Source organism: Arthrobacter sp. 10N410 (assembly GCF_056394945.1).
Genome location: NZ_JBFTIP010000001.1, coordinates 839,023 through 954,123, shown reverse-complemented (window position 1 = coordinate 954,123; position 115,101 = coordinate 839,023). Strand labels below are relative to the sequence as shown.

At 68.0% G+C, this 115,101-nt stretch carries 101 protein-coding genes, 1 other RNA gene and 1 riboswitch (2 of these 103 cut by a window edge); of the genes, 39 read left to right on the top strand and 63 right to left on the bottom strand.

The window, feature by feature from the left end:
- The 4 genes from AC1DB8_RS04490 to AC1DB8_RS04475 all read right to left on the bottom strand — a co-directional run.
- A protein-coding gene (locus tag AC1DB8_RS04490; protein WP_476892275.1) for a metal ABC transporter solute-binding protein, Zn/Mn family crosses the window boundary here: on the bottom strand, positions 1–478 show its 5' portion. 440 nt of this gene lie to the left of the window's left edge; the window shows 478 of its 918 coding nt (coding positions 1–478); its start codon is at positions 476–478; its stop codon lies beyond the left edge, outside the window.
- Between the two features lie 105 nt (positions 479–583).
- Positions 584–1,645 (bottom strand): hemolysin family protein, encoded by a 1,062-nt coding sequence (locus AC1DB8_RS04485; RefSeq protein WP_476892274.1) that lies wholly within the window; start codon positions 1,643–1,645, stop codon positions 584–586.
- Complete coding sequence (locus AC1DB8_RS04480; protein WP_441417318.1) at positions 1,642–3,003, bottom strand: hemolysin family protein; 1,362 nt, start codon at positions 3,001–3,003, stop codon at positions 1,642–1,644. The genes AC1DB8_RS04485 and AC1DB8_RS04480 overlap by 4 nt, the downstream gene beginning before the upstream one ends.
- Before the next feature lie 266 nt (positions 3,004–3,269).
- Positions 3,270–4,742: a GuaB1 family IMP dehydrogenase-related protein gene (locus AC1DB8_RS04475; RefSeq protein WP_441417317.1), complete on the bottom strand. Its 1,473-nt coding sequence runs from the start codon at positions 4,740–4,742 to the stop codon at positions 3,270–3,272.
- A 268-nt stretch (positions 4,743–5,010) separates the two neighbouring features.
- On the opposite strand from AC1DB8_RS04475, the gene AC1DB8_RS04470 reads away from it, so the two are divergent.
- From AC1DB8_RS04470 to AC1DB8_RS04450, 5 genes are all read left to right on the top strand, one after another.
- Positions 5,011–8,820, top strand: coding sequence for a multifunctional oxoglutarate decarboxylase/oxoglutarate dehydrogenase thiamine pyrophosphate-binding subunit/dihydrolipoyllysine-residue succinyltransferase subunit (locus tag AC1DB8_RS04470; RefSeq protein WP_476892273.1), 3,810 nt, complete (start codon positions 5,011–5,013; stop codon positions 8,818–8,820).
- 94 nt (positions 8,821–8,914) lie between these two features.
- The gene (locus AC1DB8_RS04465) at positions 8,915–9,514 is read left to right on the top strand and encodes a GDSL-type esterase/lipase family protein (RefSeq protein WP_441417315.1); all 600 of its coding nucleotides are present in this window, start codon (positions 8,915–8,917) and stop codon (positions 9,512–9,514) included.
- 157 nt (positions 9,515–9,671) lie between these two features.
- A complete protein-coding gene (locus AC1DB8_RS04460) occupies positions 9,672–10,499 on the top strand; it encodes a DUF4097 family beta strand repeat-containing protein (protein WP_441417314.1) in 828 nt (275 codons plus the stop codon).
- Positions 10,499–11,110 carry a PadR family transcriptional regulator gene (locus AC1DB8_RS04455; RefSeq protein ID WP_441417857.1) on the top strand — a complete coding sequence of 204 codons (612 nt, stop codon included), beginning with the start codon at positions 10,499–10,501 and terminating at the stop codon, positions 11,108–11,110. Before AC1DB8_RS04460 ends, AC1DB8_RS04455 begins: the two co-directional genes overlap by 1 nt.
- A gap of 95 nt (positions 11,111–11,205) precedes the next feature.
- Positions 11,206–11,280: a 50S ribosomal protein bL37 gene (locus tag AC1DB8_RS04450; RefSeq protein ID WP_104061284.1), complete on the top strand. Its 75-nt coding sequence runs from the start codon at positions 11,206–11,208 to the stop codon at positions 11,278–11,280.
- A 101-nt stretch (positions 11,281–11,381) separates the two neighbouring features.
- On the opposite strand, the gene rsrA is transcribed toward AC1DB8_RS04450, so the two are convergent.
- Positions 11,382–11,654 (bottom strand): mycothiol system anti-sigma-R factor, encoded by a 273-nt coding sequence (gene rsrA, locus AC1DB8_RS04445; RefSeq protein ID WP_441417313.1) that lies wholly within the window; start codon positions 11,652–11,654, stop codon positions 11,382–11,384.
- Positions 11,651–12,568, bottom strand: coding sequence for a sigma-70 family RNA polymerase sigma factor (locus AC1DB8_RS04440; RefSeq protein WP_441417312.1), 918 nt, complete (start codon positions 12,566–12,568; stop codon positions 11,651–11,653). Before AC1DB8_RS04440 ends, rsrA begins: the two co-directional genes overlap by 4 nt.
- Before the next feature lie 190 nt (positions 12,569–12,758).
- On the opposite strand from AC1DB8_RS04440, the gene AC1DB8_RS04435 reads away from it, so the two are divergent.
- From AC1DB8_RS04435 to AC1DB8_RS04390, 10 genes are all read left to right on the top strand, one after another.
- Positions 12,759–13,307 (top strand): DoxX family protein, encoded by a 549-nt coding sequence (locus tag AC1DB8_RS04435; RefSeq protein WP_441417311.1) that lies wholly within the window; start codon positions 12,759–12,761, stop codon positions 13,305–13,307.
- A 7-nt stretch (positions 13,308–13,314) separates the two neighbouring features.
- Positions 13,315–14,703, top strand: a complete 1,389-nt coding sequence (aroA, locus tag AC1DB8_RS04430) for a 3-phosphoshikimate 1-carboxyvinyltransferase (protein WP_441417310.1) — start codon at positions 13,315–13,317, stop codon at positions 14,701–14,703.
- On the top strand, positions 14,687–15,802 hold the full coding sequence (gene rsgA, locus AC1DB8_RS04425; protein ID WP_441417309.1) for a ribosome small subunit-dependent GTPase A: 1,116 nt from the start codon (positions 14,687–14,689) through the stop codon (positions 15,800–15,802). Before aroA ends, rsgA begins: the two co-directional genes overlap by 17 nt.
- Positions 15,803–15,870: 68 nt before the next feature.
- Positions 15,871–16,683: a histidinol-phosphatase gene (gene hisN / locus AC1DB8_RS04420; RefSeq protein ID WP_175321887.1), complete on the top strand. Its 813-nt coding sequence runs from the start codon at positions 15,871–15,873 to the stop codon at positions 16,681–16,683.
- 89 nt (positions 16,684–16,772) lie between these two features.
- Positions 16,773–16,886: riboswitch (SAM riboswitch) on the top strand.
- Between the two features lie 34 nt (positions 16,887–16,920).
- Positions 16,921–18,348, top strand: a complete 1,428-nt coding sequence (locus AC1DB8_RS04415) for an aminotransferase class V-fold PLP-dependent enzyme (RefSeq protein ID WP_441417308.1) — start codon at positions 16,921–16,923, stop codon at positions 18,346–18,348.
- A 72-nt stretch (positions 18,349–18,420) separates the two neighbouring features.
- Positions 18,421–19,212, top strand: a complete 792-nt coding sequence (locus tag AC1DB8_RS04410; protein WP_441417307.1) for a class I SAM-dependent methyltransferase — start codon at positions 18,421–18,423, stop codon at positions 19,210–19,212.
- 95 nt (positions 19,213–19,307) lie between these two features.
- On the top strand, positions 19,308–20,603 hold the full coding sequence (locus tag AC1DB8_RS04405) for an Nramp family divalent metal transporter (protein WP_441417306.1): 1,296 nt from the start codon (positions 19,308–19,310) through the stop codon (positions 20,601–20,603).
- A gap of 10 nt (positions 20,604–20,613) precedes the next feature.
- Positions 20,614–21,327 (top strand): metal-dependent transcriptional regulator, encoded by a 714-nt coding sequence (locus tag AC1DB8_RS04400; protein ID WP_476892272.1) that lies wholly within the window; start codon positions 20,614–20,616, stop codon positions 21,325–21,327.
- Positions 21,328–21,777, top strand: a complete 450-nt coding sequence (locus AC1DB8_RS04395) for a fluoride efflux transporter FluC (protein ID WP_441417305.1) — start codon at positions 21,328–21,330, stop codon at positions 21,775–21,777.
- Positions 21,774–22,145: a fluoride efflux transporter FluC gene (locus AC1DB8_RS04390; RefSeq protein WP_476892271.1), complete on the top strand. Its 372-nt coding sequence runs from the start codon at positions 21,774–21,776 to the stop codon at positions 22,143–22,145. Before AC1DB8_RS04395 ends, AC1DB8_RS04390 begins: the two co-directional genes overlap by 4 nt.
- Here AC1DB8_RS04390 and AC1DB8_RS04385 read toward each other — a convergent pair.
- Positions 22,142–23,560, bottom strand: coding sequence for an MFS transporter (locus AC1DB8_RS04385; RefSeq protein ID WP_476892270.1), 1,419 nt, complete (start codon positions 23,558–23,560; stop codon positions 22,142–22,144). The genes AC1DB8_RS04390 and AC1DB8_RS04385 overlap by 4 nt on opposite strands.
- A gap of 110 nt (positions 23,561–23,670) precedes the next feature.
- Here AC1DB8_RS04385 and AC1DB8_RS04380 point away from each other — a divergent pair, with 110 nt between their 5' ends.
- Together AC1DB8_RS04380 and AC1DB8_RS04375 are read left to right on the top strand one after the other, a co-directional pair.
- A complete protein-coding gene (locus tag AC1DB8_RS04380; protein WP_476892269.1) occupies positions 23,671–24,042 on the top strand; it encodes a hypothetical protein in 372 nt (123 codons plus the stop codon).
- A 51-nt stretch (positions 24,043–24,093) separates the two neighbouring features.
- Positions 24,094–24,228 carry a hypothetical protein gene (locus tag AC1DB8_RS04375; protein WP_261375082.1) on the top strand — a complete coding sequence of 45 codons (135 nt, stop codon included), beginning with the start codon at positions 24,094–24,096 and terminating at the stop codon, positions 24,226–24,228.
- A gap of 100 nt (positions 24,229–24,328) precedes the next feature.
- Here AC1DB8_RS04375 and ssrA read toward each other — a convergent pair.
- From ssrA to AC1DB8_RS04310, 13 genes are all read right to left on the bottom strand, one after another.
- Positions 24,329–24,697, bottom strand: a transfer-messenger RNA (tmRNA) gene (gene ssrA / locus AC1DB8_RS04370).
- Between the two features lie 128 nt (positions 24,698–24,825).
- Positions 24,826–25,296 carry an SsrA-binding protein SmpB gene (smpB, locus tag AC1DB8_RS04365; RefSeq protein ID WP_441417300.1) on the bottom strand — a complete coding sequence of 157 codons (471 nt, stop codon included), beginning with the start codon at positions 25,294–25,296 and terminating at the stop codon, positions 24,826–24,828.
- 39 nt (positions 25,297–25,335) lie between these two features.
- Positions 25,336–26,742, bottom strand: a complete 1,407-nt coding sequence (locus AC1DB8_RS04360) for a peptidoglycan DD-metalloendopeptidase family protein (protein ID WP_476892268.1) — start codon at positions 26,740–26,742, stop codon at positions 25,336–25,338.
- Between the two features lie 25 nt (positions 26,743–26,767).
- Positions 26,768–27,682, bottom strand: coding sequence for a permease-like cell division protein FtsX (ftsX, locus tag AC1DB8_RS04355; RefSeq protein ID WP_476892267.1), 915 nt, complete (start codon positions 27,680–27,682; stop codon positions 26,768–26,770).
- Positions 27,679–28,473, bottom strand: coding sequence for a cell division ATP-binding protein FtsE (ftsE, locus tag AC1DB8_RS04350; protein ID WP_476892266.1), 795 nt, complete (start codon positions 28,471–28,473; stop codon positions 27,679–27,681). Before ftsE ends, ftsX begins: the two co-directional genes overlap by 4 nt.
- Positions 28,474–28,670: 197 nt before the next feature.
- On the bottom strand, positions 28,671–29,786 hold the full coding sequence (gene prfB / locus AC1DB8_RS04345; RefSeq protein ID WP_476892265.1) for a peptide chain release factor 2: 1,116 nt from the start codon (positions 29,784–29,786) through the stop codon (positions 28,671–28,673).
- An 89-nt stretch (positions 29,787–29,875) separates the two neighbouring features.
- Entirely contained in the window at positions 29,876–30,286 is a 411-nt protein-coding gene (locus AC1DB8_RS04340; RefSeq protein ID WP_476892304.1) for a pilus assembly protein TadG-related protein, read from the bottom strand.
- Positions 30,287–30,342: 56 nt separating this feature from the next.
- On the bottom strand, positions 30,343–30,780 hold the full coding sequence (locus tag AC1DB8_RS04335; RefSeq protein ID WP_476892264.1) for a hypothetical protein: 438 nt from the start codon (positions 30,778–30,780) through the stop codon (positions 30,343–30,345).
- Complete coding sequence (locus AC1DB8_RS04330) at positions 30,761–31,153, bottom strand: TadE family protein (protein ID WP_441417855.1); 393 nt, start codon at positions 31,151–31,153, stop codon at positions 30,761–30,763. Before AC1DB8_RS04330 ends, AC1DB8_RS04335 begins: the two co-directional genes overlap by 20 nt.
- A 75-nt stretch (positions 31,154–31,228) precedes the next feature.
- A complete protein-coding gene (locus AC1DB8_RS04325) occupies positions 31,229–31,477 on the bottom strand; it encodes a hypothetical protein (RefSeq protein WP_441417854.1) in 249 nt (82 codons plus the stop codon).
- 169 nt (positions 31,478–31,646) lie between these two features.
- Complete coding sequence (locus tag AC1DB8_RS04320; RefSeq protein ID WP_476892303.1) at positions 31,647–32,579, bottom strand: type II secretion system F family protein; 933 nt, start codon at positions 32,577–32,579, stop codon at positions 31,647–31,649.
- Positions 32,580–32,584: 5 nt separating this feature from the next.
- Positions 32,585–33,439 (bottom strand): type II secretion system F family protein, encoded by an 855-nt coding sequence (locus AC1DB8_RS04315; protein WP_476892263.1) that lies wholly within the window; start codon positions 33,437–33,439, stop codon positions 32,585–32,587.
- A gap of 25 nt (positions 33,440–33,464) precedes the next feature.
- The gene (locus AC1DB8_RS04310; RefSeq protein ID WP_476892262.1) at positions 33,465–34,715 is read right to left on the bottom strand and encodes a CpaF family protein; all 1,251 of its coding nucleotides are present in this window, start codon (positions 34,713–34,715) and stop codon (positions 33,465–33,467) included.
- 268 nt (positions 34,716–34,983) lie between these two features.
- Here AC1DB8_RS04310 and AC1DB8_RS04305 point away from each other — a divergent pair, with 268 nt between their 5' ends.
- On the top strand, positions 34,984–37,359 hold the full coding sequence (locus AC1DB8_RS04305; RefSeq protein ID WP_476892261.1) for a GH25 family lysozyme: 2,376 nt from the start codon (positions 34,984–34,986) through the stop codon (positions 37,357–37,359).
- Between the two features lie 89 nt (positions 37,360–37,448).
- Here the strand turns inward: AC1DB8_RS04305 and AC1DB8_RS04300 are convergent, their stop codons facing one another.
- The 9 genes from AC1DB8_RS04300 to AC1DB8_RS04260 form a co-directional block, all read right to left on the bottom strand.
- Positions 37,449–38,690, bottom strand: coding sequence for a hypothetical protein (locus AC1DB8_RS04300; protein ID WP_441417291.1), 1,242 nt, complete (start codon positions 38,688–38,690; stop codon positions 37,449–37,451).
- A gap of 133 nt (positions 38,691–38,823) precedes the next feature.
- A complete protein-coding gene (locus tag AC1DB8_RS04295) occupies positions 38,824–40,005 on the bottom strand; it encodes an acyltransferase family protein (protein WP_476892260.1) in 1,182 nt (393 codons plus the stop codon).
- Positions 39,998–41,449: a polysaccharide biosynthesis protein gene (locus AC1DB8_RS04290; protein ID WP_476892259.1), complete on the bottom strand. Its 1,452-nt coding sequence runs from the start codon at positions 41,447–41,449 to the stop codon at positions 39,998–40,000. Before AC1DB8_RS04290 ends, AC1DB8_RS04295 begins: the two co-directional genes overlap by 8 nt.
- A complete protein-coding gene (locus AC1DB8_RS04285; protein WP_476892258.1) occupies positions 41,442–42,593 on the bottom strand; it encodes an aminotransferase class I/II-fold pyridoxal phosphate-dependent enzyme in 1,152 nt (383 codons plus the stop codon). Before AC1DB8_RS04285 ends, AC1DB8_RS04290 begins: the two co-directional genes overlap by 8 nt.
- A 22-nt stretch (positions 42,594–42,615) precedes the next feature.
- Complete coding sequence (locus AC1DB8_RS04280; RefSeq protein WP_441417287.1) at positions 42,616–43,623, bottom strand: SDR family NAD(P)-dependent oxidoreductase; 1,008 nt, start codon at positions 43,621–43,623, stop codon at positions 42,616–42,618.
- 5 nt (positions 43,624–43,628) lie between these two features.
- Positions 43,629–44,684 carry a sugar phosphate nucleotidyltransferase gene (locus AC1DB8_RS04275; protein WP_441417286.1) on the bottom strand — a complete coding sequence of 352 codons (1,056 nt, stop codon included), beginning with the start codon at positions 44,682–44,684 and terminating at the stop codon, positions 43,629–43,631.
- Positions 44,685–44,688: 4 nt separating this feature from the next.
- Positions 44,689–45,849, bottom strand: a complete 1,161-nt coding sequence (neuC, locus tag AC1DB8_RS04270; protein ID WP_476892257.1) for a UDP-N-acetylglucosamine 2-epimerase — start codon at positions 45,847–45,849, stop codon at positions 44,689–44,691.
- A 1-nt stretch (position 45,850) separates the two neighbouring features.
- Positions 45,851–46,903: an N-acetylneuraminate synthase family protein gene (locus tag AC1DB8_RS04265; protein ID WP_441417284.1), complete on the bottom strand. Its 1,053-nt coding sequence runs from the start codon at positions 46,901–46,903 to the stop codon at positions 45,851–45,853.
- On the bottom strand, positions 46,900–47,622 hold the full coding sequence (locus tag AC1DB8_RS04260) for an LbetaH domain-containing protein (RefSeq protein WP_476892256.1): 723 nt from the start codon (positions 47,620–47,622) through the stop codon (positions 46,900–46,902). Before AC1DB8_RS04260 ends, AC1DB8_RS04265 begins: the two co-directional genes overlap by 4 nt.
- A 36-nt stretch (positions 47,623–47,658) precedes the next feature.
- On the opposite strand from AC1DB8_RS04260, the gene AC1DB8_RS04255 reads away from it, so the two are divergent.
- The 3 genes from AC1DB8_RS04255 to AC1DB8_RS04245 are packed head-to-tail and all read left to right on the top strand — an operon-like array spanning position 47,659 to position 50,397.
- Complete coding sequence (locus AC1DB8_RS04255; RefSeq protein WP_476892255.1) at positions 47,659–48,750, top strand: Gfo/Idh/MocA family protein; 1,092 nt, start codon at positions 47,659–47,661, stop codon at positions 48,748–48,750.
- Between the two features lie 55 nt (positions 48,751–48,805).
- Complete coding sequence (locus tag AC1DB8_RS04250; protein WP_476892254.1) at positions 48,806–49,606, top strand: acylneuraminate cytidylyltransferase family protein; 801 nt, start codon at positions 48,806–48,808, stop codon at positions 49,604–49,606.
- Positions 49,603–50,397, top strand: coding sequence for an SDR family oxidoreductase (locus tag AC1DB8_RS04245; protein WP_476892253.1), 795 nt, complete (start codon positions 49,603–49,605; stop codon positions 50,395–50,397). The genes AC1DB8_RS04250 and AC1DB8_RS04245 overlap by 4 nt, the downstream gene beginning before the upstream one ends.
- 25 nt (positions 50,398–50,422) lie before the next feature.
- Here AC1DB8_RS04245 and AC1DB8_RS04240 read toward each other — a convergent pair whose 3' ends face one another.
- From AC1DB8_RS04240 to AC1DB8_RS04225, 4 genes are all read right to left on the bottom strand, one after another.
- Positions 50,423–51,454: a hypothetical protein gene (locus AC1DB8_RS04240; protein WP_476892252.1), complete on the bottom strand. Its 1,032-nt coding sequence runs from the start codon at positions 51,452–51,454 to the stop codon at positions 50,423–50,425.
- Positions 51,455–51,523: 69 nt separating this feature from the next.
- The gene (locus AC1DB8_RS04235) at positions 51,524–52,420 is read right to left on the bottom strand and encodes a glycosyltransferase family 2 protein (protein WP_441417278.1); all 897 of its coding nucleotides are present in this window, start codon (positions 52,418–52,420) and stop codon (positions 51,524–51,526) included.
- Positions 52,420–52,833, bottom strand: a complete 414-nt coding sequence (locus tag AC1DB8_RS04230) for a DUF2304 domain-containing protein (RefSeq protein WP_441417277.1) — start codon at positions 52,831–52,833, stop codon at positions 52,420–52,422. Before AC1DB8_RS04230 ends, AC1DB8_RS04235 begins: the two co-directional genes overlap by 1 nt.
- A 3-nt stretch (positions 52,834–52,836) precedes the next feature.
- Positions 52,837–53,610, bottom strand: a complete 774-nt coding sequence (locus AC1DB8_RS04225) for a glycosyltransferase family 2 protein (RefSeq protein ID WP_441417276.1) — start codon at positions 53,608–53,610, stop codon at positions 52,837–52,839.
- Positions 53,611–53,754: 144 nt separating this feature from the next.
- On the opposite strand from AC1DB8_RS04225, the gene AC1DB8_RS04220 reads away from it, so the two are divergent.
- A complete protein-coding gene (locus AC1DB8_RS04220) occupies positions 53,755–55,824 on the top strand; it encodes a DUF6541 family protein (RefSeq protein WP_441417275.1) in 2,070 nt (689 codons plus the stop codon).
- Positions 55,825–55,920: 96 nt separating this feature from the next.
- Here the strand turns inward: AC1DB8_RS04220 and AC1DB8_RS04215 are convergent, their stop codons facing one another.
- From AC1DB8_RS04215 to glf, 6 genes are all read right to left on the bottom strand, one after another.
- Positions 55,921–56,985 (bottom strand): ABC transporter substrate-binding protein, encoded by a 1,065-nt coding sequence (locus AC1DB8_RS04215; RefSeq protein ID WP_476892251.1) that lies wholly within the window; start codon positions 56,983–56,985, stop codon positions 55,921–55,923.
- 88 nt (positions 56,986–57,073) lie between these two features.
- A complete protein-coding gene (locus AC1DB8_RS04210) occupies positions 57,074–59,065 on the bottom strand; it encodes a DUF6541 family protein (RefSeq protein WP_476892250.1) in 1,992 nt (663 codons plus the stop codon).
- A gap of 40 nt (positions 59,066–59,105) precedes the next feature.
- The gene (locus AC1DB8_RS04205) at positions 59,106–59,858 is read right to left on the bottom strand and encodes an ABC transporter ATP-binding protein (RefSeq protein WP_441417852.1); all 753 of its coding nucleotides are present in this window, start codon (positions 59,856–59,858) and stop codon (positions 59,106–59,108) included.
- A gap of 5 nt (positions 59,859–59,863) precedes the next feature.
- Positions 59,864–60,754, bottom strand: coding sequence for an ABC transporter permease (locus AC1DB8_RS04200; RefSeq protein ID WP_441417272.1), 891 nt, complete (start codon positions 60,752–60,754; stop codon positions 59,864–59,866).
- A complete protein-coding gene (locus tag AC1DB8_RS04195; RefSeq protein WP_441417271.1) occupies positions 60,751–62,766 on the bottom strand; it encodes a glycosyltransferase in 2,016 nt (671 codons plus the stop codon). Before AC1DB8_RS04195 ends, AC1DB8_RS04200 begins: the two co-directional genes overlap by 4 nt.
- The gene (glf, locus tag AC1DB8_RS04190) at positions 62,763–63,950 is read right to left on the bottom strand and encodes a UDP-galactopyranose mutase (protein ID WP_441417270.1); all 1,188 of its coding nucleotides are present in this window, start codon (positions 63,948–63,950) and stop codon (positions 62,763–62,765) included. The genes AC1DB8_RS04195 and glf overlap by 4 nt, the downstream gene beginning before the upstream one ends.
- 276 nt (positions 63,951–64,226) lie before the next feature.
- Here glf and AC1DB8_RS04185 point away from each other — a divergent pair, with 276 nt between their 5' ends.
- A complete protein-coding gene (locus AC1DB8_RS04185; RefSeq protein WP_476892249.1) occupies positions 64,227–68,255 on the top strand; it encodes an FtsK/SpoIIIE domain-containing protein in 4,029 nt (1,342 codons plus the stop codon).
- A gap of 26 nt (positions 68,256–68,281) precedes the next feature.
- On the opposite strand, the gene AC1DB8_RS04180 is transcribed toward AC1DB8_RS04185, so the two are convergent.
- Positions 68,282–68,764 (bottom strand): hypothetical protein, encoded by a 483-nt coding sequence (locus AC1DB8_RS04180; RefSeq protein WP_476892248.1) that lies wholly within the window; start codon positions 68,762–68,764, stop codon positions 68,282–68,284.
- Between the two features lie 239 nt (positions 68,765–69,003).
- Here AC1DB8_RS04180 and AC1DB8_RS04175 point away from each other — a divergent pair, with 239 nt between their 5' ends.
- Positions 69,004–69,252: a WhiB family transcriptional regulator gene (locus tag AC1DB8_RS04175; RefSeq protein WP_003804966.1), complete on the top strand. Its 249-nt coding sequence runs from the start codon at positions 69,004–69,006 to the stop codon at positions 69,250–69,252.
- Positions 69,253–69,354: 102 nt separating this feature from the next.
- Here the strand turns inward: AC1DB8_RS04175 and AC1DB8_RS04170 are convergent, their stop codons facing one another.
- The 4 genes from AC1DB8_RS04170 to AC1DB8_RS04155 are packed head-to-tail and all read right to left on the bottom strand — an operon-like array spanning position 69,355 to position 77,779.
- Positions 69,355–70,824, bottom strand: coding sequence for a sensor histidine kinase (locus AC1DB8_RS04170; protein ID WP_441417267.1), 1,470 nt, complete (start codon positions 70,822–70,824; stop codon positions 69,355–69,357).
- 34 nt (positions 70,825–70,858) lie between these two features.
- Positions 70,859–75,721, bottom strand: coding sequence for an NAD-glutamate dehydrogenase (locus AC1DB8_RS04165; protein WP_476892247.1), 4,863 nt, complete (start codon positions 75,719–75,721; stop codon positions 70,859–70,861).
- Between the two features lie 58 nt (positions 75,722–75,779).
- The gene (locus AC1DB8_RS04160; RefSeq protein WP_476892246.1) at positions 75,780–77,138 is read right to left on the bottom strand and encodes a CpaE/TadZ family protein; all 1,359 of its coding nucleotides are present in this window, start codon (positions 77,136–77,138) and stop codon (positions 75,780–75,782) included.
- Positions 77,138–77,779, bottom strand: coding sequence for a CpaB family protein (locus AC1DB8_RS04155; protein ID WP_476892245.1), 642 nt, complete (start codon positions 77,777–77,779; stop codon positions 77,138–77,140). Before AC1DB8_RS04155 ends, AC1DB8_RS04160 begins: the two co-directional genes overlap by 1 nt.
- Before the next feature lie 153 nt (positions 77,780–77,932).
- On the opposite strand from AC1DB8_RS04155, the gene AC1DB8_RS04150 reads away from it, so the two are divergent.
- Complete coding sequence (locus AC1DB8_RS04150) at positions 77,933–78,148, top strand: helix-turn-helix domain-containing protein (RefSeq protein WP_175321842.1); 216 nt, start codon at positions 77,933–77,935, stop codon at positions 78,146–78,148.
- Positions 78,149–78,155: 7 nt separating this feature from the next.
- On the opposite strand, the gene AC1DB8_RS04145 is transcribed toward AC1DB8_RS04150, so the two are convergent.
- Positions 78,156–78,728: a hypothetical protein gene (locus tag AC1DB8_RS04145; RefSeq protein WP_441417263.1), complete on the bottom strand. Its 573-nt coding sequence runs from the start codon at positions 78,726–78,728 to the stop codon at positions 78,156–78,158.
- 768 nt (positions 78,729–79,496) lie between these two features.
- Here AC1DB8_RS04145 and AC1DB8_RS04140 point away from each other — a divergent pair.
- Positions 79,497–79,760: a LysM peptidoglycan-binding domain-containing protein gene (locus tag AC1DB8_RS04140; protein ID WP_476892244.1), complete on the top strand. Its 264-nt coding sequence runs from the start codon at positions 79,497–79,499 to the stop codon at positions 79,758–79,760.
- A gap of 44 nt (positions 79,761–79,804) precedes the next feature.
- Entirely contained in the window at positions 79,805–80,290 is a 486-nt protein-coding gene (locus tag AC1DB8_RS04135) for an Rv3235 family protein (RefSeq protein ID WP_476892243.1), read from the top strand.
- Positions 80,291–80,393: 103 nt separating this feature from the next.
- Here the strand turns inward: AC1DB8_RS04135 and secA are convergent, their stop codons facing one another.
- The 7 genes from secA to mtrA form a co-directional block, all read right to left on the bottom strand.
- Positions 80,394–83,132, bottom strand: a complete 2,739-nt coding sequence (gene secA, locus AC1DB8_RS04130) for a preprotein translocase subunit SecA (RefSeq protein WP_441417260.1) — start codon at positions 83,130–83,132, stop codon at positions 80,394–80,396.
- An 84-nt stretch (positions 83,133–83,216) separates the two neighbouring features.
- On the bottom strand, positions 83,217–84,458 hold the full coding sequence (locus AC1DB8_RS04125; protein WP_476892242.1) for a winged helix-turn-helix domain-containing protein: 1,242 nt from the start codon (positions 84,456–84,458) through the stop codon (positions 83,217–83,219).
- 29 nt (positions 84,459–84,487) lie between these two features.
- Positions 84,488–85,207: a ribosome hibernation-promoting factor, HPF/YfiA family gene (gene hpf, locus AC1DB8_RS04120; RefSeq protein ID WP_441417258.1), complete on the bottom strand. Its 720-nt coding sequence runs from the start codon at positions 85,205–85,207 to the stop codon at positions 84,488–84,490.
- Positions 85,208–85,350: 143 nt separating this feature from the next.
- Entirely contained in the window at positions 85,351–86,016 is a 666-nt protein-coding gene (locus AC1DB8_RS04115; protein WP_476892241.1) for a ComF family protein, read from the bottom strand.
- A gap of 447 nt (positions 86,017–86,463) precedes the next feature.
- On the bottom strand, positions 86,464–88,182 hold the full coding sequence (locus AC1DB8_RS04110; protein WP_476892240.1) for an LpqB family beta-propeller domain-containing protein: 1,719 nt from the start codon (positions 88,180–88,182) through the stop codon (positions 86,464–86,466).
- Positions 88,179–89,924, bottom strand: a complete 1,746-nt coding sequence (gene mtrB / locus AC1DB8_RS04105; RefSeq protein ID WP_476892302.1) for an MtrAB system histidine kinase MtrB — start codon at positions 89,922–89,924, stop codon at positions 88,179–88,181. Before mtrB ends, AC1DB8_RS04110 begins: the two co-directional genes overlap by 4 nt.
- Before the next feature lie 175 nt (positions 89,925–90,099).
- On the bottom strand, positions 90,100–90,774 hold the full coding sequence (gene mtrA / locus AC1DB8_RS04100) for an MtrAB system response regulator MtrA (protein ID WP_175321836.1): 675 nt from the start codon (positions 90,772–90,774) through the stop codon (positions 90,100–90,102).
- A 264-nt stretch (positions 90,775–91,038) separates the two neighbouring features.
- Between mtrA and AC1DB8_RS04095 the strand changes: the two genes are divergently transcribed.
- From AC1DB8_RS04095 to AC1DB8_RS04070, 6 genes are read left to right on the top strand one after another with little or no spacing between them, the layout of a single operon-like run.
- A complete protein-coding gene (locus AC1DB8_RS04095; RefSeq protein ID WP_441417256.1) occupies positions 91,039–92,331 on the top strand; it encodes a DUF7847 domain-containing protein in 1,293 nt (430 codons plus the stop codon).
- Entirely contained in the window at positions 92,328–93,041 is a 714-nt protein-coding gene (locus AC1DB8_RS04090) for a DUF4129 domain-containing protein (protein ID WP_476892239.1), read from the top strand. The genes AC1DB8_RS04095 and AC1DB8_RS04090 overlap by 4 nt, the downstream gene beginning before the upstream one ends.
- The gene (locus AC1DB8_RS04085; protein ID WP_441417254.1) at positions 93,038–94,195 is read left to right on the top strand and encodes a DUF4350 domain-containing protein; all 1,158 of its coding nucleotides are present in this window, start codon (positions 93,038–93,040) and stop codon (positions 94,193–94,195) included. The genes AC1DB8_RS04090 and AC1DB8_RS04085 overlap by 4 nt, the downstream gene beginning before the upstream one ends.
- Positions 94,192–95,292, top strand: coding sequence for an AAA family ATPase (locus AC1DB8_RS04080; RefSeq protein ID WP_441417253.1), 1,101 nt, complete (start codon positions 94,192–94,194; stop codon positions 95,290–95,292). Before AC1DB8_RS04085 ends, AC1DB8_RS04080 begins: the two co-directional genes overlap by 4 nt.
- A 3-nt stretch (positions 95,293–95,295) precedes the next feature.
- On the top strand, positions 95,296–96,588 hold the full coding sequence (locus AC1DB8_RS04075) for a DUF58 domain-containing protein (RefSeq protein WP_476892238.1): 1,293 nt from the start codon (positions 95,296–95,298) through the stop codon (positions 96,586–96,588).
- 16 nt (positions 96,589–96,604) lie between these two features.
- Positions 96,605–97,315, top strand: a complete 711-nt coding sequence (locus AC1DB8_RS04070) for a DUF4166 domain-containing protein (protein ID WP_441417251.1) — start codon at positions 96,605–96,607, stop codon at positions 97,313–97,315.
- Between the two features lie 3 nt (positions 97,316–97,318).
- Here AC1DB8_RS04070 and AC1DB8_RS04065 read toward each other — a convergent pair whose 3' ends face one another.
- The 7 genes from AC1DB8_RS04065 to mnmA all read right to left on the bottom strand — a co-directional run bounded on the left by AC1DB8_RS04065 (position 97,319) and on the right by mnmA (position 106,349).
- Complete coding sequence (locus AC1DB8_RS04065; protein ID WP_441417250.1) at positions 97,319–98,356, bottom strand: uroporphyrinogen decarboxylase/cobalamine-independent methonine synthase family protein; 1,038 nt, start codon at positions 98,354–98,356, stop codon at positions 97,319–97,321.
- A 2-nt stretch (positions 98,357–98,358) separates the two neighbouring features.
- Positions 98,359–98,781 (bottom strand): chorismate mutase, encoded by a 423-nt coding sequence (locus tag AC1DB8_RS04060; RefSeq protein WP_476892237.1) that lies wholly within the window; start codon positions 98,779–98,781, stop codon positions 98,359–98,361.
- 133 nt (positions 98,782–98,914) lie between these two features.
- A complete protein-coding gene (locus AC1DB8_RS04055) occupies positions 98,915–100,630 on the bottom strand; it encodes an ABC transporter ATP-binding protein (protein WP_441417248.1) in 1,716 nt (571 codons plus the stop codon).
- A complete protein-coding gene (locus AC1DB8_RS04050) occupies positions 100,627–101,658 on the bottom strand; it encodes an ABC transporter permease (protein ID WP_441417247.1) in 1,032 nt (343 codons plus the stop codon). Before AC1DB8_RS04050 ends, AC1DB8_RS04055 begins: the two co-directional genes overlap by 4 nt.
- 1 nt (position 101,659) lies before the next feature.
- Entirely contained in the window at positions 101,660–102,751 is a 1,092-nt protein-coding gene (locus AC1DB8_RS04045) for an ABC transporter permease (RefSeq protein WP_476892236.1), read from the bottom strand.
- A 132-nt stretch (positions 102,752–102,883) separates the two neighbouring features.
- Positions 102,884–104,518 (bottom strand): ABC transporter substrate-binding protein, encoded by a 1,635-nt coding sequence (locus AC1DB8_RS04040; RefSeq protein ID WP_476892235.1) that lies wholly within the window; start codon positions 104,516–104,518, stop codon positions 102,884–102,886.
- A 706-nt stretch (positions 104,519–105,224) separates the two neighbouring features.
- The gene (gene mnmA / locus AC1DB8_RS04035) at positions 105,225–106,349 is read right to left on the bottom strand and encodes a tRNA 2-thiouridine(34) synthase MnmA (protein ID WP_476892234.1); all 1,125 of its coding nucleotides are present in this window, start codon (positions 106,347–106,349) and stop codon (positions 105,225–105,227) included.
- A gap of 182 nt (positions 106,350–106,531) precedes the next feature.
- Here mnmA and AC1DB8_RS04030 point away from each other — a divergent pair, with 182 nt between their 5' ends.
- Positions 106,532–107,776, top strand: a complete 1,245-nt coding sequence (locus AC1DB8_RS04030) for an NAD(P)/FAD-dependent oxidoreductase (protein ID WP_476892233.1) — start codon at positions 106,532–106,534, stop codon at positions 107,774–107,776.
- On the opposite strand, the gene AC1DB8_RS04025 is transcribed toward AC1DB8_RS04030, so the two are convergent.
- On the bottom strand, positions 107,773–108,999 hold the full coding sequence (locus tag AC1DB8_RS04025) for a cysteine desulfurase family protein (RefSeq protein WP_476892232.1): 1,227 nt from the start codon (positions 108,997–108,999) through the stop codon (positions 107,773–107,775). The two genes, AC1DB8_RS04030 and AC1DB8_RS04025, sit on opposite strands and share 4 nt — an antisense overlap.
- 149 nt (positions 109,000–109,148) lie before the next feature.
- Here AC1DB8_RS04025 and AC1DB8_RS04020 point away from each other — a divergent pair, with 149 nt between their 5' ends.
- On the top strand, positions 109,149–110,024 hold the full coding sequence (locus AC1DB8_RS04020; RefSeq protein WP_476892231.1) for a DMT family transporter: 876 nt from the start codon (positions 109,149–109,151) through the stop codon (positions 110,022–110,024).
- Here the strand turns inward: AC1DB8_RS04020 and AC1DB8_RS04015 are convergent.
- Positions 110,011–110,709 carry a helix-turn-helix transcriptional regulator gene (locus AC1DB8_RS04015; protein ID WP_476892230.1) on the bottom strand — a complete coding sequence of 233 codons (699 nt, stop codon included), beginning with the start codon at positions 110,707–110,709 and terminating at the stop codon, positions 110,011–110,013. The two genes, AC1DB8_RS04020 and AC1DB8_RS04015, sit on opposite strands and share 14 nt — an antisense overlap.
- 90 nt (positions 110,710–110,799) lie before the next feature.
- Between AC1DB8_RS04015 and AC1DB8_RS04010 the strand changes: the two genes are divergently transcribed.
- The gene (locus AC1DB8_RS04010; RefSeq protein WP_476892229.1) at positions 110,800–111,213 is read left to right on the top strand and encodes a hypothetical protein; all 414 of its coding nucleotides are present in this window, start codon (positions 110,800–110,802) and stop codon (positions 111,211–111,213) included.
- A 40-nt stretch (positions 111,214–111,253) separates the two neighbouring features.
- Here the strand turns inward: AC1DB8_RS04010 and AC1DB8_RS04005 are convergent, their stop codons facing one another.
- Together AC1DB8_RS04005 and AC1DB8_RS04000 are read right to left on the bottom strand one after the other, a co-directional pair.
- Complete coding sequence (locus AC1DB8_RS04005; protein WP_476892301.1) at positions 111,254–111,925, bottom strand: hypothetical protein; 672 nt, start codon at positions 111,923–111,925, stop codon at positions 111,254–111,256.
- Positions 111,926–111,939: 14 nt separating this feature from the next.
- Positions 111,940–112,842 carry a diacylglycerol/lipid kinase family protein gene (locus AC1DB8_RS04000; RefSeq protein ID WP_476892228.1) on the bottom strand — a complete coding sequence of 301 codons (903 nt, stop codon included), beginning with the start codon at positions 112,840–112,842 and terminating at the stop codon, positions 111,940–111,942.
- A 126-nt stretch (positions 112,843–112,968) separates the two neighbouring features.
- Here AC1DB8_RS04000 and AC1DB8_RS03995 point away from each other — a divergent pair, with 126 nt between their 5' ends.
- The 3 genes from AC1DB8_RS03995 to sigK all read left to right on the top strand — a co-directional run.
- Positions 112,969–113,940 carry a J domain-containing protein gene (locus AC1DB8_RS03995; RefSeq protein ID WP_476892227.1) on the top strand — a complete coding sequence of 324 codons (972 nt, stop codon included), beginning with the start codon at positions 112,969–112,971 and terminating at the stop codon, positions 113,938–113,940.
- A 28-nt stretch (positions 113,941–113,968) separates the two neighbouring features.
- A complete protein-coding gene (locus AC1DB8_RS03990) occupies positions 113,969–114,436 on the top strand; it encodes a tRNA (cytidine(34)-2'-O)-methyltransferase (RefSeq protein WP_476892226.1) in 468 nt (155 codons plus the stop codon).
- A 255-nt stretch (positions 114,437–114,691) separates the two neighbouring features.
- Positions 114,692–115,101, top strand: partial view of an ECF RNA polymerase sigma factor SigK gene (gene sigK / locus AC1DB8_RS03985; protein WP_441417235.1) — the 5' portion only. It continues 196 nt past the right edge of the window; only the first 410 of its 606 coding nucleotides appear in the window; the start codon lies at positions 114,692–114,694; its stop codon lies beyond the right edge, outside the window.

Sequence of the window (115,101 nt, the reverse complement as noted above, 5' to 3'; positions counted from 1 at the left end):
AAGGCTCGAGGGCGCCCAGCTTCTCCGCCAGCGCGTCGGCCAGCCGGCTCATCGCGGCGGGGCTGTACCAGACGTGTACGTTGAACGCGGCCGAGCTCCCGGAGTCCAGCCCCGAGACCTTGACGGCGTTGAGCAGGTCCTTCCCGTCCAGCCCGGTGTCCCCGGCCAGCTTGTCCAGGAAATCGTCGTAGCCGCCGCCGTTCTCCACCACCAGTTCGGCCTTGGAGACGGCCAGTTTGTCCTGCGTGGTGGCCTCGTAGGAGTGCGGATCCTGGCTGGTCCGGCTGATGATCGAGGTGACTCGCACCTTGTCGCCGCCAACGCTGCGGACGATGTCGCCGTACACGCTGGTGGAGGCCACCACCTCAACGACGCCATCGCCCGCACCGGGCCGGTCGCCGGCCGAGGTCGGACCGCAAGCCGTCAGCAGGACGGTGCTGAGGCCGGCAAGGAGAAGAGCGGCGGCAGAACGGCGCACGGAAATACCTCGGATCTGTTATTGAGAAGCATTAGCAATACAACGAGTCTAACCCTAAATGGGAATCATTCCTATTTAGGGTCAGACCCGTGTTGCCTGCCTCCACTAGTCCTGTCCGAGCCTGCGGTAGCCGGTTGCCTGCGTGGCGTCCCGGATCTCCCCCACCAGCTGCTCAATCACGTCCTCCAGGAACAGCACGCCCTGGGTGTGCCCATCAGGACCAATCACACGGGCAAGGTGTGAACCGGTGCGCTGCATGACGGACATCGCCTTCTCAATCTCGTCTTCCATAGCCAGGTTGGCCAGGGAGCGGATGCGGCTTTCCGCGATCGGGTGCTGGTAGCCGGCCTCCGGGATCGACAGCACGTCCTTGATGTGGAGGTAGCCGGAGAGCATGCCCTCGTCGTCGAGCATCGGGAAGCGGGAAAAACCGGTGCGGCTGACCGCCTTCTCGAACTCCTCCGGCGTCGTGGCGGCTTTGAGCATCACGAGTTTGTCCAACGGAACCATGACCTGGGACGCAGTATGTTCAGAGAACTCCAGCGCACCCGTGATCAGTCCCGCGTCGTCGTCCACCAGGCCGTGCCGGGTGGACTCCTGCACGATCGACTGGACTTCCTCAAGCGTGAAGGAGGAGGTCACCTCGTCCTTCGGCTCGATCCGCATCAGCTTCAGGATGTGGTTCGCGGACCAGTTGAGGGCCACGATCGCCGGCTTGACCGCCCGGGCAATGAAGATCAGCGGCGGGGCCAGCAGCAGGGCCGCCTTGTCCGCCACCGAGACGGAGATGTTCTTCGGCACCATCTCGCCGAAAGTCACGTGCAGGAAGGTGACCGCCAGCAGCGCGATGGCGAAGGCCACGACGTCGGCCATCTCCACCGGGACACCGAGCGCCTCCAGCGGGACGGCCATGAGGTGGTGGATGGCCGGCTCGGCCACCTGCAGGATCAGCAGCGAGCAGACCGTGATCCCGAGCTGCGCGCAGGCCAGCATGAGCGAGACGTTTTCCATGGCCCGCAGCGTGGTCTGGGCCCGCTTGGACCCGGACTCGGCGAGGGGCTCGATTTGGCTGCGGCGGGCGGACATGACGGCGAATTCCGCCGCGACGAAGAACGCGTTGCCCAGCAGCAGTATCGCGAGCCAGAGTATTCCCAGCCAGTCGCTCATGCGGCACCGGCCTTTCCGGCAGCGTCAATGCGCCCGTTGTTGCCACTGTGCGGCTCGTGCTCCGGCGGCGCGGGCTTGAAGCAGATGCGGTCGATCCGGCGTCCGTCCATACGGGTGACGCTGAGCTTTCCGCCGCCGACGTCGACGGTGTCGCCCACGGCCGCGATGCGTCCGAGCTGGCTCATGACGTAGCCGCCAACCGTCTCGTAGGCCGCCTCATCCGGCACGGTGAGGCCCGGGATCTGTTCGGAGAGTTCGTCCGGGCGCAACAGGCCCGGGAAGTACCAGTCCCCCGAAGCGCTCTGCAGCAGCCCGGGGCGGACCTTGTCATGTTCGTCGGCCACTTCCCCGACGATTTCTTCCACGAGGTCTTCCAGGGTGGCGATCCCGGCAGTTCCGCCGTACTCGTCCAGCACCACGGCGAGCTGCAAATTGCCTTCGCGCAGTTCGGCGAGCAGTCCGTCCAGGTGGATGGTTTCCGGCACGCGGAGCACCTCGGTCATGATCGCTCCGGCTTCAAGGTTGGCGCGCCGGTCCACCGGAACGGCGATGGCCTTCTTGACGTGCACCACCCCGCGGATGTCGTCCGAGGACTCGCCGATCACGGGAAAGCGGGAGTAGCCGGTGCGTTTGGCTGCCTCCACAATGTCCGAGACCGGCTGATGTCCGTCAATGGTCTCCACCCGGATCCGGGGCGTCATCACGTCCGCGGCCGTCCGCCCGGAAAACTTCAGGGTGCGGGAGATGAAGTTGGCGGTCCGTTCGTCCAGGGTTCCCATCGCGGCCGAGCGGCGCACCAGCGAGGCGAGCTCGGCCGGGGTGCGGGCGCCAGAGATTTCCTCTTTGGCCTCGAGGCCGAAGACATTCAGGACCTTGTTGGAGAAGCCGTTGAGCACGACGATGGCGGGCTTGAAGATTGCGGTGAAGACCAGCTGCGGCCGCGCGAGGGCCTTGCCGACCGGGAAGGAGAGTGCGATCGCCATGTTCTTCGGGACCAGTTCGCCGATCAGCATCGACAGCAGGGTCGCCAGAGCCATTGCGAGGACCAGCGAGACTGACGTGGCGGCCGCTTCGGGCAGCCCGAGCGCGGCCAGCGGGCCCTCCAGCAACTTGCCCACCGAGGGTTCCATCACGTAGCCGGTGAGCAGGGTGGTCAGGGTGATGCCGAGCTGGCAGCTGGAGAGCTGCGTGGACAGGGATTTCAGGCACTTCAGCAGCGGCGCGGCGGCGGCGTCGCCGTTGTCCACGGCGCGCTGCACGGTGGCCTGGTCGAGGGCAACCAGGGAGAATTCAACGGCGACGAAAAAGCCGGTGCCGAGGATGAGGAGCAGTCCGGCTCCGAGCAGTAGCCACTCCATTTAGCGGCCCGCTTCGGAGCGGAGAAGAGCTGGCCGGGGGAAACGTCCCGGCGGAGGATGGTCAGCCGCGGCCGACCCTGTTTCCTGTAGGGCACTCTGTCCGTGGAACGATGCGTTCCGTGCAGCGGAAGAGTGATGGGCGCGTGAACGGGGTTTGCCGGCTCTGCGGGTGGACTGGGCGGGAACGGATTCCGTTCCGCGCTGACAGCCCCCAGGCCGGCACCTAGATTTACTGTCCATAAGAATTTCAGTCTACAGGTTTCGGTTCACCAGCTCTGCGGCACCGGGCGGCCTTCCTCGTAGCCCGCCGCGGACTGGATGCCGGCTACGGCCCGCTCCCGGAACGCCGCGAGATCGGCGGCACCGGCGTAGCTCATCGAACTGCGCAGCCCCGCGGTGATCATGTCGAGCAGGTCCTCCACCCCGGGGCGGGCGGAGTCGAGGTACATCCGGGAGGTAGAGATGCCTTCCTCGAACAGGGCTTTCCGGTCCTTTTCGAAGGCGCCCTCGCGCTGGTTGCGGTTCTGCACCGCCCGCGCCGAGGCCATCCCGAAGCTCTCCTTGAACTGGCGGCCGTTGGCGTCCAGTTGCAGGTCCCCCGGGCTCTCGTGCGTCCCGGCGAACCAGGAGCCGATCATGACCTGGCTTGCGCCGGCCGCGAGGGCCAGCGCCACGTCGCGGGGGTAACGGACTCCGCCGTCGGCCCAGACCCTGCCGCCGGCGTCGCGTGCCGCGGCCGAGCACTCCAGCACGGCGGAGAACTGCGGACGGCCGACCGCCGTCATCATCCGGGTGGTGCACATGGCGCCCGGTCCCACACCGACCTTGACGATGTCCGCGCCGGCCTGGATCAGCTCGCGGGTGGCCTCGGCGGTGACCACATTGCCGGCCACGACCGGCACTCCGGGGTCCAGGCTGCGGACCGCGGCCAGGGCGTCGAACATCTTCTGCTGGTGGCCGTGGGCGGTGTCCAGCACCAGCACGTTAACTCCGGCCGCGAGCAGTTCTGACGCCCGGCCGGCGACGTCGCCGTTAATGCCGACGGCGGCGGCCACCTTGAGCGCACCCCCGTCGTCGAGGGAGGGCCGGTACAGGGTGGAGCGCAGGGCGCCCTTGCGGGTCAGGACGCCGGCCAGCACACCGTCCTGCTGGACGGGCGCGAAGTCGGTACCGGCGGCGTCCATGGCGTCGAAGGCGCGGCGCAGGGAGAGCGCCATGGCGCCGGAATCAGCTGCGCCGTCGGCGTCGAACTCCGCGGCGTCGAGCACGAGCGGCTGGTGGCGCATCACGGAGGCAAGGGAAGCGAAACGGTCCTGGCCCTCGAAGTCCGCGGCCCGGACGACGCCGGCGACGGCGCCGGCGTCGTCCACAACCACCACCGCGCCGTGCGGACGCTTGCCCATCAGGTGCAGGGCATCGATCACGGTGTTCGAGGCGCGCAGGCTGACCGGCGTCTCAAAGACCGCGTGCCGGGCCTTGACCCAGGCCGTGACGCTCCGAAGCACGTCCAGCGGCACGTCCTGCGGAAGGACCGCCAGGCCACCGCGGCGTGCCATCGTCTCGGCCATCCGTTTCCCGGTCACGGCGGTCATGTTCGCGACGACCAGCGGGATGGTGGAACCGGTCCCGTCGTCCGCCGACAGATCCACGTCCAGCCGCGAGGTGACGTCGGAGCGGGATGGCACCAGGAAGATGTCCGAATAGGTCAGGTCGGTGGTCGGCTCACTCAAAAAACGCACGGCTGCTCCTTCATAGAGGGTCTCGGTTGTGATTCTAGAGGCACTCGGGCGGCGGGGCAGTTCCGGCCCGGGGGCGGTCCGCCGGGCCGGATCGGACGGCGTTGCGGCTCGTGGATGATTTGAGTCACCCTTATTGGCGGTTTGGCCGGAATCGTCACTAGACTGGCAAAGGTCTGGGTTCACTGGACGCGGAGAACTGGTTCGATTGACGTGCTGCGGCACCGTGGAAACCAGCGGGAATCAAACTCATGGAAGAGGCGTATTTCAAGTGCCAGAGCAGCCTAGCCACCGTCTACCCGAGGAATTTGGCGGAAACGAGTGGCTCGTTGACGAACTGTACGAGCGGTACCAGCAGGACAAGAACACGGTAGACGCCAAGTGGTGGCCGCTTTTCGAGTCCTTCGATGCCAGCGACGGTTCTTCGACCAACGGCGCCTCGGCAACGGCCGCCGCGCACCCTTCCACCCGTGAGCTTCCGGTCGTAGCACCGTCCGCTGCGTCTGCTCCCGCAGCCTCGGCACCGGCAGCCCCTGCTGCCCCGGCCGCCGCCCCGGCCCCTGCCGCTGCGCCCGCTCCCGCCGCAGCCCAGAAGGCGCCGGCCACCGTCGCCCGCGACGGTTCGAAGACCGCCGAGCCCGGCGCCGGCACCCCCATCCCGGCCCAGCTGCCCAAGAACGTCAAGGCCCCCACCGCGCCGGAAGAAGACGTCGTCTCCGTGCTGCGCGGCCCGGCGAAAGCCATCGCGGCCAACATGGTCACCAGCCTGGAGGTCCCCACCGCGACGAGCGTCCGGGCCATCCCCGCCAAGCTGCTGATCGACAACCGCGTGGTCATCAACTCCAACCTCGCCCGCGCCCGAGGCGGCAAGGTCTCCTTCACGCACCTGATCGGCTACGCCGTCATCCGGGCACTGGCCCAGTTCCCCTCCATGAACGTCTACTACGACGTCGTCGACGGCAAGCCCGTGGCCGTGCAGCCCGCGCACGTGAACTTCGGCATCGCCATCGACATGCCCAAGCCGGACGGCACCCGCCTGCTCATGGTGCCGAACATCAAGAAGGCTGAGACCCTCAACTTCTCTGAGTTCTGGCACACCTACGAGGACCTGATCAAGCGCGCCCGCAACGGCAAGCTGACCGCGGACGACCACTCGGGCACCACGGTCTCGCTGACCAACCCCGGCGGCATCGGCACCGTGCACTCGGTCCCCCGCCTCTCCAAGGGCCAGGCCGCCATCATCGGCGTCGGCGCCCTCGACTACCCGGCCGAGTTCCAGGGCGCCAGCGAGAAGATCATCGCGCACAACGCCATCAGCAAGGTCCTCACCCTGACCTCCACCTATGACCACCGCGTCATCCAGGGTGCCGGCAGCGGCGAGTTCCTCAAGCTCGTGCATCAGCTCCTGCTCGGCGCGCAGAACTTCTACGACGAGATTTTCGAATCCCTGCGCATCCCGTACGAGCCCGTGCGCTGGAGCCCGGACCTGCAGGTGGACCCGGCGGACGAGATCAACAAGGTCGCCCGGATCCAGCAGCTCATCCACTCCTACCGCGTCCGCGGCCACCTCATGGCGGACACCGATCCGCTCGAGTACGTGCAGCGCAAGCACCCGGACCTCGACGTCCTGACTTACGGCCTGACGCTGTGGGACCTGGACCGTGAATGGCCCACCGGCGGCTTCGGCGGCAAGCCGATGCTGAAGTTCCGCGACATCCTCGGTGTGCTCCGCGACGCGTACTGCCGCACCACGGGCATCGAGTACATGCACATCCAGGATCCCGAAGAGCGCAAGTGGTTCCAGGACCAGCTGGAGCACCCCTACTCCAAGCCGAGCCGTGACGAACAGCTCCGGATCGTCTCCAAGCTCAACGCGGCGGAGGCTTTCGAGACCTTCCTTCAGACGAAGTTCGTCGGCCAGAAGCGCTTCTCGCTCGAGGGCGGCGAGTCGCTGATCCCGCTGCTGGACGCCATCATCTCTGACGCCGCCGACGACGAACTCGACGAAGTAGCCATCGGCATGGCCCACCGCGGCCGCCTCAACGTGCTCACCAACATCGCCGGCAAGACCTACGCCCAGGTCTTCCGCGAATTCGAGGGCACCCAGGATCCGCGCTCCGTGCAGGGCTCGGGCGATGTGAAGTACCACCTCGGCACCGAGGGCACCTTCACCTCGGACAACGGCAAGGAGACCAAGGTCTACCTCGCCGCCAACCCCTCGCACCTCGAGGCCGTGGACTCCGTCCTCGAAGGCATCGTCCGCGCCAAGCAGGACCGCCTGGACGCGGGCGAGGCCTTCCCCGTGCTGCCGATCATGGTCCACGGTGACGCCGCCTTCGCCGGCCAGGGCGTTGTGGCGGAAACGCTCAACCTCTCCCAGCTGCGCGGCTACCGCACCGGCGGCACCATCCACGTAGTGGTCAACAACCAGGTCGGCTTCACCACGGCGCCGTCCTCGTCGCGTTCCTCCACCTACTCCACGGACGTCGCCAAGATGATCCAGGCGCCGGTGTTCCACGTGAACGGCGACGACCCGGAGGCAGTAGTCCGCATCGGCCAGCTCGCCTACGAGTTCCGCCAGCGGTTCCACAAGGACGTTGTCATCGACATGGTCTGCTACCGCCGCCGCGGCCACAACGAGGGCGACGACCCCTCGATGACGCAGCCGCTGATGTACAACCTGATCGAGGCCAAGCGTTCGGTCCGCAAGCTCTACACCGAGTCGCTGATCGGCCGCGGCGACATCACCGAGGAAGAAGCAGAGCAGCTGCTCCGCGACTACCAGGAACGCCTCGAGCGCGTCTTCGCCGAGACCCACGCCGCGCAGACGTCCCCGATCCCGATCATCACCGCAGATTCCGCCGCGGTGTCCGATCTGGAACGGCCCTCCGCCCAGCAATCCGACTCGGGCATCAGCGCCCCGGAATCCACCGCGATCTCCACCGAGATGCTGGCCCGGATCGGCAAGGCGCACGTCCAATTCCCCGAGGGCTTCACGGTGCACGCCAAGCTCAAGCAGCTGCTCGAGAAGCGTGAGCAGATGTCCCGCGAAGGCGGCATCGACTGGGGCTTCGGCGAACTCGCGGCCTTCGGCTCGCTCAGCATGGAGGGCGTCCCGGTCCGGCTCGCCGGCCAGGACTCGCGCCGCGGCACCTTCGTGCAGCGCCACGCCGTCTTCCACGACCGCGCCAACGGCGACGAGTGGATGCCGCTGGCCCACCTCTCCGACGACCAGGCCAAGCTCTGGATCTACGACTCGCTCCTGTCCGAATACGCGGCCATGGGCTTCGAATACGGCTACTCCGTCGAGCGCCCGGACGCGCTGGTGCTCTGGGAAGCGCAGTTCGGTGACTTCGTCAACGGCGCGCAGACCATCATCGATGAGTTCATCTCCTCGGCCGAGCAGAAGTGGGGCCAGCGCTCGTCGCTGGTGCTCATGCTGCCGCACGGCTACGAGGGCCAGGGCCCGGACCACTCCTCGGCACGGATCGAACGCTTCCTGCAGCTCTGCGCTGAGGAGAACATGATCGTGGCCAACCCCACGACGCCGGCCTCGCACTTCCACCTGCTCCGCCGCCAGGCGTACAGCAGGCCGCGCAAGCCGCTGATCATTTTCACCCCGAAGCAGCTCCTGCGCCTCAAGGCTGCCGCGTCCTCGGTGGAAGACTTCACCACGGGCACCTTCCGCCCGGTCATCCCCGAGCACGAGCAGCTGCAGGCCGACGCCGTCGAACGCGTCCTGCTGGTCTCCGGCCGCCTGTACTACGACCTGCTGTCCACCCGGCAGAAGACCGGCGACACGACGACTGCGATCATCCGGGTCGAACAGCTCTACCCGCTGCCCGCAGCGGAAATCGCCGCCGAGCTGGCCAAGTACCCGAACGCCGACGTTGTCTGGGCCCAGGACGAGCCCGCCAACCAGGGACCGTGGCCGTTCATCGGCCTGAACCTGCCGGATGCGCTGGACCGGCGCGTGCGCCTCGTCTCCCGGCCGGCCTCGGCTTCGACCGCGGCAGGTTCGATGAAGCGCCACGCAGCCGAGCAGGATGCCCTGCTCAAGCAGGCATTCGCACGTAAGTAAGACCAGGCTGCCCGGCCGGAGGTGGAACACCACGACTCCGGCCGGGCAGCTTCGTTTAAGGCTTTGAACCGGCATTGGGAATGAAGAGGTAGTCGTGGAAGATCGGAAGCTGCGGATCGCAGCCGTTGGAGATGAGTTGCTGGCCGGCCTGGGTGACCCCCGGGCACTGGGCTGGCTGGGACGGGTGCTCGCCCGCACTCCCCACGACGGGCTCAGCCTGGAAAGCTACTCGCTGCCGTGCCCGCAGGAAGGCACCGAAGGGTTGGCTGAGCGCTGGCTCGAGGAAGCCGGCCGCCGGTTCGGCCCGCAGCACGAGAACCGCCTGGTGATCGGCTTGTCCGGGCGGGACATCGAGTTCGGCCTCTCCACGGCCCGCAGCCGGCTCAACCTCGCCAATATCCTTGACTCCGCTTCGCAGAACAAGATCGAGGTCTTCGTCGTCGGGCCGCCGCCGACCCTGGACCCCGCCCAGAACCGCCGACTGGGCGAGCTCAACACCGCCTTCGCCGATGTCACCACGCGCCGCAAGCACCTGTACGTGGACACCTTCTCGCCGCTGCTGAACCACGAGCAGTGGCGCCAGGACCTCGCGGCCAACGGCGGAACGCCGGGCCAGGCCGGTTACGGACTGATGGCCTGGCTCGTGCTGCACCGCGGCTGGTTCCAGTGGCTGGGGATCGACGCGCCGGAGTAGGCCGCCGCCCGTCCGGTCCCGCCCGGCGGACCACGGAAGATTCTGTCGCGATATATCTTGACCGCTCAGGGGGCGCGATATATCGTGTTTCCATAGTCGCGATATATCGCAAGCACCGAGGCTCGCCTGATCGCACCCGCCCGCATCCGGAGGAAGCATGGAACAGAATTCGTGGACCGTTACGGGTCCCCAGACGATCGACGTCGACGGCGTCCGCTCGCTCAAGCTCGGCATTGTCCGCGGCCGCTTCGACGTTGTCACCCACGACGAGGACGTGGCCCGGATCGAGGTCTCCGAGGTCGACGGCGATCCGCTGGCGATCAGCCTCACCGAGGGCCGCCTGGAGGTGCGCCACCAGCTCCACGGCCCGCAGGGCTGGTTCAAGAACCTGATGGGCACGGTCAACAACAACTCAAGCAACAGCGTGGTCATCAGCATTGCCCTGCCGGCCGGCGTGGACGTCGAGGCCGGCACTGTCAGCGGCGACGGCATGGTCTCCGGCCTCACCGGGCACACCCGGCTGAACACCGTCTCCGGCTCGGTGCTGGCCGACGGCACCGCGGGCGAACTGGCCGTCAGCACCGTCAGCGGCGAGGTGATCGCCCGCAACCACCACGGCGTCCTGACCGCCAAGAGCGTCTCCGGCGAAGTCACCGCCTCTGGCGAATTCAGCAACATCCGCGCCAACACCGTCAGCGGGGACCTGAGCTTCGACCTGCACGGCTTCACCCAGGACTTCGGCGCCAACTCGGTCTCCGGCGATGTCACCATCCGGCTGCCGCACGACGTCGGCGTGGACATCATCGCGAAGTCGGCCAGCGGCGCGGTGGTGATCGACGACCAGCGGTACGCCCAGCCCGGCGGATCCGTGCAGACCATCGCCGGTCCCGATGCCAAGCTCATGCTGGTCCGGACCAACTCGGTATCGGGGAAGACCTCGATCTTCCACCGCCAGCCCAGCACGGACACCGAAGCGGGGCTGTGATGCCGCCCGTCTTCGCCCACGGCGCGCTGCGGCTGTACCTGCTGGCCCTGCTGGAGTCCGGCCCCAAGCACGGCTACGAGCTGATCAAGGCACTCAGCGACCGCTTCGGCGGCACGTACTCCCCCAGCGCCGGGACCATCTATCCGCGGCTCGCCAAGCTGGAGGAGGAGGGGCTCGTCGCCACGCACACCGAGGGCCGGCGCACCAACTACAGCATCACCCCGGCCGGCTTGGTGGAACTCAACAGGCGGCGGGAGGAGCTGGCCGACGTGGAGGACGACATTTCCGCCTCCGTCCGGCGACTGGCCGACAAGCTGCGGCAGGACATCCGGGTGAACATGCAGGGGCTGCGCGCGGACCTTGCCGCCACGGCCGAGGCGGCCCGCTCCACGGCCCGCAGTGCCGCCTCCCCAGCCGGGGCGCGCTACTCCAAGGAAAGCGACCGCAGGCTGCGGGAGGCCGAAATGCTGGTGCAGTCCTTCCGGGACGATATGCGGGTCGAGCTGCGCCGCCACGCCGGAGCCCGGCCGGTCACCCCAGTCACCCTTGAAACCGTCAAGACGGTCCTGGACCAGGCCCGGATCTCCATCCGGAACTCACTGGAGGGCTGAGCCGCACGACGGCGGCCGCCCGGTTCGCGGCGGGTCCGCCAATGTGGGAGACTTGAGGGCAGCTCTTTTGAGTACCAAGATTAAGGAGGCCAGCTATGAGCAAACGTGCACGTAAACGTCGTGACCGTAAGCGTGGCGGCGCGAACCACGGTAAGCGCCCCAACGCCTAAGCCAAGGCTTGGATATCAAGCTTTAAGCGAAAGACCCCGGAAACCTCACGGTTCCCGGGGTCTTTCGCTGTTTCTTGGTCCTTCGCGGGGCCCGGCGGCGCTCAGGCCTCCGCGTCGGCCTCAACCGCGCGGATCGAGTGGATCCGGTCGAGGATGGAATTCTTGAGATTCTCGGGCGCGGCCTCCGTGCAGGAGCGCTTTACCATCACGCGGATGACGCACTCGAGGTCATACTGCTCGTGGCACTCGGGGCACTCGTCGAGGTGGTCCTTGATCTCGGCGATGTCGTCGTGTGTCAGGGCCCCGTCGAGGTACTCGTAGATGCGCTGCATCCGGGTGTCATCGCAGTCGCCCAGTCCCTGGCAGTCGCTCATTTCCTGTTCTCCTGATTGTTGCTTTCGGCCGCTGCGGCGGGATCGCCCGCGGCTTTGAATCCCCGCTCGGCCGCGTAGTCGGCCAGCATGTCCCGCAGCATTCTCCGGCCGCGGTGCAGCCGGGACATGACGGTCCCGATCGGGGTGTTCATGATGTCTGAAATTTCCTTGTACGCGAAGCCCTCGACGTCGGCGAAGTAGACGGCGAGCCGGAACTCCTCCGGGATCGACTGCAGGGCCCGTTTTACGTCCGAGTCCGGCAGATGGTCCAGCGCTTCAGCCTCCGCCGAGCGCAGGCCGGTCGAGGTGTGCGACTCGGCGCGGGCCAACTGCCAGTCCTCGATGGTGTCCGAGTTCGACTGCAGCGGTTCACGCTGGCGCTTGCGGTACAGGTTGATGTACGTGTTGGTGAGGATCCGGTACAGCCATGCCTTGAGGTTCGTTCCGGGCTTGTACTGGTGGAAGGCGGAAAACGCCTTCGTGTACGCCTCCTGGACGAGGTCCTCGGCGTCGGCGGGATTCCGCGCCATCCGCATGGCCGCGGAGTAAAGCTGGTCGACGTACTGCATCGCGTCGCGCTCGAAGCGGATGCGGCGCTCGTCGGTGGTCTCGGCAGTCGTGTCCAGCGGCTGGCCGGTGCCGTCCGCCGCTACGGTTTCCACGGCTGTTCGTTCCGCGATGGCCTCGTCCGCGGCTGTCGCCTGCGCCGTACTACTGGCGGCGGCTGCCTTGGTGGGCTTGGCGTCGTCGTTTCCGGCAACCTCGTGCATGGCCGCAACGGCCGGATCCATGGTGCTCATTGCGTTCAAGTCTACTGTCACCTTCCGGCGGGTGCTCAAAGCCCCCGTCAGGGCCGCGGCCCACGGGTCCGCGGCGGCTTCATCCAGCAGCCCGGATTCTTTAACCAGAACCAAACCTCCGCCTTCCTGCACTGGCCGGATGACCGGCCGTGCCCATAGTTATTGCGCTGGTTTTCCCGCCCCCATTTCGGCTGGAATCTGTCATGCACAACCCCGCACAACGGGCAAATATTCCGCAAAAGTGCAAGACTAGAACCGGTTCTCCCGCACAGCGTCCGCGGTTCGTCCATCCAGGAGGAAATTCATGTCCTTTGTCCGCTTTCTCGCCCGCCCCATGCTCGCCTCCAGTTTCGTGCTCGCAGGCATGGACAAGCTAAAGAATGCGGATGACACTGCGACACAGCTGTCTCCCCTGCTGCGCCGCGCGGCTGAGTCCCTCCCCTTCCAGGCCGACGAGAAAGTCCTGGCCCGCGTGATCGGCGGCACCCAGGTGGGTGCCGGCGTGTGCCTGGCCCTCGGCAAGGCCTCCCGCCTGGCCGCCACCGTGCTCGCTGTGATCTCGGCGCTCAATGGCTACGTTGAATGGCGCAGCGCGGACATCTCGTCCAAGGAAGGCCGCGACGCCCGGCGCAAGCAGCTGCTGAAGAACGTCTCACTGACCGGCGGGGTGCTGCTGGCTTCCGTGGACACCGCGGGCAAGCCGAGCCTGGCCTGGCGTGCAGAGCACCTCGCCGCCGACGCCCGGAAGACCACCGCACACCTCGCCGCGGACGCCCGGAAGACCACCGGCAAGAAGCTGAAGAAGGCTGACAAGGCGGTCCGCAAGGCCGTCGACCACGCTGTCGGGGCCTAAGACGGCAATGACTGGCACCACCCCCACCGCTGCAGCCCCTTCCCTTCCGGCCGGCGGCGGTCCGCATTGGCGTGCGCCCTTCGCCGAGCGTCCCGTCGACGCCACCGTCACCGTTCCCGGCTCCAAGTCCCTGACTAACCGGTACCTGATCTTGGCCGCCCTCGCGGACGGGCCGTCCAAGCTCCGTGCTCCGCTGCACTCCCGGGACTCGGCCCTGATGATCGAGGCCCTCCGGCAGCTGGGGGCCACCATCACCGAAGTGCCCGGCGACGGCGCCTACGGCCCGGACCTGGACATCACCCCCATCGCCCCGGATGCCGCTGCCGCGGACACCTCAATCGACTGCGGCCTGGCCGGCACGGTGATGCGCTTCGTGCCTCCGGTCGCCGCGCTGCACCGCGGCCGCTCAGCATTCGACGGCGATCCCCACGCCCGAAACCGGCCGATGGGCACCATCATCGAGGCACTGACCGGTCTCGGCGTCGCCGTTAGCGCCCCCGACGGCGGACCGGCGTCGTCGTTGCCGTTTTCCGTCCAGGGAACGGGAGAAGTCCGCGGCGGCCACCTCGTCATCGACGCCAGCGCCTCGTCGCAGTTCGTTTCCGCCCTGCTGCTCGCGGGAGCCCGCTTTACCGAGGGACTCCACCTCGAACACGTGGGAAAGCCCGTACCGAGCCTGGACCACATCAACATGACGGTCGCCGTGCTGCGCGGCGTGGGCGTGGCGGTCGATGACTCGGTGCCGAACCACTGGGTTATTTCCCCCGGCCCGATCCGCGCCTTCGACCAGCGGATCGAACAGGACCTCTCCAATGCCGGGCCGTTTCTCGCCGCGGCCCTCGCCACCCGCGGAACCGTGCGGATCCCCAACTGGCCGGCCGGGACCACCCAGGTCGGCGATCTCTGGCGCGGCATCCTGGCCACCATGGGCGCCACCGTGACGCTGGAGCACGGCACCCTGACCGTGAGCGGCGGCCCGGAGATCAAGGGCGGCGACTTTGACGAAACCAGCGAACTCGCCCCGACCGTGGCAGCCCTCTGTGCCCTGGCCACCGGCCCCTCCCGGCTGAGCGGCATCGCCCACCTCCGGGGCCACGAAACCGACCGGCTTGCCGCCCTCGTCGCGGAAATCAACCGCCTTGGCGGGGACGCCGAAGAGACCCCCGACGGACTCATCATTAGGCCGGCGAAGCTGCACGGCGGCGTCGTGCACAGCTACGCGGACCACCGCATGGCCACCGCGGGCGCAATCCTCGGTCTCGCCGTCCCGGACGTGGAGGTCGAGGACATCGCCACCACGGCCAAGACCATGCCCGGCTTCCCGCAGCTGTGGGGGGCCATGCTCAGCCAGGCAAGCACCGCAGACAAGGACGCCGCCGGTGGCACGCAGCACTGACTCCTGGGACGAATCCGACGTCCGGATCCGCCCCAACAAAAAGGGCTCCCGCCCCCGCACCAAGGACCGGCCCAGCTACGACGACGCCGTCACCGGCCGGATCGTCACCGTGGACCGCGGACGCTACACCGCCGTCGTCGGCGAGGGCACCGCCGACGAACGCAAGATCATCGCGGCGCGGGCCAGGGAGCTGCGCCGCAACCCCGTAGTTGCCGGGGACTTCGTCTCGCTCGTCGGGGACGTCAGCGGCGAACCCGACACCCTGGCCCGGCTGGTCAAGATCCAGGACCGCAGGACGCTGTTGCGCCGCAGCGCGGACGACACGGACCCGATCGAACGCGCCGTCGTCGCCAACGCCGACCAGCTCGTCGTTGTCGTGGCCGCAGCCAACCCGGAACCCCGCACCGGCTTCATCGACCGCGCTCTGGTGGCCGCCTACGACGCCGGCATCGAACCGCTGCTGCTCGTCACCAAGGCCGACGTCAAGGACCCCGCCGAGCTGCTGGCCAACTACCAGCACCTGGATTTCCCGGTGATCATCTCCAAAACCGCGGATTCGGCCGCCTCCGGCATCGACGCCCGCTCCGATGACGGCCTGTCCGCCCGGCTGGACAAGGCCGCCGTGTCGCAGCTGCGGGACTACCTCGACGGGAAGGTCACCGTCATGCTGGGCCACTCCGGCGTCGGCAAATCCACCATGGTGAACGCACTCACCGGCGCCGAACGGGCCACCGGCGGCGTCAACGCGGTCACCGGCCGCGGCCGCCACACCTCCTCCTCCGCGCTGGCGCTGAAGGTCAGCGATGCGCCTGCGGGCAGCTGGATCATCGACACCCCGGGCATCCGCTCCTTCGGCCTGGCCCATGTGGACCCGGACAGGATCCTGCGTTCCTTCCCGGACCTGGCGCCCGGCACCGATGACTGCGAGCGGGGCTGCAAGCACGACGCCACCGCCGTCAATTGCGGCGTGGACGCCTGGGTGCAGGGCGGCCACGCGGGCCCGTCCGGCCCGGCCCGGCTCGCGTCGCTGCGCCGGCTGCTGGGCACCGATCCGCGGCTGGAAGCGCAGGACACCAAGGAACTCGGCAGCGTCTCATAGCCGCGTCTACTTGGCGGCAGCGACGTGGCCTCCCGGTCCGCGGCGCGTTTTGACGGTAGTTTGGAAGCATGAGCCAACCAGCTTCGAGCTACAACGATGACCTGCGCCTTGCCCATGTACTGGCAGATTCCGTAGATTCCCAGACCATGAGCCGCTTCAAGGCGCTCGACCTTCGGATCGAGACGAAGCCGGACCTGACCCCCGTCACCGACGCGGACAAGTCCGCCGAGGAAGCCATCCGCGGGCAGCTGTCCCGCTCCCGCCCGCGCGACGCCGTCCTGGGCGAGGAGTTCGGCAGCTCCGGCCACGGTTCGCGCCGCTGGATCATCGACCCGATCGACGGCACCAAGAATTTCGTCCGCGGCGTCCCGGTCTGGGCCACCCTGATCGCCCTCGTCGACGAAGGCGAACCCGTGGTGGGCGTCGTCAGCGCCCCCGCACTGGGCAAGCGCTGGTGGGCCGCAAAGGGCGCCGGCGCCTACATGGGCCGCTCACTGGCCGCCGCGACCCGGCTGCGGGTCTCCAACGTCTCCCGGCTCGCCGATGCGTCACTGTCCTATTCGAGCCTCGGCGGCTGGAAGCAGCGCGGCAACCTCGACGAGTTCCTCGGACTCACCGAGGAGGTCTGGCGTACCCGCGCCTACGGCGATTTCTGGTCCTACTGCCTCGTGGCCGAAGGCGCCGTCGACATCGCCTGCGAGCCCGAACTCAACCTCTACGACATGGCGGCGCTGGTCCCGATCGTGACGGAGGCCGGCGGCCGCTTCACCTCGCTCGAGGGAGAGGACGGCCCCTTCGGCGGCAACGCGCTGGCGACCAACTCGATCCTGCACTCCGAAGTCCTCAAGCGCCTCAACCCGGGCCTCGACGACCTGCTCTAGCCGGCCACGCCCGAGGCAGCCCGTAACACTACGCTTCATATTCCGCCCTCCCTTTTCCGTGCGACCGGCCATGTCCTAGGCTCGAAGCAGGTCACGAGTGCCAGCGCAAAACCCCGGTTTGCTGGCCGGCAACCCTCCATTCGCGGCGGGGTGCCCCGGGTGACGACCTGGCCGGTCCGGAGCGGACCCGGCAAGCGCGGATCCCCTGTGTGCGGGGTCCTTTTCGAGCGAGGTCCCATGACGACTGCCACCATCCCCACCCACACCACCAGCGCCGGCGGCCCGGAGTTCACCGACGCACGCTTCGACGCCGCCCGCCGGCCACTGTCCGCGGTTTCCGGCGCCGAAATCCTGGCCCCCCTGATCCAGGGCGGCCAGGTCCGGTACGCCAACCTGGACTACGGAGCCTCCGCCCCGGCGCTGTCCGTGGTGTCCGCCTACCTGAACGAGATCCTGCCGTACTACGCCAGCGTGCACCGCGGCGCCGGCTACGCCTCCCAACTGAGTACCTCGGTGTACGAAAACGCCCGGAACATCGTCCGCGGGTTCGTCGGCGGCCGTCCGGATGACTCCGTGATCTTCACCCGGAACACCACCGACGCACTGAACCTGCTGGCCGGCTGCCTGCCCGTCGACGACGGCCGACACACCGGCGAGGTGCTTTACCTCGACATCGAGCACCACGCCAACCTGCTGCCCTGGCAAAACGTCCCGCACCGCAGCGTCGTCGCGGCGCCCACCCTGGCCGGCACCGTGGAGCGGCTCCGGGCGGAACTCGCCCTCGGCGGAGTAAGCCTGCTCGCCGTGACCGGCGCGTCCAACGTCACCGGCGAAATCCTGCCGATCCGTGAGCTGGCCGCGCTGGCGCACGAATTCGGCGCCCGGATCGCCGTCGATGCGGCCCAGTTGGCCCCGCACCGCCGCATCAACATCGCCGCGGACGACGTCGACTACCTCGCCTTCTCCGGCCACAAGCTCTACGCCCCGTTCGGCGCCGGCGTGCTGGTGGGCCGGCCGGACTGGCTGGACGCCGGCACCCCGCACTTGGCTGGCGGCGGCGCAGTACGGGACGCACGACTCGACGCCGTCAGCTGGACCACCGGGCCGGCCCGCCACGAGGGCGGCTCCCCCAATGTCCTGGGCGCGGCCGCGCTGGCCCGCGCCAGCCAGGTTATCGAGGCGCTGGACGAGCAGCAGTGGCACGCCCACGAGGACGCCATCCGTTCCTTCCTGGTCGAGGGGCTGGAGCGGATCGACGGCGTAACGGTCCACCACATCTTCGAGGACACCGGCCGGGAAGGCGGCCCCGGGACGATCGGCGTGGTCAACTTCTCGGTCGCCGGTTACGACGCAGGCCTGGTCGCCGCATACCTGTCCGCGGAGCACGGCATAGGCCTGCGCGACGGCCGGTTCTGCGCCCACCCGCTGCTAAAACGGCTCGGCCTGCCCGCCGGTTCGCTCCGGGCCAGCTTCGGCCTCGGCTCACGGCTCAACGACGCGCAGCGGCTGCTCGCCGGGCTCCAGGAGCTGCGGCGGAACGGCCTGGGCTGGGACTACGTCGTGGACGCCGGACGCTGGGTGCCGGCCAACGACACGCGCAGCTATCCGCACTGGGCGCCGAACACGCCTGGCACCGCTGGCGCAGCCCCCTGCTCCGTCGACTGACCGGCAGCGCAGCCCGGGCCGCGTGCGGTAAATTCGACAGGTACGCACCAGAGCTGCCGAAGGAGATCGCACGTGGCACGCGGCGGCCCCAAACTGCACCACCCCGGACTGCAGGGTGGCCCAAAACTGCAGCACCAGCGGCGGCGGGAGCTCGGGCAGAGCTTCCAGGACGGCGGCGAGCACTACGACCGGGTCCGGCCCGGCTATCCGGCGGATTCGGCCGATTGGCTGATCCCGGCCGGGGCCCACGACGCCGCCGACCTGGGCGCCGGGACCGGTAAGTTCACGGCGCTCCTGGTCCAACGGGGGCTCAGGACCGTGGCCGTCGATCCGTCCCCGGACATGCTCGACCAGCTGCGCCGCGCCCTCCCGGAAGTCGCCGCCGTCGAGGGTACCGCCGAACACACCGGGCTGGCTTCGGGGGCCTTCGACCTGGTCACGGTGGCCCAGGCCTGGCACTGGTGCGATCCCCTGCTGGCCAGTACCGAGGCGGCTCGGATCCTGCGGCCGCACGGCGTTCTCGGCCTGATCTGGAACCAGCTCGACACCTCGGTCCCCTGGGTGCACAGGCTGTCCCGGATCATGCATGCGGGGGACGTCCACAAGCCCCACTTCACGCCGCCGCTGGGACCGGAATTCATCGGGCTGGAGAGTCATCTCACCCGCTGGGAGGATCCAGTAACCACGCAGGACGTCATGGAACTGACCAAATCCCGCAGCTACTACCTGCGGGCAGGCGAGAGCACCAGGGCCAAGGTGCTCGCTAACCTCGACTGGTACCTGCACGAGCACCTAGGACACACTGCCGGGCAGCTCCTGCCGCTTCCCTACCTGACGCAAAGCTGGCGTGCCGTCAAAGCCTGAGGTTCCCGCATTGCACTGACCACGCCGCGGCGCCTATTATTTCGGTGTGCCTAACTTATATTTGTAGGCACTCAGGAACTTCTTGGGAGCCCGCAGTGCTGGACGTAGCCGGACACGAACCCCTGCCCGCGGGGAAACCGCCTGCCCGCAGGATCAGGGGTAGCCGCCGGGCTTTGCTGGGCCTGCTCGGCCCGGCGTTCGTGGCTGCCATCGCCTATGTGGACCCCGGCAACGTCGCCGCCAACCTGACGGCCGGGGCACAGTACGGTTATCTGCTCGTCTGGGTCCTCGTCGCCGCCAACGTCATGGCGGTGCTGGTCCAGTACCAGTCCGCCAAGCTCGGCATCGTCACCGGCAAGAGCCTCCCGGAGATCCTCGGCGAGCGGCTCCGGCCGGCCTGGCGCCGCGCCTTCTGGGTCCAGGCCGAGATTGTGGCCGCAGCCACCGACCTCGCCGAGGTGGTGGGCGGCGCGGTGGCCTTGTACCTGCTCTTCGGCCTTCCGCTCCCCCTCGGCGCCGTCATTGTGGGCGGCATTTCGATGGCCCTGCTCGCCGTGCAGAGCCGCAACCAGCAGCGCCCCTTCGAGTTCGTCATCATGTTCCTGCTGGGCATCATCACCGTCGGGTTCCTGGCCGGACTGTTCATCAGCCCGCCGGATCCGGGCGGGTTCGTGGCCGGGCTTGTGCCTGGCTTCCAGGGCCCGGACACGGTGCTGCTGGCCGCGAGCATGCTCGGTGCCACGGTGATGCCGCACGCCATCTACGTCCACTCGGCGCTCTCCCGGGACCGGCACCGCCCGGATCCGCATCTGCATGTCCCGCCGCACGCCATTGCCCGGCTGATCAAAGCCACGCGCTGGGACGTCGTCGCGGCGCTGGCCGTCGCCGGCATCGTCAACATCGGAATGCTGCTGCTGGCCGCGTCCACGCTGGGCGGTGAAGACGGCACGGACACGATCGAGGGTGCCCACGCCGCCATCACAGCCAACCTCGGCCCGGTGGTCGGCGTGGTCTTCGCCGTCGGCCTGCTTGCCTCCGGCCTGGCCTCCACCTCGGTGGGCTGCTACGCCGGCGGAACCATCATGCAGGGCCTGCTCAAGATCCGCATTCCGCTGATGACGCGACGGGTGCTGACCCTGGTCCCCGCCGTCGTCCTGCTGGCCGTCGGCTTCGACCCCACCTGGGGGCTGGTGCTCAGCCAGGTTGTGCTCAGCTTCGGGATTCCGTTCGTGCTGGTCCCGCTCGTGGTGCTGACCAGCAGCAAGCCGCTGATGGGCCGGTTCGCGGACGGCATGACCCTGCGGGTGGCCGCCGTCGTCAGCGTGATCCTGGTAGTGGCGCTGAACCTGGTCCTGCTGTGGCTCACCTTCACCGGTGCCGCCGGACGGTAGGCTTGGGGCTGTGAAGACCAGTCCGCCCTCCTCCTCCATTGAGGACTACGTCAAGGTCATCTACTCCTTCACGGAGTGGCAGGACAAACCCATCACCTCCACCCAGCTGGCCCAGCGGCTGGGCGTCGCGAATTCCTCGGTCTCCGAGATGGTCCGCAAGCTCAAGGACCAGGGCCTGGTGGACCACAAGCCCTACAGCGCCGTAACCCTGACCGAGGACGGCGTGCGGCTGGCCCTCTCCATGGTCCGGCGGCACCGGCTGATCGAGACCTTCCTGGTCCAGGAGCTCGGCTACCGCTGGGACGAGGTCCACGACGAGGCCGAGCTGCTTGAACACGCCGTCTCGGACACCTTCATCGAGCGGATGTCCGCCAAGCTCGGCAACCCGGTCCGCGACCCGCACGGCGACCCCATTCCGGCCGAGGACGGCTCGGTCCTGATGCCGCCGGCCTACCGGATGAGCGAGCTCGACGACGGCCACACCGGCCGGATCACCCGGATCAGCGACGAAAACCCCGAGCTGCTGCGCTACCTCGCCGCCGAACAGATCGACCTGGACTCCGACGTCGAAGTCCTGGGCCGGAAGCCCTTCGGCGGCCCGCTCGTGGTCCGCATCGGCGCCCGCGGCGAGCTGCGCGAAATCGACCTCGCCGACGAGGTGGCCTCCGCGCTCTGGGTGCACAGCGACGCGGCCCATTCCGGCTGCAGCGTCGAGGGGCGCTGAATGGAAGCGTTGGATGCGGAGCGCCGCCCGGCAACGGTCGCGACGGTTCCCGGCTGGCGGGCATGGGCGGCAGTCGCCGTCGGCGGCCTGATCGGAACCGAGCTGCGCTACGGCGCGGGGCTGGTCTTCCCCGAGGCGGCAGGCGCCGTGCCGTGGACCACGCTTGCGATCAACGTCCTGGGGAGCTTTGTCCTGGCCGCCCTGACCACCATCTGGATTGCCCGGCCGCGGACAGCTTTCTGGCTCCGGGCGGGCCTCGGCCCGGGGCTCCTTGGCTCCTTCACCACCTTTTCCGCGCTGGCCCTCGCCGTCGACCAGCAGATTCGCGGCGGCTTCCACGCCGTGTGGCTCGCCTACCTCGGCTTGTCGCTGGTCCTGGGGCTCGGCGCGGCGGCGGTCGGCTGGAAATCGGGCAAAGCGCTGGCCGACCTGAGCGGCAGGGCACAGTGACCGCCGCCCTGCTGGTGGGGGTCTTCGGAGTGGCCGGCGCCCTGGCCAGGTTCGCCGTCGACTCCTGGTTCGCCCACCGGCCTGGACCCCACCCGCACTGGCCCTGGGCCACCCTGGCCGTCAACGTGGCCGGATCCTTCATCATCGGGCTGTCCCTCGGGATGACGCCGCACCTTGGGCTCGGCCCCGAGTGGCAGACGGCGGTCGCCAGCGGCCTGGCCGGAGGCCTGACCACGTTCAGTTCCTGGACCACGGCCACCATCCGGCTGGTCAGCGAAGCGCGCTACCGGGCCGCCGCCCTGAACGTGGCCGCGAACCTGGCGGCGGGGCTGGCGGCGGCCGCCGTCGGCATCGCGCTGGCCGGCTAAGCCGGCTGGGTAGGGGCGTCCCCTCCCCCACTGTCCGCGGGTTCCCTCGGCGGGTTCCTGATCCCGACGGCGGACGCCGCAGCGCCCGCGACGAATAGCGCGGCGGTGACCGCCGCCGTGCCGTGCAGGCCCGACGTCGTGATCACCGGTCCGGTGATGAGCCCGGCAAAGGCGATGGTCACCAGGCCCGCGATGCGGGCGACGGCGTTGTTGACGGCCGAGCCGATCCCTGCTTCTTCAGGATCCACGGCACCCAGGATCGCGGAGGTCAGCGGCGCCACTGTCACGGCCAAACCGAGTCCGAAGACCACCAGCCCGGGAAAGACCTGTCCGAAGTAATCCAGCGGCAGGCCGATCCCCAGCATCATCAAAAAGCCCGCCGCGCACAGCAGCGGCCCGGCCGTCATGAACCAGCGCGGACCGAAGCGGCCGGAGAGAGCCCCGATCTTTGCGGAGAGCAGGAGCAGGATCAAGGTGGAGGGCAGCAGGGCGATGCCGGCTGCGGTGGCCCCCAGAGCGGCGACCTGCTGCAGGAAAAGCCCCAGGACGAAGAACCCAAGGTTCAACGCCCCGTAGATCACCGTGGTGGCGACGTTGCCCCAGCCGAAGTTGCGGATGGCGAAAAGCCGCAGCGGCATCATCGGCGCCGGGGTCCGCCGCTCGTGGAGCAGGAACCCGGCCAGGCCGGCAATCCCAAGGACCAGCGGCAGCCAGACCTGCGGGGCGCCCCAGCCGAGGCTCCCGCGTTCGATAAAGGCGTACACGACGCCGCCCAGGCCGATGATCGCCAGGACGGTACCCGTGACGTCGATCGTGCTGCCGGGCGCGCGTCCCAGATCCAGTTCGCGCAGCTTGCGCAGGGCCGGCCACACGGCAACCGCCGGGACGATGTTGAGGAAGAAAATGACCCGCCAGGTGAACACATCCACGGAGATGCCGCCAAGCACCGGGGCCGCCACGATGGCCCCGGAGGTCCACGCGGACCACTTGCCGATCGCGGCGGACTGGGCCGGGCCACTGAACACCGTCACGATCAGGGCCAGCGAGCTGGGCACCAGCAGTGCTCCGGCGACGCCCTGCAGGCCGCGCGCCACAATCAGCGACTCCCCGCTCCAGGCGAGGCCGCAAAGCACGGAGGTGGCGGTGAAGCCGGCGAGGCCCCATTGCAGCACCCGGACCCGGCCGAACTGGTCCGAGAGGGAGCCGGCGACCAGGATCAGCGCCCCCAGCGTTAGCAGGTAGGCGTCCACCACCCATTGCTGGACCACCAGGCCGCCGCCGAGTTCACGGCTGATCGCCGGGAGTGCAAGGTTGACCACCGAACCGTCGAGGAAGGCGATGAAGGACGCGACGATCGCCACGTACAGCACGCGCCTCTCAAGGCTGGACAGGGCTGTGGCGGGGGTGCCGGACATGGCTGCTGCCTTCCTCACTGCCTGCCGGACGGCGGGCACCGGGTTTGGGATGAGCCTAGCACCGGCGGCCGGCTGACTGCCGGTGTGCCCGGATCCCGTAAAGTTAAAGGATGGTTACGAGACGCGAAGCTGCCCAGGCCCTTGATATTCCGCTGGAAATGGCACACCGTCACGGCATTCCGTCCCGCCTGTCCGAGGCCGAACTCGGCGCCCTGCTGGACAGCCCGCCGGCCTGGCTCCTCCAGTCGAGGGCCAACCGGACGGGCAAACGCCCGGTCTGGGTCCAGCTGACCTGTGCCGTGTGCGGCTTCTCCGAAACGGCCCGGCCCAAAAAGTGGTGGCCGGAGTTCAGCTTTGTCTGCTGCGCCCACCATGCCCCGCACGAGCGGCCCGCCCTGGAGGCCGGGCTGGTCCGCAGCGAATATGAGGGCGTCGGCAGCCGCTTCATCGGCATCGTGGACGTCGCGGTGCCCGAGGCGTAGCCTTAAAAGCACGGGCTCATCCCGGGCCCCCCGCCTTTAGGGAGCGCGCAAATGCCTGACAAGTCGCCGCACCGGCACCTTACGAAGAAGCCGGTCAAAACCATCAAGGAAAAACGGGCCGAGAAGAAGGCCAAGCACATCGTGGACGAGCACACCGATCCGGTGGCGCACATCAAGAAGCGCTAACCCGCCGTCCAGCACAACAAAGTCGAGCACAACAAAAAGGCCGGAAGCTGATGCTTCCGGCCTTTTGCTACGGGGTGGAGCTCCGTTGCCGGCGCTCCCTATGTGGAGATGGGGGGAATTGAACCCCCGTCCGATGTCGTGTTGTCAGGGCTTCTCCGGGCGCAGTTTGCGTCGGATTTTCTCGGCCCCAGCCATGCTGCAAACAGCTGGCTGATCCGGGCCCAGTCATCAAAGAGTCCCGTTCACCCCGATGACGGAGGTAAACAGCAGTGGCTATCTAAATGACGCCAGGATCCGGGGCAATAGCAACCTCGGGCTGACGGACTGTCTTACTGCTTAGGCAGCGAGAGCGAAGTCAGTGCGTTTTGATTCGGCACTTATTGGTTTGCAGACAGCGTTTACGAGATAATTCTGCATCCTCGGCCCGCTTCACCTGTCGCGACTAACATCGTCGAAACCGATCATCCCCGTATTTTTTTATCAAACCGGTCAGGTGCCCGCCGATCCGCCTTCGCGGGTTCAGCCGGTTCCTTCCCGGACTACCAATCATAACGCAAGGCCCGCCGGATTCATTCCCGCGGGTTTGGTGCACCTTGCCTAGCGCCTGTTCCGCTCGCGCATCACGCGCAGGGCCTCACGCTTGTCCTGCTGCTCGCGCAGCGTCTGGCGCTTGTCGTATTCCTTCTTGCCCCGGGCGACGCCGATCTCCACCTTCGCGCGGCCGTCCACGAAGTACAGCTGCAGCGGCACGATTGTGAAGCCGGATTCGCGGATCTTGTGCGAGATCTTGGTCAGCTCGTCGCGGTGCAGCAGCAGTTTGCGACGCCGGCGCGCGGCATGATTGGTCCAGCTCCCCTGGTGGTACTCGGGGATGTGGATGCCCTCCATCCACAACTCGTCGTTGTAGAAGGTGCAGAAGCCGTCAACCATGGAGGCATGGCCCTCGCGGAGGGACTTCACTTCGGTGCCCATGAGCGCGATACCGGCCTCATAGGTATCCATGATGTGGTAGTCGTGCCGGGCCTTGCGGTTGGTGGCCACTACCTTCCGGCCACTTTCTTTAGGCACGGTAAAACTCCTTAGTCGATGGATCGGGTCAGTTCCAGTTTAGAGCAGGCCCATCGGGTCGACTGCCTGGCCGTTGACCCAGGTCTCGAAGTGCGAGTGGCAGCCGGTGGAGTTGCCGGTGGTCCCGGAGTATGCGATCAGCTGACCCTGGCTCACCTGCTGGCCGTCAGAGACCACCACAGAGGTGTTGTGGTAGAAGATCGTGGTCAGCGAGTTGCCCTGCACAACGCCGTGCGAGATTTTCACGTGGTTGCCGCCGCCGTCGTTCCCCCACCCCGCCGAGAAGACCGTGCCGGCCGCCGGGGCGTAGACCGGGGTGCCGCAAGCGGCGCCGAAGTCGATGCCTGTGTGCATGTAGCCGCCCTGGCCGTAGAAGTCGATGGTGCCCGGCGGCGTCGCGCGCCAGCCGAAACCCGAGGTGATCGGGACGCCGTTGAACGGGCTGCGCAGGCCGAAGGCCGACACCGGTCCCGGCGGGGCCGGGACGTAAGGCGCCGGCCGCGGCGCAACCTGGCCCTGGGCCCGGGCCGCCGCGGCGGCCGCAGCGGCGCGGGCCGCCGCGATCCGGCGCTGTTCAGCTTCCCAAGCCTCGCGCAGCTTCCGGTCGCGTTCGACGATTTCGGCCGCGACGGCGTCCTGCCGGGCTTTGACCTGCGCGAGCTGGCCCTGGATGGCGGGCTTGGCTGCCTGCAGCTGTTTGTTCAGCCGGGTGGTGTCGGAGATCAGCTTGTCCACCGTGGCCTTTTTGGCCGCCGCCTCGTCGCGTGCCGCCTGCTCCCGGACCAGCGCCGCGTCAGCCTTGGCCTTGAGGTCCGCGATTTCGGCTTCCACCGCCTGCAGTCGCGCCTGGGAGTTGACGTTCGTGGCGTTCTGCTGGGTCAACTTGTCCATCGCGGTGTTCTGGCTGCGCAGCGCCTGGTCCGCCAGGTCGATGGTGTCGGTCAGGCTGCCGTTGTTCGAGCCAAAGAAGAGCGAGAGGTTGGACGGCACGCCGCCGGACTTGTAAGCCTGGGTGGCAATCTGCCCGATCAGCTTGCGGGTGTCGGTGATCTTCTTCTGGTCATTCGCCAGCTGCTGGGTGATTTTGGCTTTGTTCTGCTGGGCCAGGTTCACGCGGGCAGCGAGGGCTTCAACCTCCTTGACCGCACCGGCCACACGGCCCTGGGCGTCAAGCAACGCCTGCTGGGCACCGGGAAGCTGGCCCTGGTAGAGCACCAGGTCGCCTGCCGCTTTGGCGATGCGTGCGTCCACGAACTCCAACGAATGCTGGACCCGCTCGGCCTCAGCCCTGAGCGCAGCCTGCTGGTCTTCGAGGGTGTCGGCGAACGCCACCGGGGTCGAAGCGCCCAGGTTGGCCGCGAGGACGAGCACCACGGCGGCGCTGATCAGGCGGCCGCGGCGGAGGGTACGGCGGGCCGGATCGGTGCGTCGGACCATCGGTTTCATGAGCATTCCTCTTCGTTGCGCAAAGCTAGACCCTCAGGTAGCGGCGGAGGGTCAGGAGAGATGAGGTGCCGGCCAGCAGCACACCAAGGCCGATCAGGGCCGGCGCCAGGAGCAGCGTCTGGGCCGGGGAAATGAAGGCAGTGTCCGGATACTGTTTGGACAGGACCCCGCCGAGGAAGAAGTGGGCGACGGCCCACAGCGTGCCGGAGGCGAGGGCCGCGCCAATCACGGCCGCGATCACGCCCTCCAGGATGAAGGGCAGCTGGATCACCATCTTCGACGCGCCCACGAGGCGCATGATCCCGGTTTCCCGGCGGCGGCTGAAGGCGGAGAGCCGGATGGTGGTGGCAATCAGCAGGATGGCGCAGACAATCATCACACCGGCCACGCTGACCGCCACCAGGGAGGCGGCGTTCATCGCGGAGAAGAGCCGTTCCAGCAGCTGCCGCTGGTCGATGACGGACTCCACACCGGCCTGCGAGGAGAAGTTCTCGCTGATGACCTCATACTTTTCCGGATCCTTCAGGTTGATCCGGAAGGAGGCCGGGAGCTGGTCCGGGGTGACCGAGTCAACGATCGGCGAGTTGGAGAACTGCTCCTTGAAGTGCTTGTAGGCCTCGTCCTTCGATTCAAACTGGAAATCGTTGACGTACTGGGCCACGGACGGGGACTGCAGCAGCTGGCGCAGGTTGGCCTGCTGCTCCGGCGTCGCCGGGCCGGAGGCGCAGCCTGGCGCCGTCGAACCGTCGCTGCAGAGGAAGACGGCGACCTGGACCTTGTCGTACCAGTACCCCTTCATCTGGTTGATCTGAAGCTGCAGCATGCCGGCGGCACCCACGAAAGTCAGGGATACGAAGGTCACCAGGATGACGGAGACCACCATGGACAGGTTCCGGCGCAGGCCGCTGCCGATCTCGGCCAGGATAAAAGCGAGTCTCACAGCTTGCCCTCCCGTGCGTGCTGGGCCTCGCCGTTGGCGGCGCCGACGTCGGACGGCTCGCGGCCGCTCGCGTCCCGCAGCCGGCGGGATTGTCCCACTACCGGGATCATCGAGGTGTACAGGGCCCGGGCCTCGTCACGGATCACGACCCCGTTGCGCAGTTCCACTACGCGTTTGCGCATCTCGTTGACGATGTCGTCGTCGTGGGTGGCCATCACCACGGTGGTGCCGTTCTGGTTGATCTTGTCGAGGACGCCCATGATGCCCATGGAGGTCGTCGGGTCGAGGTTGCCGGTGGGCTCGTCCGCCAGCAGGATGCCGGGACGGTTGACGACGGCGCGGGCGATCGCCACGCGCTGCTGCTCACCGCCGGACAGTTCGTGGGGCAACCGGTTTTCCTTGCCTTCGAGGCTGACGGTCTTGAGGACTTCGGGGACGGTTTCGCGGATGACGCTGCGGCTCCGGCCGATGACCTGCATGGCGAAGGCAACGTTGGCGAACACGGTTTTTTGGGGCAGCAGGCGGAAGTCCTGGAAGACGACGCCGATCCCCCGGCGCAGCCGCGGCACCCGCCAGCTGGAAATCTTCGCCACGTTCTGGCCTGCGACGTAGACGGCCCCTGAGGAGGCGCGGTCCTCTTTCAGCACCAGGCGCAGGAAGGTCGATTTGCCGGAGCCGGAGGCACCCACGAGGAAGGCGAACTCGCCACGGTCGATCTCAAGGTTGATCGAATCCAGCGCCGGTCGCGCGTTCTGGTCGTAGACCTTGGTGACATTTTCGAAACGGATCATGGCCCTAATACCCTGCAGGAGCCGGGCATCTTTCAGACCAGTTCTGCTGCCGGGGCGCGGGCTTTCTTTTGGGGGAAGTAGGGCACCGGCCCCTCGACTATACGCACGGGTAACAGCACAGGGGCCGGAGCACGGGGGCGTGTCGCGGGATTTGGGCCCGGCGGGCCGGTTATGGCACGGGCCGCCGGGGCGCCTTGCTAGTCTTCGGCGTTGCGGTTGTCGGTCCGCCAGCGGATGCCGGCGTCGATGAAGTCGTCGATCTCGCCGTCGAACACCGCCGAGGTGTTGCCCACCTCGTGCTCGGTGCGGAGGTCCTTGACCATCTGGTACGGGTTGAGCACGTAGGAGCGCATCTGGTCGCCCCAGGAGGCCTTTACGTCGCCGGCGAATGCCTTCTTCTCGGCGTTTTCCTGCTCCTTCTTGAGCAGCAGCAGGCGGGACTGCAGCACCCGCAGCGCCGCCGCGCGGTTCTGCAGCTGCGACTTCTCGTTTTGCATGGACACCACGGTGCCGGTGGGGATGTGGGTCAGGCGGACGGCGGAGTCCGTGGTGTTGACCGACTGGCCGCCCGGGCCGGAGGAGCGGAAGACGTCGACGCGGATCTCGTTGTCCGGGATGTCGATGGAGTCGGTCTGCTCGATCAGCGGGATGACTTCGACGGCGGCAAAGGACGTCTGGCGCCGGCCCTGGTTGTCGAAGGGGCTGATCCGGACCAGCCGGTGGGTGCCCGCCTCGACGCTCAGCGTGCCGTAGGCGTAGGGCGCCTTGACCTCGAAGGTGGCGGACTTCAGCCCGGCTTCTTCGGCGTAAGAGGTGTCCATGATGGTGGTCGGGTAGCCGTGGCGCTCGGCCCAGCGCAGGTACATCCGCAGCAGCATCTCGGCGAAGTCCGCGGCGTCCACGCCGCCGGCACCCGCGCGGATGGTGACCACGGCTTCGCGTTCGTCGAACTCGCCGGAGAGCAGCGTGACCACCTCAAGGTCCTTGAGGGCCTTGCGGATCGATTCGAGTTCCGCGGCGGCCTCCCCCATCGAGGCGGCGTCGTCCTCGTCCTGGCCCAGTTCCACGAGGACTTCCAGGTCGTCGATCCGGGCGGCCAGCTTGTTCAGCCGCTCCAGTTCGGACTGCTTGTGCGAGAGCTTGGAGGTGATGACCTGCGCGGCCGCGGGGTCGTCCCAAAGGTTCGGCTCGCCGGCGCGCTCGCTCAGTTCGTCGATGTCTTCCTTCAGCGCATCGACGTTCGAAACGTTCTCGATCGAGGCGTAGGTGGCGCGCAGCGCGCGGATTTCTGCGGGAAAATCAATGTTTGCCATGGTTTTTCAAGCCTACGCTATCCGCCGCGGACGCCCCGGCCCGGTGGTCGCGCCCGGGAGCCTCGCCCGGGCCCGGGGCTTGCGTGCGGTCAGCGCGTCAGCCGGGACCGCGCCGTCGACGTCGCCTCGATCCGGATGCCGTCCGGGACCAGGAAGTTCACGATGGGCGGGTGGACGGCGGCGCTGAGGACCACGACGGCGGTGGACCCGTCGGGACTGCCCGTCGCGGGGCCGACGGCCAGGCCGCTGAACCTGGCGAAGGCGCCGTTGCGGTTCAGGTAGTCGGCGGCGGTGCTGCGCACCCGGCTGCCGCTGAGGACTGCGGTGGGGCTTCCGGAGGAGCTTTGCAGCTGCCCCAGGGTGAAGCTGTCCGCGGCCGCCACGGAGGCCCCGTCCGCCAGCGACAGCAGTTTCTTGTGTTCGATGTAAACGTTGGACGCAGCCGCGACCACAGTGGTGACCAGCAGGGCAAGCAGTACATAGCCGATGATCAACACCATCAACTGGCCGTCCTCACCGTCCTGGCGTCCCGCCGACCCGACGGCCGGGTGGGTGGTCACCGGAACCGCCCAACGATCTGCGTGGCGGAGGCACTGAGCCGGCCGGCGTCGAGCCTCAGGGTGTCGCTGAACGGCACGAACGGCAGCGGCACCGCGAGTCGCACGGTGACGGTGACGGCGGATCCGGCAGCGGTGCAGTCGGCGGGAACGCAGCTGGTTTCCAGGCTCGCGTTTTCCGCCGGCTGCCCGTAGTCGGCGAGCGCCAGCTGCACGGCTTGTTCCGCGGCGGCCCGGCCGCTCGCGGCGTCGGGCTGGGCAACGTAGACCTTGGCTGCTTGGTCCGCTGCGCCGACCACCGCGAAGGAGCCGCCCTGGAGCTGGCCGATCGTGATGATGAAGTAGACCACCGGCACCATCAACAAGAGGGACAGGAAGGTGAATTCGATGACGGCGCTCCCCCGCTCGGCATCGTCGCTAGGGCTGGATGGCGGCATGGCCTTTCACCTCCAGTAGTTCGCGGGGGCCGATCAAGCCGATGACAGGAAGCGGTGCGCGGACAGTTACCTCCAGTGTGCGGATGCCGGCGTAGGTGGTCTCCGCGGTGCTGACGTCCCGGGCGAACTCCGGCGTGAGCGCCACCCCGATCAGTTGCGTGGTGCGTTCCTTGGCGTCGGCGGCGCCGCGGTCCGCCAGGGTGCCGTACCGGGCGCCCGAAGCCGCGGCATCGATCAGGGTATTCCGGACGTGCAGGACGAGGGCTAGCTGGATGATGCCCAAGAAGAACAGCGTGAGCAGTCCGCCGACCAGGACGAAGTCGACTACGGCTGAGCCGCGTTCCCGGCCGGCGGGACCGGCGGCGTCCTGGATGGCGGGACCGACACACTGGTCGGCGGGGCCGACACACTGGTCGGCGGGGCCGCGGCCGCCGGCTGCATACACCGCCTACTGCCCGACTTTTTGCATGGCCTGGTTGAAGAGCCCCTCCAGCGCGGGGCCTGCGAGCGCCAGCAGTGCGGCGACCAGCACGGCCGACATCAGGGTGATCATTACCCAGCCTGGGACATCCCCGCGCTCCCCGAGATCCCGGCTACCGTGCGCCCGCCCGCTCTGCCGGCCGGGGTGTTTGCCTGGCTGTTTGCTCGGCTGGATTCCTGGCTGTCTTCCTGCGGCCGCGGAAAGCCACAGCAGTATGGCCGCCGTGTGAGCCAGTAACAACGTGCGGATACCAATACTCTTCACCGTTTCCCCTTTGTGTTTTGAATGTCGCAGTCGAGCTGCGCTGCTTGCCCCTGTTCTGATGCGGTTACTGCCCTACTGCTTACTGCGTACGACCCCTCCACGTCTTGCTCAGAGGTCTTGCTCAGAGTCCCAGGCTGATGGCCGCCAGCCCCGGGAAGACGGCGAACACCACGGTCAGTGGCAACACGCCGAAGACGAGCGGAACCATCATGCCGATCTCCTTCCGGCCGGCGGACTCCATCAGTTCGCGCTTGGCGGTGTCGCGCACGTCCTGGGCCTGGGCGCGCAGGACTTCCGCCAGGGGTGTCCCGCGTTCCACCGCGACGATCAGGCCGTCCACGAACCGGACCAGCGGGCCCAGCTCGGTTCGTGACGAGAACTCCTGCAGGGCATCCGCCAATGGCTTCCCGGCCCGGGTATCGGCCAGGACCCGGGAGAGCTCCTTTGACAGCTCGCCCTGCGTTCGGCGGCCTACCCGGTCCAGGGCGCCGGTGGCGCTCTCGCCAGCACTGACCGCCAGGGCCATAAGTTCGGCCACGCTGGGGAACTCCGCCATCATCCGGGCCTCGCGCTTCTTGACCTGCGCCCCCAGCACATAGTCGCGGAAGAGGAACCCGGCCAGGCCGGCGCCGACGACGATCAGCACGGCGAAGAGCGGATTGAAACGACCCATTGCTCCTCCCAGCAGCACGATTCCCGCCGCCCCCACGAAGCCGCCGGCGGCCCAGAGCAACTGCTCCGCGCGGAAATCCACCGACGATTTGCTGCTGCCGGCCCGGGCGAGCCTACGGTTGAGCGCCGATGAACCCGGGTTCAGCCTGCCCAGCGCTCGGACCCCGTCCCGGATCACCGGGCGCAGGATCCGTTCGAGCGGGCCAAACGGCGTGACGTTGCCGGCAGCCGTGCGCAGCAGTCGGGATTCAAGGTTGTGGGATCTCAGCTGCGGCCCGATGCGCTCCGCGAAGGTCATGGGCCGCATGAACGGAAGCCGCACCAGGAACAGCCAGAGGCCTGCACCCAGTACTGCGCCGCAGACCACCGCGCTCGCCATCATCCCGTTCACCGGAGTACCCGCTCGTCCTGCGGGAGGGCACCGATTCGCAGCATGACGGTGTAGGAGAACAACGAGACCAGCAGGCCGCCGACCAGAACCACTGTGCCGACGGGCGAGTTGTAGGCGGCCACGGCCTCGGGCCGGCCCGCCATCAGCACGAGGACAATCCATGGAGCGGCCACGGCGAGGCGGGCGGCGTTCACCGTCCAGGATTGCCGGGCTTCCAGCTCGCTGCGGGTCCGGGCGGTTTCCCGCAGGAATTCGGCGAGCGTGCCCAGCAGGCGTCCGAGGTCCGATCCGCCTACCTCCCGCGTCAGCCGCAGTGCCTCAACGATCCGGTCAGCAACGGGATCAGCAAGTCTCTCCTTCAGCCGGTCCAGGGCGGGATCGAACTGGCCGCCGGACCGGTAATCCGCGCCGAAGTCGCGGAACAACTGCCGCAGCTCGGACGGCCCCTTCTCGCCCAGTTGAATAAGTGCCTCCGGCAACGACAAGCCCGCCCGGATGGCCGAGCGCAGGTGGTCGACGACGTCGGGCCACAGCTCGCGGAGGAGGGCCGTGCGTTTGCGGGCGCGCCATTTGACGATGCCCAGCGGGAGCCAGGTCCCGAACAGCCCGAAGCAGCCGGAAATCGGCCATGACCTAGTGCCCGCAAAGAACACAAGAGTCACGAAAGCACCGACGCCGAGACACGTCGCGAGCAGGCCCAGCCGGCTGACCTTTTCAATGCCGGCGGACCGCAGGAGGTCCTCCAGCCGGCTGACCCGGGGCCGGCGCCTGGCTGCGTGGGGGCGTTCCCAGGCGGACCACCAGACCAGCAGCAGTCCGGCTCCCCCGAGCACCCCCAGCAGCGGCGCCATCAGCGCGGCTCCAGCAGCGGCGCCATCAGCGCGGCTCCAGCAGCGCCGCGACGTCGAACCCGGAGCGGGCGAACTTCTCGGCAGCCGGCATGGAATTCGCCTGCGGTTGGAGCTTCCCGTCGAGCATGTCGAACACCATCGACGACTCGATGATGCCGTTCTCCACCCTGCGACCCAGTGAAAGGATTTCCGTGACTTGGCGCCGGCCGCCCGGTTGACGGCTGCAGTGGACCACCAGGTCGATGCAGGACGCCACGGTCGGGACGACGAAGGCGCTCGAGATATTGTCCCCCGCCAGCAACGGCAGCGTGCAGATCTTGGTCACCGCATCATGGGCCGAATTTGCGTGGATCGTGCACATTCCCGGCATGCCGGAATTCAAGGCAATGAGCATGTCCAGGCTTTCGGCCTCGCGGACCTCGCCGACCACGAGCCGGTCCGGCCTCATCCGGAGGGCCTCCTTGACGAGCCGGCGCATGGGGATCTCGCCTTCGCCCTCCAGGTTGGGCTGCCGGCACTGCAGTCCGACGACGTCGCGCAGCGGGAACTGGAGTTCAAAGATTTCCTCCACCGTGACGACCCGCTCGCGCGTGCCGATGCTCGCGGCCAGGCAATTGAGCATGGTGGTCTTACCGGCCTGCGTAGCGCCCGAGACCAGGATGTTGAGCCCGCTTGCCACGGCGGCGCCGAGGAAGCGGGCCGACTGCGGGGTGAGGGTGCCCAGTTCCACGAGGTGTTCGAGCCGGCTGGCCTTGACCACGAATTTGCGGATATTAACCGCCCAGTGCCGCCGCGTCACGTCGGGGATGACGACGTGGAGCCGCGAGCCGTCCGGCAGGGCCGCGTCTACGAACGGGGAGGAAATATCCAGCCGCCGGCCGGAGCTCTTCAGCATCCGCTCCACCAGGTTGCGCACCTGCTGGTCCGTCAGGGCGATGGATGTCAGCTCGGATTCACCGTTGCGCGCAACGAAAATTTCATCCGGGGCGTTGAGCCAAATCTCTTCGATGGCCGGATCGTCGAGCAACGGCTGCAGCGCCCCGAATCCCGCCACGGCATCGAAGACAAATCTCCGGGCCTGCTCCAGCGGGCCGATGGGCGGAAGCGGTGCGAGCAGCGCACGCTCGTCGTAGTCGCTGATGGCCTCCTCCACGAGGCGGCGGACTTCCCCGCTTTGCCGCAGCGGATCAAGGCCGCGGCGACGGATCAACTCACGGACTTCGTCCTCGATGATGCGCACAGCTTCCACGGTGCCCCCAACATGACCGCTACCCATCCCCCTGGGGCAGTGCAACTGGGTTAAAGCTAGAGGCGCCCGGGCCGACGGACAAGGGCGCGGCCGGATCTATGTGGAAAACAGATTCTCCGATTCATAACAATTGCCTCACTAGTAACACGAGGCACTCTGGTTCACGCTTGGCGGCGGTGTTAGGGTGGGCGCGACAAGTCAGACATTCTCACATCCCGGACAGCTGCCTCCTGCATGGCACCCGGGCGTGGGATCACTATGACACTGCCATGAGCGTGTTGTTCCGGAGCGGCAAATGAAACGGACCCAACTTCCACCCCTGAGCCTTCTCGGCAGCCGGATCGGAGCCGTGCTTCTGGCCGCCTCCCTGCTTGCGCTCCCGGGACTGGTGCCGCCCGCCGCCGCCGTCGAACCGACACCCGCGACAACCACAACGGCGACACCGGCGCCCACGGCGAGCACGCCGGCCCCGCCCGCCTCCCCAACACCGGCCCCGGCCACTCCGTCGTCGTCGTCCTCGGCAACACCGTCGCCGTCTCCGAGCACCGCGCCGGTGGCCGTCGACCGGACATCCGAGGCCTACCGTGCCGCCATGACGGCGGCCACCCGCTCAGGCGGAGCGGAAATGGGCGAGGCCGGACGTTCCGCCGCCGCGGCCACCGGGGACAAGGCCACCACCCAGGCGCTGGCGACTGAGGGCACCTGGACGCCGACGTTCGGCATCAAGGGCATGGATGTCAGCCAGCACCAGCCCTCGATTAACTGGCAGCAGCAGTGGAACCTGGGTGCCCGGTTCGTCTACATCAAGGCAACCGAGGGGAACTACTACACGAACCCGATCTTCTCCACCCAGTACAGCGGATCGCGGGCCGTCGGCATGATCCGGGGCGCCTACCACTTCGCCAACCCGGCTGCGTCGTCCGGGGCGGACCAGGCAAGGATCTTCGTGCAAAACGGCGGGGGCTGGTCCAACGACGGTTACACCATGCCGCCGGTGCTCGACTTCGAGGGCAACCCCTACGCGGGCCAGACCATCAACGGTTACTACCAGGGCAACGCCTGCTATGACATGTCCCGCGCGGCCCTGACCGCCTGGGCAAAGGACTTCAGCAACACCATGAAGTCGCTGACGGGTCGGCTCCCGGTCATCTACACCGGCAACTACTGGTGGAAGGACTGCGTCGGAAACCCCCTCGGCTTCGGCGACAACCCGCTCTGGCTGGCCTCCTACCCGATCTCGGCCTCCAACGACGCCGGTCCGATCCCCGCGAGCTGGTCCACCTACAGCATCTGGCAGTTCAGCAGCACCGGACCGTTTGCCGGGGACTCGAACGTCTGGAACGGTTCCACGGCCCAGCTGCAGTCATTCGCCCGCGGAACTGTCGGCTCCAACGGTGCAATCGACGCCAAATGGGTGGCCACCGGCGGTGCAACAGGGCCGCTGGGTGCAGCCAAAACGACCTCGGAGATCTGCGGGCTCGTGGGCAACGGCTGCTACCGCGCCTTCACCAACGGCAACATCTACTGGACCTCCGCGACGGGGGCGCATCCGGTCACCGGAGCCTATTGGACTGCCTGGGGCAAAGCCGGATGGCAGACAGGAATCGGCTACGCCACCAGCGACGCCATCTGCCCCACCACCACAACCACGTGCCACCAGACCTTCCAGGGCGGCAACGCCTACAACACCCCCGGCGTGGGGACGTTTGTCGTGAAGAATTCCTACATGCCCGCCTGGAAAGCAGCAGGCTGGCAAGACGGCATCGGGTACCCCAAATCCAACGAGAACTGCGGGCTTTACGGCGGCGGCTGCTACCAGGAATTCACCCGCGGCAACATCTACTGGTCCGCCGCCACCGGCGCCCATGCCGTGACCGGCGACTTCTGGGCGGCGTGGGGGCGGGCCGGCTGGCAGACCAAGATCGGCTACCCCACCAACGACGTCACCTGCGGGCTTTATGGCGGCGGCTGCTACCAGTCCTTCAGCAACGGCAACATTTACCAGTCATCCGCCACGGGAGCCCACGCGGTGACCGGAGCCTTCTGGAATGGCTGGAAAGAGGTCCGCTTCCAAACAACCATCGGCTACCCCACCAACGAGGCCGTTTGCGGGCAGTACGGCGGCGGGTGCTACCAGACGTTTGCCGGCGGCACCATCTACTGGAGCTCCGCGACCGGAGCCCACGCCGTCACCGGCGAGTACTGGAAGGGCTGGCAGCGCGCCGGATTCCAGCCGAAGATCGGCTACCCCACGGGGACCGTCAGCTGCGGACTCTACAACGGCGGCTGCTACCAGCCCTTCACCGGCGGCAACATCTATTGGAGCGCCGCCACCGGAGCCCACGCCGTCACCGGCGCCTACTGGAAGGGGTGGGGTGAAGCAGCCTGGCAGCGCGGAATCGGCTACCCGAAGGGTTCGGTGGTCTGCGGACTTTACGGAAGCGGCTGCTACCAGCCCTTCAGCGGGGGCAACATCTACTGGACGGCGGCGAGCGGCGCCCACGCCGTGAACGAACCATACATGAGCCAGTGGCGCGTGGCCGGCTGGCAGATGGGCAAGCTCGGTTACCCCACGCAGGCCGCAATCTCCTACGCCGGGTACAAGACAGTTCGTTTCCAGGGAGGGACAATGACCTGGACCGCGTCCGGCGTCAAGGTGGCCTACTTCTAGGCGAAGATCCCAGAGTCGACGGGAATGGCCGGGCGAAAGTCATTGGACTTTCACCCGGCCATTTCCATCTTTGCGGCAGGGCGCCCGGGCTAGATCGGGCTTCCGCTCCCCGCCAGGTGCTGAGGTGACCTCTTCCGTTGCCGGACCCGATCAGTCACCGACCTGGCCAGCAAGCCTATGCCAATGGCGACGCCGACCCAGAGGCTGGAGCCCAGGCGCTCTGCCTGCGTGTAAACCGGGTGTCCGACGACGCTGAGGATTCCGTAGAGGGACAGCGCCACTCCAGCCCACCCGGCCGGCGGCAACAGTTTCTCGCGCATGGCGCGCACGTATCCCCACACACCCACAACGAAGACAAGGAGATACGCAGCGTTGGCCGGGAGATCCATCAGGAACCTCCACAGGAAGTCGCCCTCCAGCACGATCAGCAGGCTGAACGGATCGTCCACCGGCGGGTGCCGGAAGTGGTCGGTGAAGGTGTCCTGCAGGCTCTCGTTGAGGCCCGGGAAGCCAAACAGTCCGTTGACGGCCAGCGAGGTCACGATCAAGACCGTGGCGATGACGATGCCCAGGCGTATCTGGCTGTAGCGGCGGTAGGTCTTGAAGATCAACAGGCCGACGCAGACCAGCAGGAAACTCAGGCATAGCAGCACGGCGGAGGAGTACTTGAAGAAAAACACCAGTCCCAGACCGAGCACCAGCAGGGCCGTCCCCCGACCCCGGGAGCCCCGCAGTACGTGGGCCATGCCGATGGCCATGACCAGGGCGGAGGCAAGTGTCGGACCCTCCGCCAGCAGGGCGACACCGTGCGGGATGCTGGCGGGCAGGGCGTAGAAGGCGGCCTGGACCAGGAGGGACGGCACCAGGTTGAGCCCGGCCATCCGTGCCAGCCGGGCCATAAGCAGCCCTGCGATGGCTGTTCCGGCGACGGCGACCAGCCACATGCCCTCACGCTCGCCGAGAAGCCGCATGAAGGGAATCGACAGGAGCGGGAAACCCACCCTTGGGGTGAAGATGGCCTGGTACTGGGGGTTCCGGTCCACCCAGCCGATCACCGGGCCGCGGCCGGCAACGGTCTTGGTGATGCAGTTCTCGAGGGTCCCCTTGTAGGGCACGGACGGGTTTTTGCAGAATTCCGTGAAGGCGTGCAGCCACGCCTGGTCCGAGGGGATGCCCTGCAGCTGGTCGGCGATTCTGATGTACTGGACAGTGTCGCCCCAGACGACGCCGGGCCCCATGAGCATGACCGCCAGGATGAACAACAACGCGAGGCCGGCATGCGCCGAGCCGTGTTGCAGCCGGTATTTCCAGACACTAACGTGGTCGGTCACGATCATGATCCCCAAACAACTAGCAAGCCGATATCAGTCTTCAGGGTGATCCTGGAAATCCCCCACACGAATAGTACCTTCGTTGAAGATCCAATCCGGCTCGCCGCCCGGGTTGTTACCGCCGCATCCGTTCCTACCTGAGCAGGCGTGCTTTCAGGAACTTTCCCACCTTGTGGAAGTGCCGTTCCACCAGGAGGAAGTAGCCGTAGGCCAGCACATTGCTGACCACGAGCGCCAGCGGAATCAGCTGCCACGCACTGAGGCGGTCGTGCAGGTAGAACCAGAGGTAGGTGATGACCGAGAAGTGGATCAGGTACAGCGAATAGCTGAAGCTGGACAGGAAGACGCTGGCCTTGTTAAACCACTGGGTCGCCGGAGCCGGCCGCGCACCATCAAAGTTCGGCGCCGCCGCGGCTCGCTCCTTGCGGCCGGACAGCCAAAAGTACAGGTGGCAAAATGCCACGGAGGCGGTGCCGATGGCGCTGGCCGCATGCAGGTTTTGCCCGCCGTAATACAGGGACACCAGGAATCCTGCCGTCGCCAGGATGGCGAGCATCCCGTGGAACGAGGCCGGCAGCTTGCGCAGCTGCGCGGCAGCCATTGCATAGAGCATTCCGATGATCCAGGCGAGGGACTCGTAGCCGCCCTTCGCCATGTAGCCAACGGGAACGGCAATGGCGAACACCAGCAGGAGGGCGCTGCCGACGCCCAGTTTCATCCGGCGGATGGCCGCGAAGGCCAGCAGGCCGAACGCCACGTAGATCCACCACTCGGCCACCACTGACCAGAGCGGGGCGCCCGAACCGACCGGACCCACGCTGATCCAAGGCATCCGCAGCCAGGGCGCCAGTTCCTGGAGGATCGGGTGATTGAACAGCAGCAGGAAGTTGCCGGCAATCGTCTGCGGGCTGAGGTCGATCCTGATGAAGGGCAACTTGGTCGAGCCGTGGAGGACGAGGAAGTCGAACACGGTGATCAGGAACAGGGCCGGGACGAGCGGATAGACCACCCGCGCGATCCGGTCAATGAGGTACGAGCCGAACGTGAAGCCGGGCTGGGACTTCTTCTTGAGGACGGCGCTGGTGATCAGGAAGCCGGACAGTACAAAAAAGATGATCACGGCGAAGGACTGCATGTAGAACACCCGTTGTCCGGGGACCATGAAAATCCCGGGCACAAAGATGTTGAGCGCGTGGCCCAGGACCACCGCCTGGGCGGAAACCCCGCGGGCGAAGTCGAAAAAGATGATGGGGCCTGGGGCAGGCTTGGCCGACGGCGCTCCGGTCCGTTCCACCACTGGCGGTGCGTCAGTCAAGGATCTGTTCCTTTCGACTCTGGGCTACCGCGGTGGCGCGGCGGGCGCGGGCCCGCCAGATGATGGCGGCCGCGGCCATTACCGCACCCACTACCGCGACGGTTATTACGCCCGTCAGGATATCCCGGGGCAGGAGCAGGAGGACAGCCACGTAGGCCACCGCGGCCAGGCAGCAGGCGCCATAGACCTTGAGCGCCCAGCCACCGGCGGCGCGCCGCCGTGCAACGAGGAAATACGCACAGCCCAGCAGGAAGAACGTTGCCACGGACGCCACGGCCATGCCGACGAGGTCCCCGTGCGTCGCCGGCCACAGCGCGAGCAGCACGCCGACGCCGAGGACGGTCGGGGTGACGATGGAGAGCCACCAGGTGGCATTGTCGGCAAACAAGAGGGTGGAGGCGTTGAGGTACAGGACGTAGCCGAGCCCGATCAGAGGCATGATTTGCGCCACCGGGATCAGGCTTTCCTTGCCGCCGGCCATCACGTGCGTCACGAGGTTCGCTCCGGCGGCAGCGACAACGATGATCGCCAGCCCGGCCAGGCTCGCCGTCGTCATGGTCGAGCGCATCGTGGCGACCCTTGCGTTGCCGCGCACAGACATCAGCGCCGGGACCCAGGCGTTGTTCAGGGCGCCGAGCAGCGTCACCGTGCCGAGTACGAAAATCTGGACCTTGCCGTAGTCACCGGAGACACCATTGGCGGCCGTGAGGGCCAGCAGGAACGCCGCCCCCTGGGTCAGCAGCATCAGCGCGCCGGTATGGGGAAGGACGGGCAGGCCGATCGCGAGAGCCTCTTTGGCGGCGCCCCGGTGGGCAAAGGGCGGCGCGGGCCGGGCGACGGCGACAGAAAGCACTGCACTGAGCAGGACCAGCAGCCCATAGCCGGCCATGAAGATTTCCGGTTCCGCGCCGAAGACCAGCATGGCGGCGAGCCCGCCGACGTAGGCCGCCATCGACGAGCACAGGCTCAAGACGACGAACATGATCGCCCGGCCCTGGGCCCGGAGGATGGCCTGGGCCGCCAGCACGGCGGACTGCAGTCCCATCGCCGCCAGTGCAATGACAAAGCTCGTGGAATGACCGGCGCCCGCCGCAGCCCAGTAGACGGCGGCGGCCAGGCCGCCGACGAGAATTCCGCCCACGGTCAGCAGTCCGCTGATGGATCGGGCCTTCGAGGGCCCGTCCGGGTCGAACCAGGCCTTGGTGATGGCCAGCGGAAGGCCGGCCGCAGCCAGGACCACGCCCACCTGGATCAGCGACACGGACAGGAACAGTTCCTGCCATTTGACGTCGCTGTTGAGCACATGGAGCGCAAAAGGCTGGACGAGGAACACGCCGAGGCCCTGCATCAGGGCCCCGGCGAGGTAAAGCACCGAGTTGCGTCCCGTCCGGGAAGCCGGCTCGGCTGTCCCCGGGCGGTCGGCGCTGCCGGCTACATCATCCACCGTTGAGCTGAAGCCATTCGTGGACCCGGTCGATTACGCGCTTCTGATCGGCTTCCGTAAGCTCGGTCGAGCACGGCAGGGACAGGCCCCGGGCGAAGAGATCTTCGCCGACGGCGCCGCCCAGCAAGGGCTCGTTCTTCAGTGGCGGCTGCATGTGCAGGGGGCGCCATAGCGACCTGGACTCGATGTCCACCTCGGCCAGGAAGTCCTGGAGCTCATCCCGGGCACCCGGCCCGCGCTCCGCCGGAACCTGGATCGAGTACAGCCAGTACGTCGACTCCTGTCCGGGGAGGGTCGGCGGCGTCTGGATGGCCGTTCCGGCGAACGCGTCGTTGTAACGTTTGGCGACGGCCCGCTTGGCGGCGACGAAATCGTCGAGGCGTTCAAGCTGGGCGACGCCGAGCGCGGCTGCGATGTTGGTCAGCCGGTAGTTGAAGCCGATCTCGTCGTGCAGGTAGCCGCGGTCGGGCATACGGGCCTGGGTCGAGAGGTGCTTGGCACGGCGCGCCAGTTCCTCGTCGTCGGTGGTGAACATGCCGCCGCCGCCGGTGGTCATGATCTTGTTGCCGTTGAACGAGAACGCGCCCATGTCACCGACGGTTCCCACGTGACGGCCGGCCAGCGGGCCGGCCGTCCAGGTGGCGCCGAGCGCCTCGGCGGCGTCCTCGATCACAATGATCCCGTATTCGCGGGCAAGTTCCACGACAGCGGCGACGTCGGCAGGCTGGCCGAGGATGTGCACGATTTCGATGGCCTTCGGGAGCTTCTCCCCCGCCACCTTCCGGCGCTCAAGTTCCTTGCGGAGCAGGTCGACATCCATGCACCAGGACTCGGCATCGGAGTCGACCAGGAGCAGTTCCGCGAACTGGTACGACGCCGCGTTTGAGCTCGCCATAAAGGTGAAGTCCGAGACGGCCACCATGTCCCCCGGCTGGATGTCGGCCAGTCGCATGGCGATATGCAGCGCGGCCGTGCCCGAGGCGCAGGCCACGGCGTACTTGGCGCCAACGTATTCGGCGAAGCGGGTCTCGAACTCGCTCACGAAGCGCCCCACGGAGGAGACGAAACCGGAACTGATGGCTTCGTTCATCAGCTCCGCCTCGCGGGCGCCGATGTTGGGAATGGCTAGGGGGACTCGCGTCACGGTGTGCCTTTCTGGCGGGTGTTTAGCGGGAGTATTTCGCGGCTGCGGACGCGTCAACGCCGCGGGCCTGGATCCACTCGGCGGTCTGGCGCAGACCGTCTTCGAGGCTGACCTGGGGTGCCCAGCCAAGTTCCGCGAGGGCCTGGGAGGGGTCCGAAAGGAGGCGCATGACCTCGCTGGCCTCGGGCCGGACGCGCTCGTCCTGGGTGATGATTTCGGCAGTCGAGCCGGTGACCTTGGCGGACATTTCCACGAGTTCACCGATGGTGACGTCGTGGCCGGTGCCGAGCTGAATGACCTGGCCCTGCAGCGGGATGTCAGCCGTTGCGGCCTTGAAGAAGCCGTCCGCGGTGTCCGAGACAAAGGTGAAGTCGCGGCGCGGGGTCAGCGATCCGAGGTGGATCTTTTCGGCGCCGGCCACCATCTGCTGGAGCACGGTGGGGATGACCGCGCGGGCGGACTGCCGGGGGCCGTAGGTGTTGAACGGGCGCAGGACGACCACGGGCGTCTCGAAGGAGCTGGCCCAGGCCTCGCACAGCTTGTCCGCGGCGATCTTCGTTGCGCTGTACGGCGACTGGCCGCGGAGTTCGTTGTCGACCGTGATCGGGACAGTCTTGGGGGTGCCGTAGACCTCGGACGTGGAGGTGTTGACCAGGCGGCCGACGCCGTGGCGCCGCACGCCTTCGAGCACGTTCAGGGTTCCGACGACGTTCGTCTCCACATAGGAGCGGGGCGCCTGGTAGGAATACGGGATGGCGATCAGCGCGGCAAGGTGGAGGACGACGTCGGAGCCCTTGACCAGGTCCGAGACGAATTCCGAGTCGCGGATGTCGCCGAGTTGCAGGTCCACGGCGTCACGCTCTGCCGGGCTCAGCTCGTCCAGCCAGCCGTAGGAGCCGTTGGAGTTGTACACGCAGAGGGCGCGCACGTTGGCGCCCTCGGCGATGAGGCGCTGGGTGACGTGGCTGCCGATGAAGCCATCGGCGCCGGTAACGACCACTGTCTTGCCTTTAATGTCCTGGTAGTTCACGGCTATCACTGGCCTTTCGCTGTTGCTAGGTCTTTGGGAGTTCCGACGTCGATCCAGTCGGACTCAATGGGCCACGCGGCCACGTTTTTGGTGTCGTCGATGCAGGCTTTGACGAGGTCGGGCATGGAGAACGGTTTCATGTAGGGCACCATCGCCAGGGCCTCGGGCGAAACGGCGTAGATCCCGGTGCTGATTTCGAATTCGATGGTCGGTTTCTCCACCACCGAGCTGATGGACCGGCCTTCGCCGATCTCGAGCACACCGAAGGGCACCTGGTGCGTGTAGGGCCGGGCAGCAACTGTTACCGCAGCGTTCCTGGAACTGTGGAAGGCCAGCAAGTCCGCCGCGGAGTACCGCACCATCAGGTCAGCGTTGGTCACGATGACGGGCTCGGAAATGTCTGGCACCTCGTGGTGCAGGAGTCCGAGCGCACCGGCCGTGTTCAGCGGGGTCGCGGGATCCTCGTAAAGGTAGCTGATCTTGCAGCCGAGCTGGGAGCCGTCCCCGAGGTGGTCCTTGATCTTCTCCGCCAGGTAGGCGACGGAAACGTAGATGTTGGTAATGCCGGACTCAACCAGGCCGAGGATGATCCACTCGATGATGGTGCGGTCGGCCACGGTCATGAGCGGCTTGGGGGTGTCCTTCGTCAGGGCACCCAGGCGGGTTCCCTTGCCTCCGGCCATGATCACTGCGATGTTGCTCAGCCGCTTGCGTCCGACGATGTCGTTAAGGGTGTGCAGCCCGACGAGCGTGCCGGAGTCGTCCACAACGGGGACCTCGCTGATCCGCAGGCTGCGCATCAGGTCCAGCACCGAGGCGCGGGTGGCCTCCGGCCGGACCACGTGCGGCTCGACGTTGGCGAATTTAAGCGCCGGGGAGTCCAGCTGCGCCCCGCTGAGCAGGCCGCGGCGGATGTCGCCGTCGGTGATGACACCGCGGAGGCGGCCGTCGTCCGTGACCAGCGCAATTGCCGAAGCGCCACGGTCGATTGCTTCCAACGCCTGGCGCACGGTGGCCTCGGGGCCCACGCAGACGTTGCTCAACGGTCCCTCAATGGTCATAGATTCAACTCTCCAGCGGTAAGTCAACAAAAGCCTTGGTCAGGCCCGTGGCAAGGCTACCCACGATCACGCGTTCGATTGGCTCTGCGGAGTGGGAATCCCCGTACGGGTTGACCACGCTACGGCACATCAGGTGGAACTGCGGGCTCAGGGCCTTTTCAATACTAGCGTGAATCTCGTTCCGCTCATCCCGGCACTGCAGCACATTGGCGCCGTACTCGCGGCCCCGCTGCCGGTCACCGACGTTCACCACGGGCACGTGGAAGGACGCTGCTTCCAGGATTCCCGAGGAGGAATTCCCTACCAGTGCACGCACGGTGGCCATGACCCGGGGGTAGAGCGGGCCCAGGCTTTCGCGCACGATGACCCCCGGCAGGTTCCGCTCCCGGATCTCCTCGAGGACGGCGATGATGTCCTCCCGGCCGGCGTCGAAGCCGGGGTAGGTGAGGATGGCCGTGCCGGCCTGGGCGAGGGATTCTTCGAAGACTTGCCGGGCCAGTTCGCCGGCGTTGGTCGCCATCTCGGCGGTCGGCGGATGGTAGGTCACCATGACCAGGGGCTGAACCAGCGGAACGCCGAACTCGGCTTGGAATTCCTCACCGCTCAAGGGCACGGGATGGGCGAAACGGTCCAGCCCCGGGGCGCCCGTCTGGTGGATCCGCTCGGCGGACTCGCCCAGCTGGGCAACCCTGCGCGCGGCCTGTGCCGTACTGACGCAGTGCTGGTCCGCGAGCTTGGTCACCGCGTGGCGGACCCGTTCATCGAGGGCGCCTTCGGTGACCTCGCCGCCATGCAGGTGGATCAGGCGGATGCCGCTGATCACCACCGGCGGCAGCACGTAGAGCAGTTCCCACCGGTCCCCCAGGACGACGACGGCGTCCGGCTTGAGCTCGGGCAGCAGCTTCGCCATCCCGGCGGACAGGGCCGCGCCGGTCAGCGACTGCCGCTCGGCGGACGGTTCTGCCAGGTACAGGCCCAGTTCGTGGTGGACGAACGTGTCGGGCGACAGCCCCGCCTCCAGGAGCCGGGCGTGCGCTGTGCCGTCAGGGAAACCGATGGCGGTCGCGACGTGAAGCTCCACTGCGGCATCGGCGGCCAGGGCGACCAGCACCGGTCCCAGCGGGAAGAGATCCGCCCGTGTGCCGGCGAACGCAAGAACCTTCATCTCAGGCGATGTCCCCGCCGGTTACGGGAGAACCGGCGGCGATGGCGCGCTTGGCCTGCTGCCCCACCACGAGGGCGGACGGCGACAGCCCGCCTTCGGGGCGCAGGATGGCAACGTCGTCGGCCGTGATGACGGCACCGGCCGGGATGTCGCGGACGGCATGGAAGGAACGGCGCACCAGCGTGGCGTTGGCTTCCTCGCTGGGCATCCGCCGCTTGTTCCCGTCCCCGAGCGCGAGGTGCGCTTCCCGGACAAAGCGCACGTAGTCTGCGAATTCCGCCCGCTCCAAGGATGCCGAGTGGTCCGGGCCGTTGCGGGTCTTGTCGGTGGTGATGTGCTTCTCGAGCAGCGTGGACCCGAGGGCGGTGGCGGCGATGGCCGTCACTGACCCCGGGGTGTGATCCGACCAGCCGACCTCGACGCCGAATTCCTGGCGGAGCGCGGGGATGGCCCGGAGGTTGGCTTCTTCCAGCGGTGCGGGGTACGCAGAGACGCAGTGCAGCAGCACGGTGGCCGGAGCCTTGGCAGTCGCCTCGAGCGCCGCGGCGATTTCCTCGCGGGTGCCCATGCCGGTCGAGACGATCATCGGGATGCCGAACTCGGCGATCGCGGCGAGGTACGGAGTGTTGGTGAGCTCTCCGGACCCGATCTTGAGCCCCGGGACACCCAGTTCCGCCAGCATCAGGGCGCTGTCGTAGTCGAACGGAGTGGAAAGGAAGGTGATGCCGCGTTCGGTGCTGTGGTCCCGCAACTCGGCCCAGGCGGACTCGGGCAGCGTGAGCCGGGCCAGCATCTCCGACTGGGACTCCGAGAACCCTGCAGCCTTCTGGTACGGCGTGGTGTCGGCCGATCCGGTGACCAGGGCCTCCGGCTTGAAGGTCTGGAACTTGACCGCGTTTGCACCCGTATCGGCGGCCAGGTCGATGAGTTCATGGGCCACGGCCACATCACCATCGTGGTTCACGCCGGCCTCCGCGATGATGAAGATCTCTTCGGAAGGGCCGATGCGGTGGCTGCCAAAAGTTACGGAGCTGGAAATCGGGTCATGAGTCAATTGGCTGGACCTTTCGTAGATACAAGTCGCTGTGCGGGCACTCCCACATATGTTGTCATACCGGCCAACGGCCGCGTCGCCACCGACCCTGCCCCCAGCACCGCGAAGTCCCCCACGGAAACGCCCGGCAGGATGCGGGCACCCGAGCCTAGAAACACCTGGATTCCCGTCACGGCGGCCCCCAGCAGGACGGCCCCCGGGGCGATGTGGGTACCGGCTCCAACCACCGCGTCGTGTTCGACGACGGCGCTGGTGTTGATGACCGCAGCGTCGCCGATCCGGGCCTGCGGACCCACATGCGCGTGCTCGCAGACCTGGCTGAGGGCGCCGAGGACAGCCGTGCTGTCCACGGTCGCGCTGCTGGCAACCAGCGGAGCGGCCAGTGCTGCAAAGCGGGCCTCGGCCAGGATCGCGTCCGCAATCTTGGAGCGAATGGCGTTGTCGCCGATCCCGACGGCGATCGCGAGGGAATGCCGGGCGGCGTAGTCCAAGGCCTCACCGTCGTCCCCGAAGCAGGCGGGAGTCTCGCCGTCGCGGCCCGCGAAAGCGGCGAGGTCGGGGACAGGGCCATCCGGGCGCGCACCCGCGGTGCCGAAGGCACGGTCGCTGAGGGCGGCGATCCGTTCGCCGCGGCCGCGGATGATGGCGGCCAGGCTGCGGCTATGGCCGGAGGCGCCGATGATGAGCCATGCCGTTTCCTTCGGGGATTGCCCATCCATTTATAGTCGCAGCGCCTTTGAGAATAGAGTTGCCAGATGACCTTTTCATCATACTTGGACGATTCTAAGGTGATGGCGAGCGTCGCCACGCCTGCCGCCCGGGCCCAAGCGGGCCGCCCGCTGCGTGCCCTTGTCCGCGGTACGGGCTCCATCGGGGCCCGGCACCTGCGTGTGCTGCACAGCCTGGGGGTCGAACAACTCTTTGCGTGGCCGGTTAGGCCCCCGTCGTCGGACCCGTCCGCACGCGCCGCCGACTACCCCGCCTCGGTCCAGCTGGTCCAGGGCTACCCGGACGAACCCCTTGACCTGGTCATCATCGCCACCGACACCAACCGGCACGTCGCCGACGCCCTCGAGGCGCTGGAACACTCCCCCGCTTCGATCCTGCTGGAGAAGCCGGTCGCACCGTCCGCGGAAGAAGCGCGCGCGCTGTTGGAGCATCCGCGGGCCAACACCATCACGGTCAGCGCACCGTTGCGCTTCCATCAGGGGCTGGCACTGACGGCGGATGTTCTGCCCCTGCTTGGCCGCGTGACCAGCGCCCAGGTGGTGTCCCAGTCGTGGCTGCCCTCGTGGCGGCCGGGCCGCGACTTCCGCAGCAGCTACTCGGCCCGCAAGGACGACGGCGGGGTCCTCCGGGACCTGGTCCACGACATCGACTACCCGGCGATGCTGCTGGGCGCCCCGGTTTCCCTTAAGGCCACCCTCGGGCACGGGATCCTCGGCATCGAGGCCGAAGAGTCCGCCGATGTGCTGTGGGGCGATGGTCCCTGCGTGCACCTGCGCCTGGACTACGTCACGCCGGTTAAAACGCGCAGCATCCGGATTGCGACCGAGCAGGGGGCAATCGGCTGGGACGCAGTAAGGAACGAAGTGACGCTGGACTGGCCCGCTTCCGCGGCGGAACCCGCCGGTTCGGTCCGTGCGGCGTTCCCGGCGGACGCCGACGTCGACATTGTGCTGGCGCGCCAGTCCCTTGCGGTGCTCGAGCGGGCAGGGACCGTCACCGGCCGCTCCATGGAGGCGTTCTCCCCGGCCGGCCTGGCCGAGGGGCTGCTGGCGGTCGCAATCTGCGACGCGGCCAGGCTGGCCTCGGCGACCGGCGGAACTGAAAAGGTACTGTGGTGATACCGCAATCCGGCCACGCACCATTGCGATCACACGACGAGGTTGAGAAATAACAATGAACGAAAAACCGTCCGCGCCCCGCGTTCTTGCAGTCATCCCCGCCCGGGGAGGCTCCAAGGGATTGCCCGGTAAGAACATCCGGCCGCTGATGGGCAAACCCCTGCTGGCCCACAGCGTGGCCCTCGCCGCCCTGCTGGGAGAGAACGTCCGTTGCATCGTCTCCACCGACGACCCCGAGATCGCCGAAGCCGCCCGCGCTGCCGGCGCGGAAGTCCCCTTCATGCGCCCAGCGGACCTCGCCAGCGACTCCGCCCCGATGAGCGTTGTCCTCCGGCACGCCCTGGAGGCGATGGAGTCACTGGACGGCACCACCTACGACATGGTCCTGCTGCTGGATCCCACCAGCCCCACCCGCACACCCGAGAGCGTTAACGAAGCCATCGCGACGCTCGGCGGCAGCCCCGAACTGGACGGCGTCGTCGCGGTCTCCGAGCCGTTCTTCAACCCGACCTGGGTGGGCGTCAAGCCGCAGACCGAAGGCGGCATCGAACTCGAGCGCTACTTCGCCGAGGGCACAGGTGTGGTGCGGCGCCAGGACGTGTCCCGGTTCCTGCGCATCAACGGCAGTTTCTACGTCTGGCGGGCCGAATTCATCCGGCGGCTGGAGAAGAGCTGGTTCGACGAAGGCCGCCACGGCTACGCCGAGATTCCCGAGACCCATGCCTTCAGCATCGATGACGAGAACGAATTCCTGCTGGTTGAAGCCGTCGTCTCCGCCGGTCTGGCCCCTCTCCCCGGCTTCGACGGCGCGGGTAAGAACTCCCGCCAGACCCTGGACAAGGACCACTCAGCATGAGCAGCGCGCAGAACCTCTTCTCCCTGACCGGCCGGACCGCGCTGGTCACCGGTGGGGCCGGCCCGCTGGGGAGCGTCCTCGCGGACGCCCTGGCGGCCCAGGGCGCGGACGTCATCATCTCCGATATCCACGAGCAGGCGTGCCAGGAGGTCGCCGCGGGCCTGCACGACCGCCACGGTGTGGCCGCCCGCGGCATCAGTTCCAACCTGCTCGAACCCGACGGCACCCGGAAACTAGTCGAGGCGATTGACGGTCCCCTGGACATCCTGGTGAACAACGCCGCCTTCACCGGGACCTCCGGGGTCCCGGGCTACGCCGTGCCGTTCGAGGAACAGACGGATGAGGCGTTCGAGCTGGCGTCCTCCCTGAACCTGCGGGCACCGTTTTCGCTGGCCCGGCAGCTGGCGCCCAAGCTCGCTGAAAGCGCGGGGGCATCGATCATCAATGTTTCATCGATCTACGGCATCGTCGCGCCGAACATGGGACTCTACGAGGGAACCCGGATGGGTAACCCGGCCGCGTATGGCGCCACCAAGGGCGGCATCGTGCAGCTGACGCGCTATCTCTCCACCGTGCTCGCACCCCGAATCCGGGTCAACGCCTTCGCCCCCGGCGGCATTGCCCGCGGACAGGACAGCGCCTTCACGGAACGGTATGAAAAGCTGACCCCGCTGGGCCGGATGGCCACCGAAGACGATTTCCGCGGCGTCGTGGCGTGGCTGGCCTCGGACGCTTCGCGTTACGTGACCGGCCAGACCATCGCCGTCGACGGCGGCTGGAGCGCCTGGTAGCCCAGGCACCCCGCCGCCCCGGGCCTTAGGGCCTCAACGGCTCCACGGCCGCCATCGCCGGCAGCTTCGGCAACGGCGAGGGCAGGTGCTGCAGCGGGTGGCGGATCCAGTGCCAGGGGGAGAGCCCCTTCTCGGTTGCGTGCGCGCCTTCGGGGACCTTCTTGAGGCCGAGCACGGTCTGCGCTTTGGTCAGGGGGCCGCTGGCCCAGTACTCCAGGAAGGGAACCACTGTGTGTGCGTCCCAGCCGAGCAGCCGGGACAATTCATGCGGCGTGCGCATGTCCCCGCGGCCCAGCTCTGCTTCGGCGATCGACGTCAGCACGTGCTGGGGCGTGGACTCGTCGTAGAACTCCGGCCACAGATCCCGCATGACCAGGCCCGGATCCGCGGCGGCGTTGGCGCCCAGCCGGAAGTCCGGACCGTAGATGGCGACGTCGGCCCCGCTGACCGCTGCGTACATGATGGAGGTCGACAGCCGGTTGGACACCACACGCTTCGCGACGGACATCATCCACAGGATCCGTCCGATGAACTGCGGGTCGCGGCGGTCCCCGGCACTAACCACGTCATGGCCGGCAGAGCGCCAGGCATCAAGGATCTCGTCGTTGTGGAGATCATCAATGTGGAGGCATACCGTCGCCGGGCCCTCCTTTTCGCGGACCAGCTGCGCGTAGGCGCCGTGGTCACCGTCCACCTTGAGCAGGGCCGTCCCGTGCAGCGGAAGTACGAGGGTTCGGTCGGTGCGTTCCGGGACGGCGCCGTTGGCGCGGGCGGCGTCAAGCAGGTAGAGGTACGGGGCGCCGATGGCGTCCAGCATGGGCGTGCCGTCGCTGAAGAAGTTGCCGGCGTCGTCCGGGCTCCAGCCGCGTGAAGAGCTGGTCCAGGAAAGCCGGCGCCGGGCCGGGCCCCAGCTGGCGAAGTCGCCGAACTGGGCCGTTACAGGGCTGCTGACGGTCCATCCGTGCTGGATGAGGCCGGACACGTGGCGGAGCCTGCGCGATCCGCAGTACAGGGCAAAGACGGCCGAGTGGCCGTAGTAGTGGTTCTGGATGTCCATGGGACTGAGCGGCACCTTAAGTTGTCGATCGGGATCACCACCGCCGCTCCCGGCGGCGGGCTCGGATGGTCAGGGCCTGACGGCGTGCGTGACCAGCTTGCGCAGGCCCGGCCACATTCCCTTCGAGACCACCTTCGGCGTCAGGGACACGGCGTTCAGCCGGGACGTGAGGTGCCAGCGCGCGGCGCGGGCGGCCGAGGACCAGCCCTTGGCGGTGAAGTCACGGACGCACTCGTCGAAGAACGCGCGCTCCTCGGCGAAGCGGCGGCCGTCCAGCGCCCGGACCGAGGAGTCGGACTCGCGGTGGCGGCGGTACTGGAAGCAGACGGTGTCCACGACGGCCATCTTGCCGCCGCTGAGGGTGATGTCGATGGCCAGCGCAAGGTCCTGGACGACGTCGTACTGGGGACGGAAGTCATGCTTCTTGATGGCGTCGGCGCGCCAGGCAACCGACGGGAAGTACAGCCAGTCGCCCACCATGAGGCTTTCCGCGATGGCTTCGCCGGCGACGATCGCTTCCGACGCCTTGCCGACCAGCTTGTGGCGGAGGAACTGCTTGACGGAGTCACCCAGCGGCTGGTAGACGGAGCCGTTCTCGTCGATCACCTCGACACCGGGCTGGACAATGCTGACTTCCGGGTCCTGGAAGGCCTTGCGGACCGTGCTGAGGTAGTTCGGCAGCATCAGGTCATCGGCGCCCATGATGACGACGATGTCGTGCTCAACCAGGCCCACGCACTTCTTGTAGTTGCCGTTGGCGCCGAGGTTGACCTCGTTCCGGTAGTACCGGACCCGGTCGTCCGCGGCCACGAGGCCGGCGAAGTATTCCGGCAGGGTGTCGTCCGGATAGCCATCGTCCACAATCGTGAAGCGGAAATCCTTGTCGTCCTGTGCGAGTACGGAGGAAACAGCAGCCTTCATCATGGCTACGTCCCCGTAGTACGGGAACATTACGTCAATTGTCACTATTTTCTTCTCTCGGTTGGCGGCACGGCGGAAGCCGTCTCGGCCCCGCCTGCCGTCGGCTGGATTGGTTTGGATTCCCGTTGGAGTCGTTCCACGGAGGATCGCAGGATGGCGACTTCTTCCGCAAGAATGCGGGTCTCATCCTCAAGGATGGTGAGTTCGCGGGAGACGTGCAGGCTGACGCCCACGAGCAGCAGGATCGCCAGCGCGAACAGCAGATTGGACGGAACGACGACGCCCACCAGCGCGGCCGCCCAGTTCAGGAGTCTGGGGAAGATACCCAGAATGATGGTCAGCGTGCCGATGACCAGCCACAGGATCGCGTACTTCTCCCGCAACCGGCCGTTGCGAAGCATTATGAGGACTACTGCCACCATCACGATGGACAAAATCAAGGAACCTGCAACGTTCATGCCTTAGGCACTTCCCTCTCCGGCAATGTCGCCGGACAGCGGCGCATGTAGTTCGGCCGCGCGCGGAGTCCGGCGTCGGGCCAGCGCGAAACACAGGACCAGGCCCGAGCGCGCGAGATAGATGGATGCTTTGATGGGCCCCTGGCTGGGGGTACCGGCCTGCCGTTCTTTCATTTCGACGGGCACCTGGGTCACGCGGCAGCCGGACTTGACCGCCACGACCAGCGAATCGATGGTGTCCCCCAGGTATTCGGCCGGGAAATGTGAAATGTACTGCCGCAGTGCGGTTTCGTTCGCGGCGCGGAACCCCGAGGTGACGTCCGTCAGCTGCGTTCCGGCGACCGCCGAGATGACCTTGGCGAGGAAGAACATGGCCCAGCGGCGGGGGCCCTTCGCTCCGTAGTTTCCCTTGCCGGCGAAACGGGCACCAATCGAGATGTCGGCATACTCCAGGCCGGCCAGAACACGGTCGATGTCGTGCGGATCGTGCTGGCCGTCCGCGTCCACCTGGATCACCGAGCTGTAGCCGTTGCGGAGGGCGTACTTGAATCCCGCCCGCATCGCCCCTCCGACGCCCAGATTAAAAGGCAGGCGGAGGACCGTGGCACCGGCTTCCCGGGCAATCCTCGGGGTGTCGTCCTTCGAGCCGTCGTCGACGACGAGGACATCATGCTGGGGGACTACAGCCAGGACTTTCCGGATGGTGTTGCCGATGGCCTCGGCCTCGTTCCAAGCCGGCATGACTATTAAAACGCCGGAACGCTGTGAGTTACCCATGGTTTGAAAGTATAGCAACGTGCCACTGCCGCCCCTTGCCCCGCTGTGCGCTGCCGCCCAGCGCGGCTCCGGCGCCCGCCGCCGGATTCGTGAGGCCGTCCGCATACTTGTAGGGTTGGCTCTGAACCTTAGGAGACTGGATCAATGACTTGGTGGGAAACGCTTCCTACGCTGGCAGCGACTGCGCTGGTTTACTTCCTTCCCGGTTTGATGATCCTGGCAGCTGCCGGTCTTCGCCGGTTGAACCTGGTGGCCCTGGCCGCCCCCGTATCGGCGTCCGTTTCCGGCATGACGGCCATCATGCTGCCGTACCTGAAGCTCCCTTTTAACCCGGTGAGCTACTTCGCCGTCAGCGTGCTCGCGGCGGCCGCCGTGGCAGTGTTCAGGCTGCTCCGCCGCCGACGCCGGTCGGCAGCCGGATCCGAGGCAGCCGGGACCCGGTTCACCGGCTTCCTGGGAGCAAACGTCCCGCTCTCCCCTGCGGACACCGGGATCTGGCTGGCCCGCCTGGCCATTCCCGCCGCCGTCCTCATCCCTGCCGCGATCATCAGCCTTCGCTACATCACCGGCTTCGGATCCCCGGACAGCTTCTCCGAGACGTTCGACAATATCTACCACCTCAACGCGGTCCGCTACATCGCCGATACCCAGAACGGATCGACGCTAACACTGGGCAACCTCACCGCCGCGTCCAAGGGCCTGTACCCGGCGGCCATGCACGACTCCATGGCGCTGGTCCTGATGCTCGGTGCCCCGTCGGTCATGGCCGTGGTCAACGTCGGAACCATCGTTACCGGAGCCATCGTCTGGCCGCTGGGCTGCGTGTTCCTGATCAGCCGGATCGTCGGCTACCGGCCGATGCCCCTGCTGGCGGCTGGAATCCTCTCCGCCGGGTTCAGCGGGTTCCCCTACCTCATGGTGGGCTACGGTGTCCTGTACCCGAACCACGCCGCCATCGCCCTGCTTCCTGCCGTGCTTGGGCTGGCCATCGAGGCCCTCGGGATGTCGCGCACTCCCCCGGGCTCGCCTCTGGCGCCTGTCCTGGCTCTTGCCGCCACCGTTCCGGGCCTCGCCCTCTCCCACCCCAGCACCTTCGTGGCGCTGCTCGGCTTCGCCACCCCCGTGGTGATCGGCCGCCTGATCCGTTCCTGGCTCGCTGCCAGGGAAGGGCTGGTCTCACGGCGGCAGCCGCGGTTCTGGCTGGCCTTCACGGTCGCTTACCTGCTCGCCACCACCGCTGTCTGGGTGGTCGCCCGCCCCAGCCTCAGCTCTGCCGGCTGGACCCCGTTCCAGACCAACGCACGGGCCATCGGCGAAATCCTCGGCAGCGCGCCCATGGGGACCACCACTGCCTGGGTCATGCTGGTCCTGACCATCGTGGGGCTGTACGTCATCGCACGCCAACTGCGACGCTACTGGTGGGTCGCCGGCATGTACGCCGCCGGCGCCGTGCTTTACCTGGTGGTTTCCAGCTGGAGCAACGGCTTTTTCCGCAATTTCCTCACCGGAGTCTGGTACACGGACAGCTTCAGGCTTGCCGCACTGCTCCCGGTGGTGACTCTCCCCGTCGTCGTGCTTGGCGCCGAATGGGTGATCTGGCGCGTCCGCGCCCTGACCGGCGCCCTGATCGCGACCGCGAAGGAACGGCCGGCAGCCCTTCCCCGGGCAGCCTCGGGCATGATCGGCCGGCTGCCGGCGTCCTCGGGCATCGCGATGGGCTGCGTGGTACTGCTGGCCCTTGGCCTCGGCGCCCAGGGCGGAACCCTCTCCACGGTCCAGAACCGCATCAGCACCATCTTCACCACGACGCCGACGGCCTCGCTGCTGTCGACCGACGAGGTCTCACTGCTCAACGAAGTGGCGGCCATTGTGCCCGAGGGCGACGTCGTGGTGGGCAACCCCCGGACCGGCGCCTCGCTGGTTTATGCCTTCTCCGGCCGCCGCGCCCTGGCCCCGCATATCTTCGGCATCCGCACCCCGGAGGAACAGCTCCTCCTTGACCACTGGGACGAAGCCGCCTACAACGCCGCAGTATGCCCGGCGATCAAGTCGCTCAAGGCCTATTGGGCACTCGACTTCGGCAACACCGAGATCACCCCGCGTGCCGAGCCGCTCGTGGGCGTCCGCGACCTGACGGACAACACCGCCCCGGGAGTAAAGCTCGTCAAGGCCGTGGGCAGCGCCCGCCTTTTCCGCGTGACTGCCTGCGGGTAGCGCCCTGCCAGCAAAAGAGCCAGGCCGGGGACGATGTCCCGGCCTGGCTCTTCGCTTTCCTGCGTACTACTACTTTCCGTACTACTTTCCTGCGTACTACTTGCCTGCGCTGCGCTGCTGTTCATAATAGGCCGCCTTCGCCAGTTCCGGAACAATGTTCCGGCCGGCCCAAGCGACTCCCAGCGCGGAGCCGGACCGCAGGGCCTGATCCTCGATCCCCGCAGCATAAAACAGGGAGGGCTGCTTGGCTGTCGTCAGCGCCGGGATCTTGCCGCCCGCACGCAGGGAGGCCATGTCGTCCTGACTGATGGAGGCCACCAGGATGTCCGCGGTGAGTTCATCGGCGCGTTCGTGCGGCCACACGTAGGCGACCGGCGACTTCTGCCCGCCGGTGGCACGGCCTTCTGCCTTGACCTTGGCCAGCGCCGGGGCCGGAGCGAGACCGAAATCCTTCAGCACGCCCAGCACCACGGAATCGTCAGGATAGACCTGGATGTCGGCGCCGTCCGCGGACGACGCCGCCGCGAACAGGACGGTGGTTCCCTTGAGTCCGGCGTAGTCACGGACCGAATCCCTGACCGCCCCCTCGGTCTTGGCCTGCAGCTCGGAGGCAGCGCTGCTACGGCCCAGGACCTTTCCGATAAGTGCCGACCGCTGGCGCCAGTCACGGCCCGAATCCGCCGACTCGGAGAGCACTACCGGCGCGATCTCCGAGAGCTTGTCGTAGTCGGCGCGGGTGATGCTGCCGCCGACGGCCAAAATGACATCCGGATCAAGATTGCGGATGTCATCGAGCGGCATCGCGACTTTGTCATTGAGGAGGAACGGAGGGGCGCCGTCGATGTCCCGCATCGCGTCGGTGAACCACGGCGACGAGGCGGAGCCGGAGATCCCCACCGGGGCCAGACCCAGCGCGGCCGCCGTGTCGGCGTCTGCGCTGCTCAACGCCACGACGCGCTTGGGCGGCGCGGCTACCGTCGTCGTCCCGTAGCTGTGGGTGAGGCTCAGCGGAAACGCGCTGGCTGAGACCTCGACTGCGTCACTGCCCTTGGTCGAGCTGCAGGCGGGCAGCGCCAGGGGCAAGGCAACAATGGCGGCGAGGAATCCGCGCCGGCCGACCACCTTGCCGGTCGTTGGTCCATTCGGCGGCGTCATGGCCATGTTTGAATCCTCAGTATTTCGGTGGTGGACAATGGTGCGGGCCCGCTGGACAGGTCCGAGTGTATCGCGTGCAAAAAGGGCGGCCCGTTTACCTGCATGCGGTCAGTTTCAGGAGTTTGGCCTCGCCGTGCTGGTCGACCACCTTGGCCACGCCGGCCTTCTCAAGGTCGGCCAGGCCGGGCGCGGGGTGGTGCTCGTTATTGATTTCCTGGGTGCCGAAGTCCAGGACGTAACCGATGCCGAGCCGCGACACCGCGGGGCAGACGTCAGGGTCCGTCTTGGCGTTCCGCAGCCGGGCCAGGATGGTCTTGTCATCCGGGCTCTCGTTGCTGGTCAGGATGTGAAGTTGCATGGTGCGCCGGCCGGCCAGGGCGTAGGCCAGGGCGCTGCCGTTTCCCGGGTTCGAGGCGATGACCTCATCCGCCGGAACGTACTGGTCCAGCTCGGCCAGGACGGCGGCTTCATCCGAGGTGAGCAGCGGCGACTCCGCCGTCAGCGCATAGCTGCCGCGGGCCAGTGAGACCATGTCCGGAACGCTGCCCAACTGGGTGAGGACCACCAGCACCACGGCGCCGGCTGCCGACACGGTCGCCTTCACTGGCTTGCGGGACAGCAGCGGACTCCGCGACGGACCGGCGTCGCCGACGCCGGCTGCACCCGCGCCGGCCACGGCGAGCCGGGACCGGAGCCATGTCCAGGCGGCGGTTGCCCCGACGGCGGCCGGCACTATCACCGCCACCGGCAGCAGGGCGGCCAGCCGGTAGCTGTCGCTGTACCAGGTGCCGGAGAGCAGGTAGCGCAGCCGGCCGGCGGGGAAGCTGGAGACGGCCACAAAGAGCAGCGCCGCGATGAGCAGGACGCCGATCAGCCACCAGTTGCGCCGCTTGCGGGCGGCCAGGACGACGCCGACCACCGTGAGTAGCGAGATTGCGACGGCGGGCGAGGTGCCCAGGGGCGCATTGCCCGCCACTTGCAGCAGCGCCCGCGGGATGGACTGAACCGGCGGCCAGAAGGCTGCCGCGAAGGATGGCCTGGCGAAAACCCAGAGGCCCAGCGCCGCCGCGCCTCCGACCAGGAGGGCGGCGCTCCAGGCGGCGGCCTTCGCCTTGTTCGCCGCCCAGTCCCGGCGCCATTTCAGGATCGAAACCACGTAGACGTACAGCACGGCGGGAGCCAGGAACGCCAGGAAGGCCAGGAAGGTGCTGGGGTGCGCCTGGGCAACGCCGGCCGAGGCGAGCCCCAGCACGACCAGTGGCAGCGGTCCCCGAAGCTCCGGAACTGCTGAAAGCCCCAGGGCCTGCACGCCCAGCGCGAGCAGGGCCGGCAGCAGGGACAGCGACAGCAGGTTCGGATAGAGGACACCGAAGTGGATCATGAGCAGGGGAAACGCTCCGAACCCGGCGGACAGGATGCCCGCGATGAAGGCGGCGTCCCTGCGCTGGCCCAGGGCCTGCTGGCAGAGGTAGACGCAGCCTAGGGGCCATGCGATGGACGCGATGGCGATGTTGCCGGCGTTGACCGCGACGGGGACAGAAGCCATGGAGGTCTCGGCGATCAGCGAGATGAACGCATGCCAGCCCGCCGGATAGAACGAGCCGCCGGTCATGGCGCCGAGGGTCAGCGACGACGCCTGGCCGGTGTCCTCAATAAAGCGGATGGCATTCAGGTGGAAGATGTTGTCGAAGGTCTGGGAAATGTGCTCCGGGGACCCGATGACCTCCACCATCCGCGCACAAATGATGATGCCGCCGAGGCCGGCACCGCCAAGGGCCCACCAGAACCGCGGATCGATCCGCCGCTCCGTTTGAAGCCCGCGCCATCGTTCCGGCAGCACGTGCCGGAGACCCACGGCCGCGAGGACAGTGACGGCGGTCAGGCCGGCGACCGGCAGAAGCGACCACGGGACTTTCAGGAACGGGGCCAGCAGGCCCGCAACGGACACCAGTGCGATTGAGAGCACCGGTGACAGCGCGGCAACGGCAAATGCCCGGAAGCCGAGGGCACGCCCGAGGACCAGTCCGGGCACGACCAGCACCAGGACGGCCGTCAGTACCGCGGGCAGGCTCGCAAACCAGGACATCTGTGGCAACTCCTCAAGAGATGGGGCGGCGGACGGCGGACTAGGACGCCGCGGCCGACCGGCGTCGCAGTTCCGTCACGACTTCAGCGACCGGTCCGTCCAGGACGACGTTGCCGTGCTCGAGGAGGACCCCCCGTTCGCAGACGGTGGAGACAAGGTCGAGGTCATGGCTGACGACAAAGAGTGTCTTCCCTGCCTCCGCCAACTCCTTGATTTTCGCGATGCACTTGCGCTGGAACGGTTCGTCGCCGACCGCAAGGATTTCATCGATCAGGAAGATCTCCGGGTCCGTGTGCACGGCAATCGAGAAGGCGAGACGCAGATACATTCCCGAGGAGTAGAACTTCACCTCGGTGTCGATGAACTCCCCGATTTCGGCGAATTCAACGATCGAGTCGAACATCTCGTTGATCTGCTTTTCCGTCATGCCCAGGATGGCACCGTTCAGGTACACGTTGTCCCGTCCGCTGAGGTCGTGGTGGAAGCCCGCTCCGACCTCGATCAAACCGGCCACCCTCCCCCGCGTCCGGACGGTACCGGCATCGGGCTGCAGCACGCCGGAGATGAGCTTGAGGAGCGTCGATTTGCCCGAGCCGTTGAGGCCGAGCAGCGCCACGGTCTCCCCCTGGTGGACGTCCAGGGAGACGTCCCGCAGCGCGTCGAAAACCTTGTACATGTCGCCCTTGCGCCCGCGGACAAACCAGACCAGCGCTTCCTTCAGGGACCTGGTGTGCCGCAGCACGAACTTCTTGCGCACGTCCGTGCACGTAATCGCCAGCATTTTTTCCTGCATGACTTTCACAGCTCCTGGGCAAAACGGACGGAAAGCTTGCGGAAGACCAGCTGGCCGATGAACAGGATCACCAGCGAGACGCCGAGCGCCACCGGCGCCCAGACCGAAGCGAGCCCGTGCATGACCGGGGCGGCCGCGACCTGGTCGGCGTTCAGGGTCGGGTACCAGAAGCCCCAGTGGAAGATCTCCACCGCGACGGTCATCGGGTTCAGCTGGTACAGGAAGAAGTACGGGCCGAGGGCCCGCTCCACCATGGTCCAGACGTACAGGACCGGCGAGGCCCAGGTCACGATCATGAGGATCATGTCGACGATGTTTTCCGAGTCCCGGAAGTACACGTTGGCGGCTCCGAAGAGGAGTCCCAACCCGGTGGCCAGCACGCCGACGATGATGAAGGCGAGGACCACGGCGGCGAGCTGCAGGATGCTCGGGGCCCAGCCCGCCATCAGGCAGGCACCGATGAGCACCAGCGTCTGGGGCAGGAAGTGGATGGCGGATACCAGCAGCGTCGAGACCGGAAACAATTCACGCGGCAGGTAGATCTTCCGGATCAGGTCCCGGTTGTCGACGATCGAACGGGTCGAGTTGCCAAGGACCTCAACGAAGAAGTTCACCAGGATGATTCCGGAGAAAAGGTAGATCGCGTAGTTCGGGGTGCTGCCTTGGAGGTTCAGGAAGATGCCAAGCGCCACAAAGTAGACCAGGAACTGCATCAGCGGCTTCACATAGGACCACAGCAGCCCGAGGACCGAGCCGCGGTAGCGGACCTTGATTTCCTTGCGCACCAGGAGCTTGAGCAGGAACCACTGGCGGAACACGTCCCGCAGCCCTCCCCCTTCGCCGGGGGTGGTCAGCGGGGAAACCACTGTTCCGCCACCGGATGGAGTGGCGGTCATATCTTCGCCTCTCCCCTCTCCTGTTCCTTGACCGCGACAGCCTCGAAGGTTTCCCGCCAGGCCGCCTGGCCGGTGAACCCGGGCAGCGCGTCCTTGTACCGGCGGGCGTTGTTGTCCCATTCGGCCATCAGCTTCATGTGCAGCCTGACCGTCCGCAGGAGCATGCTTCCGAACTGCTTCCGGTCACGCTTGTACCAGGACGCGCCGCTGCCGTCCGAGGAGGACACGAGGGCAGAGTCGAGTGCCGCGAGCCGCCACCAGCGCGCCTCCACAGCCGGGACGGCCACTTCGGGATTCGTCATTGCGTCCTCGCGGACGGGACGCAGCTGGCGCAGCAGCCCGGTGACCGCGCGAACCAGCGATTCCGCCACGTAGTTCGGTTCGTGTTCCGCATCCACTTCACCGGAGCGGAGGACACGCGGGAACGAGTGCAGGTCCGGAGTGATCCGCGCGTCGGTGAAGTCGGCGCGGGTTTTCCGCACCCAATCCAGCCTATCCGCGATAGTCGCGTGAAGGTGCTCGGGTCCGCTGAGCACGTCCTCGAGCGCCTTGAGCCGGACTTCAACGGCGGAATACTGCATCGAGATCAGGTGCCGGACATCCACCGCGATGCTTTCGAACGGCATCCGGCCGCCCTTTTTACGCGGTGAGTGGCTCAGCGCCGCCACCCAACGGTTGCGCTGGTGGTAGTAGGCCTGCCAGTCGATGGTGTCGTCTTTTTCGCTCCAGGGCATGTGCCAGACGGCGGCGCCGGGCAGGGTCACCGTGGTGATGCCGTGTTCCTTGGCGCGGATGCCGTATTCGGCGTCGTCCCACTTGATGAAGACGGGGAGGGCGTAGCCGACCTCGCGGACGATCGAGGTGGGGATCATGCACATCCACCAGCCGTTGTAGTCGACGTCGATCCGGCGGTGCATCCAGGGCGTGGTGCGCAGGTTGCTGGCGCCGAAGTCGTGGGCCTCTTTGGTGTTCACGGCGGGTCGCCAGAAGTAGCGGGCGTCGTCGACCTGCTCGCCGTAGGTGTGCAGGACCGAGCGCTCGTACAGGTTGAACATGTGCCCGCCCACGATGGTGGGCGTCCGCGTGAAGTCCGCGAAGCTAACCGCGCGCAGGATGCCTTCGGTTTCGATGCTGACATCGTCATCGAGCAGCATGACGTACTTGCTGCGCCCATCCTTCAGCGTCTCGTCCATGCCGCGCGAGAAGCCACCGGAGCCGCCGATATTGCCCTGCTCGATGATCTTGAGCCGGTCCCCGAGAATCGCCGCCTGCTCCTCGAACTGCGGCTGGGCGCGGACCTTGTCGGTCCCCTGGTCCACCAGGATGAAGCGGTCCAGGATCTTGACGACGTCGGCGTCCCCGGCCAGCGTGCCGATGTGGCGCAGCGCGTAGTCAGGCCGGTTGAAGGTGGTCACCGCGATAGAGAGGGTGCCGGGCACGAACCCTTCGGGTTCGCGGACGGACCACCCGGCACTCCTGAGGGTTACCGGGGTGCCGTGGGCCACGAGGTCGAACCAGTACCAGCCGCCGTCGACGAACGACTTCAGCGGCAGGTCAAAGGTGACCTCTCCGCCTTGCGAGGCGTGGGTGCTGTCCACCCGGTTCGCCGTGCCGCGGGGGCTGGAACGGTAGACAATGACCGTTGCCTCGGCGTCGACGTCGACCGTCAGCCGTACCGTCTCCACGGCGGTGTGGTTCCGCCAGTAGCTGGCGGGGAACGCGTTGAAATAGGTTCCCAGCGAAACCCTCCGGAACTCCGGCAGCGTCATGCTGTTGCGGCCGGTGATGAAGCCGGAGTGCTGGGGCGAGGTAGCCGGAACCGTCGGGGGCGCCGAGATCCGACCCCGCCGGAGGGCGCGCTTGGACAGCTGCACCACGCGCTGGACCGGGTTGAAATCGACGTACAGCGGAAGGACGTCGGTGTCGCCGTCGACCGGCAGCACGACGCGGTGGACAGTCCGGAAGGGGCGCTGGTCTTCAGCCCGTGTCGATGCGTCCACGGCTACGCTCATGCGTCCACTCCTCCGCTTTCAATCTTGGCGCCGGCCTCGAAGTGGGGGCGGATTTTGTTCTCGAACATGGTCAGGGCGGAACCGATGGCCATGTGCATGTCCAGGTACTTGTAGGTGCCCAGGCGCCCGCCGAAGAGCACGTCCCGCTCGGCGGCCGCGAGGTCGCGGTACTTGAGCAGCCGTTCGCGGTCGGCGGCGGTGTTGATTGGGTAGTAGGGCTCGTCGCCCTTCTCGGCCGCGCGGGAGAACTCACGCATGATGACGGTCTTTTCCGTCTGGTACTCGCGCTCGGGGTGGAAGTGGCGCGGCTCGATGATGCGGGTGTAGGCGACGTCGTCGTCGTTGTAGTTCACCACGGAGGTGCCCTGGAAATCCCCGACGTCGAGCACCTCCTCTTCGAAGTCGATGGTGCGCCAGGAGAGGTCGCCCTCGGCGTAGTCGAAGTAGCGGTCCACCGGTCCGGTGTAGACGACCGGGATGTTGCCGACGACCTTGTCCTTGCTGTACTCGTGCGACTCATCGAAGAAGTCGGTGTTGAGCCGGACCTCGATGTTCGGGTGCTCGGCCATCTTCTCGATCCACGCGGTGTAGCCGTTCGTCGGCAGGCCCTCGTACTTGTCGTTGAAGTAGCGGTTGTCGTAGTTGTAACGCACCGGGAGCCGGGAAATGATGCCCGCGGGCAGGTCCTTGGGATCCGTCTGCCACTGCTTGCCGGTGTAGTGCTTGATGAACGCTTCGTAGAGCGGCCGGCCGATCAGCTGGATGCCCTTGTCGTTCAGGTTCTGCGGGTCGGTGCCCGCGAGCTCTCCGGCCTGTTCCTTGATCAGGTCCTGGGCCTGGCCCGGGGTCAGGTTCGCACGGAAGAACTGGTTGATGGTGGCCAGGTTGATGGGCAGGGAGTAGACCTCGCCCTTGTGGACGCCGTAGACCTTGTGCACGTAGTTGGTGAACGTCGTGAAGCGGTTGACGTACTCCCAGACGCGTTCGTTGGAGGTGTGGAAGAGGTGGGCGCCGTACCGGTGGACTTCGATCCCGGTCTGCTCCTCCTTTTCGCTGTAGGCATTGCCGCCAATGTGGTGGCGGCGGTCGATAACGACGACCTTCAAGCCCAGCTCAGTGGCGGCCTGTTCTGCGATTGTCAGGCCGAAAAAGCCCGACCCTACGATGACGAGGTCAGCGGTCACAAAATCTCCTGGTTCGAATGTGGGCAGCGCAACGTTGTGCATTGTCTGCTGCTCTAGACTACCGAGGCTTTTGCCGGAGCCACGAATCGCGGCGCCCGCCACGGTGTGCCGCCGGAGCTGTCCGGTCCCGAGCCGCACCTGGTTGCCCCCGGCGGGTCTTTTCCACATCGGCTCCTTTTCCACATGGCCGGATTCGATGGCCTGCCGGCCCGGGGCCCTTCCCTAGCGTGGGTTTAGCGCGCGTCCCAGCGCCTGACCGCAGGAAGGAGGCCCCCGGTGTTGCTGCAGTGCACCCTGGTCCGTGGACCCGTCGCGGCACAGCCGGGGATGCCCGTGGAATTGTCCATCGAACTGCCGGCGGGCTGCCCCGGCGCGGAACTGGAGTCAGCGGTGGCCCGGAAGTACGGCACGGTCCGGCTGACGGTGGCCGGCTCTCCTCTCGACGCCCTGACCGCCGGCAGCGCCCCGCTGGTCAACGGCGCCGTCCTGATCGACGGCGCCGGTGCCGGTCCGGCCTCCGACGGCGGTTCCGTCTCCGGCGCGGCCTTGCTGCTGGCTGTGCTCAGCGGACCAGGCGCCGGGACGGTACTTCAGCTGCGCCGGGGCCGCTACCTCTTGGGCCGCGCCGGCACGGAACTCGTGCTTCCCGATCCCGAACTGTCCCGCGAACACGCCCGGCTGGAGGTTACCGATTCCGCGGTCACCCTGGTCGATCTGGGCAGCGCCAACGGAACCACCGTTGACGGCCGTCCGGTGAAGAGCGGCCGGGTCACGAGCGACTCCGTCATCGGCTGCGGCCAGTCCACCCTGGGCCTGGTGTTCCGCGCCGGGCGGTGCGGCGACGGGGCCGGAGGTGCCGGGGCCGGAAGTGCCGAGGCCGGCACTGACACGACGGAAGCACTGCGGATCCCCAATCCGGGCTCCCCGGCCAACCGCGCCGTGCTTCTCCTCACCGCGGTCCTGCCCTTGGCCGTGGGCGCCGCACTGGCCGTCGCCACTGGCATGTGGATGTTCCTGGCATTTTCCGCGGTTTCCGGAGTGGCCGTGCTGGTACCGGCGCTGTCCGGCCGAAGACGGCGCCGTGAGCTGAAGGCGGCCGTAGCGACCGCGGCGGACGCGGACCGCGATCGACGACGCCGGGCCGCGCCGTCTGCCGCCGCTCTGGTCACCGACGCCGGGCCGCCGGAGTCCAGCGGTGCAGCGGAGGTTGAACCCGGGCCCGTGTGGCTGCGGCTCGGGCTGGCCCCGGGGAGGGCGAGAATCCGGTTAGACCCGGACGATCCCGGGTTCAGCGCCCCGCCCGTGGGCCCCGTCCCCGTGTGCCTGGACCCCTCGGCCCCGACCGAACTCCGGGGCCCGGCAGACTCCCTCGCGGGGCTGATCCGCTTCCTGGTCATGCAGCTTGCGAGCTACCCCCGGGCAGGCCGAACCCGGGTGCTGCTGCATGGCCCGGCGGCGTCCCTGCCCCTGGCGGCCCGCTTCCTGGCGCGGGTTTCCCTGTCCGCCAGTGATTCAATGACCGCCGCGCACCTTGCCGCCGGCCCCGGCCCAGGCTGTGACCGCGGCGTGCTGATCATTGTCGCGGACACCGGAGGCGCCTCGGCGCTCTGCGCTGCGGCAACTCCGAACGGCTGGCAAGTACTCTGCTGTTCCGCTGCTGAGCAGACCGGTGCCGGCCGCCAGTCAGTCGTGCTCGGCGAGCGCCGAGCCTTTCTCTTCTCTGGCACCGCGAAAACCGCCTTTGCCCCCGACCTTGTTCCGGAAGACGTCTTTGACCGCTTCTGCCGGAACCGGAGCCAGCATGAAACCGCCACAGACAGCGAAACTGGGCAGATCCCGGACGATTGCCGCCTGGCCGACTTCCTGCCGCTCTCGGCCGCGGATGTGAAACAGCGTTGGGAATCCGTGGGCCGGTCGCTGATGCGGGGGCTGTCCGTTCCTGTTGGCCGCGCGGCATCCGGGCCGCTCCACGTGGACCTGCAGGCGGACGGCCCCCACCTGCTCGTGGCGGGAACCACGGGCTCCGGAAAATCTGAGTTCCTGAGGACTCTGGTGGCCGGGCTGGCGGCCAGCTACCCGCCGGACCTGGTTAACCTGCTGTTTGTCGATTTCAAGGGCGGCTCCGGGCTAGGGCCGTTGACCGGGCTGCCGCATTGCGTCGGCATGCTGACCGATTTGTCGAGCCACGAAGTGGAGCGCACTCTCGCCTCGCTCCGCGCCGAGGTCCGCCACCGGGAGGAGTTGCTGGCCGCGGGCGGCGTGCCTGAACTCACCGCCTACCAGGCACACGCCCTCGATACCGCCCAGGCGCCAGCCCTGCCGGCGCTGCCCCATCTGGTCCTGGTGATCGACGAATTCCGGATGCTGGTGGAGGAGGCGCCCGCCGCGCTAAGGGAGCTCATGCGGATCGCAGCCATCGGGCGCTCTTTGGGGATCCACCTCGTAATGGCCACGCAGCGGCCGCAGGGGGCGCTCAACGCGGACATCCGAGCCAACGTCACAAGCAGCATCGTCCTGAGGGTCCAGTCGGAGCTCGAGTCTTCCGACGTCATGAACTCGCGGCTCGCCGCCGCCATTCCGCTGGGGTGTCCGGGGCGCGCCTACCTCGTGCGCGGAAGCGGGAGACCCGAGGAATTCCAGACCGCCGCCCTGGCGGCCCCCTCGCCCCCTGCGGGCACCGTCGTGACGGTCACGGAAGCCGCGACCCTGCTGCAGCGGAGACCCGCTGGCCTCCAGCCCCGCACGGATCGGGCCGTTGCTCCCAACCCGCAGCAGGACGTTTCTCGCCTGGTGCGCCTGACATCACGGCTGTGGGCGGAGGACGGCGGCGCGCTCCCCCGGCGCCCGATAGCGGAGCCGCTGGCGGGATCGCTGCCGCTTCCCCGCCACGCGGCCGGCCCCGCCGCCGCGGGGCCCGCGCGCGGGCTGCTGCTGGGGATGCTTGATGTGCCGGAAGAGCAGCGACTTCGTGAGCTCCGCTGGTGTCCGCTCGGCCATGGCCATCTGGTCCTCGTCGGCGGCGCCCGGGGCGGGACGCCGGCCGGGCTGGCAGGTGCCCTGAGTCTCACAGTGGACCGGCTGTTGGACAGCGCGGCCGAATCGCACCTGTATATCCTCGATGCGGATGGCTCCCTCCGCGGTGCAGCCGCCTCGCCCAGAGTCGGCGCATGGACAGGCGCCCACGAGCTGCGTCGGGCTGTCCGGGTACTCGAACGGCTGGCCGAGGAGATCCGCAGCAGGCTGGCCGCTCCCCGAACAGCGGACACCCCGGCGCTGGTTCTTGTACTGAACAACTGGGGGTCGTGGGTATCAGCATTCCGGGCCGGCCCTCTGGCCTGGGCCGAGGACATCGTCCACGACATCATCCGCGACGGCCCCGCGGCGGGCGTTGCGGCCGTCGTATCCGGCGAGCGCGAACTCGTGGCCGCGCGGTTCTTCGCTGCGCTTCCCAACCGCATCTTCTTCCCCGCCGGGTCGACAGAGGAAACCCGGCACGGCTGGCCGCGACTGCCGGATATTCCGTCGATCCCCGGCAGGGTGGCCGTCGCCGGTCCCTTCGCCGAAACCTCCCCGCACGCAGCCCAGCTCTACGGGCCGGCGGATGCAACATCCAGGCCGCGCACCACCGTGCCTCTAAGCGAGAGCCCCACGGCCCGGCCGTTCCGCGTCGAGCCGCTTCCGGCAAGAGTGACCGTCGCCGAGGTCCGGGCCCGAATCGGCCCGGAGTCTCCGCAGCAGGCACCCCCGGCAAAAGGCGTCCGGCTCTGGATCGGGGTGGGCGGGGACGAACTCGAACCGGTCGGTGTTCCGCTGCCACCGGCCAGCGTTCTTGCCGTCCTCGGCGGACCGGCTTCGGGGAAAACGTCCCTTGTCCGGGCGTTGCCGGATCTCAATCCCTTCGCGGACTGGCTGCCGCCCGCGGTGGGAAGCGATCCGGCCCGGCAGTGGTCCGCCGTCCTGGAGCGGGCGCGCACCGGACAGCTCGACCACGCGGCCATCGTGGTGGTTGATGACGCGGATCTCCTGGGCCTGGACGCCAACCTGCGGCTGTCGGAGCTCAACTCCTTGGGCTGGACGGTCGTGCTGACCGCGGGCTACAGTCCCGCGATCCAGCAGCGCGTGCCGCTAACGCTCCAGGCCCGCGGCCAGGGCAGCGGGATCCTGATCGGTCCCCGGAAACTGATGGACGGCGACCTTCTCGGTGTCCGGTTCGAACCGGAGCCCAGCCCGCCGCCCGGCCGCGCCCTTGTCGTGGTGAATGGCCGGACCTCGGCCGTGCAGCTGGCGGTCGCGGAACCGCCGTAGGCCGGACTTGCGTCTGTCCCGCGCGCCTACAGGGCCCGGCTTGAACCGCCCGGCCGGGACGCGAACGCAATGACCCGCTTGTCGAACAGCAGCACGATGGCCAGGGCCGCCGGCAGCAGCATGGCGAGTCCGGCCAGGGGGTAACCGCCGGTGAGGGTCGGGAAGCCGATGGTGAGCATGAACAGCTGGGCCACCAGCGCTCCGGCCCTGGGCCAGCGGTACCCGCGGAAGAGGAAATGGCTCACGGCAAAAAGCCATGCCGAGAACGCCAGCAGCAGACCGAGGGTGAAGACCGCGCCCCAGAAGGACAGGACGGGTGCACCGGTCAGCAGCTGGAATCCGTACCAGCCTGCGGCCACCAGCAGCGCCGCGGCCTCCAGGGCTGTGACGACCGATACGACGGTGATTCCGGCAGGTCTGGCGGCGGGAGCCGGCACCGGGCCGCCTGCCTCTGGACCGCCGGGCTGCGGGTCAGCGGGATCTGCGGGGTTCACTGGGGGTCTTGACACACTGGCACCCTACCGGACATAGTCAAACAGAATTGGGGGTTCCGCCAGGCAATGTGACGCATCGCTCACGATTTGGCGGCATTTGTTCGGCAAATACCCCTTGTTTACACAGCGTTAACATGACACGCTTAATCCAGATGACCGAGGGGGCCCACAGGGCCCCTTTCTTATGAAGCCTCTAGTGAATAATTTCACAAGAGGCATTTAACGAATTCCCAGGAATGGAGTTACTGATCAGCATGGATTGGCGTAACCGCGCAGCGTGCCTTGACAAGGACCCGGAGCTGTTCTTCCCCGTCGGAAACACCGGCCCCGCACTCCTGCAGATCGAGGAAGCAAAAAGCGTCTGCCGGCGCTGCCCCGTTGTGGACACTTGCCTCCAGTGGGCCCTCGAATCGGGCCAGGACGCGGGCGTCTGGGGCGGCATGAGCGAAGACGAACGCCGCGCCCTGAAGCGCCGCGCGGCCCGCGCCCGCCGCGCCTCCTGATTTTCAGCCTTCGGGCGACCCAATCAGCAGTGGCCTCGGACCGACTGGTCCGAGGCCACTGCTTGTTTAAGCGCCGCGTCTAACGCCGCGTCGTGGCCGCCCTTAGCGTGTGGCGAGGCTCAAGACCACCTGCACTGCGGTTCCGCCGCCCTCCCGCGGCTTCCATTGGATGCTGCCGCCGAGCTCGCTCGTCACGAGGGTGCGCACAATCTGCAGCCCCAGGCCTTCGGTGTAGGAGCCGGCCGGCAGCCCGACGCCGTCGTCCGCCACCGTCACGGTGAGCAGTTCGTCACCGTCCTCGCTCTCGGAGCGGTCGGCGATCAGCCAGACCGTCCCGGCCCTGCCCTCGAGCCCGTGCTCGACGGCGTTGGTCACGAGTTCGTTGATGACGAGGGCCAGCGGCGTTGCGAAGTCGCTCGGCAGCTCCCCGAACAGCCCGGAACGCTGGGTCTTCACTTGCTGCGAGGGCGAGGCAACCTCGGCTGACAGGCGGAACTGGCGCCCGATCAGCTCATCGAAGTCGACGCTCTGGGTCAGGCCCTGCGACAGCGTTTCGTGGACCAGGGCGATGGTCGCGACCCGCCGCATCGCCTGTTCGAGTCCCTGTTTGGCCTCGTCGCTGACCATCCGGCGCGACTGCATGCGCAGCAGCGCCGCCACGGTCTGCAGGTTGTTCTTGACCCGGTGGTGGATCTCGCGGATGGTGGCGTCCTTCGTGACGAGTTCCATTTCCCGCCGGCGCAGCTCCGAGACATCGCGGCAGAGCACCAGCGCCCCGAAGCGCTGCTGTTCGTCCCGCAGCGGGATGGCCCGGAGCGAAAGGCTGACGCCGCGGGACTCGATCTCGCTGCGCCACGGCATTCGCCCAGTCACCACCAGAGGCAGGGTCTCGTCGACCATGCGGCGGTCCCGCAGCAGCCCTGCCGTGACTTCGGCCAGTGACCGGCCCTCCAACGATTCGCCGTCGCCGAGCCGGCGGAAGGCGGAGACGCCGTTGGGGCTCGCGTACTGCACGATCCCCTCGGCGTCGAGCCGGATTAGGCCGTCGCCGACGCGGGGGGCGCCCCGTCGCGATCCGGTGGGCGAGGCAAAATCCGGCCAGAGTCCCAGGGTGCCCATCCGCAGCAGGTCGTAGGCGCACTGCCGGTAGGTCAGTTCCAGCCGCGACGGCATCCGGGAGCTGGAGAGGTCCATGTGCGAGGTCACGATCGCGAGCGTCCGGCCGTTGCGGACCATCGGCACGGCCTCGACCCGCATTGCCATGTCGCTGCTCCAGTTGGTCTCGTTGGAGCGTTCGATGGTGCGGCTTTCCCAGGCTTTGTCCACAAGCCGTTTCAGGTCCGAACGGATCCCCTCCCCCACGAAGTCGGCGTGGAACACCGTATGCGTGGTGGAGGGGCGCACGTGGGCCAGCGCCACGTAGCCAAGTTCGGGGTGCGGGAACCACAAGGCGAGGTCGGCGAAGGCAAGGTCGGCGACCATCTGCCAGTCCCCCACGAGCAGATGCAGCCACTCGGCATCCCCCGGCCCGAAATCAGCATGCTCCCTGATAGGGTCCGTAAAGATTGCCACAGCACCTCCATTTGCGACGCGGGGCCGGCAGACCCTAGCGTCGGACGATTGACCTCAAGAGCCTCAATGCTACCGAGAGCGAGGCCATGTCATCGGCCTCGAGGGCGTTCACCTCGTCGAACATGCTCTTCGCCCGCCCAAGCTGCTCCACATTCTGGCTTTCCCAGGCCACCAGCCGCTCTTCCGCCGGCATATCCGCCGACGTCGCCTCCAGGACCGCCGTCGTCATATCCGAGACGGTCGAGTAGAGGTCGTCGCGGAGGGCCGCACGGGCCAGGGCCTGCCAGCGGTCCTTCCTCGGCAGCTTGGTGATGCGCTCGAGCAGCGAATCGGCGTGGAACCGGTTGAAGACCGTGTAGTAGACGTGCGCGATGTTCTCCACCGGCTCCGGGCTGACGTGCACAATCTTGGCGATGTCCAGCAGCACGAAGCTTTCGAACAGCTCCGCCCAGCGGTGCGCCAGGTCCTCGGGAAGCTCCCAGCTGCGGGCCTTTTCGAGCCACTGCGACACCCGCTCCCGGTCATCGCCGCGCAGGTAGTCCAGCAGCCGGGCCCGCATCGGATCCATCAGCGGCTTGAACTCCGCCACAATCTCCGCGATCGGCCGCGCGGCGTTGCCCTGGCTCAGCACCCAGCGGACGGCACGGTCCAGGAGCCGGCGGATGTCCAGGTGGACGGTGCTCCAGTGCTCGGTCGGGAACGACGCCGGCAGCTCGTTGAGTTCGGCCACCATGATGTCCAGCTCGTAGACCTCGCGGAGTGCGACGAACGCCTTGGCGATGGCCGACTGGGTGGCTGAGGTCTCCTCCATGGCGCGGAACGCGAACGTGATGCCGCCCAGGTTGATCATGTCGTTCGCGACGACGGTCGCGATGATTTCCCGGCGCAGCGGGTGGGTATCAAGTTCGGCGTCGAACCGTTCCCGCAGCTGCTTCGGGAAGTAGGCGCGGAGCGTCTCGCGGAACCACGGATCCTCCGCGAGGTCGCTGTCGCGCAGCGCCGTCGCGAGTTCGATCTTGGCGTAGGCGGCCAGCACGGAGAGTTCCGGGGAGGTCAGTCCCTGGCCCTGTTCGAGCCGCTCACGCAGCGTCTCGGTGGTCGGCAGCGCCTCGAGTTCACGCTTGAGGTCGGCCGATTTCTCCAGCCAGTCCATCAGCCGCTCGTAGCTGGGGCTCCACTCGGCGACCCGCATGCGGTCGTTGAGCAGCAGGATGTTCTGGTCGATGTTGTCCTCGAGCACCAGGCGGCCGACTTCGTCGGTCATCGAGGCGAGGAACTCCGCACGTTCGGCCGGATCCAGCTTGCCGGCGGCCACCATACGGTCCACGAAGATCTTGATATTGACCTCGTGGTCCGAGCAGTCCACGCCGGCCGAGTTGTCGATGGCGTCCGTGTTGAGGATGACGCCCTGCAGTGCGGCCTCGATCCGGCCGCGCTGGGTCATGCCCAGGTTGCCGCCTTCACCGACCACCTTCACCCGCAGTTCGCGGCCATCGACGCGGATGGCGTCATTGGCCTTGTCGCCGACCTCGGCGTTGGTCTCGGTGCTCGCCTTGACGTAGGTCCCGATGCCGCCGTTGTAGAGCAGGTCGGCCGGGGCCAGCAGGATCGCCCGGAGCAGTTCCGGCGGGCTGAGCCGGGTGGTGCCTTCCGGCAGCCCCAGCGCGGCCCGGACCTGCTCGGAGACGGGAATCGACTTAGCCTGGCGGGCGAACACGCCGCCGCCTTCGCTGATCAGGGACTTGTCATAGTCGTCCCAGGAGGAGCGGGGCAGATCGAAGAGCCGCTGCCGCTCCGTAAAGGAGGCTGCCTCGTCCGGGTTCGGGTCCAGGAAGATGTGCCGGTGGTCGAACGCGGCGAGCAGCCGGATGTGCCGCGAGAGCAACATGCCGTTGCCGAAAACGTCGCCGGACATGTCGCCGACGCCGACGACCGTGAACGGCTCTGCCTGCGTGTCCAGGTCCAGCTCGCTGAAGTGCCGCTTGACCGATTCCCAGGCGCCGCGGGCGGTGATGCCCATGGCCTTGTGGTCGTAGCCGACGGAGCCGCCGGAAGCGAAGGCGTCGCCGAGCCAGAAGCCGTATTCGGCGGAAAGGCTGTTGGCGATGTCGGAGAACGAGGCGGTGCCCTTGTCGGCCGCGACCACGAGGTAGGAATCGTCGCCGTCGTGCCGCACGACGTCGGCCGGGGGCACCAGCCTCTCGCCCTCCGGGGTGGTGACCAGGTTGTCGGTCAGGTCCAGCAGCCCGCGGATGAAGGTCTTGTAGCTTTCGATGCCCTCAGCCATCCAGGCGCTGCGGTCCGCCGCGGGGTCCGGAAGCTGCTTGGCGTAGAAGCCGCCCTTCGCGCCGGTCGGAACGATCACGGCGTTCTTGACGGTTTGTGCCTTCACCAGGCCCAGGATTTCGGTGCGGAAGTCTTCCCGGCGGTCCGACCAGCGGAGTCCGCCGCGCGCCACCTTGCCGAAGCGCAGGTGCACGCCTTCGACCCGGGGCGAGTAGACCCAGATCTCGAACATCGGCCGCGGGAACGGCAGGCCGTCAATGCCGGAGGGGTCCAGCTTGAAGCTGACGTGCGTCTTGTTCTGGTAGAAGTTGGTCCGGAGCGTGGCCTGGATCAGGTTCTTGAAGGTGCGCAGCACCCGGTCGGCGTCGAGCGTGGCCACCTGCTCGATGGCCGTGTCGAGCCCGGCGCGGACCTGGTCCTGGCGCTGTTCGCGTTCGCCGTCGGGCAGCGCGGGGTCGAAGCGCGCGGCGAAGAGCGCGTTCAGGCCCCGGGCCACGTCCGGGTTGGCCAGCAGCGTGTCGGCCATGAATTCGAAGGAGTTGGTGTTGCCCATCTGCCGCATGTACTTGGCGTAGGCGCGCAGCACGATGACCTGGCGCCAGTGCATGCCTTCGCGCAGCACCAGGCGGTCGAAACTGTCCGATTCCACCACGCCGGACACTGCCGCGCCGAAGGACTCGCCCAGCAAGGCTCCGGTGCGCTCCGGGTCCACCCCGGCCGGGTATTTCAGGCCAAGGTCGTAGAGGAAGAAGTCGCGGTGGTCGGCCGTTTCGATCTCAAAGGGGCGTTCGTCCAGGACCTCAAGGCCGAGGTTGTGGAAGTAAGGCAGGATCTGGCTCAGGCTCTTGGGCTCGAGCATGTACAGCTTGACGCGGGCGTCCTCCTCGAGGGTGGCGCCGGCACCGTGCGGAAGGTACACGTGCACGCCCGGCCGCTCCCCGCCCGGCTCGCCGGTGCGCTCGGCGGCGCCGTACTTCTCGAAGCGGGCGATGTCCTCGAGCGCGTCCTCGACTTCGTAGTCGACGCGGTAGCTGGCCGGGAACGCCTCGGCCCAGACGGCGGCGAGTTCCTTGGCTCCGTTCTCGCCGTCGGCGCCGGCCCTGGCGCGCAGGACCTCGGTGATGCCTTCGCTCCAGGACCGGGCGGCGCGGACCAGGCGCTTTTCCAGTTCGTCGCTGTTGACGTGGCTGACGTCCGCATCCTTGGGCAGCCGGATCCGGAAGAACAACCGGGCCAGGGCGGATTCGGTCATCCGCGCCTCATAGTCGATCGACACGGCGTCGAACGTCTCCCGCAGTTCCTTCTCGATGCGCAGCCGGACGTTGGTGGTGTACCGGTCCCGGGGCAGGTAGACGAGGGCAGACATGAACCGGCCGTAGATGTCCGGGCGCAGGAACAGCCGGGTCCGGCGGCGTTCCTGCAGGCGCTGGATGCCGGTGGTGATGGCTGCGAGGTCCGGGATTTCGATCTGGAAGAGCTCATCGCGCGGATAGGTCTCAAGGATGCCGAGCAGGTCCTTGCCCGAGTGGGAGTCCGGCGGGAAGCCGGCGTCGCGCAGCACGGCGTCGACCTTTTCACGGACGACCGGGATATCCCGGACGGAACCGGCGTAGGCGGTCGTGGCAAACAGGCCGATGAAACGCCGTTCGCCGTTGACGTTGCCGGCGGCGTCAAAGCTCTTCACGCCGATGTAGTCGAGGTACGCCGAGCGGTGAACGGTGGAGCGGGAGTTGGCCTTGGTGATTACCAGTGCCCTCTTCTCGCGCGCCTTCTTCCGGCCCGTTTCGGTCAGGTGCTGGATCTGGTGGCGGGTGTCGGCGCCGTTGCGCAATAGGCCGAGCCCGCTGTCCTCCCGCAGTTCCAGCACATCCTCGCCGGATTCATTCTTCAGGTCGTATTCGCGGTAGCCGAGGAAGGTGAAGTTGCCGTCGTCCAGCCAACGGAGCAGTTCCTGGGCCTGGCGCAGTTCGGCGATCTGCGCAGCCTGCGCCACCTTGTCGAGGTCGTCGGAAATCTCGTGCGCCTTGTTGCGCATCTTCGGCCAGTCTTCGACCGCCGCACGGACGTCGCCGAGCACCCGCGAAAGGCCCTCGATCAGCTGCTCCCGCTTGGCGTCGTCGACCCGTTCGATTTCGACGGCGATCCAGGACTCCATGTGCGAGGCGTTGTCCCCCTGGGCGATCAGGTGGGACAGGTTGGGCATCGCCGCTGTGTCGCCGCTGGAGATGCCCAGGTGCGAGGGGACCCGGGCCACCTTGACCAGCCGGCCGGTCTCGCGGTTGCGGGTGACGACGAAAAGCGGGTGGATTACGAGGTGGATCGGGGACTTCTGCCGGACCAGCTCGGTGTTGACGGAGTCCACGAGGAATGGCATGTCGTCGGTGACGATGTAGACGACGCTGGACTCAGCCTCGTCGGAGATCGAAATGTTCGCCACACCGGGCTGCCGGGTTGCGGCCACCTGCAGGTGCGTTTGTGACCGTGAGGTCAGGACGTCATCGCCGTAGGCGCGGGCATCCTCCTCGGCGAGATGTTCGTAGTAGTCCCCGAAGTACCCTTCGCTGGCACCGATCGAAACGGGTTGATCCTCCACGCTGGACCCAGACGACATCGACAAACGCCTCCATCAAAAAGTTCACGGCCGCACCGTTGCAGCCCTCATGGCGAGCCTAGTCTTTTAGCCGGGGCTTTGCTGTGGAAGAAAGGACAGAGGATTTAAGATTTTGCTGGGCAGGTGCACAAACCAAGCTCCGGATGGCCCGGCGGAGGGTGGAATCCGGTGCGCTCTCGAGCAGCAACGAGCCAGCCAGCAGGGCGGCGTCACAGGCCGCCGGGTCCGCGGGGAGGAAGGCTTCCAGCGGTACGGTCGGGCCGTAGCGCGCCCAAGCCTCACGAAGCTGGCGTTCCGGGGAACGGCCGACGGCGGAGGCGCGCACCTTGTTCAGGACCACGCGGGGACGCGCCTGCGGGACGGCGGCGTCCAGCTCGGCCAGTCCGCGCACCAGCCGTGGCACTCCGACCGGGTCGGCGGCGCCGATGGCATAGACGGTGTCGGCCATTTCGAGGCTTCGCAGGGTGGCCGCGTTCCGGCGCGGCGCCATCGAGTCAAAGCTGAGTTCCTCGTCGGCCTCCAGGCAGAAGCCGGCGTCGATCACCGTGACCTCGGCGATCTCCCGGGCCCGCTCGTAGACCAGCGCGAGTGCCGCCGCCCGAAGTTCGGTCCAGCGGTCGGCTCGGGTAATGCCGGTCAGCACCCGGAACGTTCCGGCGCGGGTGGATACCGGGACGGCGATTTGGCGCAACGCTTCGCCGTCGAGCAGGCCCTGGTCGGCCAGCCGGCAGGCCTGCGCAAGTCCGGCCGCTTCGTCCAGCAGCCCCAACACCGCCGCGACGCTGGCGCCATAGCTGTCGGCGTCGACCAGCAGGACGGACTTTCCCTCCGCTGCCAGTTCGCCGGCCATATTGGCGGCCGTCAGCGTCCGACCGGGCGATCCGGCGGGACCCCAGACGACGATAATTCTCCCCGTTCCCGTTGCAGTTCCCGCTTCCCCGGCGCCGGGCCCGGGGCCAGCCCGCTCCGCCCCGGCCCCGCCGTCCAGAGTGCGGTCCGGGCCCGCCTGCGTGTGAAGGGCCGCGGAAGGGTCGGCCAAGCCGCTTGCCGGCGGACCGGGCCGCGCACCGGCAAGTTCCGCCACCGCGCCCGCGATCAGGGCGGCGAGCGCGGCTGCTCCCACTCCGGAAACCTCCGGGGTAACGCCGATCCCCCGAAGCCTGGCCGATTCCTCCGGGCTGTCGGTCAGCGCCACCACGGCGACTCCCACGGCGGACAGGCGGTCGACCAGCGAGGCGGTAAGCTCGCCGGTCCCCTCGGCGACGACGGCGGCCCGCGCCAGGCCGGTCTGGCAGACGGCCAGCAGTTCGGCGAGCTCACTGCAGCGCCGGACGACGGACACCGGGCCATGGAGCCGCTCCAGCCCGCCGACCAGGTCGTCCCGGGTCCGGCCCACCGTCACCACCGGAATGCCCATCAGGGCGCGCCTCCAGGATTCCAGACCACGGAGATCTTTGCCTTGTTGGCCTGTGCCCCCAGCAGTTTGGGCATCTGCCCGTCCGACACGAGGACCATCACCACAGTGGACCGCTGTGAGCCCAGGGCGGTGCTTCCCGGGGTGAGCTGCGCAATCTCGGCCCCCGGCAGCAGCAGCGTCGGCTCGCTGAAACCGTTGCGGGTATCCGGCAGCGCCACCCAGACATCCACGCGGGAGCCCGCCACCGCCTGCGGCGGCAGCGCCTCTTCAACGGAGATGGCGACCGGCTTGCGGTCCAGGGCGTCCAGCCTGCCGAAGCTTTCGCGCGGCAGGAGCTGGTCCTTGCCGATGCGCTGGAGGGCGACCAGGCCGCCGTCCATGCCGGACTCCGGAGTGAGGTACTGCGGCTCGACGTCGCCCAGCCGGACCTTGACGCGGTGCAGCTTGTCCGGAGAGACCTTCTCCCCGACCGCAATCGGCTCGCTGGCGGCGTAGGCCTCGGTGGTCTGGTCCGCTGCCGCCACGAGTGACACAACGCCGACTACGGAGGCCAGCACCAGCAGGATGCCCACGAGGAGCCGCGGGTCCTTCCACGAGGGCCGCTTTAACCGGGCGCCGCCGGCTACCGTGCTCACACTCATGCGTCCTGCTCCCCCTGTAGTCGCAGCCCGGGCCGCGGGCTCCGGACACCCCTATTCTCACGAATTGGCGGCCCTGCGGGAAGACACCTAAGCAAACAGCAGCAAATTGTGGATAACGCCCCCAAACGCCAGCACCGGTGGCAAAATGGTGCCATGCCCCGATTCCTGACGCTCGCAGATGTTGCCGAGCAGCTCCAGATCAACTCCCCCGCCGCCTACGCGCTGGTTCGCAGCGGCCAGCTCAAGGCCATCCAGGTGGGCGGACGGGGCCAGTGGCGGGTCGAAGAAACCATGCTCGAGCAGTACATCCAGGAGCGCTACGCGGAGGCAAGCCGCATGATCGAGGAGGCCAAGGCCAAGGGCCACTGAGCCGCCCCTAGCTGTCGGCGCCCCGGACCGACCTGATCCCTGCGAGGGCGCCAAAGGGAACCGTGGCCACGCCGCTGACATTCGCAGGCCGACGCTCCTCCCCGACAGGGGTGAGCGCGAGGTCAAGGAAGTCGCGGCCGACCCTGTCGATGACGCCGTGCAGGACGGACTCGCCTGCCGCCCCTCGAGACACGACCACGGCGAGGTTGGCGCGGTCCCGTGCCAGTCCCCGCAGGGCACTGGCCAGCCCGAGCCGGTGCCGGGCACCGTTGCCTGCGACCACCGCCAGCCGGGAGAGGCCGGCGTAGCGCACCGCCGACGCGTAGGGAATCAGGACCTGGTGCCGCTCCTCGTCGAGCACCAGCCACTGGCTGCCCACGTGGCTGAGCGTGCCCTCGTACAAAGTTCCGGAGCCAAGGTGGACGCCGATCCGCAGGCCCAGCGAGCCCCGCAACCGGTCCGCCAGCTCGACGGCGGCCGCATCCACCCGCGCCCGCTCACCAATTTCGGCGTCCAGGTCCAGGCGTTCGCCGGCAGCCAGTTGCGCCTCCAAGTCTGCAAACAGGGCGTCCCAACGCATGGCGCCAGCGTAGGCGCACCCCCAACGGCGGTCAATCCACATTCTTTGCGCACCCTATAGACAAACAGCTTCTTTAGGCATCAAACTCACTCCAAGAGCATCAAATCACATCAAACAGCTACAGAAGCCCTCCCGGACGCATTCAGCGAACCGGCCAAGCGGGCAGGACAGCGGCTCGGCCCGCAGAGGAGGCGGTTGTGGACCCAAGAAATTTTTCCGGCGCGGGCCGCCGGCGCGGGCTGGGCGCGGACGCGGCCATGGCCCTCGTCATCCTCCTGCTTGGGGCCTTCCTCGCCGGCTCGGGAGCCCGGCTCGCCCAGCGCCTGCATTCATCGGCGGCGAGGCGTCAATCCCCCTCCTTCGAGGACCAGATCGGGGTTGCCGCCAACACCGCCGGGCTGATCGTCGTCGTCTGGTGGGCGTTGTCCTTCCTGATCGCCTTCGTGGCGGCGCTCCTCCCGCGAGGGCAGCCGCCGTTCCGCCGAAGCGGCGGGGAAGTTCAGTCCCGCCTTCATGCGCCGGCTGGCGCTGGCCGCCCTCGGGCTCCAACTCGCCACCGCCCCGCTGGCCCACGCAAACCCTGCCCCGGCCGGCCCGGAGACGACCGCCCCTCCCGCCGTTTCCGCCGCATGGATCCCCAGCGGGGCCGAGCTGGCCGCTTTCGCGTCCGGATCCGCCGCTCCCCCTCCGGCCCGTTCTCCTGCGCCGGAGCCTGAGCCTCCTGTCCCCTCCGCTATGCCCCGGAGCCTCGGCCTGGATCCTCACTGGATGCCGGCGCCGCCGCCGGTGGATCCCCGGTCCTTGGCGCCCTCCCCGCGGCGCGCCCCGGAGCCGGCGGGCACGGCGGCGGTCACCGTCCGGGCCGGAGACTCGTTGTGGAGCATCTGCGCGGCGGACCTCGGACCGCTGGCGTCCGACGTCGACATCGCCCTGGCGTGGCCGCGGCTCTACCAGGCCAACCGCGATGTCATCGGCAGCGACCCCGGGCTGCTGCTTCCCGGTCAGGTCCTTCGGATGCCGCCCGCACGCTAAACCAAGCCAACCCGCAATCCCTCCACGACAGCAAAGGAAGTCCCATGAGTCCCATGACCGGTATCCGCGCAGGCACCGCTGTCCCCCTCCCGGTGGCGCCGCCGGGTCCCCGCCCCGTCCCGCTGCATGCTCCCCGCCCGCCTGTGCCAGCCGGTACGGCACCGGTCCTGCGGTTGGTGGACCAGGACCGCGAGGTGTGTGCGATTTGCCGCTCGACCGTGCAGGCCGCCATCGAGGTCCTTGCCGGTACCCGCCCCGCACAGCAGCTGGCCCGCCGGCTCGACGAGCGCTGCCTGGCGGCGCTGCAGCACCGGGCCGCGCTGACCCGCCGCGTGGCTTCGGGCACCTCGCCGACGGCGGGCCGGCTGCACCGGAATCCGTCCGTCCGCTCGGTCCGCGCCTGCCGGGTGTCCGAGGACGTCTATGAGGCCAGCGCCGTCGTGTCCGACGAACTGCGCGTCCGCGCCGTCGCCCTGCGGTTGGAGCGCAGCAGGCTGGTCTGGCGGGTCACCGTTCTGGAGATCGGCTGAGGATCCGCGCCAGGACCCAGGGAAAGGAGGTCAACTTAAATGAAGCAGGGCCGGAACTGTCGTTCCGGCCCTGCTTGTGCGCTCTAGTCCTTGCGGCTGAGGCCTAGCGGCGCTTCTTCTTGCTGGCGCGCCGCGGAGACTCCTGGGCCGCGGCCTTCGCCGGGTTGCCGGAACGGCCGGAGGACTTCGCCTCGACCCGGGTCTGGGCCGCGCCGTCCTCGCCCGGCGCCGTGTACTGCAACTGGGCCGGCTTCTCCGGCGCTTCCAGGCCGGCAGCGTGGATCTGCGGCTCGTGGTGCTCCGTGTGCTGGCCCGCGGCGTCGGCCACCACGACGTCCTCCGCCGGGGTCACCTCGACCTCCAGGTTGAACAGGAAGCCGACGCTCTCCTCGCGGATGGCCTCCATCATGGCCTGGAACATGATGAAGCCCTCGCGCTGGTACTCGACCAGCGGATCGCGCTGGGCCATCGCCCGCAGGCCGATGCCTTCCTTGAGGTAATCCATCTCGTACAGGTGTTCCTGCCACTTGCGGCCGATCACGGAGAGCACCACGCGGCGCTCCAGCTCACGCATGCTTTCCGAACCGATCAGCTCTTCGCGGGCCTGGTAAACCAGACGCGCATCGGAGAGGATCTCTTCCTTCAGGAACTCCACCGTAATCCGCGACTTGCCGCCGGCCTCGTCAATCACGTCCCGCGGCGAGAAGCTGACCGGGTACAGGGTCTTCAGGTTGGACCAGAGCAGGTTGAAGTCCCAGTCGTCGCCGGTACCTTCGGCGGTTGCTTCATCGATGAACGCGGTGATCGTGTCCTCGAGGAAGTACTGGACCTTTTCGTGCAGGTCATCGCCTTCCAGGATGCGACGGCGGTCGCCGTAGATTGCCTCGCGCTGGCGGTTCAGGACGTCGTCGTACTTCAGGACGTTCTTGCGCTGTTCGGCGTTGCGGCCTTCCACCTGGCCCTGGGCCGAGGCGATGGCACGCGAGACGAGCTTCGATTCGAGGGCAACGTCGTCCGGCACCGAGCTGTTCATCAGTCGTTCGGCCGCGCCGGAGTTGAACAGCCGCATCAGGTCATCGGTCAGCGACAGGTAGAACCGGGACTCGCCGGGGTCGCCCTGGCGCCCGGACCGGCCGCGCAGCTGGTTGTCGATCCGGCGGGACTCGTGCCGCTCGGTGCCGAGCACGTAGAGTCCGCCGAGGTTGAGGACTTCCTCGTGCTCGTCCTTGACCGACTGCTTGGCGGCCTCGAACGCGGCGGGCCAGGCGGCCTCGTATTCCTCGGAGTTCTCTTCCGGATCGAGCCCGCGCTGGGCGAGTTCGGCGACGGCGGTGAACTCGGCGTTGCCGCCGAGCATGATGTCGGTACCACGTCCGGCCATGTTGGTCGCGACCGTCACGGCGCCCTTGCGGCCGGCCTGCGCCACGATGGACGCTTCCCGGGCGTGGTTCTTGGCGTTCAGGACCTCATGGCGGATGCCTTCCTTGGCCAGCAGCCGGGAGAGGTATTCGCTCTTTTCGACGCTGGTGGTGCCGACCAGGACCGGCTGGCCCTTTTCGTGCCGCTCGGCGATGTCCTTGACCACGGCGTCGAACTTCACGGTCTCGTTCTTGTAGACGAGGTCCGGCTGGTCGATGCGCTGCATGTCCCGGTTGGTGGGGATCGCGACAACGCCGAGCTTGTAGGTGCTCATGAACTCGGCGGCTTCGGTTTCGGCGGTACCGGTCATGCCCGCGAGCTTGTCGTACATGCGGAAGTAGTTCTGCAGCGTGACCGTTGCGAGGGTCTGGTTCTCGGCCTTGATCTCGACGCCTTCTTTGGCTTCGATCGCCTGGTGCATGCCCTCGTTGTAGCGCCGGCCGGCGAGGATGCGGCCGGTGTGCTCGTCCACGATCAGCACTTCGCCGTCGAGGATGACGTAGTCCTTGTCCCGCTTGAACAGTTCCTTCGCCTTGATGGCGTTGTTCAGGAAACCGATCAGCGGGGTGTTCGCGGACTCGTAGAGGTTGTGGATGCCGAGGTAATCCTCGACCTTCTCGATGCCGGCCTCGAGGACGCCGACGGTGCGCTTCTTTTCATCGACCTCGTAGTCGGTCTCGGGCTGGAGGCGCAGCACCACCTTCGCGAACTCGCTGTACCAGCGATTGGTGTCGCCCTGGGCCGGTCCGGAAATGATGAGCGGGGTGCGGGCCTCATCGATGAGGATGGAGTCCACTTCGTCGACGATGGCGAAGTTGTGGCCGCGCTGGACCAGTTCGGACTTGTCCCACGCCATGTTGTCGCGCAGGTAGTCGAAGCCGAATTCGTTGTTGGTGCCGTAGGTGATGTCCGAGGCGTACTGCTCGCGGCGGACGGCGGGGTCCTGGTTGGAGAGGATGCAGCCGCTGCTCAGGCCGAGGAAGCGGTACACGCGGCCCATCAGGTCCGACTGGTACTCGGCGAGGTAGTCGTTGACGGTGATGACGTGGACACCCTTGCCGGTGAGGGCATTGAGGTAGGCCGGAGCGGTGGCCACCAGGGTCTTGCCTTCACCGGTCTTCATTTCGGCGATGTTGCCCAGGTGCAGGGCGGCGCCGCCCATCAGCTGGACGTCGAAGTGGCGCATCCCCAGGGTCCGCGAGGATGCCTCGCGGACGGCGGCGAAGGCCTCCGGCAGCAGGTCGTCGAGCTTCTCCCCGTCGCCGTGGCGGGCGCGGAGACGGTCGGTCTCTTCGCGCAGTTCGGCGTCGGTGAAGGTCTTGAAGGAGCTTTCCAGGGCGTTAATGGAATCGGCATAGTTCCGCAGTTGCCGCAGGGTCTTTTTGTCACCCGTGCGGAGAAGTTTTTCGATTAGTGATGCCACGTGAAATTGCTCCCAGTCTCAAGCTGCCGAATTCCGGCGTGTTTAGTCTACGGGAGAGACGCAGGGCGGGACGCGCCTGTTCCCTCAGAGCGGATGCAGGCCTGCCACGGCCTGCCCGAGCGCCGGCGCCAGGTCCCCCACGGGGGCGACAACGACCCGGTCCAGCTCCAACCACTCTGCCATGAGCTGCAGTTCCTCGGCGAGTTCGACGGCGGTGTCGGCCGGCGCGCCGGGCTCGGCGTGGCTGGCCCGGGCGAGCAGGCTGCCGGTCGCCCGGTCCGCCTTCAGGTCCACGCGGGCCACGATTCCGTCGCGCAGCAGGAAGGGCAGCACGTAGTAGCCGTAGCGGCGTTTGGCCTCGGGGGTGTAGATCTCGATCCGGTAATGGAAGCCGAACAGTTCCTCCAGCCTGCGGCGTTCAAAGACCAACGAATCGAAGGGGCTCAGCAACGCGCGGCCGTTGGCGGCGCGGGGCAACCCGGCGTCGGCGTGCCGGTACAGCGGCCTGTTCCACCCGGCCACCGTCACGGGCTCCAGCCGCCCGGCGTCCACGAGGTGTTCCACCGCGACGGCGGCGGCGCGCAACGGGGTCCTGAAATAGTCCGCGAAGCACCGCACGGTGCCGATCCCGTGCGCCTGGGCTGCGGCGTCGATCAGCCGGATCATGGCGGCCGCGGCATCCGGCTCCCGGCCCGCGGCGGGTGGTCCCGGCGCGGCCGGGACGCTGCCGGCCAGGACCCTCGAGGTCAGCGTATAGCGGCGTTCGAAGGACTCGGTCCGGGACGCGGCCGAGACCAGGCCCTCTTCAAAGAGGTGCTCGAGGACCCGTTTGACCGCGTTCCAGTTCCACCCCCAGTTGTCCTTGGGCCTGTCCTCGACGTGGCCCAGCCTGGCCGTGAGTTCGGCGGCGGTCAGCGGCCGGCCCGCGGCCAGCGCCTCCAGTACCCGCCCTGCCACCTCGCTGCGCTGCTCCGGATCCATGGCATGCGCGCCGACCCATTTTCGGTTCTGCCACAGCACGAGATCCTGGAAATGCTCGGGCCGGATGAAACTGGCCTCGTGGGCCCAGTACTCCATCATCCGTCGCGGGTGTGTCCCCGCCATGCGGTGCAGGATGGTGCGGTCGTAGTTCCCGAGCCGGGAGAAGAACGGCAGGTAGTGGCTCCGCGAGAGCACGTTGACGGAATCAATCTGGACCAGGTGGAGACGGGCAAAGGTACGGCCCACCGCCCGTGCGCTCACGGGTGCGGCGGGCCGGACCTTGTCCAATCCCTGGGCTGCCAATGCGATCCGCCGTGCCTGCTTGAGGCTCAGCGATGCGTGCACATCAGTCCCTTCGTCGGATGGTCACCAGCTCAGGCGCTGGCGGGCTCATCCTCTGAACGATAAGCGATGATCTTTTCTTCCAGCGGAGCCTCGCCCGGTTCGCAGGTCTGGTCCAGGCTGATCACGCCGTAGGTCCAGCCTTCACGGCGGTAGACGACCGACGGGGCCTTCGTCTCCTTGTCCACGAACAGGTAGAAGTCGTGGCCTACGAGTTCCATGTTGTCGACGGCGTCGTCGAGCGACAGGGACGCCGCGGGGAAGACCTTGCGGCGGATCAGCACGGGCGAGTCGCCGGCAGGAATATCGTTTTCCACCTCGTACGGCGACTTCTCGGCGGACCGGGGCTGCGGCGGATGGCTCGCTTCCTCGTAGATGGGCTCGCTGGTGCTGGCAGGTTCCAGGGTTGCCGTCGCCTCGGTGACGGACTTCGGAGTGTGCCGGCCGTGGTGGACCTTCTTGCGGTCCTTGGCACGGCGCAACCGTTCAAGAAGCTTGTTGTAGGCCAGGTCGAACGCGGCAAATTTGTCTGCGGCGCTGGCTTCGGCACGGATCACGGGCCCTCGGCCCAGGACGGTCAGCTCGACAGTGAGCAGTTCTGCGGTCTGCCGGGCCTTGGTCTCCTTGGTAACCTTGGCGTCCACCCTCTGGACCTTGTCCCCCAGTGATGCGATCTTCGAGATCTTTTCGTCGGCGTATTCGCGGAACCGGTCCGAGACCGTCAAATTACGACCGCTGATCATGAACTCCATGGTGCCCTCCAAATGACTTCGGTGACACGACGGCGGCACTTCCCGGGGCTGATCTGACTGACAGTCGAGCCCCTTTCCGAGCCGCTATCGACAGGTACATCTGTTCTTGGTACCCATGTTCGACGTTAGTTCATGGACCCCTGTTATTCATCTTTTTTTGGTTTATTTTTTTCCTCATCGCCGGGGTTCCCCGCCAGCCCGGGGATTGCCGCGGCAAAGTTGTACCGGGCGGGCGGGCGTGTCGCCGCGAGCACCACTGCGCCGCGGACCAGCCCTCCCGCGGCGTGCAGCGCGCGGGCCGCTTCCGCCAGCGTGGCGCCGGTGGTCAGCACGTCGTCCACGACGATGCAGGGCCGACCGTTCAGCTCCGGCCGGCGGAGTCCGCCCTTGATCCGCATCGAACCGCGTACCCGCCGGGTCCGGGCCGCGCGGCCCAATCCCTTCTGCCCGCCGGGCGAGCCGGCCGCCAGCCCGGGTCGGCCCCGGGGACCGTTTAGGGTGGGCCGCGCCTGGCGCAGCACGTCGGCGACGTCGGCTCCGGCCAGGGCGGGGATACGCCGGGCCCGCGCAATCAGGAGGTGGACCGGGCTGAAGCCCCGGCGTCGAAACGCGGCACCGCTGGTAGGCACGGGCACCAGCAGGATTCCTTCCGCCCGGCCGGCCGCGGCGTCGATGGCTTTGACGAGGGCCTTGGCCAGTTCCTCGGCCAGCTGACGCTGGCCGTGCCTCTTGAAGGACAGCAGGGACTGGGCCAGCTCGCCCCGGTAGACCCCGGCTGCCACGACCGGCAGCAGGACCGAGCCGTCCATGTCCACGAGGGCAGGGGCCCGCCCTTCCGCCCGGAACGGCCGCCGCGTCAGCTGGCGGACACGATGCGCGCAGCCGGCGCACAACGTCCGGTCCTCCGCGCCGCAGCAGACGCATTCCACCGGCGCTGCCAGCGCCAGTAACTCCGCGGCAGCTGTGGCGGCACGGTCCGCGATGCGCTCCGTCCAGCGTCGGTAGCCACCACGGTGTTTCGCTGCCGGGGGTACAGGGGCAAGGTCCGGGTCGACAGCGCGGATTCTGGTGCTGTTTCGGGTGCTGTTTCTGGTGCTGTTTCGGGTGCGGTCTCTGGCGCGGCGCCGGCGTTTGTTCACCCTTCAAGGCTGGGCGCCGCCGGTCCGCCGCGGAAGCCCTCCCGGCTGCTATGTGGACATCTGTCCGGGCGCCGCCCGATCAGCCCGGCCCCTCCCGGTCAGCCCGGCCCCTCCCGGTCAGCCCGGGTAGGAGGGGTCGATGGCGCCCTTGACCTGCGGCGACCAGCCGTTACCGAGCCGCTGGAAGATGCCCTCCGTGGATTGGCCGTAGATCTCCGTCGGTCCGTTGCCGGCGCTGAGCGCGGTTAGCCCCGGCCAAGGTGCCAGCAGCTGCGGCGCCCCGGCGGTAAGGGACAGCAGCTCGGGCGTGACGTTGTCGTTCGCCGAGCTCTTCATCACGGCGACGGTCGTGTCGTTGACCCAGACGCCCCGGTCGGGGGCACGGGCTGACAGGAGTGTGATCGGCGCGGTGAGGTCCCTCGGGGTGCCGTCGCCGTTACGGATGATTCCGGTGATCTGGACGCTGGTTTTGCCGTTCAACTCCGAGATGACGAGTGCACGGGTTCCTTCGCGCGAGACCCTGAACTCCTTGATGCTCCGTCCGGCGAGCCAGGGCGGGGTCATGGTCACGGCAGGCACGTTCGCTCCCGGCGCGGTCCCGGCAGGATGGTAGGCGAGAACCTCGGTGGCCCCGTTGCTGCCGGGCCCGGCGGTCCAGACCCAGTCGTAGCGGTCGAAGGACGGCCGCGACAGGCCTGCCCGCGTGGTGAGGGCGCGCGCCGGCTGGCCCGGCAGGATCGAATACAGCGTGGTGCGGCCGGCGTTGAGGAACGCCGCTGCCTGGGACACCGGCGATTCGGCGGGCACACGCGGCGCCAGCGCCCGGACGGACTGGATGTCCGGCAGCGGACCCAGCTTGTTGTTCTCATAGCGGACCAGGTCGTTGTTGCTGACGGCGATCTGGTGGGCGGGAACGTCCTTGTCCCGCACCGGCGGCAGCACGGAGCCGTCGTCTTCGACCCGGACAAGGTCCTGGTTCGCCCGCAGCTCCACGTTGATCACGTCGGGCTGGCTGCGGAAGGTCAGCGCCAGCTGGGTCTGCATGCGCAGCCGGTCCTCGTTGGAAGCGTCCACGAGCTCCTTGGCCGTGAGGTCCACCTGCGCGGCGCCGGAGACCACCGGCACCGACTCGCGCGCCAGCTTCATGCCCGAAGGGAACGCGCTTACGACGGCGCCCTTGAGGTAAGGGGCCGGGCCGCCGAGCAGGGCGCTGGTCATGGCCTTGACGGTCTTCTTCTTGATGAACCAGCGCATGTCCGGCACCGCGTAGGTGAAGGTGGGGTCGTAGAAGTAGATGGGGTAGGCGCCGTAGATGACCTTGAACGTCTGCTCGGGGATGGCGGTGCCATCAGGGATTTCCGAGATCCTCCACTCGCCGTCGACCTTGGTCAGCGTTGCGGGAATGCTTTCCTTGGAACCTTCCGGCAACGGCGTGGCGATCCCGTCGGCGTCGACCGAATACGCCAGGTCCAGTTCGTAGTTGAAGACATTTTCGACGGCGGTGCGCACCACGCGGGCGGAACGGAAGACCAGTACCCGCTGGTCCGGCTTCCACTTCACCGAGGAGGCCTGGGTGAGGTACTGCCGGGCCACGGCATAGTCGTCCTCGTAGCCGCTGCCCGCGAGGTAGAAGTCCTCGATCATTGCCTCCGGGCCCGCCCCCGCCCGCGGAGCCACGGGGAAGAAGACCGGTGCGTTGTTGGGCTTTCCCGCGCTCTCGTCCGTGCTCTTTCCTACCGGGCCGGAGCGCGGAATCTGCGCGCACGAGGTCAGAAGAAGCAGCACCAGCGCCAGCAGGGCCCCGGCGAGCCTGGTGAGTTTCCCGGCACCTCTCATGGCTGCTCCTTCGTTGTGTCGGGGCCGGACGGGGCCGGACGGGGCTCCCTGACGGCCGTCTCCAGCAGCAGCATCGTCCGTTCACGCACGACGCCGGCGGGCCCGACGTCGGCGGGTTCCAGCTGGAGCGGTGATCGGGTGATCGTTTCGCCCTGGCGCAGCGGCAGGGTCAGGCGGAAGTTGGAGCCTCTCCCCTTGTCGCCCCAGGCCTGCAGCCAGCCGTTGTGCAGCTTGGTGTCCTCGGTCGCGATGGACAGACCCAGGCCGCTGCCGCCCGTGGTGCGGGCGCGGGCCGGGTCGGCGCGCCAGAAACGGTCGAACACGCGCGCGGCCTCCGCGGCGGTCATGCCTATTCCATGGTCCCGGACGGCGACGGCCACCGCGGTGTCGTTTGCCGCCACGGAGATGTTCACGGGCCGGCCCTCGCCGTGCTCCAGCGCATTCAGAACCAGGTTCCGCAGGATCCGGTCGATCCGCCGGTCATCCATCTCGACGATGATGCTGCCTGCGGGGGCATTCAGCGTCACCTCCGAGCCGTATTCGGCCGCCACCGGGGCCACCCCCTCGATCACGTGCGAGACGAGCTGGACGATGTCGGACGGTTCGGCGTCGAGCATGGCCACGCCGGCGTCGAACCGGGAGATTTCCAGCAGGTCGGCCAGCAGCGACTGGAAGCGTTCCACCTGGTTGTAGAGCAGTTCCGCGGACCGCTTGTTGATCGGGTCGAAGTCCTCACGGGCGTCGTAGAGCACCTCCGCCGCCATCCGGACCGTGGTCAGCGGGGTGCGGAGCTCGTGCGAGACGTCCGAGACAAACCGCTGCTGCATTTGGGACAGGGTGGCCAGCTGGGTGATCTGCTCCTGCAGGCTGGCGGCCATGTGGTTGAAGGAAGCGCCCAGCCGGGCGACTTCGTCTTCGCCTTTGACCACCATGCGCTCCTGCAACTGGCCGGCGGCCAACTTTTCGGAGACAACGGCAGCGTGGCTGACCGGGCTGACCACGTTGCGGGTGACGTACCAGGCCACGGCGCCGATCATGAGGGCCAGGGCGGCGGCACCGGCCAGCAGGACGTTCTGGATTTCGTCCAGGGTCTTTTGCGCCGTGTTGAGGTCGTAGATCAGGTAGAGCTCGTAGACCGTGCCGTTGAAAGTCACCTTGTTGCCAACCGCGATCCCGGGGCGATCCTCGGTTCCCACCGGGAATTCCGTGGAGGCCCAGAACTGGTCTTTGCCGGAGTCCTGCACCGCCTTGCGCAGCTCGGGCGGGATCACACTGATCGTGAGCTGGTCGGACGCGCGCGACTCGACCCACCGGTTGCGCGGCTTGGTCTGTTCGGGCATGGCCTCGAAGACGTAGCGCCGCTGGATCACCGAGCCGCGGCCTTCGACGGCGTTCAGGGTGTCGTAGACGAGGGTGATGACGCTGGACTGGTCGGTGACCTGCGCGCCGTCGAACGTGTCCTGGACCTGCTTGACGTTGTAGCGGGTCTCCGACTCCGCCTGGGCCAGCCGCTCCTGGAATAGGTTGTTGGCGATCTGGTTGGAGAGATACGCGCCGACGACGGCGAAGGAACCGATCGCGAGCATGAGGGTGGTGAGCACGGTGCGGAACTGCAGGGACCGCCGCCAGCGCCGGTGCACGGCACGCAACAGGTACCTGGTTGCCGGCAGGATGCGGGACGCACCGGTGCGGACCAACCGGGCAACGCGGGCGGTGACAATCCGGGCCCGGCGGCTCCAGATCCGGGCCCTGAAAAGCGGGGTCTGTCCACGGGACGATGACGGCGCCGTCTGGCCCTCGGGGGCAGCGGCCTCGGTCGCGGCAGCATCAGGCTGGCCGTCCGACGGGGCGGCAGTCTCCGGGAGCTCGAGCCGGGCAGCGGTCTCCGGGGCGGTCCCCGGCGGGCCGTCCGCCGGCTCAGGAACCTGCTTTGTAGCCGACACCACGGACCGTCAATACAACTTCAGGGGCTTCCGGATCGCGTTCGATCTTCGAGCGCAGCCGCTGGACGTGGACGTTGACCAGGCGGGTGTCCGCCGCGTGGCGGTAGCCCCAGACCTGCTCGAGCAGCAGCTCCCGGGTGAAAACCTGCCAGGGCTTGCGCGCCAGGGCGACCAGCAGGTCGAATTCCAGCGGGGTCAACGAGATCCGCTCGCTGTTGCGGCTGACCACGTGGCCGGCGACGTCAATCGTGACGTCCGCGATGCGCAGCGTCTCCGGGGCCTTCTGGTCGCCGGGGCGGAGCCGTGCCCGCACCCGGGCCACGAGTTCGGCGGGCTTGAAAGGTTTGGGAACGTAGTCGTCGGCGCCGGACTCGAGTCCGCGGACCACGTCCGAGGTGTCGGATTTGGCCGTCAGCATGACGATCGGCACATCAGACTCGCCGCGGATCTGGCGGCACACTTCGATGCCGTCAATGCCGGGAAGCATCAGGTCCAGCAGCACCAGGTCCGGCTTGGATGAGCGGAAAACCTCCAGGGCCTGTCCACCGTCCGCGCAGAAGACGGGGTCGAAGCCGTCGTTGCGCAGCACAATACCGATCATCTCGGCCAGCGCCTCGTCATCGTCCACTACCAAAATCCGTGCCTTCATAGGTTATATATTCCCCTATTGAAATGGCTTTGTCGTATTCGGGCAGTCCCCGGCATGGCGCGGGCGATTGCACATGCTGCGGCACCCGGGGTGGTCCCGCCGCTAACTTGGTGCCGCGACTTGGCCCGAATGCTTGCGGCCGGCCGTCGAAACTATAGGCTGGGGGCAAGCCTGGCCCGGACTTACGCCGGGGCACGCGGGCGGCACGGCAACCGGTCCCCGGCCGCGTGCATCCGGTGGGCAATTTTCTTGGGGAGGAAAAGCTTGTCTGAGCAGGAACCTAGCGAACCGCAGCAGTGGGGCGGCCAGCCGCAGTGGGGGCAGCAGCCGCCGGCCCAACAACCCGCAGGGGGCACCACCCCGCAGTGGGGCCAGCAGCCGCAGGCCCAACAACCCGCATGGGGCACCACCCCGCAGTGGGGCCAGCAGCCGCAGTGGGGCGCTCCCCAGCCCGGCCCCCGCTTTTCCGGCCCCTACGTCCCCTCCCCTTATGGCCAGCCGCGTTACGTCGCGCCGCCCAAGCCCGGCATTGTGCCGCTGCGGCCCTTGATGTTCGGCGAAATCCTCGACGGCGCATTCCGGACCGTCAGGCGGAATCCCGCGGCCATGCTGGGGGCGGGCGTGATCGCCCAGGCCCTGACGTCTGTCACTTCCGCGCTGGCCCAGACAGGTGCCCTCTTCGGGGGATCAGGCGCACCCTGGCCGGGCAACCTGGGTTCGTCGCAAGCCACGGCGTTCGCCTTTGGCACAGCGGCCGGCGTCGGCGCGCTGTTGTCGCTCCTGACCGTGCTGATTTCGGTGGTCATGCAGGGTGCCATGGCGGTCCCCGTGGCGCGGGCACTGCTGAACAGGCGGACAGGCTTCCGCCAGATGTGGACGCTCTCCCGTTCCCGGACCGGTGCCCTGCTGGGACTCGCAGGCCTGCTGATCCTGGGCGCGGCCGCCGTCGTCGTCCTCGCGGTGGTGGCAACGATGGCCCTGGTTGCGGCCATGGAGCGCGCCGCCGTGCTTGCCTTGGTGCTCCTGTTCATCGGCCTGATGATTGTGCTGCTCTGGCTCGGCATCCGGTTCCTCGTCGCGCCGGCGGCGATTGTGGTGGAGGAGATCGGCACCTTCGCCGGGCTGCGCCGTTCCTGGCAGCTCACGGGCAGGAACTGGTGGCGCATCCTGGGCGTCACCCTGGTGGTGGGGCTGCTCGTCGGGGTTATCACCCAGATTGTCCTTATTCCGGTCAGCCTCCTGGGCAACGCCGTCGGGTTTACCGTCTTCTCCCAGGGCGGCGAGGGTGGGTCCCAGGTGGTCCGGATCCTGGTCGCTGTCGTCGGCACCGCGGTCACCGCGCTGGTGGCCGCCGTGGGCTACGCCTTCCAGACCTCAACCGTTGCCCTGGTCTATCTGGATCTGCGGATGCGCAAGGACGGACTCGATCTGTCCCTGCTGCGGCAGTTGGAGACGGGAAGTGACCCGGAGGGGGTCCCGGGACGGACCGCAGCCATCCGCGGGGACACCTCCACCTGGCAGCAACCTCCCTACGGTCCTCCCCCGGTCCGGCGGTGACGGCGGCCCCCGTCTTCGCCGCCGAGCGCGCTGTGGCGGTGCTGTCGGCCCGGCTGCAGCCGGAACCTCCGGTGCTGCCCGACCGGGACGAAGCGCGCCGCTGGGCGGCGGAGGAGCTCGCGAAGGCACCGTACCGCGAAGCCGAGCCCAGTTGGCTGGACAAGGCACTTGCCGAGTTCGGTCGCTGGCTGCGCTCCCTGTCCGGCGACGGCACCCCCGGCGCCGACGGCGGCTATGCCGTGCCGCTCCTGCTGGTCATCGCCGCCGTGGTCATTGCTGTCGCCGTCGTGGTGGTGCGTCCGCGGCTCAACGCCCGGCGGGCCGCCGCCCAGGACGTGTTCGACGCCGATGCGGCACTAAGCCCTGACGCGCACCGCGGGCGGGCCTCCGCCGCCGCGGCGCGCGGGGACTGGTCCGCCGCCGTCGTCGAGCAGTTTCGCGCCCTCGTGCGCGCGGCGGAGGAGCGCACCGTACTGGATCCGCAACCCGGCCGGACCGCCAGCGAGGTCGTCGCCCGGTTGGGCCGCGCCTTTGGAGCGTACGCCCGCGAACTGGAGGAGGCGGCACTCACTTTTGACGCCGTCCGGTACGGCGGGGCGGACGCCGGATCCCCGGACCACGCGGCGCTCGCCCGGCTCGATGCGGCGCTGGCCGGCACCACCCCGGATTATCGGGGCACCGGCTCGGACGCGCTCGTCAGGCCGCTGTGAAGAGCACAGCGGCGCCGCTGCGCTGGATCCGCCGGCACCGCACCTGGGCCATCCTCGGCGTCGTCTTTGTCGCTGCCCTCGTCCTCACGGCGGTGCTTCAGCTGCAACCCCATGGAGATCGGACCCAGCTGTCCATCCGAAATCCCGCCCCTGAAGGAGCACGCGCCGCCGCGGAAATCCTTGTTCGCCATGGCGTCGTCGTGGAGCAGCGGGACTCTTTCGAGTCGACCATCCAGACGCTTGAAAGCGCCAAACGCGCCGGCGAGCGCACCACCGTCCTGCTCTACGACCGCAACGGCTACCTCGGCCGCGACCAGCTGCAGTACCTGGGCGGCGCGGCGGACCGTCTGGTGGTGATCACACCCCGGCTCAACACGCTGCAAGGCGTCAGCGGCGGGATCGTGCAGGCCGGCGTGGTGCGGGACGGCACCGAGGTACTAGCCCCGGCTTGCGTTATTTCCGACCCCGTCGACGCCGGCACGGTCTCGGCCGCGAATGGCTACCTCTACGACGGAGAAGTGGTCTGTTACGCGCCGCGCGACGGCGGGGGCGGCCTCTACGCCGGCAGCGAGGACGGCCGGACCGTGGTCCTGGGCAGCACCAAAATCCTCAGCAACGGAGCCCTCGCCGAGCAAGGCAACGCAGCTCTGGTGCTGCGGACCCTTGGGGCGGAGCAGCGGCTGGTCTGGTACCTGCCCGGGATCGCCGATGTGCCCGCGGCGAAGAAACCGGTGACCCTCGATGAGCTGGCCGCGCCGTGGACCCACGTCCTGGGGCCCTGGCTGGCGTTCGTGGCGGTGCTGGCAATTTTCTGGCGCGGCCGCAGGCTTGGCCCGCTGGTCTTCGAACCGCTCCCCGTGGTGGTGAAGGCGGTGGAGACGGCTGAAGGACGGGCCCGCCTCTACCATGACGCCCGCGCCGTGGACCGTGCCGCCGACGTCCTCCGGGCCGGCACGCTGGTGCGGCTGGCCAGGACCCTCCGGCTGGGACCGGACGCCGGGGCCGCGGCCATCATCGACGCGGCTGCCCGGCACCTGGACCGGACTCCGGAAAGCGTCGCCGTTGTCCTCGACGCCGAACCCCGGGCCGAAGCCGAGCTCGTGCGCTGGGCCCAGCAGCTGGAAAGACTAGAGAAAGAGGTACACGCCCGATGAATGATCAGCCAACCGTCTCCACCGGCCCGGCCGCAACAGCCGCTGCCGGATCCAGCACTGCCGCCCCCTGGCCCGCGCCACGGCCCGCCGCGCAGCAGGCGCCGCAGCAGGCAGCGGGAGCCCACGGCTACCGGGACGCCCGGGACCCGGACCCAGTCCGCCAGGCCCTGCTGGATGTGCGCCAGGAGGTCGCCAAGGCCGTCGTCGGGCAGGACGCCACCGTCACCGGGATGCTGATTGCGCTGCTGTCCCGGGGACATGTGTTGATTGAAGGGGTGCCTGGCGTGGCCAAGACCCTGCTGGTGCGCAGCCTCTCCGCGGCCCTCAGCCTCGATACCAAGCGGATCCAGTTCACCCCGGACCTGATGCCCGGCGATGTCACCGGCTCGCTCATCTACGATTCGCGCACCTCGGAGTTCAGCTTCCGCGAGGGCCCCGTTTTCACCAACATCCTGCTCGCGGATGAGATCAACCGGACGCCGCCCAAGACGCAGGCCTCGCTTCTGGAAGCCATGGAGGAGCGGCAGGTGTCGGTTGACGGCGTCTCGCGCCAGCTTCCCGCGCCCTTCATCGTGGCGGCCACGCAAAACCCGGTGGAGTACGAGGGCACCTACCCGCTGCCGGAGGCGCAGCTGGACCGCTTCCTGCTCAAACTGACCATGCCGCTGCCCGGCCGGGAGGATGAAATCGAGGTGATCCGGCGGCACGCGGCCGGCTTCGATCCGCGCAACCTGGCCGCGGCCGGCGTCCGCCCCGTCGCGGGTCCCGCCGAGCTGGAGCAGGCGCGGCAGGCCGTGGCCGCCGTCGAGATCGGTCCCGAAGTCCTGGCCTACATCGTCGACCTCGTCCGCGCCACCCGTTCCGCGCCGTCGTTCCAGCTGGGCGTCTCGCCGCGCGGCGCCGCGGCCCTGCTGAACGGCTCCCGTGCCTGGGCCTGGCTCTCCGGCCGCCGCTTCGTCACCCCGGACGACGTCAAGGCCCTCGCCCTGCCCTGCCTGCGGCACCGGGTGGCCCTGCGCCCCGAGGCGGAGATGGACGGCGTGCACGTCGACGGCGTGCTGGGCAGCATCCTCGCTTCCGTGCCAGTGCCGCGCTGAGCCATGGCGATTTCCGGACGCTTCGTGCTGCTGGCACTGCTTGGCCTGGTCCCCGCCGTGCTCCTGCCCGGCTGGGAGTCCGCAGGGGTTGTCCTCCTGCTGCTGGCCGCCGCCGCGCTGCTCGACCTGGGCCTCGCGGTACCGCTGAGGCACGTCTCGGTGCAGCGCACCGATCCCGGCAGCGTCCCGCTCACGGGGTCGGCGGAGTCCGTCCTGACGGTGGCCAACGCCGGCCGCCGCGCCCTGCACGGCCTGGTCCGGGACGCCTGGCAGCCCTCGGCCGGCGCGCAGAACCCGAACCAGCGCCTGCTCGTACCGGCGGGTGAGCGCCGCCGGATGACCGTCACGCTGCAGCCCACGCGGCGCGGCGAACTGGGCGCCGCGCATGTCACGGTCCGCGCCTTCGGCCCGCTGGGCCTTGCCGCACGGCAACGCACCCTGCCCTGCCCCGGTTCCCTCCGGGTGCTCCCGCCGTTCCACGCGCGGCGGCACCTTCCGTCCAAGCTGCGCCAGCTGCGGGAGCTCGACGGCAAGGCGGCGGTCCAGATCCGGGGCGCCGGCACCGAATTCGACTCCCTGCGCGACTACGTCCGCGGCGACGACGTGCGCTCCATCGACTGGCGTGCCACGGCCCGCCGCTCCGCCGTCGTGGTCCGCACCTGGCGGCCGGAGCGCGACCGCCGCGTCGTCATCCTGCTGGACACTTCGCGCACGGCCGCAGCCCGGATCGCGGACGAGCCGCGGCTGGACACAGGCATCGAGGCGGCGCTGCTACTGGCTGTCCTTGCCGAACGGGGCGGCGACAGGGTGGACTTCCTCGCCTTCGACCGCAGGCTCCGGGCGCGGGCCGGGTCGGCGGCCAAGGGGAACCTGCTGGGACAGCTGGTCCAGGCGATGGTCCCGCTCGACGCCGAACTCATCGAACTCGACTGGTCACAGATCCCGGCCCAGATCCGCTCGGTCTCCGCCCACCGGTCCCTGGTGGTGCTGCTCACCGCGCTCGACGGCGGCGCACCCGAAGAGGGGCTGCTGCCGATGGCCGCCCTGCTCGCGCAGCAGCACGTGGTGGTGGTGGCCTCGGTCCGCGATCCCATGCTCGGCGAAATGCAGCAGGAGCGTTCGAGCGCCAGCGGGGTGTTCCGGGCCGCGGCGGCCGAGCGGGCCCTGCTGGAACGCGAGGCGGTCAGCGCCCAGCTGCGCCAGGCCGGCGCTGAAGTTGTCGATGCCGAGCCATCCCTGCTGCCGCCGGCGCTGGCGGACGCGTACATTCGATTGAAGGCCGCCGGACGGCTGTGACCCCAAGGAGTATGCCGTGACCAGCTACGAACCCATCTACCAGCTCGGCCTGGGACGCGAATTCTCCCGGCTGCAGCCGGAACTGCAGCAGTACTTCTCGCTCGCCCCGGGCTCCGGGCACTACGGGGTGGGCGAGGGCGTCTTCGACGTCGTCGGCTGCCGGCAGCGCTGGCTGCGGCCGCTGCTGCGGCTCGCGACCGGCGAACAGGCGTTCTTCCCGGAATACGGCGAGGGCATCAGGTTCCGGATCGAGAACCACGCCCATCTGGACCCGTTCGGGCGCTCCAGCCTGACCGCGCGCCGGGAAATTTTCTTCCCGCAGACCACCCGGATCTTCCAAGACACCACCAGCACGGACTCCTCCGGGGGCACCCCGCGGCTGGTTGATTACGTCGGCCGCTACCGCAGGCTGGTCACCGACCTCAACCTGAGCGTCACCCCGGAAGGCCGGCTGCGGGGCGTCTCCGAGGCCTCCCGGCTGTTCCTGGGGCCGCTGCGGATCCCGCTGCCGGACGCCCTGGATGCCAAGGCCTATGCCGAGCAATGGTGGGAGCCGGACGAGGGCCGGCATCGGATCCAGGTCAAGGTGATCCAGCCCCAGATCGGCCTGGTGCTGGTCTACGCCGGGCACTTCGACTACCGGCTTGAGCCTTACCCGGCGGATGCCCTGGCGCCGGGCTACCTGCCGGAGAGGGCCCGGCCCGAGCGTTGGGAAAGCCGCGTCTAGGTCTTAGCCGAGCGCCAGCTGGTTGAGGCCGTCAGCGAGCTGCGTCAGGCGGGTCAGCACCGCCGTCGCGGACGACGGCGTGTGTCCGGCGAGGCCTGCGGAGGGCGTCACCCGCACGGTGCCCAGCGCCGTGGCCGGGAGGCCGAGCTGGCGCCACGGGAGCCAGAGCGTTTCGACGGCCTGGGGCACGCGCGGCAGCGCCGCGGCCGGCTGGTCGACCGGCAGCGCCCCGGCCCAGAAGCGTTTCCCGGACTCCACGGCTGCCGCGATTTGTTCCCACTGGCGGGAGGTCAGTGCACGCAGCGGCACCGCGATCCCGTCGGCACCGGCGGCGAGGATCCGGTCGAAGGGCGCCTCGACTTCAGGCACGGAGACCACGATTTCGGCCGCGCCGGCGGCCCTCAGGGCATCGATGACGAGGCGCCAGGACTCGGTGATTTCAGAACCGGCGACTGCGCGCAGGGTGCGGTAGCCGCTGGAGGTGGGGATGGTGCCGGCCATCACGGCGGCGATGTCCGGTTCGTCGAGCTGCACCACCAGGCCGGCTCCGGGCGCGGCGGCGGCGACCTTGCGCAGGTAGGGGCCCACACCGGCTGCCAGCGAGGCCGCGAGGTCCCGCCGGGCGCCGTGGTCGAGGAGGGCCCGCTCCCCGTTGTGCAGGTGCAGTCCGGCGGCGAGGCTGAGCGGGCCGCGCAGTTGGATCTTGAGCTCCGCGGCCGGCGTGTCCTCGGCCCCGACGACGTCGGCGAGGACGTTGATGTCGGTGGACAGCGCCGAACGGGCCCGCATGAGGTCCTTGCCGGGGCGGTCAACGAGCCGCCAGCCGTAAGGCTGGACGTCGACGGCGAGGCCCTCCAGCAGCGACGCCGTCCGGCCGAGCGCGTCGGAACCCACGCCTCGGTCCGGGAGTTCGGCGAGGAAGGGAACGTGTGGACTGCCGAGCTCGCCGCGGATGATGCGGGCAGCTTCGACCGGGTCCTCCCCCGGCCACGGGCCGAGTGCGGTGGCCGTGACCTGGCCGGGGGAAACGGGTACGGGCACGGCTACGCCTCGGCGGAAACGCCGGGGTCCGCAGCAGCCGTGGCCCGGTGCGCGGCCGCCTCATGGTCCTCGGCGATGGCCTCATGGTGCCGGATCACCTCGCCGATGATGAAGTTCAGGAATTTTTCCGCGAACGCCGGGTCCAGGTGGGCTTCGGCGGCGAGGCGGCGCAGGCGCGCGATCTGTGCCGTTTCCCGGCCGGGATCCCCCGCGGGAAGCTTGTGCGCGGCCTTGAGGAAGCCGACCTTCTGCGTCGCCTTGAAGCGCTCGGCCAGGAGGAAGACCAGGGTGGCATCGATGTTGTCGATGCTGGAGCGGATGGAGAGCAGTTCCGCCATCACCGCGGGATCCACGTGCCCGGCCAGCGAGCTGGCCGTGGGGTCGTAGGAATCGGCGTCAGGGAGGTGCTGGTTCTGCTCGGTCATTCGTCCAGTCTAGGGGCTGGCACGGAAATCCCGCCGGGTGTTAAGCGGGCATGCCCGCCGTTCGCAGTGAACGGCGGGCATGCCCCTTGGTGCGGCCAGCCCTCGCCCCAGGCGGGGCAGGCGCGGCCGCTTGCTAGGCTCCGAGAACCGCGCGGAACTCCTCACGACGCCGGGCCTGCTCGTCCGGATCCGGGACCGGCAGCGACGCGATGAGCTTCTTGGTGTAGTCGTGCTGCGGGTGCCCCATGACCTGGTTTCCAAGGCCCTGCTCCACCATCTTGCCCTTGTACAGGACACCGACCCAGTGCGAGAGGATGTCCACCACGGCGAGGTCGTGGCTGATGAAGAGGCAGGCGAAACCGAATTCGGCTTGGATGTCCTTGAACAGCTCCAGCACCTTCGCCTGCACCGAAACATCCAGCGCCGACGTCGGCTCATCGGCGATCAGCAGCTTCGGGTTCAGGATCAGTGCCCGCGCCAGCGAGGCGCGCTGGCGCTGGCCGCCGGAGAGCTCGTGCGGGTACCGGTCCGCGTAAGCCGCCGGCAGCTGCACCGATTCGAGCAGCTCCCGGGTCCGCTGGCGTGCCTGCGCCGGCGTCGGCTTGGTGTGGATGATGAGCGGCTCCGCGATGCAGTCACCGATGGTGAGCTGCGGGTTGAACGACGCCGCCGGGTCCTGGAACACGAAGCCGATCTGCTTGCGCAGCGGTTTGAAGGTGCGCTCCTTGAGGTTGAGCATCTCGTAGTCCAGCACCTTGAGGCTGCCGCCCGTGGTCCTGTTCAGGCCCGCTATGGCGCGGCCGATCGTCGTCTTGCCGGAGCCGGACTCGCCGACGAGGCCGAAGACCTCGCCCTCGGACAGGGTGAAGTTCACGCCGTCCACGGCCTTGAACGCCGGGCTGCCCAGCCGGCCGGGGTACTCGATGGTGAGGTTCTTCGCCTCGACCAGTACCTTGCCGCCCTGGTGGGCGCGTTCGGTCATGCCCGCCGAGGCGGAGTTCCGGCCCAGGTGCGGGACGGCGGCCAGCAGCTTCTTCGTGTAGTCCTGCTTCGGTTCCGCAAAGAGCACCCGAGCGCTGGCCTCCTCGACGACGTCGCCCTGGTACATCACGACGACGCGGTCGGCGAGGTCGGCCACGACGCCCATGTTGTGCGTGATCAGCACGATCGAGGTGCCGTACTGGTCGCGCAGGTCGCGCAGCAGTTCCAGGATTTCCGCCTGCACGGTGACGTCCAGTGCGGTGGTCGGCTCGTCAGCGACGATGAGGCCCGGGTTGAGCGCCAGCGCGGCGGCGATGACGACGCGCTGTTTCTGGCCGCCGGAGAACTGGTGCGGGTAATAGTTGACCCGGGTTTCCGGATCCGGGATGCCCACCTTGCGCAGGGCGTCGATGGCGCGAGCCTTGGCCTCCTTGGCGCTGACCCGGCCCGCTCCCCCGTGCCCGGCATGGGCGCGGATGCCCTCGGCGATCTGCCAGCCAACGGTGAAGACCGGATTGAGCGCCGTGGAGGGCTCCTGGAACACCATGGCCACGTCGCGGCCGCGGATTTCCCGCAGCTTCGAGGCGCTGACGCTGATCACGTTGTTGCCGTTGATCAGCACTGCGCCGGAGCTGATCGCCGTCTCCGGCAGCAGCCCCAAGATGGTCTTGGCGGTGACGGTCTTGCCGGAGCCGGACTCGCCGACGATGGCGACGACTTCGCCGGGGTTGACCTCGAGGCTGACATCCTTCACGGCATAGACGTCCCCGGCGTCCGTGGCGAAGGTGACCCTGAGGTGGTCGATGTCCAGCACGGGCCCGGCGCCGCGGGCGTGCTGGTCTGAAACGGAACCGATATTGGTGCTCATGAACTGCTCACTTCTGCTGAGTGCGCTGCCTGGGCGGCGGAACCGGGTCCGCCGGTGCCGGGGCCGGCTTTGCCGGAGGCAGCCTTCTTGCGGCCGCGCAGGCGCGGGTCGTTGAGGTCGTTGATGCTTTCGCCGACCAGGGTCAGCCCCACCACGGTGAGGACAATGGCCAGGCCCGGGAAGACACCGGTCCACCAGATCCCGGAGGTGGTGTCCGCCAGCGCCTTGTTGAGGTCGAAGCCCCATTCGGCGGCCGAAGTCGGTTCGATGCCGAAGCCGAGGAAGCCCAGGCCCGCGAGGGTGAGGATGGCTTCGGAGGCGTTCAGCGTGAAGATCAGCGGCAGGGTGCGGGTGGCGTTCTTGTAGATGTGGCGGGTCATGATCCTGATGTTGGACGCGCCCACCACCTTGGCCGATTCCACGAAGGGTTCGGCCTTGAGCCGGATGGTTTCGGCGCGGATGACGCGGAAGTACTGCGGGATGAAGACCACGGTGATCGAGATCGCAGCGGCCAGGATGCCGCCCCACAGGCTGGAACGCCCGCCGCTGATCACGATTGCCATGACGATGGCGACCAGCAGGGACGGGAACGCGTACACCGCGTCGGCGACGACCACGAGGATCCGGTCAAGCCAGCCGCCGATGTAGCCGCTGACCAGGCCGAGGATGACGCCGATGAAGATCGACATGATGACGGCCACGATGATGACCATGACGGCGGTCTGCGCGCCCCAGACGACCCGGGAGAACACGTCGTAGCCGCCCACGGTGGTGCCGAGCAGGTGCTTGCCGCCGGGTGCCTGCTGGGCGGGGAAGCTGCCGTCGGCGTCGGAGATCTGGGAGAAGCCGAAGGGTGCGATCAACGGTGCGAAGATGGCGGTCAGCAGGAACAGCGAGGTCAGGATCAGCCCGGTGACGAGCATGCCCCGCTGCAGGCCGACGCTCTTGTTGAAGTGGGAGACGACCGGCAGTCGCCGGTACCAGGGGTCCCGGCGGCTTTCTGCGGCAATGGTTGGTTCGATGCTCATGTCAGTACCTCACGCGGGGGTCGATCAGCGCGGCGACGATGTCCACGATGAAGTTGGTCACGGCCACGATCACGGCGAGCAGCACCACGATGCCCTGCACGGCCACGAAGTCGCGGGCCGTCAGGTAGGTCGCCAGCTGGAAGCCGAGGCCTTTCCATTCAAAGGTGGTCTCGGTCAGCACGGCGCCGCCGAGCATGACCGCGATCTGCAGGCCCATCACGGTGATGATCGGGATCAGCGCCGGCTTGTAGGCGTGCTTGGTGACCAGCCGGAATTCGCTGACGCCGCGTGAGCGGCCGGCCTCCACGTAGTCCTTGCCGAGGGTGCCGATCACGTTGGTGCGGACCAGCCGCAGGAAGATGCCGGCGGTCAGCAGCCCAAGGGCGACGGCGGGCAGCACGGCATGGGCGGTGACATCACCGAGTGCGGCCATGTTGCCGCTGCGGACCGCGTCGAGCCAGTAGATGCCGGTGGGCGCCTGCAGCGCGGTGAGGGCCAGTTCGGTGGAGGTCTTGGCGCGGCCGGCGACCGGGAGCCAGCCGAGCCAGACCGAGAAGGTCAGCTTGAGCAGCATGCCGGCAAAGAAGACGGGCGTGGCGTAGCAGAGGATCGCGAAGATGCGCAGGACGGCGTCGGCCGCCTTGTCGCGGCGATGCGCGGCGATCATGCCCAGCGGGATACCCACGAGCAGTGCCACGAGCAGTGCGTTGATGGACAGTTCCAGCGTTGCCGAACCGTAGGTGGTCAGCATCTCGGAGACCTGGCGGTTGTCCGAGAGCGTGGAGCCGAAATTGCCGGTGATGAGCTGTCCGAGGTACTCGAAGTACTGCACGAAGATGGGCCGGTCGTAGCCGGCCGCGTGGATGCGCTCCGCCAGTTGTTCCGGCGGGAGCCGCCCGCCGAGGGCGGCCGTGATCGGGTCGCCCGTGATGCGCATCAGGAAAAATACGAGTGTGACCAGGATGAAAATGGTCGGGAAGATCAGCAGGAACCTGATCAGGATGTATTGGCCCAGTCCCCCACCGGACGCCTTCTTCTTTGTTGGCAATAGGCCGTCGGCGTCGCTGGGCGGCGCCTCAATAAGTGTTGTCATTGGTACCTAAATTTGTGTTTCCGTCGGCTTCGTGGGCTTCCGGAATCGGTTGTCCTGCTATCAGCAAGAAAGGCGGGACGCCGCGCAGGCGCCCCGCCTCCTTGGCTGGTCAGGACCGGATGGGGAATGGACCTACTTGGAAATCACACCAAGACGGGTCTTGAAGGACGCGTCGAGGGTCTTTTCGACACCCTGGACGTCCTTGCCGGCGACCATGAGCTGGGCGCCCTGCAACAGCGGCAGCGTGGAGAGGTCCTTGGCGACGGCCGTCTGGGCCTCGCCAAGCACCTTTTCGCGCTCGGTCTTGTCAACGGTGGTGAGCTGCTTCTTGATCAGCGCCGTGACGGAGGCGTTCTCGTAGTGGTTCTTGAGGAAGTTGCCCGGGACGAAGAACGGGGTCAGGTAGTTGTCGGCGTCGGAGTAGTCCGGGAACCAGCCGAGCTGGTAGACCGGGTAGACGTCCTTGGTGCGGTCCTTGGAGTAGGTGACCCACTCAGTGGACTGCAGGTCGACCTTGAACAGGCCGGACTTCTCCAGCTGCTCCTTGATCATGGCGTACTCGTCGCCGGAGGATTTGCCGTAGTGGTCCGGGTTGTACTGCAGCTTCAGCGTGACCGGGGCGGTGACGCCGGCGTCGCTGAAGGCCTTCTTGGCCTTGTCCAGGCTGGGTTTGCCGTTGCCGTCGCCGTACATTTCCTTGAGCGGCTTGATGGCGCCGACGAAGCCGTCCGGGACGACGGAGTACGCGGGCAGGTAGGTGCCCTTGTAGACCTGGCTGGCGATCGCGTCGCGGTCGACGATGTCTGCCATCGCCTGGCGGACGGCGAGTGCCTTCTTCGGGTCGGCGTCGGCAGCCTTGGCGCCGAACGGCATGGTGTCGAAGTTGAAGACGATGTAGCGCAGTTCGCCACCGGGGCCCTTGTGAACCTTGACCTTGGAGTCCTTCTCGAGGTCGGCGGCGTCGGTCGCGGTCAGGCTGCGGCCGGCGACGTCGATGTTGCCCTGCTGGACATCGAGCTTGAGGTTGTTGGAGTCCGCGTAGTACTTGATCGTGGCGCTGTCGTTCGCCGGCTTGCCGAGCAGACCCTTGTAGTCAGGGTTGGCCTTGAGGCTGACGAGCTCGTTCTTCTTGTAGCTCTCGATCGTGTACTGGCCGGCGAAAGGCTTGCCCTTGACGATGTCCTCGTCGCTCATCAGCTTGTCGGCGGAGAAGACCTCTTCGTCGACGATCGGACCTGCGTTCGCGGCGAGCACGCCCGGGAAGACCTGGTCGTTGCCTTCCTTGAGCTTGAAGACCACGGTGGAGTCGTCTTTGACTTCCACCGAGGCGAGGTTGCCCAGCAGGGAGGCCGGGCCGTTGTCGTCGTTGATCTTGATGACGCGGTCGATCGAGAACTTCACGTCCGAGGACGTCAGCGCGTGCCCGTTGGCGAACTTGAGGCCGGACTTGAGCTTGACGGTGTATTCCGTGGGGCTCGTGAAGGACGCGGACTCAGCGATGTCCGGGCTGGAGTCAGCCGTTCCGGGCTTCGAGTTCATCAGGAACGGGTAGATCTGGTTCATCACCATGAACGAGCCGGCGTCGTAGGAGCCGGCCGGGTCGAGGGTGACCACCTTGTCCGTGGTGCCGTACGTAATGCTGCCTCCGCCTGCGGCGCTGCCGGAGGACGTTCCGCCGCCGGTAGGGCCGGTGCAGGCCGTCAGTGCAAAGGCGGAAACCCCGGCAAGCGCGATGGCGCTCTGCAGGGCCTTTTTGTTCATTGCCATCTGTGAACTTTCTGTTCGATGAGTACTAGTGCGCAGCCCGAAGTAGCTTGACTCGTTGGGCAGCACCTGTCCTGATTCCTAGATTCAATCAGAAGACCACGGGCGAATCGCTACATCTTGTGAGTTGAGACACAAAATTTACACGAACCGGCGGAAGTTATCGCATTCTTCGGGATTTCGCCCGGATCTTCGGCACCCCGGACTCGGTGCGGCCTGCGGCGGCGGGGGCTCGGGAACGGACATGCCCACCGCCCAGGCCAGGGACTGGGCATATACCCGAAGTGCCCACTCGTGGCCGCGAAGAATGGACATGTCCCTCGCTCTAGCCGGAAGACGAACATGGCCCGCGCTCTAGCCGGAGGACGGGCATGCTCACCGCCGAGGCCCGGGAGTGGACATAATCCCGAAGTGCCCACTCGTGGCCGCGAAGAATGGACATGTCCCGCGCGGGATGCTTGCGCGGGGTGCACGCTAACGAACATGTCCCGCGCGGGATGCTTGCGCGGGGTGCACGCTAACGAACATGTCCCGCGCCCGAGCCCGGGAGTGGACATATACCCGAAGTGCCCACTCGTGGCCGCGAAGAATGGACATGTCCCGCGCCCGGGCGACGGTTAAAGGCAGGAGCGCCGCAGGCCAATGGCATGCGGCGCTCCTGGAATCGGCGGACCGGCCCCCCGCCGAAGACGCGGCCCGTCGGGGGCGGTTAGAGGGCGGCCCGCTGGAGCGACCGCGCGGCGTCGATGGTGGCCTGGCCAAGGACCCGGCTGCCCTGGTAGAGCACCACGGTCTGGCCGGGGGCGACGCCGCGGAGCGGTTCCGCCAGCGTGACCACCAGGTCGCCGGACCCTCCGGAGTGTTCCATCCGGGCGGTTGCCGGCACCGGGTCCCCGTGGGCGCGGACCTGGGCGTAGCAGTCGAACTCCTCGCCGGTGGCGATCTCCGCGATCGGCAGCCCGGCCCAGGACACCTTGATGCCGCGGATCTCGTCGATCGCGAGCAGGGCCTCGGGGCCGACGACCACCTTGTTCTCCTTGGGGCGGATCTCCAGCACAAAGCGCGGCTTGCCGTCGGCGGCCGGGGTGCCCAGCTTCAGCCCGCGGCGCTGGCCGACGGTGAAGGCGTTGGCGCCCGGGTGTTCGCCGACCTTGGCGCCGGATTCGTCCACGATGTCGCCGGTGGACATCTCGATCTTCTCCGCCAGCCAGCCGGCGGTGTCGCCGTCGGGGATGAAGCAGATGTCGTGGCTGTCGGGCTTGTTGGCCACGGACAGCCCTCGGCGTTCGGCCTCGGCGCGGACCTCGGCCTTGGAGGGGGTGTCCGCGAGCGGGAACATCGAGTGCCGGAGCTGTTCGTGCGTGAGGACGCCGAGCACGTAGCTCTGGTCCTTTGCCCAGTCCGCGGCGCGGTGCAGTTCGGGGTTACCGTCGGCGTCCGTGATCACCTTGGCGTAGTGGCCGGTGCAGACGGCGTCGAAACCCAGCGCGATCGCCTTCTCCAGCAGCGCGGCGAACTTGATCCGCTCGTTGCAGCGCATGCACGGGTTGGGCGTGCGGCCGGCGGCGTATTCGTCGATGAAGTCCTGGACGACGTCTTCCTTGAATCGCTCGGAGAAGTCCCACACGTAGTACGGGATGCCCAGCACGTCGCACGCCCGCCAGGCGTCGCGCGAGTCCTCGATGGTGCAGCAGCCGCGGCTGCCGGTGCGCAGCGTTCCGGGCATGCGTGAGAGGGCGAGGTGGACCCCGACGACGTCGTGGCCGGCCTCGACGGCGCGGGCTGCGGCAACGGCTGAATCGACGCCGCCGCTCATGGCTGCAAGAACTCGCATGCTGGCTTTCTCTAGGAATCGGGAGGTCCGCGGGCAGATGAATAACACAGCGCCCGCATACCGATTCTATCGCCACGCCGATTCCTGCCCCAAAAAGGCTTGACGGCAGCCTGCCGCGCTTCTAACGTCAGCATTAGCGGTTTTAGAACAAGGGCGGCGAAAGCCCAGACGGGACGCGCGAGATGGCTGTCGAGAACATCGCGATTGTGGGTGGCGGGCTGGCGGGCGCCACCGCCGCGAAGACCCTGCGGGTGGAGGGCTTCGAGGGCCCGGTCACGCTGCTCGCCGAGGAGGCGCAGACCCCCTACCTGCGGCCGCCGCTGTCCAAGGAATATCTCCTGGGCAAGGACGGCGAGGACGCCCTCCCGGTGGTTCCGGCCGGCTGGTACGAGGAGAACGACGTCGACCTCCAACTGGGCGCTCCCGTCACCGGGCTGGACACCGCGGCCCGCACGGTGACCCTCGGCGACGGCAGCCGGCTGCCCTATTCCGCGCTCCTGCTGGCCACGGGGGCACGTCCGCGCTCGATTCCGCTGCCCGGCAGCAGCCTCGACGGCGTCATGACGTTCCGGACGCTCGACGACAGCCGCCGGCTCCGGGATGCCCTCTCCGCGGGCGGCCGGAACGTGGTGATGGTCGGCTCGGGTTGGATCGGAATGGAGCTTGCGGCCGCCGCAAACTCGTATGGCAACTCCGTCACCCTGCTGGGCCTCGAGCAGGTGCCGCTGGCCGCGGCGATTGGCCCCGAACTGGGCGCCTTCTTCCGCTCGCTGCATGAGTCCCGGGGCGTGCGGTTCCGGCTGCCGGCGTCGGCCGCAGCCATCACAGGCGTCGACGGCCGGGTCACCGGCGTCCGCACCGACGCCGGCGAAATCCTGGCCGCCGACCTGGTTGTCATCGCCGTCGGCGTCGTCCCCGAGACATCGCTCGCCGCAGCCGCGGGCATCGCCCTGGACAACGGGATCCTCACGGACGCGTCGCTGCGCACTTCGGCTCCGGGAGTCTTTGCCGCCGGCGACGTCGCCAACGCCCTGCATCCGTTCACCGGCGGGCACCACCGCAGCGAGCACTGGTCCAACGCGCTCAACGGCGGGAAGGTCGCCGGCCGGGCGATGCTCGGACGGGAGGCCGTACTGGACACCATTCCTTACTTCTATACGGACCAGTACGACGTCAGCATGGAGTATTCCGGCTTCCCCAGCCTGGTCGAGGGCCCGCCCGTGCTCAGGGGTTCACTGGAGCGGCAGGAATTCCTCGCCTTCTGGCAGCGCGAAGGCTGCGTGGTCGCAGGCATGAACGTCAACTGGCCGCGGTCCGACAAGCCGCAAAAGGCCATCAAGGCACTCATCACTGCACGCGGCTCCGTCAGCCCGGACTCGCTGGCGGATCCGGACGTCCCGCTGGAGCAGCTACTGTCCTTGGACTAGCCGTTGGCGGATTGGCGGGCGACGGTTCCCGCGGTCTGGATGCTGGACTCGTGTCCGGCCATGCCGGCCTGGCGGGCGCGGGTGTACGCCGCCGGCAGGGCCGCCAGCAGCGCATCGACGTCGGCGTCGGTAGAGGAGTGGCCGAGGGTGAAGCGCTGGGCGCCCCGGGCGGTGTCCTCATCCAGGCCCATGGCGAGCAGCACGTGGGAGGGCCGCGGCACGCCGGCGGTGCAGGCTGAGCCGGTGGAGGATTCCACCCCGGCGAGGTCCAGCAGGAACAACAGCGAGTCGCCCTCGCAGCCGGGGAAGGTGAAATGCGCGTTGCCCGGCAGCCGGCCGTTCCCGGGGGCACCGCGCAGCACGGCCTCCGGAACGGCGGCGCGGACGCCGTCAATCAGACGGTCCCGGAGCGCGGAGATCCGTGCCGACTCGGCGGCCAGATTTCCGGTGGCTGCCTCCGCCGCGGCGGCGAAGGCTGCGATCGACGCGGTGTCCAGGGTGCCGGAGCGCACGTCGCGTTCCTGTCCCCCGCCGTGCTGGACCGGGGTCAGCTTGACGGCGCGGCCCAGCAGCAGCGCGCCGACGCCGACCGGGCCGCCGATTTTGTGGCCGGAGATGGACATGGCGTCCAGGCCGGTCCCACGGAAATCAACCGGCACGGAGCCGAACGCCTGCACGGCGTCGGAATGCACGGGCACGCCGGCGGCGTGCGCCAGCCGCACGACCTCCGCGACCGGTTGGAGGCTGCCTACTTCGTTGTTGGCCCACATGACGGTGACCAGGGCAATCGAGGCCGGATCGTCGGCCAACTCGGCTTCCAGCGCGGCCAGGTCCAGCACGCCGTCGGCGTCCACGGGCAGCCAGCGAACGTCGGCTCCCTCGTGCCGTTCGAGCCATTCGACGGCGTCCAGCACCGCGTGGTGTTCGACGGCGGAGCAGAGAACGCGGGTCCGCCGCTGATCCTCGGCCTGGCGGGCCCAATAGAGTCCCTTCACGGCAAGGTTGTCGGCTTCCGTGCCGCCTGAGGTGAAGATAACCTCCGAAGGATGCGCCCCGGCTGCCGCGGCCAGGGCCTCGCGGGCATCCTCGACAGCCCGGCGGGCGCGGCGGCCGGACCCGTGCAGAGAGGAGGGGTTGCCGGTGCGGGCCAGCTCACGCGTCAGCGCGGTCAGCGCCTCAGCGGCGAGCGGCGTGGTGGCTGCGTGGTCTAGGTATACGGGCACACGCCAATTCTACCGTGGGGGGCTTGCTCCGCGCCGCGGGACGGCGCGGCCGGAAGGCGCGGGACGGCGCGGGACGGCGACGCCGGAAGGAGACGGAAGGCACCGGAGGGCGACGCCGGAAGGAGACGGCACTGGTGTACATTCAAGCGGTGAAAGCGTCCCTCTACCTCGTCCTGGCCACCCTGTTCTGGTCCGGAAATTTCGTCGTCGGCCAGGCCGCTGTCGCCTCGATGACGCCCCTGGACCTGACCTTCTGGCGCTGGACGCTGGCCGCCCTGCCGCTGCTGGCCCTGGCCCACTTCGTGGAAAAGCCGGACTGGCGCGCGGTCCTGCGCCGCTGGCCCGTGCTGCTGCTGCTGAGCGCGCTGGGGATGAGCGGCTACACCTTGCTCCTGTACGGCGCGCTCGGCTACACCTCCGCGATGAACGCCTCGCTGATCACCGCGGCGAACCCGGCCCTGATTGTGGTGATGGCAATTTTCCTGCTCGGCGAGAGGACCACCCGGCTCGGCTGGCTCGGCATCGGGCTGGGGCTGCTGGGCGTGCTGCTGGTCCTGACCCGCGGCGAACTGCAGCGGGTATTCAGCCTCTCGATCAACGCCGGGGAGCTCCTGATGATCGGCGCCATCGTGGTCTGGGGCAGCTACACGATCATCGCCCGCCGGCTGGACATTCCCGCCATCGCCGCCACCGCCGTGCAGGTCACCATGGCCACCGTGACGCTGGCACCGTTTGCGCTGGCCATGCACGTGCGGCTGCCGGAGACACCGGCGGAAGGCTGGTCGCTGGCCTACATAGCGGTCTTCCCCTCGCTGGGCGCCTACCTGTTCTGGAACCTGGCATTGAAGACCACCCCGCCGGGCACCGCCGGGAACTATCTGAACCTCATGGTGGTCTTCACCGCCGTCATCACGGTCGCGCTTGGGACGCCCCTGACCCTCGTCCAGGTCGCGGGCGGCATCATGGTGGTAGCCGGCGTCCTGCTGACCGGCATCAAGGGGCAGGCGAAGCTCAGAGCGGCCTGATCCGGGCGCAGCACTGGGCCGGGGCAGCCGAGCCCTGCAGCCGGAGTTCCTCGATGTCGAGCGCTTCGACCCTGGCCGGATCCACCCCGCAGCCCGCCGCGGCCCCGCCCAGGAACGCGCCGTTCATGGCGCAGACCACCTCCGCGTGGCCCTGGGCCACCCGGTGAAACGGGCAGTTGAGCAACACGAGCCCGCCGGCACCGTCCTCCGCCGGTCGGTACCCCTCGGCGGTCAGCAGCTCCGCGAAGTCGGCGGTGCCGGCGGCTTCCCCCGCGGCCAGGCCCCGCGACCGGGCGGCCTGCAGCAGCGCGGTCCGGGCCGATCCGCCGTCGGCCGCGGATTGTTCAATCGCCGTCACCAGGAGTTCGGCGGCCAGATCATAGTTGCGTTCCGGTACGGATGCCGAGACCTCCTGGACGGCCGCGCGGTACAGCTTGGCCGGCCGGCCGGAACCGGGCCCCTCCTTGCCGCCGAGTTTGCGGAACTCCACCGCCAGCAGGCCGTCGTGGACCAGCCGGTCCAGGTGGAACGAGGCGGTGCTCCTTGCCAGCCCGAGGGCACCGGCCGCGTCGTCGCGGCCCACCGCCTGATCCGCCGCGGTGACGAAGTCAAAGAGCCGCCTGCGGTTTTCATCCCCCAGGGACGCGACGGCGGCAATCCTGCGGCTCCACGGCAAATGGTTCATGGCATCAGCCTAACTCTAAAAACAAGATCCATTGCTTAACCCCTGCAGTCATTCTAAAATCAAGTTACCCAATTTTAGAAGGAGCAGAAGATGAAATCTTCAACAGCACTTGCGGCCCCGGCCCCGACGGTCGCAGCCGGTTCCCAGCGGCAGGCCTTCCTGTTGCTGCGCACGGTCTTCACCGTCGCGCCGATCATTTTCGGCCTGGACAAGTTCACCAACCTGCTGACCGACTGGACGATGTATCTCGCCCCGGTGGCCACCTCGGTGGTCCCGGTGTCGGCACAGAGTTTTATGTACGTCGTCGGCGTCGTCGAGATCATCGCCGGCATCGCCGTGGCCGTCCGCCCGCGCTTCGGATCCCTGCTGGTCGCCGTGTGGCTGCTCGGCATCATCGTCAACCTGCTGGTCCTTGGCAGCTACTTCGACGTGGCGCTGCGCGACTTCGGACTGCTGGTCGGGGCCCTGGCGCTGAACCGGCTCTCTCCGGCGAAGCTCCACTAGCCGGCCCCCTGCCGCCGCCGGCCTGTCCGCTTCGGGCGGGTCAGGACGACGGCGGCAGCACGGCCAACCGGGCGGCGATGTCGGCCCGCGCGGCCGCGAGCGCCGCGTCGTCCGGGCAGGACACGGAGACATAGACGGATGAGCCGGCCTTGGCAAAGAGCCGGGCGTAGCTGGCGCTCGCCCGGCTCCCGGCCTTCTTACCGCCCTCGAGCACCAGCACCTCGACCCGCGGGCCCGGCTTGTCCGGTTCGCCGCCCCAGCGCAGGACTGCCGTCTTGAGGTAGGACGGCAGGATGCTGGGGTCCAGGTAGTGGAAGAGGGCCTCCGTGGACGCCTTGTCGTCGCCGGCGACGACGAGCGGCCACTGGTTCACCCGGACCCTGGCGGAGACCAGGCAGCCGTCGGCCTTCCGGTACTCGCTGGCGCCGGCCACATCCTGTTTGCCGGCCTTCCAGGCGGGGGCGTCGCTCAGCCCGTCGGAGAGTCGGACCGGTACGCCGGCAGCGAGGCGGTCCCCCGCTCCGAAAGGCAGGCTGCGCGCAGCGACCGCTTCGGCGTCGTACCCCGGCGTCACGGTCGGGGTGGCGACGGTGGCAGCGCTGCTCACCGGTTTGGCCGCCGAGGGATCCGGAACCCCCACACTGCAGCCTGCCAGCAGGGGCAGCAGTGCCAGCAGTGCGCCGCCGAACCGTGCCGTGCCCTGGCCCGCCATGTCCGTCACCCTGCCTACGCCAGGACCCGGAGCGCACCGGGCACAACGTCGATGGTCAGTGGCAGCGGTCCGACCCGCTCGCCGTCCGCGTACGCGACGACGCCGTCGGCCTCAAGTTCAACCCGCCGGACCCGGCGGATCTCCACGGCCGGGTGGCCCACGTGCTTGCCGGAAAACACCTTGGGGAACACCGCCAGGAAAGCGGCGCGGGACAACGGCCGGACGATGAACAGGTCCAGATAGCCGTCGTCGAGGACGGCGTCGGGCACGACCTTCATGCCGCCGCCGATCGACTGTCCGTTGGCCACCGAGATCAGCATGGCACCCTGCTGCCAGCGTTCGCCGTCGGCCGTCACGGTGTACTCGATGGCGCGAAAGGTGGCCAGTTCGCGCAGCATGGCCAGGTTGTACCGGGCCCGGCCGCGCGGTCGGCGCCACGCGTTGGCGCGCTCGTTGACCGCGGCGTCAAAGCCTGCGGACACCACCCCGGCAAACCAGTGCGTCCGGCCGCCGGAGCTCACCCGGCCGGCGTCGATCAGGCGGCCGCCCGACGGCAGGGCAGCCAGCACCCGTGCGGCGGCCGCCGGGATGTCGTGCCGCGGCAGGCCGAGCGCGCGTGCCATGTCATTTCCGGTTCCGCTCGGAATGATGCCCAGCGGAGTCCCGCCGAACGGGGCACCCGACCCGGCGAGCGCGTTGACACCCAGGTGGACCATGCCGTCGCCGCCCGCCACAACCAGCGCGTCCACCCCGTCGGCGAGCACCTTGTCCACGGCCTGGGACAAATGCTGGTAGCTGTCCTCGCACAGCAGCTGGACCTGGACCCCGGCCGCGCTGAGGCACTCGGCCGCTTCCCGGCCGGCATGCCGCCCGCGGCCAAAGGAGGCGCGCGGGTTGACGGCGAGGGCAATCTTCATGCGCTGAATTATGCCAGCCGCCGGGAACCATCCACGGCCACACGCTCGTTATTCCCCCAGCCGGTTAAACTGTCCACGCCGGAGGTCCCCGACCGGACCGGCTCCACTGACGCAAAGGAATCGTGCTTGACGCAGGGCAACAGCTCGCATTACCAGGTCCTCAGGATCCCCGTCACGGCGACGGACAAGGACATCAAGGTGGCCTACCGCAAGGCTGCCCGCACGGCCCACCCCGACCACGGAGGCGACGCCGCCACCTTCCGCCGGGTGACCCTGGCCTATGAGACCCTCATCGATGCCAAGCGCCGTGCCGACTACGACCGTTCCTACGGCAGCGGGACCGCCTTCTCCAGCCGCACGGCCCCGGCCGAAGAAGGTGCGCACTTCGACGCGCCGGCAGCCGGCAGCCGGGCGTCCGCGCATGTCCGCCGTCCGAACACGCCGCGCAACACCGCCGCCGATCCCCCGGTCTACGTTCCCTCCTTCGAAGAGGTGGCGGCGGCCGGTGAGGTGCCGCTGATCCCGGCGTCGGTGGCCGGGCAGCAGGTCCACGGCATGCCCCGCCGGCGGGGCATTTTCGGCGCTGAGGCGCGCATCCAGCGCGAAATGCGGACGGTGCAGCTGATCACCCGGCAGATCCTGCCTGCCATCCCGGCCGCCCGGCTGATCAATGGTCTGCAGTCCCCCGCGGACAACAGCCACATCGACCATGTGCTGGTCTCCGGCTACCGGCTGGCCATCATCGGTTCCATGCTCCTGCCGCCGGGAGCCTACGCCTGGAACGGCAGCACCCTGAACCACGGCGGCCGATCCATCGCCCCGCCGCAGCTGGCCCATGTGGTGCGCCGGATGCAGGACATCTTCCCGGAGCTGAACGTCACCGGCTGGACCGTCGTCCACAGCACCGACGGCAACCTGCACGAACCGGTGATCGACCGGCACGGCCGCTCCCGCGACCGCGGCGACAGCCAAGAGCTCGTCCAGGTGGTCAACGCCGCCGGGCTGGCCCGCGGCCTCAAGCAGTTCCTCAGTTCCGGGCCCGCCCCGAACACCGTCAACGTACCGGTGCTGGCCAGGCTGCTGCGCGGAATGCATTAGCGGCCAGCCGGCTCGCTAGGATGGGAGCGTGTTCCGCATCCTCTTCCACAGCCCCGAAATCCCCGGCAATACCGGCAATGCCATCCGGCTGGCCGCCATCACGGGCGCCGAACTCCACCTCGTGGAGCCGCTGGGCTTTGACTTCTCCGACGCCAAGCTCCGCCGCGCCGGCCTGGACTACCACGACCTCGCCGTCGTCACCGTCCACCCGGACATCGACGCGGCCTGGGAAGCGCTGCAGCCGGAGCGGGTCTTCGCCTTCACTTCCGACGGCGAAACCTCCTACACGGACATCAGCTACCGTCCCGGCGACGTGCTGATGTTCGGCCGGGAATCCGTGGGCCTTTCCGAGGCACTCAAGCACGACCCGCATGTGACGTCCCGCGTCCGGTTGCCTATGCTGCCGGCGCTGCGTTCGCTGAACCTGGCCAACGCGGCGTCGATTGCTGTCTACGAGGCCTGGCGCCAGCAGGGCTTCGCGGGCGCCGAGCTGTAGTACCTGGGGCTTGCGGCGCTGGATCCGGATCAGGCCGCTGGCGCAAATTTCCCTGAAGTCCGCCCATCCGTTTCTCCCGCCGCGCCGAATCGTTTGTGAGAGACCATCCAGGCGAGCGTTGAAGGGAGCGAGGAGCGGCAGGTGACAATAATGCAGGCGGATAGACGCCCGGCCCGTTGGGCTGCGGGCAACCACGGCACGGTCGAAGTCCGTTCTGGCCCCGGACCGGAGGCTGGCACCTTATGCTTGAGGGTGATGGAAACTCCGAATGCCCCGAATCCCGAGGCCGCCGCTCCCCCCAGCGCCTCAGCCGACGTTAACCGCCGGCTGGGAGCCCTGCTCGGACAGATCGCCAACGGTGACCAGGCCGCCTTCGCCGAGTTCTATCAGCTCACGTCGCGCCGCGTTTTCGGCATGGCGCGCCGGGTCCTGATTGACACGGAGCTCAGCGAGGACACCACGCAGGAGGTGTTCCTCCAGGTCTGGCAGAACGCCGCCAAGTTCAACGCCGACGCCGGCAGCCCGCTCGCGTGGCTGATGACCATCTCCCACCGCCGGGCCGTGGACAAGGTCCGGTCCTCGCAGTCCTCCACCGACCGTGAGGCCAAGTACGGCGCCAGCAGCCAGGAGATCGACCACGACTCCGTTTCCGATGCGGTCGGCAG

Coding starts and splice junctions, on each gene's coding strand:
- AC1DB8_RS04245 (WP_476892253.1), top strand. CDS start 49,603: ATGAGCAGCGCGCAGAACCTCTTCTCCCTGACCGGCCGGACCGCGCTG.
- AC1DB8_RS04200 (WP_441417272.1), bottom strand. CDS start 60,754: ATGACCGCCACTCCATCCGGTGGCGGAACAGTGGTTTCCCCGCTGACC.
- neuC (WP_476892257.1), bottom strand. CDS start 45,849: ATGAAGGTTCTTGCGTTCGCCGGCACACGGGCGGATCTCTTCCCGCTG.
- AC1DB8_RS04225 (WP_441417276.1), bottom strand. CDS start 53,610: ATGGGTAACTCACAGCGTTCCGGCGTTTTAATAGTCATGCCGGCTTGG.
- hisN (WP_175321887.1), top strand. CDS start 15,871: ATGAGCCAACCAGCTTCGAGCTACAACGATGACCTGCGCCTTGCCCAT.
- AC1DB8_RS04215 (WP_476892251.1), bottom strand. CDS start 56,985: ATGGCCATGACGCCGCCGAATGGACCAACGACCGGCAAGGTGGTCGGC.
- AC1DB8_RS04080 (WP_441417253.1), top strand. CDS start 94,192: ATGAATGATCAGCCAACCGTCTCCACCGGCCCGGCCGCAACAGCCGCT.
- AC1DB8_RS04250 (WP_476892254.1), top strand. CDS start 48,806: ATGAACGAAAAACCGTCCGCGCCCCGCGTTCTTGCAGTCATCCCCGCC.
- AC1DB8_RS04460 (WP_441417314.1), top strand. CDS start 9,672: ATGGAACAGAATTCGTGGACCGTTACGGGTCCCCAGACGATCGACGTC.
- AC1DB8_RS04015 (WP_476892230.1), bottom strand. CDS start 110,709: ATGAACCATTTGCCGTGGAGCCGCAGGATTGCCGCCGTCGCGTCCCTG.
- AC1DB8_RS04115 (WP_476892241.1), bottom strand. CDS start 86,016: ATGGACGGCTCGGTCCTGCTGCCGGTCGTGGCAGCCGGGGTCTACCGG.
- AC1DB8_RS04485 (WP_476892274.1), bottom strand. CDS start 1,645: ATGAGCGACTGGCTGGGAATACTCTGGCTCGCGATACTGCTGCTGGGC.
- AC1DB8_RS04385 (WP_476892270.1), bottom strand. CDS start 23,560: ATGTCCGGCACCCCCGCCACAGCCCTGTCCAGCCTTGAGAGGCGCGTG.
- AC1DB8_RS04340 (WP_476892304.1), bottom strand. CDS start 30,286: ATGGTGTTGATCATCGGCTATGTACTGCTTGCCCTGCTGGTCACCACT.
- AC1DB8_RS04380 (WP_476892269.1), top strand. CDS start 23,671: ATGGTTACGAGACGCGAAGCTGCCCAGGCCCTTGATATTCCGCTGGAA.
- AC1DB8_RS04010 (WP_476892229.1), top strand. CDS start 110,800: ATGAAATCTTCAACAGCACTTGCGGCCCCGGCCCCGACGGTCGCAGCC.
- AC1DB8_RS04110 (WP_476892240.1), bottom strand. CDS start 88,182: ATGAGAGGTGCCGGGAAACTCACCAGGCTCGCCGGGGCCCTGCTGGCG.
- hpf (WP_441417258.1), bottom strand. CDS start 85,207: ATGGAGTTCATGATCAGCGGTCGTAATTTGACGGTCTCGGACCGGTTC.
- mtrA (WP_175321836.1), bottom strand. CDS start 90,774: ATGAAGGCACGGATTTTGGTAGTGGACGATGACGAGGCGCTGGCCGAG.
- AC1DB8_RS04435 (WP_441417311.1), top strand. CDS start 12,759: ATGTCCTTTGTCCGCTTTCTCGCCCGCCCCATGCTCGCCTCCAGTTTC.
- AC1DB8_RS04045 (WP_476892236.1), bottom strand. CDS start 102,751: ATGACAACACTTATTGAGGCGCCGCCCAGCGACGCCGACGGCCTATTG.
- AC1DB8_RS04060 (WP_476892237.1), bottom strand. CDS start 98,781: ATGACCGAGCAGAACCAGCACCTCCCTGACGCCGATTCCTACGACCCC.
- AC1DB8_RS04135 (WP_476892243.1), top strand. CDS start 79,805: ATGAGTCCCATGACCGGTATCCGCGCAGGCACCGCTGTCCCCCTCCCG.
- AC1DB8_RS04075 (WP_476892238.1), top strand. CDS start 95,296: ATGGCGATTTCCGGACGCTTCGTGCTGCTGGCACTGCTTGGCCTGGTC.
- AC1DB8_RS04395 (WP_441417305.1), top strand. CDS start 21,328: ATGGAAGCGTTGGATGCGGAGCGCCGCCCGGCAACGGTCGCGACGGTT.
- AC1DB8_RS04155 (WP_476892245.1), bottom strand. CDS start 77,779: ATGAGTGTGAGCACGGTAGCCGGCGGCGCCCGGTTAAAGCGGCCCTCG.
- AC1DB8_RS04220 (WP_441417275.1), top strand. CDS start 53,755: ATGACTTGGTGGGAAACGCTTCCTACGCTGGCAGCGACTGCGCTGGTT.
- AC1DB8_RS04310 (WP_476892262.1), bottom strand. CDS start 34,715: ATGGGTAGCGGTCATGTTGGGGGCACCGTGGAAGCTGTGCGCATCATC.
- AC1DB8_RS04145 (WP_441417263.1), bottom strand. CDS start 78,728: ATGCGTTGGGACGCCCTGTTTGCAGACTTGGAGGCGCAACTGGCTGCC.
- AC1DB8_RS04150 (WP_175321842.1), top strand. CDS start 77,933: ATGCCCCGATTCCTGACGCTCGCAGATGTTGCCGAGCAGCTCCAGATC.
- AC1DB8_RS04275 (WP_441417286.1), bottom strand. CDS start 44,684: ATGACCATTGAGGGACCGTTGAGCAACGTCTGCGTGGGCCCCGAGGCC.
- AC1DB8_RS04050 (WP_441417247.1), bottom strand. CDS start 101,658: ATGAGCATCGAACCAACCATTGCCGCAGAAAGCCGCCGGGACCCCTGG.
- AC1DB8_RS04360 (WP_476892268.1), bottom strand. CDS start 26,742: ATGAAACCGATGGTCCGACGCACCGATCCGGCCCGCCGTACCCTCCGC.
- AC1DB8_RS04175 (WP_003804966.1), top strand. CDS start 69,004: ATGGATTGGCGTAACCGCGCAGCGTGCCTTGACAAGGACCCGGAGCTG.
- AC1DB8_RS04055 (WP_441417248.1), bottom strand. CDS start 100,630: ATGAGCACCAATATCGGTTCCGTTTCAGACCAGCACGCCCGCGGCGCC.
- AC1DB8_RS04260 (WP_476892256.1), bottom strand. CDS start 47,622: ATGGATGGGCAATCCCCGAAGGAAACGGCATGGCTCATCATCGGCGCC.
- AC1DB8_RS04005 (WP_476892301.1), bottom strand. CDS start 111,925: ATGGCGGGCCAGGGCACGGCACGGTTCGGCGGCGCACTGCTGGCACTG.
- ftsE (WP_476892266.1), bottom strand. CDS start 28,473: ATGATCCGTTTCGAAAATGTCACCAAGGTCTACGACCAGAACGCGCGA.
- AC1DB8_RS04040 (WP_476892235.1), bottom strand. CDS start 104,518: ATGGCAATGAACAAAAAGGCCCTGCAGAGCGCCATCGCGCTTGCCGGG.
- AC1DB8_RS04160 (WP_476892246.1), bottom strand. CDS start 77,138: ATGGGCATTCCGGTGGTGACGGTGGGCCGGACCCGGGACGACCTGGTC.
- prfB (WP_476892265.1), bottom strand. CDS start 29,786: ATGGCAAACATTGATTTTCCCGCAGAAATCCGCGCGCTGCGCGCCACC.
- AC1DB8_RS04455 (WP_441417857.1), top strand. CDS start 10,499: ATGCCGCCCGTCTTCGCCCACGGCGCGCTGCGGCTGTACCTGCTGGCC.
- AC1DB8_RS04320 (WP_476892303.1), bottom strand. CDS start 32,579: ATGATGGCGAGCGCGGTGGTCTGCGGCGCAGTACTGGGTGCAGGCCTC.
- rsrA (WP_441417313.1), bottom strand. CDS start 11,654: ATGAGCGACTGCCAGGGACTGGGCGACTGCGATGACACCCGGATGCAG.
- AC1DB8_RS04195 (WP_441417271.1), bottom strand. CDS start 62,766: ATGAGCGTAGCCGTGGACGCATCGACACGGGCTGAAGACCAGCGCCCC.
- AC1DB8_RS04305 (WP_476892261.1), top strand. CDS start 34,984: ATGAAACGGACCCAACTTCCACCCCTGAGCCTTCTCGGCAGCCGGATC.
- mnmA (WP_476892234.1), bottom strand. CDS start 106,349: ATGCGAGTTCTTGCAGCCATGAGCGGCGGCGTCGATTCAGCCGTTGCC.
- AC1DB8_RS04255 (WP_476892255.1), top strand. CDS start 47,659: ATGACCTTTTCATCATACTTGGACGATTCTAAGGTGATGGCGAGCGTC.
- AC1DB8_RS04480 (WP_441417318.1), bottom strand. CDS start 3,003: ATGGAGTGGCTACTGCTCGGAGCCGGACTGCTCCTCATCCTCGGCACC.
- AC1DB8_RS04205 (WP_441417852.1), bottom strand. CDS start 59,858: ATGCAGGAAAAAATGCTGGCGATTACGTGCACGGACGTGCGCAAGAAG.
- AC1DB8_RS04165 (WP_476892247.1), bottom strand. CDS start 75,721: ATGTCGTCTGGGTCCAGCGTGGAGGATCAACCCGTTTCGATCGGTGCC.
- AC1DB8_RS04240 (WP_476892252.1), bottom strand. CDS start 51,454: ATGGACATCCAGAACCACTACTACGGCCACTCGGCCGTCTTTGCCCTG.
- aroA (WP_441417310.1), top strand. CDS start 13,315: ATGACTGGCACCACCCCCACCGCTGCAGCCCCTTCCCTTCCGGCCGGC.
- AC1DB8_RS04140 (WP_476892244.1), top strand. CDS start 79,497: ATGCCGGCGCCGCCGCCGGTGGATCCCCGGTCCTTGGCGCCCTCCCCG.
- AC1DB8_RS04315 (WP_476892263.1), bottom strand. CDS start 33,439: ATGGCGCCGCTGCTGGGGGTGCTCGGGGGAGCCGGACTGCTGCTGGTC.
- AC1DB8_RS04415 (WP_441417308.1), top strand. CDS start 16,921: ATGACGACTGCCACCATCCCCACCCACACCACCAGCGCCGGCGGCCCG.
- AC1DB8_RS04230 (WP_441417277.1), bottom strand. CDS start 52,833: ATGAACGTTGCAGGTTCCTTGATTTTGTCCATCGTGATGGTGGCAGTA.
- AC1DB8_RS04210 (WP_476892250.1), bottom strand. CDS start 59,065: ATGTCCTGGTTTGCGAGCCTGCCCGCGGTACTGACGGCCGTCCTGGTG.
- AC1DB8_RS04030 (WP_476892233.1), top strand. CDS start 106,532: ATGGCTGTCGAGAACATCGCGATTGTGGGTGGCGGGCTGGCGGGCGCC.
- AC1DB8_RS04335 (WP_476892264.1), bottom strand. CDS start 30,780: ATGCCGCCATCCAGCCCTAGCGACGATGCCGAGCGGGGGAGCGCCGTC.
- AC1DB8_RS04375 (WP_261375082.1), top strand. CDS start 24,094: ATGCCTGACAAGTCGCCGCACCGGCACCTTACGAAGAAGCCGGTCAAA.
- AC1DB8_RS04000 (WP_476892228.1), bottom strand. CDS start 112,842: ATGAAGATTGCCCTCGCCGTCAACCCGCGCGCCTCCTTTGGCCGCGGG.